Origin of the sequence: Streptomyces sp. NPDC007189 (assembly GCF_040703635.1) — a bacterium.
Classification (GTDB): Bacteria; Actinomycetota; Actinomycetes; order Streptomycetales; family Streptomycetaceae; genus Streptomyces.
The window spans coordinates 1-83828 of record NZ_JBEYEY010000025.1; the positions used below are offsets into that span (position 1 = coordinate 1).

Below are 83828 nucleotides of genomic sequence, written 5' to 3' on the forward strand. Positions count from 1 at the left end.
CTTCAGTACCGCCACGACGTCCTCGACGGCTGCCTCACCGGCACCGGTCTCCGACGCCAGCCACCATGACGACATCACGCATTCAAGGTCAATAGGAGTTTTTGCCGCGCGACCATCACCGAATGATGAAGTTGAGGGTCTGATTCTGGTGCGGGTTGTGCAGACGTGTTCCGCCGACCCGTCCCAGTGGGATGCCTGGACGGCGGAGGACCAGTACTTGTACCTCCGGTACCGGCACGGCGAAGGCTGCGTCGAGCGGCACCCTGGCCCTGACGTCGACACACCAGATGCCTGGAACGAGGGCCTGTCGGAGCTCCTGGTCGAATGGGACGACGGCACCGGCAGCGGAGTCATCAGCCTTGAAGCCTTTCTCGCGACCTCTGGCTTGGCGCTGGCTCCCGGCGCGTCGGTGACCTGACGCCGTAAAGCGCGGTCATGTACGGAGCCAAATCGCGAGGGCTCCTGCGGTGGCCGTGCCGAGGAAGACGTAGCCGCGTTTGTCGTATCCGGTGGCGACAGCTCGGGCGTGTTTGAGCTTGTTGATGGCCCGTTCGACGGTGTTGCGTTTCTTGTACCGCTCTTCGTCGAAATCTGACGGCCGTCCGCCGCGCGAGCCTTTGCGCAGGCGGGCGGCCTGACTGTCGGCCTTCTCCGGGATGGTGTGCCGGATGCCGCGGCGGCGCAGGTAGTCGCGGCAGGGTCCGTTGCTGTAGGCCTTGTCCGCGGTGAGGCTGTCCGGCTTGTTGCGGGGCCTGCCCGTCCCGAGTCGGGGAACGCGGGATCTTCTCCAGGACCGGCCTGAACTGGGTGTAGTCCGCTCGCTGCCCTGGCGTGACTACCAGGGACAGTGGACGACAGCGGCCGTCCGCGCTCAGGTGGAGCTTGGCCGTGAACCCGCCGCGCGAGCGGCCCAGGCCCTCTCTTCCAGCACCACCTCCACCAGGCGGGCGACGAGACTCTGCCACGGCGTCTCAACCTGGTGTTCTGCTGGCGCTCGTGGACGGTTACGGACGAGTCCGGTGAGGCGGTCGGCGCCTCACGAGTCACCTCGCGCGCGCCAATCGGCCGGATGATCTCCGGCCAAGAGCCATCAGAACTGCCCTAGGCTCGGCCGTCCCTCACCCTTGCCGCCTGGGGCGCAGGCGACTGGCGGGCGACGGTGGCGAACACGGTGAGGCCGTTCCCCGACTCCGCCCTGACGGGCGGGGGTGGGTGGCGGGTGCCCATCGGGTCGCTCGGCCGGCCGCTCAGCTTTCGGCGGTGCCGTCATCTTGGGCGGCTTCGTCGACAAGCCGGCGGAGGATGCGTTCATGGATGGCGGCAAGGGTGTCGAGCTCGTCAGGGGCGAGCAGATCGATGAAGTACCGGCGCACATTGTCCACGTGCTGGGGTGCCGCTTCCTCGACCGCCCGGCGTCCGGCAGGCAGCAGGCGGACGAGGGTGCTACGGGCGTCGGCCGGGTTGGCCTCGCGGGCGACCAGTCCGCGCTGCCGTGGCCTACAGCGCGGCCTCGTACGCCCGCCCATTGCTTCCGGCGGCGAAAGTGCTCACCTGCTGGCGGCTACGGCACCGAGTCTCACCGACCCCGCAAGCCCCGTTAGGGTCTGTTGCGAAAGTGGATCTGGAACTCCCGCCGTCTTCAGGACAACCCTGCCGTCACCTGGGGAGTCGTGCTGGCGACGGCGTGAGGATCTTGGCTCCTCCGTCGGGCCAGGGCTCTTCCATCGCAGGGGTTGGGACACCACATGAGCAAGCGCACGTTTCGTTCCCGTCTCGGGCTCGTGGCCTCCGTGGCCGTCGCCGGAGCCGTCGTCGGCCCGGTGAGCGCGCACGCGGCCGGCACGCAGGTATCCGGTGCGCAGAGCGTGCGTGCCGACTTCAACGGCGACGGGTACGCGGACCTCGCCGTCGCCGCCCCGTGGGGCATGATCGGCGGGCACAGCCGTGCGGGGTACGTGAGCGTCGTGTACGGCTCCGCGACGGGGCTGGACACCGGGCACCGGCAGACCATCAGCCAGGACACGGCCGGCATACCCGGCGTCGCCGAGACCGACGACTGGTTCGGCTGGGGCCTGGCCCTCGGCGACCTGGACGGCGACGGGTACACGGACCTGGTCGTCGGCGCGAGCGGCGAGGACGTCGGGTCCGTGCAGAACGCGGGCACCTTGACCGTCGTCTGGGGCGGGAAGACGGGACTGTCCGGCGGCAGGGTCGTGGCGGCTGGCGACATGTCCAACCAGGTCCAGCCCCGGCACCCCGCCGTCGGCGACTTCAACGGCGACGGTCACCTCGACGTGGCCACTGACGAGCGCCTGCTGACCGGCCCGTTCACCCGCACCGCCGGCGCCGCGGGGTCCACGGGCCTCTCCTTCGACCTCGGCACCGACCCCGACATCGGCTACAGCACCGACGACGTCGCCGCCGGGGACGTCGACCACGACGGCATCACCGACCTCGTCGCGCTCATCCACAGCAGCGACGAGGAGACGCCGGGCGTCGCCTACCGCGTCGCCTACCTCCACGGCACCGGGCAGGGCCTGAGCGCACCGGTCATCCTGAAGCAGGCCGACGGCACCAACGTGCCCGGCGGCTCCAGCCTCGGCATCGGTGACGTGAACAAGGACGGGTACGCCGACCTCGTCATCGGCCGCCCCTTCGACGGCCACGGTGAGGACTCCACCGACCCGGCGCTCCTCGGCGGCCAGGTCGGCGTGGTGTACGGCTCGGCGAACGGGCCCGACACCTCCCGTACGACGTCGATCAACCAGAACACGGCGGGTGTGCCCGGAGTATCCGAGTACGGCGACGACTTCGGCCTGGGCATCTCCGTCGCGGACGCCAACGGCGACGGTTACGCCGACGTCGCAGTCGGCTCCCCGGGTGAGGACGTGGGCTCGGTCGCCTCGGCGGGTGCCGTGGCCGTGCTGCGCGGCGGCGCGTCCGGCCTCACCGGCAGCGGCGCGGTGTCCTTCAACCAGAACACCACGGGCGTGCCCGGCACCGCCGAGCGGAACGACATCTTCGCCAGCCGCACCGCGCTGGTCGACGCCAACCACGACGGCCGCGCCGAGCTGTACGCCGGCGCCCCCGGCGAGGACACCTCCGACGGCGCCGTCTGGGGCTTCCGCTCCACCAGCACCGGCCCGACCCCCTCCGGCTCGGTCGCCTTCGGACCCGCCACGCTCGGCTCTCCCGTCACAGACGCCGAGTTCGGGAACGGCTTCGCCCGCTGACCCGCCTCACGGGTCCTCAAAGCGTCCTCTTATACATGGGGTTCAGGGTCAGTCTCGGGTGTGTGCCCAGGCGCTCCGTTACGGCGGACAGCGGCGATAGAGGCAGCGAGGAGGGCTGCCGTGGCCCAAAACAGAGTGGGGTGGCCTGCCGCGCTGAGGACCAGGCCTCCGGCGACGGCACCTACCCCCGTGCCGGCGTCGAAGGCCAAGTTCCAGGCCACACTCCCGACTTCGACGCTGACGTGCCGTGCCGCACGTAGCATGACGACGAGGGTCGCGTTCTGGATTGCGCCGAATCCTGCGCCGAACAGGGCGGCCCCCGCGATCACGATGCCGGGATGGTGGGGAAAGGCCGTGCCGCACACGCCGGCGGCGGCCATGGCGATGGCGGGCACGAGGAGGGCGGCTCCACCAAGGCGGTCGATGAGTTCTCCGGACAGCAGCCGGGTAATCATGCAAGTGGCCTGCACGACTAGCAGTGCCACGGGGGCGGTCCAGGCTGGTGCGGCCTGCAGGGCCGACGGCAGAAAGGTGAAGACGACGCCGTACGCCGTGGTGCTTGTTGCTTCGACCAGAAACGGGAGGGTCAGACTGCGCACCGCGCTCCGCAGAGGGACGTTTCGGCGCTCTGTCGCAGGATGGGGCAGCGCCGTTCCCACGGCGGCCATGAGAACGCCCACCGCTGCTAGAGCTCCGCCGGAAAACACTGAGGTGTAACCGCTTTGGTGGACCATCCACAGGCCCAAGGGGGAGCCGATGATTCCTGCGGCGCCTACTACAGCTCCGTATAGTCCAAGCCCGCGTCCCCATCGGGAGGTTGGCGTGAGGTCGGCGACGGCCGCGACGCTGATGACGACGACGATGCCGAACCCGCAGCCCCGCAGCAAGGAGAGCACTAGGAGCAGGGGCAGGGTATCGGACAGGTTCATGGCCAGACATGGAAGTCCGAGCAGGACTCCTCCGAGAACTAGGGTTGAGGACCTGCCCAGCGCCCTCTGGAGGCGCGGTACCAGTGGTTGCACAGCAACGGTTGTTGTCATGAGCGCACCGGTGGTCAGGCCAGCGCCACTGGGGCCTGCCCCGCCGTGGAGAGCGTATTCCGGCACGACAGAAAGCAGCAGATAGAAGCTGGTGAATCCCCCGAAGGCACCCAGGAGAGCGAGGGGAAGCGCCCATCGCGAGGCTGCTGGTCGGGGATCGGGAGCGGGTCGAGTCTTCAAGATTCGTTCTTCCATCGTGAGGAACCAAAAGGCGAACGATCCGATGTCAGGTGACGAGCAAAAGGATGGCCCATGCTTACATTGCGTCAGCTCATCGGCGAATCCAGGTTACGTATCGACGTGGTTGCACGCGCTCTTCCCCACGGAATGGAGCGACACGCTCGACGACTACTACAGCGACTACGACCTCCACTACATGGAGAACACCGGGCACTTCAGCCCCGTTGACTCCCCGGAGACCTGGGCAGAGCACATCCGCAAGCATGTAGTGGCCGCCGCGAAGTAGCCGACGCCGAGCAGCGCTTGCGGTGCGGGTCATGGTGGGGTGGGCTGGGGCGGTTCATCGGACGGGTCGTTCGGGGTGATGGTCGATTGGACCGCTTTGCCTGTGCGGTGCCCAGCCCTTGATTTCCCCGGCAACCAGCCGTACGTCCAGTCCGTCGCGGGCGATGCGCTCGCACCGGCCGGCAGCGACGCCCGCCTTGAGAGCAAGTGGACGTCCGTCAGGAGATCACCACACGAATTTCCGACCGCTGACGCCGAGTCAGCCCACCAGCACCGCTGAGGGCGCGCACGCCTCGTGACGCGTGGCCGGAAGATGGCGTCTTGTCCAGGCTCACTTCACGACGGCTGAGTCGTGTCCGTTTCGCCGGAGTCCGCGCTCTCCTCGCGCAGCGGCCGGGCAGCCGCTGGGGACGTCCGCATGACGGTGCCGGGAAGGCGGATGCGGCGCAGCCGTGGGCGCTCGTCTCTGGACTGGTGGGCGTCCTGCCGGGTGCTGGAGGGCGCCGTATGCGCGTCCGCCGACGCCGTCCTCACAGCGACAGGCACTCCCGTCGCATCACCAGGACCCGCGCTCGCCGTCGAGCGAAGCGCCTTTGCGGCGGCGTCCTGCGGTGCCGCGTCGTCTGCCCATGCCCGAAGAGCCCGGACAGGCCGCCCACATCGGGCAACAAGGCCCACCATCACTCCACCGGATCCGAGGGCAGCGACCACATCAGGGGAGCCGGGGAAGACCAGCACGATGTCGAGACCCAGGCGGGCGCCCGCGGCGGGCCGTGCGTGGTTGCCCCGGGCAGCGCCGGACGTGACGAGCGCGTCGGCGCCAAGGCCCTTGCTACTGCTGCCGCGAGCATGCCACTTCTCACCCGACCTGCCTCGGAAAGACTCGCCGCTTGCCTCACCACGCATCACCTGTCAAAGTGGTGATGCATGGCTAACGCCATCGGCCTGGCCGGCCACCGCCGTCATACGTACGCGGACACACACCGGCAACAACGCATGGCACCGCCGTGTGTGCGGCGGACGAGGAGGAACCACGTGAGAACCAGCAACCCGGTCTTCTCCCGCCGGGGCTTCAGCCGTGATGCCGCCCGGGCGGATGCCGCCGTACGCCATCGGGAGGGTGTCGCAGTCGGAGCCCGGTTGGCGGAAGACCATCTGACCAACCCTTACGCCGCCGGACGTCTCAGCCTCGTCAAGCAGGCTCAGGCCGTCCCCTCCGCGATGACCATGGATGACGTGGTCGTCCGCACCGCGACGGCCCTCGGCACGGTGGCCCTGACGGCGGTGCTGTCCTGGCTCCTGCTGCCCGTCGACGACGCGGACGTCGGCCGGTCCTACGGCATCGCCGCCGGCGCGGCCGTCATCGCCTTCGTCCTCTCCCTCCTCCAGGCGTTCCGGCAGGCGGCCTCTGCCGCGCTGATCCTCGGATACGCGGCGTTCGAGGGCGTCTTCCTCGGTGTCGTCTCCAGCGCGACGTCGACGTATCTCGCGCCGGGCGTGGTCGTCCAGGCGGTCCTCGGTACCTTCGCGGTGTCGGCGGGCGTGCTCTTCGCGTACCGGATGCGCTGGATCCGCGTCACCCGCAGGTTCGCCGGGTTCGTCGCTGCCGCCGTGACCGGTTTTCTCCTGCTGATGGTCGTCGACCTGCTCTTCTCCACCTCCGGCGCGGGCAACGGTCTCGGATTCGACAGCGGCGGCCTCGGCGTCGCCTTCGGTGCCGCCGGGATCCTCCTCGGCGCGTGCTTCCTGGCCCTGGACTTCAAGCAGGTCGAGGACGCGATCGCCTACGGCGCGCCACGTGAGGAGTCGTGGCTGGCCGCCTTCGGTCTGACCGCCACACTGGTGTGGATCTACCTGGAGGCGCTGCGCGTGCTGACCATCCCTGACAGCGACGACTGACCACGCCGACACGCGGGAGACGATGCGCATCGTGGCGCATGCCCTTCCGACGCGTCCATGTCCGAGCAGTATGGCCCGATCACGCGCCGCCACCCGCGTGCGCTTCCCCGCCGGGCCGCGTGGTCGAGGAAGGCGATGGCGTCCTCGGCATGCTGGACGGTCCTGACGTGTCGGTGGTGCTGCGAGGCGGGGTGCGAACTGGCTCCCGGCCTGGGACTTCGTGCGCTGGTTCGCCGGTGCTTGGACGGGTTGTCCTCTACCACCGTTTAGGGTGTATCCGACTTCGAGTTTCAGAGTCCCCCACGTGGATGAGGTGTCGGCGGTGAAGTGGACCGTGGTGCGCTTGTCCGCCCACGGTCCCGTGGGAAGCCCCCGCTGGCCGCTGTAGCCACCGGCGTCCACTCTGTCGAGAGCGAATCGATCCTGATGCTGTACACCGACGGTCTCGTCGAATGCGACGCGGCCGACCCGGATGCAGTCGACAGGGAGCCTCTGGGATACGCGCTGCCCTGACGCGGGTGCGACTCGGACAGCCGACCGGCCGAGCGGTAAGTTGTGGCCAATTACAATGTGCCCATGGCAGACGCGACGACGATCAAGCCCCTCAACCTCGACGAGGAGGCGTTCCTCCGCGCTCTCGGGAGAGTGATGGCATACCTGCCTCGCGTCGTCGACGCCGACATGGTTGCGGAGCAGGACATCACCGGTATTGAGTACACGGTGCTGATGCACCTCTCCGAAGCGTCGCACAACCAGTTGCGGATGAGTGACCTCGCCAACGCGTGCGGGCTGTCGCTGAGCGGCATGACCAGAGTCGTGAAGCGCCTGGAGGAGCAGTCCCTCGTGCTGCGTGAGAAGTGTCCGGACGACGGCAGGGCGTGGCTCGCCGTCCTCACCAGTGCCGGCTGGACGCGCTTGAAGCAGGCCTGGCCGACGAATCTCGCGAGTGTGCGGCGTCATATTTTCTCCCGCCTTGAAGGCTGTGACGTCGCTGCGGCTGCCCGGGTGCTGGAGCGCATAGCGCCCGTGTGACCCGCTCACTCTGTCAGGGGCCCGACCCTCCGCGGGCTCCGCGCCACGTTGCCCCTCCAAGGCGGCCAGGGCAGCCCCGCCAGTGGCCCGCCGGAAGGCTCCGAGGCCGGTGACACCCCCTGGCGGCATCCTCACAGGCTCAAGCCACCGAGGTGACGCCGGCGGCCGGGGACGTCGGGCGGCAGGCCGCCGTCACCAGTGCCCCGGCGGATCATCCCCGCGCCGCGACGAAGGCTCACACGGCCCTGAAAGCGCGCAGGGCGGCGACAGATCGGTGCACTGTCTGAGCGTGCCCGAACAGCCCCGGAAGTCCGCCGGAGTGGAGGAACACGGTGCGCTCGCCCCGTCGGACGTCACCGTCCCGTACCGCCTGGATCAGCCCAGCCATGGCCCGTCCGCTGTAGATCGGATCCAGGACGATGCCCTCCAGGGTCGCGGCGGTCCGCATGGCGTCGAGGACGGGCTCGTGCAGGACTCCGTATCCTGAGCCCACCTGATCCGGCCGAATGCGGAGCGCTCCTGGGGTGACGCTGCGCCCGGTGAGCCCATCCGCGAGGTCGGAGACGGCAGCGGCCGGCTCGGCCACCGCCCCGCAGTGCACGCCCAGCACACGCTCCTCCCCCAGTGCGCCGATCAGTCCCGCCATGGTGCCCCCGGAGCCCAGTGCCACCACGACGTGACGCACCCCGGGGAGTTGAGCGAGCAGTTCGTTGCCAGCGTCAACGTATCCCCGGGCTCCGAGAGGACTGGAGCCGCCGAACGGGATCACGTACGGGCGCGCTCCCTCCCGGCGCAGTTGTTCGCACACGTCGTCGGCGGCCTGGGCCAGTGTGCTGGGTTCACCGTCCCCGGCCCAGAAGATCCTCGCTCCGAAGAGGCTGTCCAGAACGAGGTTGCCGGATCCGCGCTCGGCGCTCTTCGGCGTGCCGGAAAAGACGAGTACGACGTTCAAGCCGAGGCGTGCTCCGGCTGCCGCGGTGAGACGGGCGTGGTTGCTCTGGGCGGCACCGGTGGTGACCAGTGTGTCCGCGCCTTCCGCGAGGGCTGCTCCCACGGTCCACTCCAGTTTGCGGACCTTGTTGCCCCCGCCTCCCAGGCCCGTGAGGTCGTCCCGCTTGACCCACAGATCGCCCTCCCCCAGCCCCAGTGCCCGCGCCAGCCTGGGCATCGGCTCGAGCGGCGTCGGCCATGTCGACAGAGCGATCTTGGCACTCATGAAACCTCCAGGTAGGGAGCAAGGACCCCGGCGGGGGCATTGGGGGGCGGTGGCTGCCCCGTTCAGGACGGACTTCGACGATGACCTTGTCGACCCGGTCGCCGCCGCTGGATCTGTCGGTGCTGGTCCAGGACGGCCGGGGCAAGAGGCCCCTCGGACTGGAAGAAGCAGGAGAAGAACCTGGCTTCCCCACGCACGCCGTCCACACCGAGCGTGCCACGGCCGCTGGGGATCCGGCAGATGCCAGGGCCGACGACGCCTCAGTGGCCGGCGCTCTGGCCGCCGTCGACGTGCAGTATCTCGCCCGTGACGAAGGGGGCGTTCTCGAGGTAGACGACCGCGTTCACGATGTCGTCCACCTCCCCCATCCGGCCGACCGGGTGCAGCGCCGCAAGGGCCTCATGGTGCTCCTGCGGATGCATGGGTGTCTTGATGACGCCCAGCGAGACGGCGTTGCTGCGAATGTTGCGGGTGGCGTACTCGATGGCCAGTGCCTTGGCGGCGGACTGCAGGCCGCCCTTGGTCAAGGAGGCCAGGACCGAGGGGACGGCGGAGTGCGCGTGGTCGACCAGACTGGTGGTGATCTGGACGATGTGCCCGCCTCCCTGACGCGTCATTTGCTCGACGGCGAGTTGGGTGGTGCGGAAGAACCCGGTCAGGTTGATGCCGGTGACGGCGTCGTAGTCCTCCTGCGTGTACTCGGTGAAGGGCTTGGCGACGAAGATGCCGGCGTTGTTGACCAGGGTGTCGATGCGACCGAAGCGCTCGAGCCCGGCGGCGATGACGCGCTCTGCGGTGGCCGGGTCGGCGATGTCGCCCCGCACGGTGAGGACGTCGGGGTCCTGCGAGGCGGCAATGCTGCGCGACGTCGCGACCACGGCGTAACCGAGCTTGCGGTAGGCGCCCACCAGCCCCGCGCCGATGCCCTGCGACGCTCCGGTGACAACGGCGACCTTCTGGCCGGGAATGCTCATGACGACCCTCTTTTCCCACGGCGGCAACGGCCGACACGGTGAGCCAGCCCCCCGCAAAAGTAGTCGACCGGTCGTCAAAATTCCACGGCCCCCTCCCGGAACGCACACCAACGGCAGGGCCCCTCACCTGTGGTGGGAGGCTGTGGCTACCAGATGGGAGTTCGCCGGTCGTGGCCCTGGTGCCGGTGACGGGGCGGGCATCGCAAGCGGGCGTTTGCCGCAGGCCGGTCGTTGGCCGGCGTCCGGGGACTGCAGGAGCCCGCTGCACGGCATCGGTGCGCAAGGGAGCGTTCCTCCTGGCAGGGTCCGGACTACTGGATGGGCGTCCCGCCACGAGACACCGGAGGCACCCGCAGCAACTGGCCCTGCGTTTCCCCTCCTTGCGGGTCGAACCGGACGCGATGTTCATGCGCACGGGCGAATGGTGACCTCCGCAGGCGTCAGTGCGGGCATCGACCTGCGCTTGGAGCCCGCCGGAGATCACTACGGTGCGGAGGCTGCTCGAGCGGTCGCCAAGGACATGTTCGCCTTCATTGCAACGACCGGGGAGCCAGTCCCAGTTCACTGTCCGTTCCCAGGCCTGGGCGGCAGCGTCCGTCATGTGGCTCCCGGCGGGCCGACGGCCTTCGCCGCCCCCGGTTTGCGGTTGGCCGCTGATCCGTCGGCGGTGTGCTTGATGTGGCGTCGGTGCAGGTAGCGGCGGTTGCGGCCGGAGCTGTACGCCCTGTCGCCGCCGAGGCGATCGGGTCGACGACATCTGGCGAGGCGGCTCACCGCGATGCCCGCCACGCGGGTCGAGCCGGGCCGGCGCGCTGTGCTTCGCGGGTCGCCCCTGCCTGTGGGATGGGCCACATCTGGAATCAGACAGGTCTGTCTAGTGTTGGGCAGGGCATTGCCACCTAGCCGGAGAGTGATCCATGATCCCCGCGCCGCCCGACTCCCGGACCGCTGCCACGCCCCGTTCGCTCCAGCAGTCTCCGTCCCCGGCACCCGCCATCCCGCACCGGCGGGCCCCCGGCCCCGCCGCCTCCCTCGCTCTGCTGGCCTCGATCCTCGTGTCGCTGCTGGCCGCATCCAGTGCCCCGACCCCCCTCTATGCCATCTACCAGCAGCGCTGGGGCTTCTCGCCGGTCACCATCACCGTCGTCTTCGGTGTCTACGCGGTGGCCGTGCTGATCTCGCTCCTGGTCCTCGGCAGGATCTCCGACCATGTGGGCCGACGGCCGGTCCTGTTGGCGGCCTTGATCGGGCAATCCGCGGCGATGATCGTGTTCATCACCGCCGGCGGAGTGGACGCACTCCTCGCGGCCCGCATCCTGCAGGGCGTGAGCACCGGTGCGGCAGTCGGTGCGCTCGGCGCCGGGATGCTCGACATCCACCCGCACAGAGGCGGCTTCCTGAATTCCTTCGCACCCGCCATGGGCACCGCCGGCGGCGCCCTGGCGTCCGGGCTGATCGTGCAGTACCTGCCGGCCCCCACCCACCTGGTCTACCTCGTCCTGCTCGGTGTGTTCCTCCTGCAGGCCCTGGCCGTCCTCCCCCTGCGCGAGACGGTGAGCCGCAAGCCGGGCGCGGTGGCCAGCATGGCCCCCGAGGTCAGAGTGCCCAGGTCCGCCCGGACCTCGGTGGCGATCGCCGCTCCCATGCTGTTCGCGGTGTGGGCGCTGACCGGCCTCTACGGCGCGCTGGGGCCGGCCCTCACCCGGTCCCTCGTGCACTCCACCTCCGTCGTGTGGGGCGGACTGCCGCTGTTCGTGCTCGCCGCCTTCGCAGGGATGGCCGTGGTGGTGCTCCGGCGGACTCCGACACACAGGGTCATGCTGCTCGGCGCCGCGACACTCATCGCCGGCGTGACGGTCAGCCTGCTCTCCCTCGCCTCCGGCACCGGCGGCGCGCTCTCCGCCACCGGGTTCTTCGTTGGCGGCGCGATCTCCGGCTTCGGCTTCGGCAGCGGGTTCCAGGGCGGCATCCGGATGGTGATACCGCGGGTCCGGCCGCATGAGCGGGCCGGCGTGCTGTCTGTCCTGTACGTGGTGTCGTACCTGGGCCTGGGTGTGCCCGCAGTGATCGCGGGCCTGCTGGTCGTGCATGGCGGCGGCCTGGTGGTGACCGCCAGGGAGTACGGCATCGCCGTCATCCTGCTCGCCGTCGCGGCCCTGACCGGCCTGCTGCGCGGCCGCGCGGCCGACAGCACTCTCGCAAGGGTAAACTGAACAGGTCTGTCTGAAAGGGTGAGGGCCATGGCTATCGGATCGGCGAAGAAGCCGTCCGCGCGTGATCGCCTGCTCGACGCCGCTGACGAGCTCTTCTACAGCGAGGGCGTGCAGACCGTCGGCATCGACCGCGTCATCGAGCATGCCGGTGTGGCCAAGGCGTCCCTGTACAACACCTTCGGCAGCAAGGAACAGTTGATCACGGCCTACTTGGACCTGCGCGGCGTCCGCATCAGGGACCGGATCACCCAGACCCTGACCCGCTTCCGCACCCCGCGCGAGAAGCTGCTCGGCGTCTTCGACGCGCAGGGCGAGATGTGCACGCGTCCCGGCTACAACGGCTGCCCCTTCGTCCGGGCCACCGCCGAGGTGCCCGAGGACAGTGCGATCAGCCGGGCCGCCGAAACGTACCGGAACTGGGTGCGCGGCCTGTTCGCCGAACTGGCCGCGCAGTCCGGATACGCCGATCCCGAGGGCCTGGCCCGCCAACTGCTGTTGCTCTACGACGGTGCTCAGCAGTCCGCGCGGATGGATCGCGACCCCTCGGCCGCCACGACCGCCCGCACCGCTGCTGCCGCACTGCTCGACGCGGCGCCCCTCGCACCCGCCCGGGCATGACCTCGCCGCTGAAGACGACCGCGGTGCAGCGGCCTCGGCTTCGGCGAGGAGCAGCTCAAAAGCCTCGGCATCGCCGACGCCCGTACGCTCCCCAGGGCGCACCGGGAGTACCGCGGTGAGCGCGCACCTCACCGACGGGCACAGCCTGACCGATGCGCTGCGGCCGACCGAGCTCGCCCAAGACGTCATCTGACGCGGCCGCCCTCGCACCGTACGGACAGGCGGGCCCAGCGTGAAGTGGGCCACCAGTGCGAAGCCGTGGGCGCGGTGGTTCGCGTCCTCGGGCTTCCCACTCATCGCTCGCTGGGCCCGAGCAAGGGCCGCAGACTCAGGTGATCATGGCGACCGGCTCCCGGAAGAGCCTCGTGGCCGCCCGGAGTAGCGAAGAACTGCACACCGGCCAGGTGCTCGTGCCGTGGAATGAAAGCGCCGTTTCACCTCAACCGGCAGCACCTGCGGGCCGGCGGGCAGGTACCTGCCCGGCCGGGCGAGGCGGTCCTGCAAGGCGAGGGCCTGGCGACGGGGTGCCGGCATGGAGTTCGACATCCGGGGCGGACTCAGCGAGAGCGAACACCGCGGCCTGGGGCGCCACCAGGCGACCGGTATCCCCGTTGCGGGTAACCGCAGTGGTTCGTGCGGGAGCACTGGTCATGCGGCAGCTGCCCAGGCGCTGTGCCCAGCAGGCACGCCACGGTCCCGAGCCTGCTTCATCGCCACCGCGGGTCTTCAGGCCTCCGGCCCTTGCGGCCGATCGAACCGTGCGGCAAGGTGCACGTCGTCAAGCGGTGATTCTTTGCCCTCGTCGTCGATGAAGGCGACGCGGAGAGGGCGCCCGGTCGCTCGGCTCGCTCGGTGCACCAGAGGGCCGTCGGGATGGGGTCGGTGCAGGTCACCCCACTGCTGAAGGGCGCCGATGACCACGATCAGGTCACGGCCGGCCGGGGTCAGGCGATAGGCCATGCGAGTCCGCGCCCCGTCCTCACGGTACGGGCGCTTCTCCAGCACACCCCCGTCCACCAGGACACCCAACCGTTGAGTCAGCACGTCGCTGGCCACATGAAGCCGCTCACGGAACTCCGAGAAGCGCGTGGCCCCCTGTACCGCCTCCCTCAGAATGAGCAGGCTCCATCGATCCCCGACAACCTCCAGGGCCCGGCCGATCGAGCAGCGCTGCCCGCTGTCCGCGCCCGACGCCATCCGTTTCGTCATGCCTCAAGCGTATCGCTGGGTTGGAAATCCAGACCATGCGAGGTTGGCATTCTCATTTCAAGATCGACGGATCCGACCGGCACCGTTGGCAGGTCACTTTCCCGAGCACCCGCCCCCTGAACCTCACCGATGCCGGGACCGTCGGTGAGGCCGCAGCGCTCGTCGAAAGCCTGGAGAACGACCGCGAGGTCCGCGTTGTGGTCTTCCAGAGCGCCGAGCCGGATTTCTTCCCACTACGCGGCAGAGCTCGCAGAACGCTACGGCTACGTCAACAGAGCCGTAGCCGACGCCGATCTCGACGATCTGGTCGGCTCCATGGCCCGCCGTATCGCTTCCTTCGACGAGGCGACGCTCATCGAGGTGAAGGGCTACGTCGGAGAGGTCTCGCAGCCTGCGCATGCCCTTCTGCCCCCGACATCCCACGCGTTCTGGGCGTCTGCGGCCCGACCGGCGCTCGGCGGCGACTCGCCGGCGTCGCCCAAAAGGGCCTGGGGAAGCGAAGCGATCTGGAGCCGCACATGGGCGACCGTCTCGGCAGGCTCAACCGTGAGACCCACCTCTGACAGCGGACCCGCACATGTTGCCGCTACGGTCGTACGGCGTTCGACTCCCGGGTGGCCGGGCGGAGTATGCGCTCGTTCAGTGGGCGAGGAGCTGCTCGCCGCCGTCGATGTCGTACGTCGCGCCCGCGAATGCGTCATTGCACATGATGTCCGTGGTCAGGGCTGCCGCGTCCTCCGGGCCGACGAACCGGCGGACGGGCAGCGCGGCACGCAGTTCCTCGCGACGGGCTTCGAGCTGGTCGTCCAGGAGCGAGGCGGACAGGGGCGTGTCGACGAAGCCGGCGGCGATGAGATTCACACGGATCGGCGCGAGTTCGAGCGCCAGGTTGGCGGTGAGGGCGGGAAGAGCCGCGGTCAGCGTGGACGCGACGGTCAAACCCAACCGGGGCGTCGCGTGCCCGTGCCACCGAGGAACAACGCGTGCCTTCGGGCCGGACCTTGTCTCGGCTGTAGATTGCGGCAGCGACGTTCATGTCCAAGCGCTCACCGAGGTGGTGGCGAGCCTCCGCGAGGTCCATGTCGGCCAGGGGCATGCAGAAAGGGCTGCCGACTGTGAGGACCACATGGTCGACCGGGTCGGTCGATCGCGGAAGGACTCCCCGCGACGGTCGGGTGTCAGTGGCGTCGAAGTCTGTCGTGCCCGCAGGCTGGAGTTCGAGCGCGGCCTGCACGGTCGCTCGGCAGCGCGTCCGGTCAGGACGACCTGGCCGATCTCGGCGCACACGCGGCGCGCGGTTGCGGGTCCGATACCTGGGCTGCCGCCGATCACCACGACGGTCTGGCCGACGAGGCCGGAGGGGGCGTGCTTGGGCCGGCTGTCGTTCGTCGGCACCTCCGATGGGCCCCGCGGTTCCGCAACGACGACTCCGGATGACGCGGCCGTCACCTGATGGGCTCAGACCAGTGACGGGCCACCGCGCAGCTGCGGGTACAGCGCCTCGGGTCCTTGGGACAGCGCCGCCTGCACACGCCGGCTGACGTCGTCGGCGAGCACCTCGTGCAATCCCGCCTCGACACCTTCCAGGGTCGCGCGGGCCACCGCGGCGGGATCCGCCTTCGGTCCCGTGACGGCCGCTGCCATCTCCGTCGCGAGGTAGCTGACATGCAGGGCGGTGACCTGCGTCTGCTGTTCCGCCAGGGCCACCCGCAAGGCGTTGGTCACCGACCATTCCGCGGACTTGGCCGCGGCGTATCCGGCACTGGGCGTGATCGACACCCAGGACAGCACGGAGAGCACATTGACGATCGCCCCACCGCCGTTGCGCCCGAGAAGGGGGGCGAAGGCCCTGCTCATGGCGAGAGTGCCGAGTACGTGTGTCTCGAACTCCGTCCGGAAGGCGTCCAGTTCGGCGGTGAGGATGTGCGCCCGGGTCGTGGAACCGGCGTTGTTGATGAGGAAGGTCACGTCGTGGGCCTGATCCGCTGCGGCACGGACGGAGTCGTGGTCGGTGATGTCCACCGCGACCGGTACGGCCCCGGGCACGGTGACCTTTGCGGGGTCGCGGGCTCCGGCGTAGACCTTGGCCGCTCCCGCGTCGAGCAGCGCCCGGACGAACTGCTCACCGAGCCCGCGGTTGGCACCGGTCACGAATGCGACAGACCCTTGTACTTTCATGGATGCGCCTTCCCGGCAGGAGGTCCAAAGAGCTGAAGACCGGTGGTCACGAGCGCTACCTCAGCCCGCGACAGTCCTCTTGCAAGCTATATCTCCCGGGCCCTCGTCACCACCCGACGCGGGTCTTGGCCCGACGCCCCGGGCGGGCCGTGCAGGTGGGCCCGGACATGGGTGACCCGGTCTGCCGACATGACGACAATCAGCGGCGCGTCCGCGTGAGGGGACTTCTCCCAGCTCTGCCTTCCGGCAGTGGGTCACTCCGGCCTTCTCCAGATGAGTTCCGCTGTGCGCTGTGCTCCCCACAGCCGGGTGGGAGTGGCGACGCTGAGTTTGAGCAGGGCGCCTTCGAAGCTCACCTTTCGCACCTGGGGCCGTCCGATCCAGTTCGGAAAGAGGCTTGTGGTGACATGATGTTCGACCGTCGTGGGGTCGATCACTTCGAACGGACCGCCGTAGGCGACGTAGCCGGCCGCTGAGTGGGCCAGTTCCTCGGCCGAGGCGTCCTCCAGCCGTGCCGAGCTCGTGGGCGGGCGGTCGCCACGGCCCAGCTGCGCGGACATGTATCCCTGGGGGGTGTAGACGATCAGCCCGTATGGTGCGGGGCCGAGGGGGTGGATGACGTCTCCGTCGGTGCCCGTGGCGGTGTACGACACGAGTTGCCATGCGCCGAGCAGTTTCTCGCGGACCTCTTCGCGGGCCTCGCGTTCGATCCTCGCGGTGGCTTGGTCGGTGGCGGTCATGCAAGGGGCCTCTTTCATTTCGCGAGGTGGCACGGGCCCCGTTGCGGGAGGGGGAACGGGGCCCGTCGCGAGAGTCAGTGCTGGGTGAGCGCGCCGTCGTGGAGGCGCCACAGGTGCAGCGGGTTGGCCTCGCGCAGCGGCTCCGGCAGCAGTTCGTCGGGGAAGCCCTGGTAGGTGACCGGGCGCAGGAACCGCTCGATCGCGCCCATGCCCACGGAGGTGAAGCGGCTGTCGGAGGTGGCCGGGAACGGGCCGCCGTGGGTGGAGGCGTAGGTGACCTCCTGCGGGATCGAGAAGGCGTTGAAGACGATGCGGCCGGTGCGGCGCTCCAGGATCGGCAGGAGCCGTTGGGCTGCGGCGCGGTCGGGCGTCTCGGCGTGCATCGTGGCCGAGAGCTGTCCCCGGAAGGCGCGGGCCACCTCGAGCAGTTGCTCCACTCCGGTCAGCCTGACCAGAAGGACGGCGGGGCCGAAGACCTCCTCCCGCAGCTCCGGTTCGGCCAGCAGTTGGTCACCGGTGGCCTCGAAGAGCAGCGACTGGCCGTCCCAGGTCCGGAGGGGGGTCGGGCCCGCGCCGATCCGGGTGGCGCCGTTGCCTTCCAGTCGCTGCACGTTGCGGGTGTAGGCGTCGTGGATCCCGGGGGTGAGCATGGTGCGTGCGGCCACCTTCTCCACCTCGGCTGCCGCCGCCTCGCGCAACTCCTGGAAGCCGGGCCCGTCGACGGCAAGGAGGATGGCCGGCTTCAGGCAGGCCTGGCCGACGTTGTACATGGCGCGCTGGATCAGGTTGCTGCCGATCTCCGCGCCGCGGGCCGCCAGGGCGGCGGGCAGGACGAACGTCGGGTTGACGCTGGTCATCTCGGTGAAGACGGGGATGGGGTCGGGCCGCCGCTGGGCCCGCCGGTAGAGGGCCATGCCGCCGGCCTCGGAGCCGGTGAAGGTGACGGCCCGGACGAGCGGGTGGTCCACGAGCGCTTCGCCGATGTCGTTTCCGGGGCCGCGCAGCAGGGAGAAGACACCCTCGTGGAGTCCGGACTCGGCGACCGCCTCCTGGATGACGCGGGCCTGGATCTCCGAGGCGCCCGGATGGGCGTTGTGGGCCTTGACGATAACGGTGGCTCCGGCGGCCAGGGCGGAGGCGGTGTCGCCACCGGCGACGGAGTACGAGATGGGGAAGTTGCTGGCGCCGAAGATCACCACGGGTCCCAGGGCGATCTTCTGGAGCCGGTGGTCCAGGCGGGGGGTGGGTTGCCGGTCCGGCTGGGCGGGATCGATGGTCGCCTGCAGGAAGCGGCCCTGCCGGACGACGGTGGCGAACTTGCGGAACACGCCTGCGGTGCGGGTCGCTTCGCCTTCGAACTGGGCGGCGGGCAGGCCGGTCTCCAGCGCGGTGCGGGCGGCGAGTTCGTCCTTGACCGCCTCCAGCTTGTCCGCGATGAGGTCGAGGAACGCGGCCCGCTCGGCCAGCCCGGTGTGGCTGTAGCTGTCGAAGGCCTCGTCGGCGAGGCGGACCGCGCGGTCGACCTCGGCCGGACCACCGAAGGCGAACTCCGGCTCGATGAGCTCTCCGGTTGCGGGGTCGAGTGCCTTCATGGCGCCGGCGGTGGCGGCGACTTCGGCCGCTCCGATCAGCAGGTTGCCGGTCAGGGTCATGCCTGTGCTCCCTTGAACGCGAGGGTGAGCTCGTCGGTGGTGGTGATGGCGTGGGCGTAGGTGGGGCCGTTCAGCTCGTGAGCGGCGTGCATCATCTCGGGCAGGAACGCGGCGGTGGCGTCGCGCACGAGGGTGACGTGGTAGCCGAGTTCCATGGCGAAACGGCCGGTGGACTCGATGCAGGTATTGGCGAGCAGGCCGATGAGCACGACGTGGGTGGTGCCGTGCTGCTTGAGCTGGAAGTCCAGGTCGGTGTTGGCGAACCCGCTCTGCGCCCAGTGCTCGGCCGCGACGATGTCGCCCGGTTGCGGCTGGAAGTGGGGGTGGAACTCACCGCCCCAGGTTCCGCGGGCGAAGCTGTGCCGCTCCATGATGCCGAGCTGGGTGGGGTTGGGGAAGTCCCAGTCCTCGTAGTCGCCCGGCTCCCAGCGGCGGTGCGGGACGAACACCACCCGCATGCCGGCTTCGCGGGCGGAGCCGACCACGGCGCGCAGGTGGTCGAGGAGCTGGGTCTGCTCTGCCAGGGGCTTCAGCCGGGGCCAGATCTTGCCTCCCTCGGACAGGAAGTCGTTGTAGGGGTCGACCAGCAGGACGGCCGTGTGGCGGGGGTCGTAGGTGGGGGACACAGCTCTCACTCCGATCTGGATGACGATTGACATCCACAATCAGGATTACTCTAGTCATCCACAAAGTCAAGGAGACGCTGGTCACCGCCGAATCCGCACGTGGATGTATGATGCCAATCATCCAGTTGCGCGGTGATTCAGGTGCGCCGCGCCGACGAAAGGCAGGGCCAGCCATGGGCCACTCGCAGGCGGAGAAGGCGGCGACCCGCGAGCGGGTCCTGCGCATCGCCTCTCGCAAGGTCCGCACCGAGGGCCTCAACCGCCCGGGCATCGCGGACCTCATGAAGGAGGCCGGCCTCACCCACGGCGGCTTCTACAAGCACTTCTCGTCACGCGACGACCTCATCGCCCAGGCCGCCGCCACCGCACTCGCCGAGGGCACGGCGAAGATGGAACGGTCCGCCCGGAAGAACGACCAGGCCCCCCGCGCCGGCCTCATCGACGCCTACCTCGCCGCCCAGCACCGCGACGCACCGGCCACCGGCTGCGCCCTGGTCACCCTTGGAGCCGCCGCCGGACGCGGCGAAAAGGACCTCAAGGAAGCCTACGAAAAGCAGGTCCGCACCTACCTGGACCTGATCGCCGGCCTCGGCGACGACGTCTCCGACGACGCCCGAGCCGACGCGATGCTCACGCTCAGCGCGCTGGTCGGCGCCGTCCTCATGTCCCGCGCCGTGGCCGACAAGGACCTCTCCGACGAACTCCTGCACACGGTCGCCGAGCAGCTCAAGAAGTCCGCCTGAGGAACCTCGCCGGGCCCTAGTCGCCCGGTGGGCCGGTCCCGCTGTGCCGCCGCAGACCCGGTCGGGCGGGGTGTCGAGAACAGCCCGTTGCAGCGGTTTGTGCGCTCCGGCGATCGCGCGTCGGTCTCATAAGACATGTGCCATGGCCACGAGGTGCGGCGAACTCGCGCTCTGCCACGAGGCGACCGCCCTGGTCGCAGCCTTCGGCGCGGGGCTGCGACCACTCACACCGCGCGCCATGCAGCACGACATCGCCGGCGAACATGGTCGGGGGTCTACGAGCTCCGCCCGGTAGCGGTCGGGCAGCCCGTCCGCATCGGCGACGGCCTCGCCTTTCTCGGCTCCGTCCGCAGGTGGTAGGCCGTCGGCAACGCGGCCGGTCCGGCATGGACGGAACAAGTCCGGCCTGGCGGGCGGACGACGGAAACCTCGGTTTGGTCAGTCAGGACGCCTGCGTCACACGGCAGAAATGGGCCAGGCACGGCCCCTTGGATGACGTCCAATACGCTCCTGGCCGCAGTGAGAGGCGCTGACTGCGGCGATGCCTATGGGAGGTGGGAGTGGGAGGCCTCGGCCTTTCCGCGGGTGCCGCTGCCGCTGTCCGGGGGCGGCACCCGCGCGGGGCTCGGCGGGTGTGGTCGTTCGTGCGGTCATGCGCGACGCGTCGACCCGGGTCCCTGCCCGAAGATTCCGGCGCGCATACGTGTGCCGGGGCGTCCCGTACGGCCCCCGACACGCAGCTGTCCCGGTCGCGGTTCGGCACAGCCGACCTCGCCGGGACAGAGCACTGCTGTTCCGTGAGCATGGTGACCGGTCGTGTTACCAGGCGCTCGCACCGCCGTCGACCGCGTAGTTGGCGCCTGTGATGTATCCCGCTCGGTCCGAAGCGAGGAACGCGGCCAGCTCGACGATCTCCTCGGGACGAGCGAAGCGCTTGAGCAGCGTCTTGCTGACGATCGCGTCCCGGGCGGCCTGGTTGTCCCCCAGGTCACGATCGCTTGCCGGGGTCAACGTCGGGCCGGGGCTGATCGCCACCGCACGGATGCCGTGCGGGGCACCCTCCAGCGCGAGCTGCCGGGTCATGCCGATGACACCGGCGTTGGCCGCTGTGTGCGCGACCATGGGGGGAGTCGAACCCGCTATCAGGCCGGCCTCAGACGCTACGTTGATGATCACGCCGCCACCACCATGGACCAGATGCGGCCAGGTGAACTTCGACACGAAGAAGGGGATGTCGAGTTCACCCACCACGGTCGCATGCCAGTCCTCCACCGAGAAATCCGGCATGGGGCCGAAGCGCTGCATGGCCGCGTTGTTGTAGACCACGTCGAGCCCGCCGAACGCCGCGGCGGCGTCATCGGCCAACTGCCGCACCGAGTCAGGATCGGTGAGATCGACCGGCGCGATGCCTGTCATCTCGCCGCCCGCGCGGCGTACGAGCCCGACCGTCTCGTTGTTGGCCTCGACCTGGATGTCGGCGCCGACGATCTGTGCACCCTCCCTCGCGAAGATGAGTGCCGCGACGCGGCCCATGCCTCCGGCGGTACCGGTGATGAGGGCTACCTTGCCGTCGAGTGTTCCCATGGAACTGCTCCTGGTTCTCGCATGCGCGGTACCGGTGTGCACCGCGCGGGGTGTGCTGGCACGGCGCCGGCCCCCGGCGGTGACGTGAGCTGCCGCAGGGCCGGGGCCGGCGCAGGTTACTTGGCGCTGGGGGTGATGGTGTCGGGAGGCGTGTCACCGCGCAGTTCGTCGAGGAACCTGCCGAAGTTCCCCTCCGACCAGTGCTCGACCGACTGGCCGTGGATCACGCGGTCGATGGAGATTCCGCTGAGCGTGACCTCGCGGCCGGAGGCGGGGATGCCGAAGACCGTGCCGGTGTGGACACCGGTGAAGCTCCAGCGTGTGACGACCTTGTCTCCCTCCACGATCTGATCCAGGACGGTCATCTTGAAGCCGGTGAGCCCCGCCTTGATGTTGAGGTCGCCCTTGATCCAGGCCTCGCGGTCCTCCGGGCCGTTGAACCCGTGCAGCACCAGGTCCTTCGAGATGTAGCGGTCGAAGCCGGCGGCCAGGTCACCGTTGTAGCTGGCGTAGAACGCCGAGGCGACCTGCAGGGGCGAGAGGTAGTGCCGGTGGGCCGCGGACACCGAGGACACGTAATGCGGTGCCTGGCCCTGCGCCGACGCCGGGACCGCCACGGCGGTCAGAGCGGCGACGACGGCCAGGCCGGCCATGGCGCCGATCAGCCGCTTGCGGGGCCTGGGCGGAGAGGCGGTGGTGAGAGCTGATGCGCTTTCAAGATCCTTCTGAGAAGTCACAGATCACTCCTGAGGGACGGTCGGACGTGCCGACCTTGCCAATTTGCTTGACGCGTCAAGCATGTGCCTCAAGTCTGACAAGCGTCAAGCTATTCCCGGGGATGCGTACGGGCTGCCCATGCCGCTCGCCCGGGACCGCGATCATCGTGCGAGACTTGTGCCGCACACGCGGGCGGGCGAATGCCCGCCGTGGACGCCCGCGAAGGACGGCAGTCGACAACGCCCAGGTCGGTACGGGTAGCCCGCTGGTCACACGTAGGTCATACGCCGCCCGGAGGGGAGGCGGTCGGCGCGACTGCCGACAGGTGCGCACGGCCAAAAGCGGACCGAACGGCGGCTAACGGAAAGATGCCGGAGTGACCGACACAACACACGAGATGGCGAAGTCACCGGGGCGCGGAAAGTACACGCCGGTGGAACTGGACGACAGCGAGATCCTTCGCCGCGGCCTCGACACCTTCGCCGAACTCGGGTATGCCGCGACCACGGTCCGGGAACTGGCCCGGCGGCTCCACGTCAGCCACAACTTCATCAACGACCGCTACGGCTCGAAGGAGAACTTCTGGCGCGCGGTCGTGGACTTCGCACTGGTGGACGTCCAGCCCGGGTTCGACCAGCGACTGGCGGAGTGCCATGACGACGAGGAACGGCTGAGAAGCGTCATCGCCGAGTTGTACCGGCTCTCCGCGAACGCCTCCGCGATGAACCGGTTGATGGCGGACGAGTCGACGCGCGACTCCAGCCGCCTCGACTATCTGCACCGTCGATTCGTCAAGCCGTTCTGGGACAGCATCGAGCCGTTGATCGACAATCTCATGGCCGCCGGACGCGTCCCACGCGTGCCGACGCATCTCCTGTACTTCGCGGTCACCGGGCCCGCGCTGGCCCTCGCGCAGGACCCTATCGCCGACCGGCTGAGCCCCGCCGCCGCGCCGGCGGCCGATCAGGACCGGAACAGCATGGCGGACGTGCTGTCCAGCCTCGTCCTGCACGGCCTGCTGCCGCCCTTGCCGAGCGACCCCACCGCCTGACGAGCGTCTCGCGTCCGCTTGGGCGCGGGCGGCGCGGTCGCCGCATCGGAGGCCCGGCGCGACCCGGCGAACCTCAGCCCCGCAACCGACCCCGCAGCCCTGCCACTCTGCCACCCCGCGGCCGTGTGATCCCTCCACGGCCCTGTGCCGCCGTGCGATTCAGGCCACCGGTTCGGCATCTCCCGGCGTGCCGCCCTGGCATGAATGGATGATTTAAAACATCCTGAGTTCTACCAAGGCAGGCCCTGATCAGCGTCTATTTGACTTGCTAGATGATGCACGTAATCCTGAAATGCAGATGTCACCCATCATCCAGATGTGGGTGGAAGAGCGGCAGCAGTCGCTTCCTGCCGATGCCACATCCGTGGATCAACTCACCCGAGGTTTCCCATGACCACCGCAGTCACCCGCCCCTACGTCAAGCGGGGAACCATCCCCGTGCTCGCCACCGCGACAGCGATCACCGTCTCCAACATCTATTTCACCCAACCCCTCCTCGACGAGATCGCCCGCGGCTTCCACATATCTCCCTCGGCCGCCGGCCTGGTGGCCACGACGGGCCAGATGGGCTACGCGCTGGGCATCATCGCCATCGTGCCGCTCGCCGACGGCGTTCGGCTTCGCCGGCTGTCCGCCCTTCTGCTGGGAGTCACGGCCGCCGCCCTGCTCGCGGGTGCCTTCGCCCCCTCGCTCGCCCTGCTGAGCATGGCCACCCTCGTACTCTCGGCGACGACCGTGCTGCCACAGGTGATCATGCCCACCGTGGTCTCCATGGCGACGCCCGGCCATGCCGGACGGGTCCTCGGCGCCGTCGGCACGGGGCTGACCCTCGGAGCCCTGCTCTCGCGCACCGCTGCCGGGCTCATCGCGGAGACCGCCGGAACCTGGCGCGCCGGATTCGCCGTCGCCGGCGTGGCCACCGGCACCCTGCTCCTGGTCCTCCCCCGCTACATGCCGGCCGACCGACCGACTCGCACCAGGGCACCGCAGAGCTACCTCCGGCTACTCGCCTCGCTCCCCAAGCTGATCACCGAGCATGCGCCGCTACGCCTGTCCGCCGCACTGGGAGGGACGGTCTTCGCGGCCTTCTCCGCCTTCTGGTCGTCGCTCGCCTTCCACCTCACCGCGGGCCCCATCGCGCTTGGGCCCGCGAAAGTCGGGCTCTTCGGCCTGTTCAGCGTGCCCGGAGCGCTGGCCGCCCGCTACTCGGGCCGCCTCACCGACCATTGGGGAACGCGGCAGGTCAACGCGCTGTCGCTCGCGTCCGTGCTGCTCGCCTTCGCGCTGTTCGGGCTCGCCGACCAGTCACTGATCGCCCTCGCCGTCGGCTGCAACCTTCTCGGCTACGGGACCACCAGCGGCCAGATCGCCAACCAGGCGCGCATCTTCGCCGCCCAACCCGCGATCAGGGCGCGCCTCAACACCGTCTACATGTTCGCGGTCTTCGCCGGAGGTGCCGCTGGATCCGCTGTCGCCGGCGTGCTGTTCTCCGCGTTCGGATGGACCGGCGTGGTGGTCGGCGGACTGGGCTTCCTACTCCTCGCGGGACTCGCTCTGACCTGGCACACCGTGCACATCCACCACCGGGCCGACGGTACCGCCGTGGCCGACGGCGCGGCGATGGCCGCCGGCGCCGTTCGGTGAGAGCCGGGGAGCGGCCGCGCCCCGCCCGGCGCCCTGACCCCGAGCGGCTGGCAGCGGTGCGGGCACGAGCCCCGTGACCGCATTCCCGCCGGGCGCCGCGCGTGCGCCAACCCGCTCGGACACACGGCTCGGCGTGATGAATCGATTGCAAGATGGATCACACGCTTGGGCAATTTGCTTGACGGAGCAACTAAAGTCTCTATTGTTGATGCGTCAACAACCCAGGGAGGGCGCGCCGTCGCAGGCTGGCCACGGCCCCGCAGGCAACCTGTACCCCCGCGCCGAAGGAGGAAAGAAACATGTCTCACGTCATCACCGACACCCAGTCCAACCACGCCTGGGCCGCGAGCACCATCGCCCGCCCGGGCACCGGCCGACATAGGGGCAAGTGCGCCGACGAAGGTTGCTGCGCCGAAGGCGACACCTGCGCGGGACACGGGCGGCATCGCAGACTCGCTCGTCCTGCACTGGTCCCGGCGTACGAGGATTCCGGCCTTTCCCTCAGCGGGTCGGCACTGCCATCCAGCCGGGACGAAGACGCCGTGCCCGGCTGGAAACACCGCACCGGTGACGGGCTGGCAGCCATCGAGGCGCACACCCTGCACGAGGCGCACTGACCCGAACGCGCGTCCCCGGCCTGCCGGGGACGCTGGGGCCTGCGGCCGGGGACGCTTCCCGGCCCGCCTGCGGTGACGGCAGGAACAACGGTGGAAACCACAGGCAGGAAAGAACCGGTCCACTTCGGCATCTTCGGCGTCGGGGACGTGGCGCGCGACCCGCCGTCCGGGCGGGACGCCCACGGAACACGCGCGGATCAAGGCACTCGCGGAGTACGCGCGACTCGCCGAGGACGTGAGCCTGGACGTCTTGGCGATCGGCGAGCACCACAACCCGCCGTTCGTTCCTTCGTCACCCACCACACTGCTCATGCATCGCGGCACGGACGGACCGGATCCTGCTGCCCACCTCCACCACCCTGATCACCACCAACGACCCGTTGGAGATCGTCGAGGAGTACGGGTGCGCGCCCGCGCGAATGCTCCCGAGATCATCATGCTCACCACGTTCGCCACGGATAGATGCGTCTTGCGTCCCCTCAGGCGGGCGTCAGCGGCTTCCTCCTCGAGCACACCAAGCCCGAGGGCATCAGGACCGCGCTCAGAAGAGCCGCCGCCGGGAACCGGTCCTCTCCTCAGCGCGTTACGCCCGTTGCTCGACAGCCTTGCCGTGCCGGGCCGACGCCGGCGGGCGGGCCGGCCCACCCACGGCGGCCGATGCACAGCCGCTGGAGCGGAGGCCGCTCCGGCGTGCAGGATGCGCAAGGCCTGCTCGACATGTGATCCGGGCAGGGGCCGGCTCCCCCCGCGGGGCCCTGCCCCGGTCTGGCGTCGCTGAGCGGCGCCCGCCTTCCCTGCTCGCCGCCGCCCGGCCGTTCGAGATGTCCTCGGTCACGCCCCTTCTGGGACCGTGTTTCCAACTCAGATGCTAGGTTTGAATTCAGGTTTTAGGTAGGCGCCCTCGGAAGTCACCGCCACCCCCCGCACCTCCGAAGCGGCTCTGTCACCCCCTACCCACCCGCCCACTCCCAAAGAGGATGCGCTCATGAGCAGCAGCGAGCAGTTCACCGTGCAGGAAGTCACCCCGTCCTACTGGAAGGTGACGTTCTCCAACGGCGACATCAACCTGATCGACCCGGACACCATCGAGCAGCTCGCGGAGCTGATCACCCGCATCGAGCAGGCTGCCGATCTCACGGCCGTGGTCTTCCGCAGCGCCAACCCGGACTTCTTCATGGCGCACTGGGACATGCTGGCCGACCGCTCCCGGGTGGCCGCCATGAGGCCGGCCGCGTCCGGCCTGCACCCGTTCGCCGACAACCTCTACCGGCTCGGCAGGGTCCCCGCCGTCACCATCAGCGAGATCAACGGCCGCGCCCGGGGCGCCGGCAGCGAGTTCGTGCTGGCGACCGACATCCGCTTCGCCGGACCGGGCGCCATCCTCGGACAGTTCGAGGTCGGGGTCGGATCGGTCCCCGGCGGCAACCCCACCGGGCGACTGCCGCGTCTGCTGGGCCGCGGGCGCGCGCTGGAGATCCTGCTGGGCGCCGACGACTTCCCCGCCGAACTCGCAGCGGCCTACGGATACGTAAACCGTGTCGTGCCGGACGACGAACTGGAGCAGTTCGTCGACTCCTTCGCCCGGCGCATCGCCGGCTTCGACAAGGTGGCCGTGCGCGAGACCAAGGCGCTCGTCGACGCGGTCACCCAGCCCCCCGTGGAGGAGTTCGGCACGGCGCTGGCGACCTTCTTCCGCACCTCCGGCCGACCGGAGAACGTCGACCGGGTCAAGCGGCTGTTCGCAGCCGGCCTGCAGAGGCCGGACGGCGTCGAGCGCGACCTCGGTCGCCGCGTGGCCGAGTGAACGACGCATCCGGCACACCCCCGATGACCTAACCGCGCGTCAAGACAGGCGCGGACCTGTCTTGACGTGGCGGTGCTTTCGCGGACTTCCCGGTCTTCTGGGCCTCCGCAATCTCCTGGGCCTTCCTGGTCCCGGCCGCCCCGTAGGCGCCGGCTGATCTGGGCCGGCTGCGGCCCGACTGCCTGCGGGCCGCAGCAGCCCCCATGACGCCCGTGCTCCGGGGCACTCCTCGGCGAAGGGCGTCGTGCATGCACTCACTCGTCGGCGACCTGCTCGCCCAGTCGGTATTCGAGTCCGTCGCGCTGCTGCATGCCGCGTCGGCCGCCGCGATGATCTCCAGCTTGTCCCCTACCCACCAGCAGCGGCAGCCGCTCCGTGGCCACGCCCCCTGGCGTGACACCCGCACCGCCTTCCGTCTGCCCCAGCCGGCCGGATCGCCGACAGGTGTGTGCACGGGTCCATCAGGCTTGGAGCCCGTCAGATCGCTCAGGCCGCGTCAGGCTGCTTCGGCGGAGGAGGCCGACGCAGCGGTGCGAGCGCTGCTCACCGCTCGGCCGTACTCGGTCTCCGGGAAGCGGTCGAGCATGGCGCGCAGTTCGCCTGCGCCGACATTGGCGCCGAAGGGTTCGGTGCCCGGTTGCAGCCGCACTCCTTCAGCGAGCGGTCCGGCGAGGACGGGGGCGAACCCGAAGGCGTTCACGAGGTGTGCGGCCGTGGCCGTGTCGTCGGGATGGTCACCGGCGACGGCGATGGCCTTGCGGTCGGCGGTCCCGGAGGGCCGTGCCCCGTCTTCGAGGTCGTGGTAGCCCATGTGGTTGAACGCCTTGACGACGCGGGAGTCCGGCAGGAACGCCTGGACCATTTCGCTGGTGGAGCTGCGCGGGTCGGTGAAGTCGTCGCGTACGCCGTCGACCTCCCACCAGTAGTTCATGGCGTCGATGACGAGTTTGCCCCGCAGCGCCTCCACCGGGATGCTGCGGTACTTGCCCAGCGGCAGGGCCAGGATCACCACATCCGCCTGGGCCGCGGCCTCGGCCGCGTTGACCGCGACCGCGCCGGAGGCGAGGACCTCGACCGTGAGCGCGATCCTGCCGGGTTCGCCCGATCCCGCGATCAGCACCCGATGGCCCGCCGCCAAGGCGAGCCGCGCCAGTACGGTTCCGACTTTTCCGGCACCCAGGATGCCGATGGTGCGCACGTCTGTGATATCCATTCCGTTTCCTTGGGGTCAGCCGGCCAGGATGTCGCGGACCAGGGGAATCACCTTTGTGCCGTACAGCTCGACCGCGCGAAGGCGGGCGCTGACGGGCAGCGCTCCCGCGGTGTAGAGGAGGTCGAACCGGCCGAGGCCCAACCTGCGGACGACACCCGCGATCTTGCGGGCGACGGTCTCGGGTGCCCCGATGTAGAGCGATCCGTGCTCGATCTCGGCCTCGAACTCCGCACGACGCAGCGGCGGCCAGCCGCGCAGCGCGCCGATGCGGTCGCGGATCTCCTTGTACGGCTGCCAGTACACCTCCCGGGCCTCCTCGTCGGTGTCGGCGACGAAGCCGGGTGAGTGCATGCCCACCGGGTGGGCGGTAGTGCCGAACTGGGCCGTTGCGCGCTGGTAGAGGTCGACGTAGGGGGCGAAGCGCTCTGGGGAGCCGCCGATGACGGCGAGCATCAGCGACAGGTCATGGTGCGCGGTGCGGATGACCGACTGGGGTGAGCCGCCGACACCGACCCAAGTGGTCAGGTGCCCCGACTCGGTCGTCGGGAACACCTCGGCGTTCTCCAACGGGGCCCGCACGGTGCCCTTCCAGGTGACGGGCTCCTCCTTGAGCAGGCGCACGAACAGGTCGAGCTTCTCGTCGAACAACATCTCGTAGTCGCTCAGGTCGTACCCGAACAGAGGGAACGACTCGGTGGAGGAGCCGCGGCCGAGGATGACCTCCGCCCGGCCGCCGGAGAGGGCGTCGACAGTAGCGAAGCGCTGGAACACCCGGACGGGATCGTCGGAGCTGAGCACGGTCACGCCGGAGGACAGGCGGATGCGCCGGGTGCGCGTGGCGATGCCGGCGAGCACCGTCTCCGGGGTCGACACCGCCCACTCGGGGCGGTGGTGTTCGCCGACGGCGAGGACGTCGACGCCGAGGTCGTCGGCGAGGACGGCTTCATCGAGAACCTGCCGAATGGCCCTGGCGTGGGTGACCAGGGCACCGTAGTCGTCCACGGGCACGTCGCCGAACGTGTCGAGGCCGAGAACGAGGTCAGACATGGGCGTGCTCCTTCGTGAGCAGTTCGCGCACGCGTGGGGCGACTTCGCGGCCCAGGAGTTCGATGGTGCGGGCGCGGGCCTGGCGAGGCAGGTGCAGGATGTCGTACTTGAGGTCGAAGCGGCTCAGCCGCAGGTCACGGGCTGTCTTGGCGATCTTGCGGGCCACGGTTTCCGTGGAGCCGACGTAGAGGGCGCCGTCGGCGATCTCCGCCTCGTAGCGTTCGCGGGACGGTGCGTAGAACCCTCGTTCCTGGGCCAGTTGGGTCACGACCGGCTCCCAGTACCGCCACCAGGTCTCGGTCGCCTCCTCGTCGGTGTCGGCTACGAGGCCCAGGGAGTGCTGGCCGACAGGTTGCGGGTCGTGTCCTGACTGCTGAAGGGCCCGGTGGTAGAGGTCGACGTGGCCGGCGAAGCGCTGCGGGCGTCCGCCGATGACGGCCAGCATCAGGGGCAGGCCGTAACGGGCGGCCCGGACCACGGAGTGGGGGCTGCCGCCCACACCGATCCAGGTGGGGATCCCGCCGGACCGCATCCGGGGACGCAACCGCTGCTCGACGAGCGGGGCCCGGTAGGCTCCGGACCACGTCACCGTCTCCTCCCGCTGCAGACGCAGGAAGAGTTCGAGCTTCTCCTCGAAGAGCTGCTCGTAGTCCGCGAGGTCGTAGCCGAACAGCGGGAACGACTCCGTGGCGGACGCACGCCCCAGCACGAGCTGGGCCCGTCCGTTCGACACGGCGTCCAGGGTCGAGAACTCCTGGTAGAGCCGCACGGGGTCGTTGGTGCTCAGGACGGTCACCGAGGTGCCGAGACGGATCCGCTCCGTGGCCGATGCGAGGGCGGCGAGCAGTACCGGAGTGGCACTGTCGACGTGTCCCGCACGGTAGTGCTCACCGGCGCTGAAGACGTCGATCCCCGAGGCCTCGGCGAGCCTGGCCTCCTCGACCAGCAGCCGGAGGGTCTCGGCGTCGTCGAGGACGCGGCCGTCGTCGGTCGCGACCTCTCCGAAGGAGTTGAGCCCGAGTTCGAAGCTGGTCGCCGTCATGGTGTCCTTCCCCTGCCGGCCCCGGACGGCTGACCGTCCGCGTTTTTCATTGACGCGTCAAGTATTACGGGACATGATTGACGTGTCAATTGGAGGGATTCAGTGATGGGTCGGCGACGCAGGGCATACCCCACGACCGAGGAGCTGCAGATCTGGCGGGACTTCATCGAGACCGCGCAGGCGCTCCGCGCCGAACTCACGGCGCGTCTGCAGAGCGACTCCTCGCTGTCCTCGGGAGACTACTCGGTGCTGCTCGCACTGAGCGAGGCGGACCGCTCGCGGTTGCGGCCCTCCGTGCTGGCACAGATCCTCGGCTGGGAGCGCAGCCGCCTGTCGCACCAGCTAGGCCGCATGGAGCGCCGTGGCCTGGTGCGGCGCGAGGAGTGCGCCACCGACAGCCGCGGCGCCGAGGTGGCACTCACCGACGAGGGGGCCCAGGCGTTCCGGGCGGCGACTCTTCCCCACCTGCAAGCGATCAGGGAGTTGTTCCTCGATCCGCTCACCGAGGAGCAGATCGCCGCCGTCGGCGAAGCCGCGGCGACCCTTCGCGCCTGGACGGAGGCACACCGGGGCCACCGAGGTGCAAGCGATGCCGCCAGAAGCGGCGATCGCGCACCTTCAGCCGGCGGCCGGATCACCGCGACCGGATGAGCCCCGACAGCAAGACTTCCGGCTGTTACCTCGCTGGTCCTCGGCTCGTTCCGCACGGACTGGGCCTGCCGTTGGTCCGCGTTCCGCGCACCGTGCCGGACTACGACGACGTGTTCGGTCCGATCCGGGCCACCCGGCAGGCGAAGGACGGCAAGCAGGTCGGTGACTCCGCGCGTGCTGCCAGGGCCGTGCTCCAGGTCCTCGACAGTGACAAGCCGCCCGTCCATCTCGTGCTCGGCTGCGACGCTCTGCGCCTGGCTGAGCAGGGGCAACGACAGCTCGCCGACGATCTGACCGCCTGGTCCGAGTTGTCGTCCTCCACCGACTTCCGCACCGAGGACTGGCCGTGCCCCGGCCCGCAAGGACACCCACAGCAACAGCAACAGCAACAGCAAGAGGAGTTCGATGGACACAGCCGTCTCCCCCACATCCCTGACCCCCGTCGTCTTCTAGTCAACGTATAGGAGACGCCGGCGACAGTTTCCGTCCAGGCCCGTAGCGACCTGGGGCTGGGTCGGACTCCGGGCCGCGAACAGCGGACTCCCCGCGCCCTGCGCCACGACCCGCGGTCCGGCGACACCTTCCCGGAAGACGTCCTGCAGCTGCGGCACGAGTTCCGGTCCTCCGCACAGCTGGACAAGCCGTACGTCATCGTCTGCGTGACCGTCGTCGCTGCACCCCCTGAAGGACCGTGGTGGCCAAGCAGAGCGCACCCGCGGCCGACGAAGGAAGCACGTGTCGCCGTCCCCACTGTGTCCCGGAAGGCCTGTGTGCCGGCGGGCCTCGGCACCCGTATCTCCCATGGCGTCCAGTCGGCGGAGATGTTCACCCGAGCTCTGGAGCAGGCCGGGGCCGATCGACCGGCGGCGTGACGACACACCTCCGACGAAGCCGCATGGCGCGGCGTACGGCCTACGGCACACCGCGACGGACGAGAACCCGGTCGACCCGGTCGGTCTCCTCAGCCGCCGTCTCCTCGGGTGACGCTCGCCGTCGGCGCCGTGCGCGCGTTCACGCCCGTGCGTGCGCACGGCCGACGCCTGCGCGGCCGCGTCGAGATCCCACGGCCCTCTGCGCACACCGCCCGGCACCCATCAGCCACCGGGGCGGCACGGGACGCCCGGCAGCAGAGGTCCGGGACTTCCCCTGCGAGCAGATGACGGCCGGGCCGCAGTCGGGATGCGGGCCACACACCTACCGGAACCGATGTGACGAACGTACGTCACCTGCTTGACGGGTGACACATGGGGCTGCCAGAATCTCATCACCCGCTTAACAGGTGACGCACCCGGTGCGACGCCTCCGGCCATGAAAGTGAAATCGCAGATGGACCTGAAGCTCGAAGTTGTGGTGCTGCCCGTCTCCGACGTCGACCGCGCCAAGGCCTTCTACGAGGCACTGGGCTTCCGCCTGGACGTGGACTACGTCGCCGACGACAGCTACCGGGTGGTGCACCTGACGCCTCCCGGCTCCCAGTGCTCGATCCTCTTCGGCACCGGCGTCACCACCGCCGCGCCCGGCTCGGTGCAGGGCCTGCACCTCATCGTCTCGGACATCGAGGCGGCCCACGCCGACCTCGCCGCCCGCGGCGTCGAGATCGGCGAGATCTTCCACGACGCCGGCGGCGTCTTCCACCGTGGCACAGAGGAAGGCCGTGTCAGCGGCCCGCACCCGCAGCGCGCCAGCTACGGCTCCTTCGCTGCGTTCAGCGACCCGGACCGCAACGGCTGGGTCCTCCAGGAGATCACCACACGACTCCCCGGCCGCTGACGCCGAGCCAGCCCGGCAGGAACCGCCGAGGGCGCGCAGACCGCGGCAACACCGCTCCCGCGGGGGCGGCGCATCCGACGTACGACAGGAGCAGTGATGGACGACACTTCCCGCACCTACGACGTGGTCGTCGTCGGCGCCGGCCCGGTCGGCGAGAACGTGGCGGAACGCACCCGCGCCGCCGGGCTCAGCACCGTGATCGTGGAGCGTGAACTGCTCGGTGGGGAGTGCTCCTTCTGGGCCTGCGAACCCAGCAAGGCACTGCTGCGGCCGGTGGTGGCCCGCGCAGACGCACGCCGCGTCCCCGGGCTGAACCGCGCGGTGGACGGACCGCTGGACGTGACGGCGGTCCTCGCCCACCGCGACAGGATGTCCGCCCACTGGACGGACGACGACCAGGTCGACTGGCTCGACTCCGTCTCCGTCGACCTCGTGCGCGGTCACGGCCGCCTCACCGGCCCCCGGCAGGTGTCGGTCAGTACCCCTGACGGCGGCACGATCCGGCTGACGGCGCGGTACGCCGTGGCACTGTGCACCGGCAGCCGCACGGCCCTGCCCAACGTCCCCGGACTCGCCGCCGTGCGCCCCTGGACGAACCGCGAAGCCACCAGCGCCGACCGGGTACCGGAGCGTCTCGCCGTGGTTGGCGGCGGTGTGGTGGCCGTCGAGCTGGCCACCGCCTGGCAAGCGCTCGGCGCGCAGGTGACCCTGCTGGTCCGCGGAGACGGGCTGCTGGCGAGGATGGAACCTTTCGCCGGCGAGCTGGTCGCGGACGAGCTGCGCGCATCCGGCGTCGACATCCGGCTGAAGACGTCGGTCACATCGGTGACGCGCGAAGGCGGCGAGGACCGCGGGATACGGATCGCCCTCGCCGACGGCGGAGAACTGGCCGCTGACGAGATCCTGTTGGCCACCGGCCGGACCCCGCGAACCACCGACCTCGGTCTCGAGACCGTCGGTCTCACTCCCGGCGACTGGCTCACCGTCGACGACACCTGCCGGGTCACCGCCGTCACCGACGGCTGGCTCTACGCCGTCGGTGACGTCAACCACCGCGCGTTGCTGACCCACCAGGGCAAATACCAGGCCCGGATCGCGGGTGCCGCGATCGGCGCCCGCGCCAAGGAAGAGCCCGTCGACGAGGCTCGGTGGGGAGCACACGCCGCGACCGCCGACCACACAGCCGTGCCCCAGGTCGTCTTCACCACCCCCGAGGTCGCCTCCGTCGGCCTGACCACACAGGAGGCGAGACGGGCCGGACGCCGGGTCGAGGTGGTGGACTACGACCTCGCACACCTCGCGGGGGCGCACCAGTACGGCCAGGGCTACCGCGGCCGGGCCCGCATGCTCGTCGACACCGACCGCGAGACCCTGGTCGGAGTCACCTTCGCCGGCCCCGGCGTCGCAGAACTGCTCCACTCGGCCACGGTCGCCGTCGCCGGCGAGGTACCGATCGAACGGCTCTGGCACGCCGTGCCCGCCTTCCCCACACTCAGCGAAGTCTGGCTGCGGCTCCTGGAGACCTACCGGGACCGGGCCCGGTAACGAGGCACCAGAACGCCCGGGCGGAACGGCGGGTGGTTCCCAGCGCAGGGCCTGGTCCATCCGTCACAGCGCACGCTCGCAACTCACCCAGGCGACGTGCGACTCGTGCAGGGTGACGGTGAGGCCGACGAGGCCCTGGGCGATCTGCCCGAAAGCGCCCTTGTGGACTCGGTCGGCGAGCCGGTCGGCGATGCCCTTGGCCAGGAACCGAACAACGGACGACCCTCCAGGTGCGGCACACACAACTTCCCGGCCGACGTTGCCGGGGACACACGACACACGGATCGGCAGCCCTGCGGTTCAGCCCTCTCGCATCTTGAGCAGGGCTGCCGTGCCGGCAGGCCGGACGGCGCGCGGCGACACATGTCGTGAGCCACCACGTGTACGCGCGTCTCTTCAGCTGGGTCCCTCGGCGGCGCAGCGGACGAACACGACCTGATCGATGGCCCGCGCCTCCAGGACCTTTCATGCGGGCGGTGGGCCTGCCCAGGTAGTCTGCGGCGCCCAGGAAGCGCCGCCTGCGTCTGGCCGACCAGCAGCGCACATCGTCCACGGGGTAGGCCGCCATCGACTGCGTGTGGCCGGTGCCGCCGCGGCCTTCAGCGGGTACTGATGCGGCCGTCGGCCACACGCCGGGCGCGCCGTTCAGCGCTGTTCACCGGCAGACGCGGGTTGTCTCGACGCAGGGTGTTCGCACCGATCAGGACCGCGTCGGAACCGACCCTGACCGGGTCCACGCGGTCGAAGTCGGCGGCGTTGGACAGGTGCAACCGCTCCGGGCCGGTGTCGTCGAGGTGACCGTCGACCGAAATCGCGGCGGACAGCAGTGAAACGTTCCGGGTTTGATAGGGACTCGATCATTTGAGAGGATCGAGTCATGGCACGTCCTTCCCCCTACCCCGTTGAGCTGCGTAAACGAGCGATCCGCATGGTCGCCGAGGTACGTCCGGAGCACGACACAGAGTGGCCGCGATGAAGGCGGTCGCGGCGAACCTGGGCATCGGGACGACCGAGACGCTGCGCAAGTGGGTCCGTCAGGACCAGATCGACAACGGGGCCCGGCCTGGGACGACGACGGAGGAATCCGCGCAGATCAAGGCGATGAAGAAGGAGATCGCCGAGCTGAGGCGGGCGAACGAGATCCTGAAGGCCGCGGCAAGTTTCTTCGCGTCAATGACAGAGCCTGAGACACGGGCTCGACCGGCCACACGCGCTCGTGAGCTTCATCGACGAGCACCGGGACCGCTTCGGCGGTGTCGAGCCGATCTGCCGCGTGCTGACCGAGCACGAGTGCAAGATCGCCCCGTCCACCTACTACGCGTTCAAGAAGCGCCAGGCCGCCCCGTCGGCCCGGCAGCTGCGGGACGCCGAACTCAAGGAGCTGATCCGCAAGGTCTACGACACCAGCTTCCGTGTCTACGGGGCCCGGAAGGTCTGGCGAGAGCTGAACCGGCAGGGGCACGCGGTGGCCCGGTGCACCGTTGAGCGGCTAATGGCGAGCTGGGGATCGCCGGCGCGGTCCGCGGCAAGCGCGTGATCACCACGATCTCGGACGCGAACGCGGAGCAAGCCACGGACCTGGTGGACCGCGACTTTGTCGCAAGGGCACCGAACCGCTGCTGGGTAGCCGACTTCACCCACGTGAAGACCTCCTCCGAGGTCGTCTACATCGCGTTCGTCGTGGACACCTTCTCCTGCCGGATCGTCGGCTGGTCCGCCGCCGTCGCCAAGGAGACCCGGCTCGTACTGGACGCACTGGACATGGCCCTGTGGCAGCGCGACCGGGACGGAATCCCGCACAGGCACGGCGAGTTGATACACCACTCGGATGCCGGGTCTCAGGGCGGATTCAACTGGTCGTCGCAACACCTCGTAGGCATGGAGGTGTTGGATGGTGCGTCGTCAGCAGGCAGCGGACCGGGCGCTGCGTCCGAAGCTGAGGTCTCCGGGGCATCCGAAGTATCAGCGTCATGTCGAGGCGGCGTTCTGGGCAGAGATCGCCAAGGGCCTTCTCGCTGAGCCGGCCACCGCAGAGTGGTCGACTGGTACTGCCACCGCCGACTCCACGGTGAGATCGGGCACGTCCTGCCCGTCGAATACGAGGCCACGTACTACCGAGAAGCCATGAAACCCCAGGCCACAGTAACGACCTAGAGTCTCGATCCAACCCGGAACGGTTCACCAATAAGCCCCCCTCCCAGCGTCAAGAACGGCTCCTCGCGCGCAGGCCTGCCACCCCGCCGTACCACACCTGTCCGCGGCACCGCACCACGACGTGTCCTGACGTCTCACGCTGCTGTTCGACCCCACCGACAGTCGGCCACCTCAAGCCCCGCACATGCGCGCGCCATCCCAGGTCGCCGCGGCTACTCCGACCGCACCACGCCGGAGCTCCTGGCCGAGCCCGACCGGACCCCGTGCCCACGGCGGGGGATTCGGAGGGTGATGCAGGTGCCCTCGCCGAGGACCGAGCGGACGCGAAGATGCCCCTCCACCAGTTGGGCGCGCTCGCGCATGGCCGGCAGCCCGGTGCCCGTGGAGACCATCGTGCGGAGCTCGGGGTCGTCGACCGACGTGGAAGGCAGCCGCGCAAACCCTCGGCCGTCGTCGCTGACCCTCACGCTGATCGCATCGTCGTCACTGTCGAGTTCCACGAGGACCAGGGAGGCCTGCGCGTGCTTGACCGCATTGCTCACAGCTTCCTGCACGATGCGGTAGATGTGCGCCTGCGCCTCCGACGACAGTTTGTCGTCGCACCCCTCCCATCCGGCTGCGACGCGCAGCTCGGCGTCCACCCCGAAGGTCGCCTTGGTGCGCTGGCACAGCGTCTCAAGAGCGGGGGCGAGTCCGAGCTGGTCGAGGGCGAAGGGGCGCAGCTCCACGATCAGGTGCCGCAGTGACGTGATCTGGTTCGTGATGAGGCTCCGCGCCTGATTGATGGCTTCCTGCATCGCGGCAGGTTCGCCGGTGGCGGCCGCGGTGGACAGGATGACCTGAACGGCGCCCAGTTCCTGCAGGGTCTCATCGTGCAGCTCACGGGCCCAGCGGCGACGTTCCCGTTCTTCGCCGTCACTGCGGGCCTGGGCTCTCCCCAGCTCGAGCCCGCGGCGCCGCTGGAAGGCACTGCGGCCCAGTATGGCGGCGCAGGCGATCAGCAGGATGGGCACGATGTCCAGGCCGTTGAACAGCGGCTCTTTCGTCATGCGGACCAGTTGCGACACGGCGAGTATGAGCGAGAGCCCGCTCAGACCCGCCAGCCACGCCCGTCGGACGGCGGTACTCAGTGCGGCCGCGACCAGGAAGATGACCGCAGAGCCGAGGGAGAGTCTCATCTCCCAGCGGGGCTGCTGCTGGACGACCTCGATCGCGAAGGCGACCACCAGCAGCCCGGCGCCGGCGGCCTCCATGACTGGGCCGGCCTGGAGTCGTCGTACGCCTTTCATCCCAGCAGCCCGCGCTCTCGCGCCGCGGCGATCAGTTGCGCCCGAGTCTCGGTTCCAAGCTTGTCCCGGATCCTGGCGCGGTGGGTCTCCACCGTGCGCACGGACACGTGCAGACGCCGCGCGATCTCCAGGTTGGTGTGACCTGCGGCGAGCAGCGAGAGAATCTCAAGCTCGCGCGCTGTCAACAGGGCGTCCGCGCCGGTACTCGGGGTGACGAGGTCTGCGGCGGCCAGCCGGGCACCCATGGCGGGCTGCAGATACGTGCCTCCCTTCGCGACCTGGTGGGCCGCGCCGACCAGTTCTTCCGCCGCCGCTTCCTTGAGCAGATACCCGGCTGCCCCGCTCCGCAGTGCCGCCCGGGCGAACGCAGGATCCTCCTGCATCGTGAGGATCAGGATCCGGGTGCCGGGTGACACCGTGATGAGGTCGGGAATCGACGGCAGGCTGGACTGGCCAGCCATGGTCAGGTCCAGGACAAGCACCGCCGGCTGGTGCTTCTTCACGGCCTGGAGCGTATCCGGGACCGTCGAGGTTTCGGCGACGATCTCAAAGGACGTGTCTTGGGACAACAGCACGCGCATGCCGGTACGGACCACGGGATGGTCGTCCGCGATCACCACGCTCAGGCGTGACACAAGGTCCCCCCTTCGGCGGGGTCTGCGTTCATGAAAGCCACGGTACGACGCGAACCCCGCCAGTCCGACAGTCGGGGGACCCGAGGGGATCTCGGTTTCGGTCTCCTGTCGGGTTCCAAGGGGACTTGTCTTACATCCAGCGGTGATCCTTTGCCCGTGCCCAGGGCGTTGGCGTCGACGTCTCCACTGTGACGTCATCGCGAAGTTGCTTGACTTCTGTCACGCCGAGCTCATCGCTGTGCCTGGCCAGTTGCGCACGGACGAAGGCCTTCGGGTTCAGGTCTTGAAACTCGATGTCCCGGAACTCGGGGCCCAGCTCCTTACGGATTTCGTGCTTGGCGCTGTCGGACATCTCCCGCACCTTGCGTATGAATGCCCCGACCTCGCTTATCATCTTCGGCAGCTTGTCTGGACCGAAAATCATCAATCCGAGAACTATGAGAGAAACAATCTCGAGCGGGCCGATGTCGAATATCACCCTACTACTCCTCGAGAAATCGCCGGTCCAGGATGCGTGGAAGCTCGCGCAGAGCACGCAGCCGTGCCGTGGAAGGTGGGGATTGCGTGTCTCTGAGCTGGCGGGTCATGTGGGGTCATCCGGGTGGGCAGCTGTGGGTTGTGCGGATACGAGACGGGAGATGTTCACCGGTTCGGGAAGGTCCAGGGCGGAGGGGGTGAGGTCGGGTGCGGATGCCTGGTGGTCGTCGAGTTGGCCGTCGGGGCTCCCGGCGAGGCGGCGCTCCCCGGCGCGGTCGTGCAGCGTGGCGACGACGAGGGCGAGGAAGTAGAGCACGCAGATGGGCACAGCCAGGACGGTCATCGTGAGCGGATCGCCGGTGGGTGTGGCCACCGCGGCGAAGACGAAGATCAGGAAGACTGTCTGACGCCACCAGCTGCGCAGTCGGTCGGCACTGACGATGCCGAGGTAGTTCAGCAGCACCATCAGTAGGGGCATTTCGAAGGAGAGACCGAAGACCAGCACCATGCGGAGGAAGAATCCGAGGAACTCGTCTCCCGGCAGCGACAGGGAGAAGGACGAGGGGTTGAAGCTCGTCAGGACCTGCAGTGCCTTGGGAAAGACCTCGTAGGCGAGGTAGCTACCGCCGAAGAAGAGGGGTACGGCGGCGAACGCGAAGCCAAGGGCGTACTTCTTCTCCCTCTTGTACAGCCCTGGGGCGATGAAGGCCCACAGTTGGTAGCTCCACACGGGGCTGGCCAGGATCACGCCGGCGGTGAGCGCGACCTTGAAACTGAGTGACAGCGGGGAGAGGATTCCGGTGTTGACCAGCAGGCCGTTGTGACACTGCCTGGTCGGCTGACCGATTCCGTGGACATGGGTGATGGTGCAGGCCGGCCCGGTGAGTTGGTGGAGCAGCCAGCCGCGCAGCAACCAGCCGACGACGGTGGTGATCGCCAAGGCGAGCATCGAGGCCACGAGACGGTGGCGCAGTTCACGAAGGTGTTCGGTGAGCGGCATGACCCCCTTGCCGACTCTCGTGGGCTGCACGGACGGAGATGATCCAGCCTGCTGAGTTTCGTTCACCATGGGGCTTCAGCCTCTGTGCGGTCGGCTCTGGGGCGGGCGGGTGGTGCGCTCAGGATCGAATGAGCGACGTCGGCTCGGACACGCCGTGGTCGGCGTCGGCCTCGGTGGGACCGGCCGCGACGCTCCTCGGAACGCCGGCGGCCGACGCGGCCCCGTCTGTCTTCATAGCGCTGACTTCGGACTTGAAGATGCGAAGGGACTTGCCCAGCCCTCGCGCGGCGTCGGGGAGCCGCTTGGCTCCGAAGAGCAGCAGCACCACGGCCGCGATGATGATGACTTCCAGAGTGCGGTTCTCAAGCATTGATTCTCTCCGATGTGGTGAGTCCGGGTGCGGTTCGGGCGCCGCCCGGCGGAGCGCATCACACGGTCCGCCGGGCATACGCGAGCCGACGCCGGTCAGAAGTGGTCGACGTCGATGACAGCCTGGGCGAAGTGGTGGGGTGCTTCCTGCGGCACGTTGTGGCCGACCTCGAAGGTGCGGTGGGCGTATGTGCCGGTGAACTTGCTGCGGTAGGCCGCGCCGTTGCCGGGAGGCGTGAAGGGGTCGTACTTGCCGTCGATGGTGATGGTGGGCACCGTGATGGCGGGCCTTGCGGCGAGCCGCTTTTCGATGCCGTCGTACTGCGGCTCGCCGGGAGCCAGACTCAGCCGCCAGCGGTAGTTGTGGAGCACGATGTCGACGTAGTCCGGATTCTCGAACGCGGTCGCGGTGCGCTCGAACGTGGCGTCGTCGAAGTCCCACGTCGGGGAAACATTCGTCCAGATGAGCCTGGCGAAGTCGTTCCGGTTCTCCTCGAGTCCGAGCCGGCCCCGTTCGGTGGCGAAGTAGTACTGGTACCACCATGCCCACTCGGCCTTCGGCGGCAACGGCAGCTTGTTGGCCGGCAGGTTGGTGATCAGATAGCCGGAGACGGAGACCAGGGCCTTGCAGCGCTCCGGCCAGAGCGCCGCGATGATGTCGGCCGTCCGCGACCCCCAGTCGAAGCCGCCGAGTACCGCCTTCTCGATCTTGAGGGCATCCATCAGGGCGATGATGTCGAGGGCGACCGCGGCCTGCTGGGCGTTGCGGAACGTTGCGCTGGACAGGAAGCGCGTCGTGCCGTGGCCCCGTAGGTAGGGGACGATGACTCGATAGCCCTCGGCCGCCAGCAAGGGCGCCACCTCAACATAGCTGTGGATGTCGTAGGGCCAGCCGTGCAGGAGGATCACGGCAGGTCCGTCGGCGGGGCCGGCCTCGGCGTAGCCGATGTTGAGCACGCCGGCGTCGATCTGCTTCAGCGGGCCGAAGGACGTGTTCCTCTTCCCGGTCTTCAGCCGCGAATGCGGCAGACCCGCTGCCGCCGTCCTTGCGAGGCGGTCGTTCGTGGCCGCCGCGGCCGATACCGTCGAGATCGCCGGCAGCGAAGCGGCTGCCGCACCCGTGGTGAGGAGCTTGGAAAACGTTCGCCTGTTGATGGCAATCACCTCTCTGTGGAAAATTCAGTACGCCCGGTGCTCGCTTGCCAACCGAGCGAAAGCTCCAGCGCATCGGCGGCGGCCGTGTTCGGCCGACGTGACTGCCGGGGCTCCGTCATCCATCCTGAACCTCGGCGATTACCGGGGAATCGGTGTTGTCCCGCAGGCCTGGTGCGGGTTTCCCGCAGCCGCGCGACGCGTGTCCGGGCCTGGCGGCAGAGAACCCTCTGCGGCGATCGGCCGCCTCGCCTTTCGAGTGTGTGAGTGCTTCTGTTCCCACACGGCCGATGACCACGGTGAACCGGACGACGGTAAGCCGACAGCGCGACGGGGGGGGCTGCTTCAGACGCTGGACGCGGGGGCGCCGGTCTTGTCGCGGCACCCATTCCTGCGGCGTGGCTGGGAGAACATGCCCGGTGCAGTCTCTCAATACGAACCCGCCGAACGCATCGCACTGCTGCCCGCCCCTGGCAGATTTCGCTGCCGCGGTGTTGCAGGCTCCGTGCACCACAAGGACGCATCGCCGGCTGGCGATCGACGGGCTTGTCGACCGCCCCACGACCCACACCGTCGCCGCGGAGGTGGGCGCCCTCGGGCAGACCCGGGTGGCCCACGACGTGCGGTGCAACGACGGCTGGCAAGTCCCGGATGCACGACAGCCGGTCACCTACGAGCACGGCGGCCCGGTACGGCTCTGCGCCGCCATGCCGTACGGATCGCTCTGCGCCGCCCGCACTCGACGACGCCCCCACACCGTCGCCGCCGGTTCTGGCTCGCCGCAGCAGGCGGTACGACGCTGTCGGTCCAGGCGAGCTCCGCGCGAGGCGTCCCTGCCACCGGGTCGGCCGGCCCTGGACAGGGCCGGAGGCGAAGCCGACGTCCGTGAACACCTGGGTCAGCCGCACCGCCTCCGGGCGTCTGCCACAGCCGCAGCAGATGCCCTTATCGGGCCAGTTCGCTCCCGAAGGCCGCCTCCGCCGAGGTGGCCTCGACCAGCGGTCGGATCCGGCGTCATGACGGACATTCAGAGAAAACGCCACCAGGAACTCCTGGAAGGCGCCCGAGGCAACGGCGGCAGCCGGCCCGGGGTCGTTCGGGTGCGGCGTCAGCGGAGCGACCTCGTCACTGGGCCATACGCGCAGCGGCATGGCAGCGGAAGGGAGGTCCTCCAGCCGCGCGGCGCCCGGCACGGCCCTGGGGTGTGCCACTCCCCCGGTTCCAGAGTCCCAGCCAGGAGCCGACCGCCACAGCCGGGCCGCCGCACGGGGCCCCCGTCACTCGCCTGGCGCTCGCACGCATCCGCTCGAAACCGGTGACACCCCCTCCGGCGGGTGCGCCGCGCCGCGTTTTCGCCCAGCGCGCGACTCCCCGCCGTGCACGGTCGGCAGGCCGCCGCCACGCGGGTTTGTGAGTCCGGCAAAGGACGCACGGCCTGCTGTGATGAGGTTCACCGGAAACATGAGGGCCCCCTCGACTACGCTGGCAAAGTCGAACATGAGGGCCTCCTCCGGTTACTCCCGCCGTTCGACGACCAACTGCTGCGAGCGCCTGTCGCTACGCGGCGCGTACGAGACTTGGAGATGACGATGAAGAGGTTGCACACGCGTGTCCGGGTCGCCGTCAGCGCTGCCGCGCTTGTCGGCGGGGTGCTGCTCGGCAGCGCCGGTCCGGCGATCGCACAGCCCACCGCCCAGAACCGGGTTGCCGACGCCATACCCCAGAGCGCCCGTGCCTCCGCCTCATCGACGGGATCGCATCCGCGCGGCCACGAGGTGGAATGCGACGGCAGGGACGGGGTCCGACTGTACGACCGGGTCGAAGGCGGGTCGATCGACGTGACGCCGGCAAGCGAGGCCGCCGCTGCCGACCACTGGTATGTGGACCAGCTCCGTGAAGCCGCCGCTGCACGTCGTTGGTACCTGGACCAGACCCGTGAAGCCGCCGCAGCGAGCCGTTGGTACGTGGACCAGCTCGTGGCGGCCCAGCCGTCGGCGCACCGTGGTGTGTGAGCCTGCTGAGAACCGTGCGCGAGTCGCCTGTGCGGCTTGCCGTGTCACATGACGTGTCGGCCTTACCGGGCATGGGGCTGCGCCAGGAGCCCGGTGATCCTTGTACCGTCCGCGCCGTCTTCCCCTCCGTCGGCGAGAGACGGGCGGTGGAGGAGATCTTCGGCTTGGGAACATATCGCCCCGCCCCCTGACCGGCCACATCGGGCACGGGATGTCCGACCGCGGCCGACGAGCGGAGCGGAGGACCGACTCCTGCCGGCCGCGTTATCCGCGCGGGCGGGGTTCGGCTCAGCTCGAGACCAACGCCTGGACTACTCGATGGTGCCGCAGGGTCCGAGCTCTGCAGACGGACCGGCACGCGAGGCCGGCCTTGCTCGTGGCCGGCAGCCGGGACCGGTATCTGCTAAGCCCGCGACGCCTCTGGCATCACCATCAGGCTGGAGGCGTAGGGCAAGCCGGAGGCGTCGAGCTCACCCGGTGTCCGTCGTACGCGAGCGCCCAGCCCGCACCCTGGCCGACGCGCACCGGGACGATGGCCGACGCGCACCGGGACGACAGCGCAGGGAGGCCGTCGAGCTGCGCGGCCTCGGCCACCGCTGATGCCGCGGTCACGCCTCCTCGCCACACTCGGGACATTCCTCGTGGCATCCGAGCGAGATCAGGGTCTGTTCGACCTGCTGCGGCGTCAACGGCGGCTCGGGCAGTTCGTGGGCGCACTCCGCGCGGAAGGCGTCCAGCATCAGGTGCAGATGGCGGCGCCAGGCGTTGGGGGCCACAGCGCGGGTCGCCTGGATGATGCCCGCTTGGGACCAGATCACGAAAGCGAGGTCCTCCGGTGTGACGTCCTTGCGAACGACGCCCCGCTGCTGTGCGGTGCGGAAGATCTGGTCGGACAGGTCCCTGGCCTGCTCCTGGACCTGGCTGGTGAGCACGTGAGTGGGCAGCCGGGCGGAGATCAGGTCGTTGAAGGCGCGGTCACAGGCTTGGAGTTCGCACAGTTTCTCCAGGTAGAAGCGGAACGCCTGCCAGGCGTCATCCATGGCGGCGGCCTGTTGCGCAGCGTCGAGCAGCTCCAGGAACTTCGCGGCGAAGAGTTCTTCGACCAGCGACAGCCGAGTGGGGAAATGACGGTAAAGAGTTCCGATCGCCACACCAGCCTCGCGGGCGACACCTTCCAGGGATGCGCCCAGCCCCTGGGCCGCGAAAGCCTTACGCGCGGCGGCCAGGATCGCATCCCGGTTGCGCTGCGCGTCACGCCGCAACGGTTTGACCGGGGCCTCGGGGGATGAGACGGAACGGTCACTCATGCGGTCCAGCCTAACATGAGGCACCCCTCGAAATAGGGGCGTGGCCGAGCGCCCCGACGTGGACCGCGGCCGGAGTGGCACCGCCATGGCGAGGCAGTACCGTGGAAGAGCGTTTTCGGCACGCCGCCCACGCTGCCCGGGCGCGGAAACCGACAGAGCCTTCCGTCCTCCCGTGGCAAGGCTTCCACACGACGCCGATGCGCTGCTGCAACCTCCATCGGCTTCTCCGGACGCACTTTCGCACCGCTCGTCGCCACGAACAAGGGGCTCGTGGCCCCCGGTGGCGTGCACGACTGCCCATGGGCAGGAGGTCTCCACCGTGGACATGAAGCTGGAAGTCGTGGTGATCCCGGTCGCCGACGTCGACCGGTCGAAGGATTTTACGCGGCGCTCCCGTCTGGAGCGCGGAAAGGAAACCCGTCCCAGCCCGGCCGTCGTCGACTCCCTCGCCCGGGCCCTGCGCCTGCAGGGGGACGAGCATGAACACCTGCGCCGACTTGCCGCCCGCGCTGCCCGTACCGCCCCCGAGCCGCCGACCGCGCCCGGCCGCGCCGTCCGGCCAGGGGTGAGGCTGCTGTTGGAGAACCTGCGTCCCAGCCCCGCCTACGTCCTCAGCCGCACTCTGGACGTACTCGCGGCCAACCCCGGCGGCCTGTACCTGTACGCGGGCCTCGACAGCTGGCCGGTCAGGCAGCGCAATCTCGCCCGCTACTACTTCCTCCACCCCGCCACCCGCGACCTGTTCCCCGAGTGGGAGACGCGGATCCGCGGCTGCGTCGCCCGTCTGCGGGCCCTGGCCGGCACCGACCCCGACGCCCCCGACCTCGCCCAGCTCGTCGGCGAACTCCTGCTGAAAAGCGAGGACTTCGCCCGTCTGTGGGAGCGTTACGACGTCCGTACCCACCGCCCGGGCACCAAGCATTTCCACCACCCGCAGGTCGGAGACCTCACCCTCGGCTACCAGTCCATGCAACTCGAAGGCACACCTGCCCACCGCCTCGTCGTCTACTACGCTGACACCGCAAGCCCGACCACGACGCCATGGTCCTCCTCGACATGCTGGGCACCCCCCCCACGCACCCGACACCACTGACCAGGCTGAGGCGCCGGCTGACGACCAGGACCTGAATCGGGACGTCGCCGAGTAGGTCCCGCCGTCCCTCGACGCCCCGCTGCTCGCCTCAGGTCTGCGTCTCGCGCGAAGGCGAGCCGCGCGCGGCTGGGGCCGACCACGGTCCGGTGGAGCCGACCGCGGTGCACACGGACCGGCCCGCCGGCCCAGCTATACGTGCGACCCGGACCCGCGGCCGACCGCTCCCCGTCCCGACAGCGCGTACATCACACGGCGGCTGGTCGGGGAAGGCGAACACAGCCGGCCGAGGCTGAACGGCGTACCGGCGAGGTCCGCCCGCCCGCACGCCGTGGCCCGCGCGCGGCCGACCGCGGACGTGGGCGCGGTTCGCAGACATCCCTGGTCGGTCACTCCAGAAGCTCGAGCAGCCGGTCCGCGAGGATCGCGGCCGAGTGGGGGTTCTGCCCGGTGATGAGGTTGCGGTCCTCCACCATGTACGGCTGCCAGATGGGGCCGCGGCTGAAGTCGACACCGATCTTGTCCTTCAGCTCCGTCTCCAGCAACCAGGGTGCCCTGGAGGCCAGTCCCACGGCCTCTTCCTCCTCGTCAGTGAAGCACGTGACCCGGTAGCCCTTGAAGGTGGACTCACCGTGGATCCTGGTGGCCAGCATCGCGGACGGGGCATGGCACACGATGGCGAGGGGCTTGCCCGAGGCCAGCTGGGCCGTCAGCAGACGGCCGACGTCGGCGTCGAACGCCAAGTCGGACATCGGACCGTGCCCACCGGGGAGGTACACCGCGTTGTAGTCCTCGAGGCGGACATCCGACAGCTTGAGCGGCCGCCGCATCACCTCGGCGGAACGAATGATCTCTTCCAGCTCGAGGACGCCTTTCTCACCACCCGCCATCGAGGGCCGAAGACTCATCATGTCGACGTTCGGGATCGCACCACCGGGCGTCGCGACCACGACGTCATGCCCCGCCTCCGTGATCTTCTTGTACGGCATGGCGAACTCTTCGGCCCAGTAACCCGTCGCATACCTGGTGCCGTCCTTGAGCACCCAGTACGTCGCCCCGCTCACTATGAAAAGGACTGTCGCCATGACACCTGACCTCCTACCCCGTGAACTGCCCGGACATGGTGGAGGGTGGTTGGGACGGCTCGGACACACATTTGGCCGGGCATGCGCGAGCTTCTCCCCCATTGGACGCCCGGCACCACAGCCAGGCAAGTCGGCACCGGCACGCTGGGACCGTGATGCGGCTCCCCTGCTCAGTTCCGCGTGCATGTACGGCAGTTGTAGCGAGATCTGGTAGGAGAGCAGCACGTTGTGACATCCGCGCGGAAGGCTCCACCCTGGACGCCGTGTCGAACGGCCGGGCCCAGGTCGTACTGGGGCGCGCCTCCTCGACGGAGTCCTTCTCGCTGTTCGGTTACGACCTCTCCCGACTACGAGCGGCTCTTCGAGGAGAAGCTCGACCTCTTGCTGCGTCTGCAGCGCGACGAGGAGGTGACGTGGTCCGGCACGGTCCGGACACCGCTCAGCGATCAGAAGCTACGGCCCAGGATGCGGGACGGTGGCATCCCCACGTGGATCGGCGTGGGGGGCAGCCCGGACTCCGTCATCCAAGCCGCCCGTCACGGCCTGCCCTTGATGCTGGCCGTCATCGGCGGACGTCCCCAGCGCTTCGCCGGCCACGTCCATCTCTACCACCGGGCGCTCGAGCAGTTCGGCCACCAGCCACAACCGGTCGGCCAGCACTCCCTGGGCCTCATCGCCGACACCGATGAGGAGGCGGCCGAGACCTGGTGGCAGTACTGGGAACCGGTGATGAACCAGCTGGCCGAGGAACGTGGCTTCCACAAACCCACCCCCAACCGCTACGCGGAGGAGATCGATAGCGGGGCGCTCTACGTCGGATCCCGCAAACCGTGGCAAACAAGATCGCCAGGGCAGCTCGTGAGCTGCGTTTGAGCCGCTTCGACCTCAAGTACGACATCATGCACCTGCCTCGCCCGGCCCGCGCCCGCGCCCGCGCCCGCACGATCGAGTTGCTCGGCCGCGAAGTCGCCCCCGCGTGCGGGAACTACTCGAGAGGGAACCGCCGGTACCTGAACTCGGGCTCGGTCTCGACACCCTCGGTGGCGCCCCCGAGTCTCCGGGTGGGCACGGCGTCATCCGGGGCGATGACGCTCCCCGAGTGCGACACGTCCGGTGCTCGCCGGAGTCGCCGTCCGCACCCGGCGGTCCGGCCGCCCTCCGGCACCACCGTGCCGGGCTCCGACGGTCCCGTCCGGGTGTTCCAGCGCTTCGCCACGGTCGACGGCCTCGCGAACGACCGGGCCGAGGTCATCCTCGTCCGTGGCTCCTTCACCGGAGTCGTCGCCCCTGGATCGGTTGCGACCTGGCCGGCTGCGGCACCTAGACAGCCGGGCCCAGGTCGGCGGATCACCGCACGCGGTCGTACGCACCGCCGGCCACGAGGTTCCGCCGGTGCTCGTCGTCGGCGACTCCCTGGAGCGCCGCGCTCCGCATCGACCTCCCTCACCGCGCCTGAGCGCGGTTCGGCACCACCGCCCATCCGCTCGGGAGAGCACTCCCCCAGCCGGTAACCGCCCGTCTGCGCACGGATCGCCGCGTCCGACCGGGCCGCGGTCTCGGCCGCACAGACCACGATCCCGCCGGGCACGAGGAGCGACCCGGAACGGAGCCCGGCCCGCCGGGCGGCACATCGCAGGTCGATCGCGCTCGCCGGTGACCACCTCGCCGCCCGTGCCACAGCCGCACCCTCGTGACTCCTCCCCCGGCTGAAGCCGGGGGCTTCTCGCTATGCCGGGTTGGCGTCGCGACGGACCAGCCCGGCCCGTAGAACGTTGAAGGCGCCCACTGTGTCCGCGTGGGCGCTGTGGCCGCAGGACCGACAGTGGAACTTCTCCTGGGTGGGCCGGTTGCCTGCTGAGACGTGCCCGCATTCGGGGCAGGTCCGGGAGGTGTTGCGGGGGTCCACGGCGATCACTTCCCGTCCGGCGCTTTCAGCCTTGGCGTGCAGGATCGTCAGGAACACCCCCCATCCGGCATCCGATATCGAGTGGTTGAGCCCGGCCTTCGCCGCCGCCCCGTTGGGAAGGAAGCTGCTGGGCTGTTCGGGGTCGGGCTTGGGCGCGGGGGACTTGATCATGTTGCGGATCTTGAGGTCCTCGTGCGCGATGAAGTCATGTCGGCGCACGAGGTCAAGAGCGGTCTTGTGCGCGTGGTCGAGGCGCTGACGGCGGACCCTGCGGTGCAGGTCGGCAACGCGCTGGACGGCCCGCTGGTGGTTGGCGGTGCGCTTGTCGCGGCGGACACGCGGGAAGCGGGCGAGGGCCCGCTGTGCTGCTTCGAGCTTCGCGGCGGCCTTGCGGCCGTGACGCGGGTTGGAAACGAACTCGCCGCCTGAGTCGGCCAGGAAGTTGGCTATGCCCATGTCGATACCGAGCACGCTGCCGGTCGCTGGAAGCGGCTCGGGCTGGGTCTGTTCAGCGGTCAGGATGACGTACCAGCGCTTTCCCTCGCGCTTGACGGACACGGTCTTGACCTTGCCGACCACTGGCCGGTGCTGGTTGACCTTGACGTGCCCGACGCCTTGGAGGCGAACCCGGGTGACGGGGTCGTGCGGGGTGGAGTTCCAGCGGCAGCCGTCGCCGTCCTTGGGGAAGTCCACCGTGTCGAACCACATCGCGCCCCGGAACCTGGGGTATCCGGGTTTCTCCCCGGCCTTCACGCGCCGGAAGAAGGCTTGGAACGCCTTGTCCAGGCGGCGCAAGGTGGACTGCTGCGAGGAGAACGACCAGCGGCCCTGACGCTCGGGGTCGAAGGCGCGGATCTCCTTGAGTTGTGCGGACTGCTGCCCGTATTTGATGCTGGTCTTCGAGGTGTGCCGGTAGGCGTCGCGGCGTTCCTGCAACGCGCCGTTGTAGAGCGAGCAGTGATCGCGCAGCATCTCAGCGAGCGCGGCGGCCTGGCCCACGGTGGGCCGCATGAGGAACTTGTACGCACGGATCATCCGGCCCACCCCCTTCCTGGTCAGCTCGCAAGATCATACTACCCTTGGTGTATGTCACCGCGCTGGGTACCAGACCCGGATATCCGCACCGGCCGCCACGTCGCCTACCACCTACACGCTCACTTGGTGTTCGTCACCAAGTACCGCAAGGACGTCTTCGATGACGCCATGCTGAAGCGGTGCGAGGAAATCATGCGAGAGGTGTGCGGCAGCTTCGAGACGGATCTGAAGGAGTTCAACGGCGAACGCGATCACGTACACCTGCTCGTGCACTACCCGCCGAAGATCGCCCTGTCCAAGCTGATCAACAGCCTCAAGGGCGTCAGCTCCCGCTATCTGCGCGCCGAGTACACCAGCCGCATCAACCGCATCGGGCTGGGCTCCGTGTTCTGGTCTCGCTCCTACTTCGCCGGCTCGTGCGGCGGCGCGCCGCTCAGCATCGTCCGTCAGTACATCGAGGGCCAAAAGCGGCCCACCTGAGCGTCACCGACGAAGCGCAGCGAATTCCGGCGCTGCGCGCCTCCGGCCCAAGCATGCGTTTCCCTCCCCGGCTGAAGCCGGGGATACCCACGCAAGATCAGGGATGGCCGCCTTCGGCTTCGGCCTCGCGGTCGCCGACCCGCTCGCCGGGGCGGATAAGGGAGTGAACCGGCCGCGGCCGTGCAGGAATGGCGAGATACTGGACGGGCGAAAGATGATGACTATCACCTGAATACGCTGGGTACGGAAGGTGCTCCTCCCGACATCCACGTCTTCGCGCTGGAGGGAGTCGTCTCGTGGCCGGCACCGAACCAGTGACAGGCCGACAGCAGGTCGGCGGCCCTGTGATCAACGGTGCGGATCTCGCGGAGGTGCTCCACAGCGCCGTCCGGGAGGCCATGCACCGGCTGCACGCCGTCACGGCGGCGGTCTATCTGCTCGACGAGCGTCACGGCGAACTCCGGCTGGCCCTGGCCGGCGGAAGTCCGCCGTCGCTGTTCACCTTCGCCGGACGCATGAGGCTGGACGCGCCCCGCGCCACGGTGCGCGCCGTCCAGTCGGGCACCACGGCCGTACTCATCGATCCGAACCCCTCCGGCCCGGACCAGGAACACGTCCAGCCCTATCCGTACGCGGCGCTGTCGGCACCAGTGACCGCCGGGGACCAGCGCTTCGGCGCCCTGACCGTGCTGCGCGCGGAGGACCGCGGCGCCTTCTCGGCCGCTGAGTGTGACCAGCTCGAGGAGGTCGGCAACGACCTCGCCCGGGTTCTCGCCGCGCTCGTCAAGGACGGCGTAGCGGTGGCAGCAGGTCCGATGCCCATGCTGATCCCCCCGGAAGCCGACATCGACACCAGTGCGTGCACACCCGGCTGGGGCGTGCACGGCGTGCCGGGCTCCGGTGGGACGAGCATGATGTACCCCCTGCGGCGTCTGGCCGACCTGCTCAACCGAGCCACGGTCATGGAGGACATCGTCGCGGCGGCCGAGTACTGCGTCATGACCCCCCTGCGCGCCCAGGCCCTGGTCCTGGCCTCGGCGGCCGAGGGCCGTTTGTGGGTGCTGGGACACTGCGGGGCCTCCTCGGACCTCGTCCGGGGCCTCCATGGCCTCCGGATGAACGACCGCACACCGGCCACCGAGGTGTTTCGAGGACGTCCGCTGTTCGTGTCCGAAGGCCTGTCGCGCCTCGGCGACGGCCGCGACGGCCAAGCGCACACCGAGGTCTACATTCCGCTGACAGGCGACGACCAGCTCATCGATCTGCCTGTCGTGGGCCAACGGCACGTCGTCGGCGTGTGCTGTCTGACCTTCGACGCTCCCCGCGGTTTCCCGCCCGAGGAAAGAGCCCTGCTCGGCATGATGGCGGGACTGCTCGGGGCAGCCGTGGACCGCGTCGAGCTGAGCGCGCGGCAGCGTGCCGTCGCCGAATGCCTCCAGAGGACTCTTCTGCCGCCCGTGCTGCCCGATCTGCCGCGCCTTCTCACCACAGCCCGCTACCTGCCCGCCACGGTCACGTCCAAGGTCGGAGGGGACTGGTACGACGTGATCACACTGGCGGACGACCGCGCGGTGCTGATCGTCGGTGACGTCGAAGGTCACGCCATGGAGAGCGCCGCCGTGATGGGGCAGGTACGCACCGCGACAGCTTCGTACGCCACCGAGGGGCACCGTCCCGCCGCGGTGATCGAACGGACCGGCCGACTCCTCCAGAGACTGCGCACAGATCTCACGGTGACCTGCTGCGTCGTGTCACTGGACACCGTGGACGGCACTGCGGAGGTGGCCCTGGCCGGCCATCCTCCGCCCCTGGTACGCGGGCCCGACGGAAAGATCGGGGTCCTGGAGGCCCCGGCCAACGTCCCCTTGGGCGTGTGCCCGGCAGGCGCCTATCTGGGACGGGAGCACACCCTGGAGTCCGGTGCGCTGCTGATGCTGTACACCAACGGTCTCCTCGGCTGGGACACGGCGGATGCCGAGGCCCGCGGCCGGGCACTGCTCGGCTCGGGCGACCAGGGATCGCCCCTCGATATCGAGCAGTTGGCGGACGCGGTCATCTCCGAGGTGTCCGCACCGTGGCAGCGACGCGACGACGCCGTCCTGCTTCTCGCCCTGTACGAAGGGACGAGGGACCAGGACGAACCCCGGGTGGGAAGTCTGCACATTCAGCGTCACGACCTGCGCGGGGTCAGGGAGGCACGCGCGTTCGTGCACGACCGCCTGACTTCGTGGGGGCTGGACACCATGTCGGACGCGATGCAGCTGGTCGTCTCGGAAACCGTGACCAATGCGCTCGTGCATGCCGGCAGCGATGTCGACGTGCGACTGCGGGCGTTCGCGGATCACATCCGTCTCGAGGTACGCGATTCGGACACCAACCCCCCGGTCCCCTCACCCCTGGCACTGGCCGAGGAGACCGACGCGGAAGCGGAACACGGCCGAGGTCTGCTCATCGTCGAGGCGCTGGCCGAGATGTGGAACAGCTCCCCCAATGGGCTGGGCAAGACGGTGTCGCTGAACATGCCCATAACCCTTGACTGAATCGGGCGCCGAGGCACCGGCCAGACGCCCTGAGACCCGAGTGTCGTCGTGCTGCCCGTTGCCGAACGTCGGCCGAACCGAAGCTTTCGACGGCGCCCGGGTGTCAAACGGCGGGGTACTCCAGGGAGTCACCAGATGCCTCTCCCGACCACTGGGCCCATTCCGCGACATTCCGATGCGTGTCCGGTGCACGGGAGTCCGTGTCCCTCTCGTCACGCGGCCGCCGGGCAGCCGCCGGAGGAGCCGTCATGACGGTACCGAGGAGACGGATGCGGTGCATCCTGGGAAGATCGTCTGCGGACTCGGGATGCTTCACGGCCTCTCCCGCCAAGTGTCGATGTCTGATGCCCGCAGCGCTCACGGCACGCGCTGGTGCGCCGGGCGAGTCGAATGCTCGGGACAACCGCCGACGACCACGGCGCATTCCCTGACAGCCCTGACCCGCCCACGCCCGGGTACTGACACCGAACGATCCCTGACGGGACGTCATGTCCGGCTGACTTCCGGGGTGGGGGGAGTCTCACCGATCGGGCCAAGAGGGGCCGACAGCGCCGATTCTCATCGCATCGCATCGTACGGCGGACCCAGTGCTCACCGCTCCGACCGTCCACTCGATCCGGGAGGCGGGAGCGTCCTGTCGTACCCCCGGAACCGGCCGCGACGCGGGCGGCCAGTGGTCACTCGACCGCCTGGGTTGCGCCCTTGTCCAACGAGCTCGGCCGGTGCTCCGCGACAGGCTCCTGGCTCGTCCCCTGGTGTCGCACGGCGGGCAGGTGGTGGGGGAATCCGATGCGCAGGACGAAGGCGGCGAGCGCCGCGGCCAGCACCACGACAGCGGCCAGGACCAGCGCCTGGTGATAGCCGTGGTGCAGCAGGGGGGCGACGACGAGGGGGCCCAGGATCTGGCCGACCGAGTACCCGGCGGTCAGCAGCGCCACGGCACGGGGGAACCGCAGGTGCGCGCCCGCTCCGAGAGCCAGCGTGCTGACGCCGATGAAAGTGGCGCCGAAGAGCGCCGCAGAGATGAGTGCGGGCGCGACCCCACTGACCAGAGCAGGCAGCGCGATACCCACGGCCTGCACGGCCAGCGCGGCGAGCAGCAGGTCCGGACGGGACCAACGGCGCCCCAACGCCGCGCAGAGGGCGGAGGAAGGAATGGCCGCCAGGCCAACGAGCACCCATGCGCCGCTGCCGATCCAACCGGGTGAGGTCTGTTCGATGGCTGCGACCAGGAAGGTGCCGGCGATGATGTAGCCGACGCCCTCCAGTGTGTAGGAAGCGAACAGGGCACCGAACCAGCGATGGGTACGCGGACCTGCCGCCTCTTGCTCTGTCTCGGGCGCGGACGCCGTCCGCTGCGTGGCCGGCTCGGGTCGAAGGCTCCAGGCGGCGGTCAGTAGGACGGCCAGACCCGCGGAGGGTCTGTCGGCAGGGGCGGGAGCCAACTTGGCGACCGCCAATTACGTCGGGTACCTGATCGGGGCTCTGGCCGGGACACCAGGATGGGGGTGTACACGAAGCGGCCGACACCCATGCCGGCCGCAAGCGCGGCAGCCGCCTGGGCGACGTGGGCCCACGGCGAACGCAGCAGCCCGCTCGCGGCGTGCGGATGGCCTTGCGACGGTGTTGCGGTCATGCGATCTTCCTCAACGGTCCTCGAAGCCTCAGGGACAGGGCAGAGAGCGTTGCCGATGGCCCGGCGCGGCTTCGAGGCGTCGCAGGGGTCATCAGCTGCGGCAGGGCCGCGAAGAGCTGCGGTGCGCCCGCGCTCGTGCGCCCGCACTCGTGGACGCGTCGGCCCGGTACCGGGGGCCGTACCACCGTTGGGGGCTCACCCTGCCCCCAGAATGGGCCGGTACCTCCTGGACCTGACACGGCCGCGTTTCTTCCTGCTGAGAGGCTCAGCCTCCTACAGGACCCGGTCGCCGCCGGATCGAATAGAGAGGAACCCTAGCCGACATAGTCGGTCGGTCGTATACTCTGGATATGGGCCGGACAAGTGACGCGAAGGAAAAGATCCTCACCGCTGCGCACTCCCTGATCGAGCAGCGCGGCTACTCCGCTCTGGGCGTGGCCGAGATCTGCAAGACGGCAGGCGTACCGAAGGGCAGTTTCTACTATTTCTTCGAGTCCAAGGAAGCCCTTGCGCTCACGGTGATCGAGGAACACTGGGCCGCGGAGCACCGCGCGTGGACCCAGATCCTGACCAGTGACGCCGAGCCGCTCGAGCGGTTGCGGCAACTGTTCGAGGCCACGCAGGCCACGCAGCAGGCCGGCCAGGAAAGCTGCGGAGTGATCTCGGGCTGCCTGTTCGGCAACCTCTCCCTGGAGATGAGCAACCAGACCGAGGCCATACGCGAACGGCTTCAGCAGATCTTCGAAGCTCAGGCGCAGATGGTCGACGGCGTCATCACCGAGGCCCGCGAGCGCGGCGAGGTCACCGTGCAGGACACACGCACAGCAGCCCAGTCGATCGTCGCCCAGCTCGAGGGCCAGGTACTGTTCGCCAAGCTCTACAACACCACCGCACCACTGGCCACCCTGTGGACCAACTGCCTGGCCCTGCTCGGCGCCCAGGCACCGGCCCGGACCTGAACCGCGCAGCCCCCACCCGCTCTATCTGCCGGGCCGCACCGGCGACGCCGCCCGTGTCTCGTTCCGCTTGCGCGCACGATAAGCGGCCGCCTTGATCCTGTTACCGCACGGATCCATGGCACACCACTCCCGGCGACCGCCGTGCGACCGGTCGAGATACACCTGCGTGCACTCGCCCCTGCTGCATTCCTTCAGCAGCGCCGCCTCCGACCCGCCGAGCAACTCCACGGCCTGCCGGGCGATCGACGACAACGCCTGCCGCGGCGAACCCTCGGCCTGGCGGCACCCCCGTCGGACGAGCCGCGGAACAGCGGACGGCGTCCGGGCGGTGTCGTTGACCAGCGCCAACGCATCGGCGTCATAGTCCTCACCCTGCAGCGTGGCCGCGATCAGCAGATAGATCGCCTCACGAAGAGCAATCGCCTCCCGCACGTCGGCCGGTTCACACCGTGTGTCCCCGTCGACGACGCCCGACTCACGGAACCAGGCCTCGAGACTCTCCGTTGAGGTGAGCATCTCGGTGGGCACAGCGTTGCGCCGCGCCCGCAGCGTGCCCACGAAATCGAGCACCGGAGCCCCACACTTGAACGTATGCACCATGTCACCATTCTGACGGGTGACGAACTACACGGCAAGCAGCATCACCCACGCCCGAAGACGCCACGCCGCCGCTCGGACTCCCGGCCTTGCGGCGGGGATGCGAGATCCTTGTCCGCCTACGGTGCGACGGCCGTCCTCGACATCAACGACCTGCGCATCGTCAGCGACCCGGCGTTCCACCACGCCGGGACGCACGCACGCCTGACGAAGACGGGCACCTGGACACGCCTGCGTCCTGACGTCGCGCCGAGCACGGCCGGGACAGCACACCAGCCCCGTCCGTGGCCTCAGGCGCGCCTGGGCAGCCTCCAGTTGGGGCGCGGGAAGTGGCAGGTGTAGCCGTCCGGATAGCGCTGGAGGTAGTCCTGATGTTCCAGTTCGGCCTCCCAGAACGGACCTGCAGGTGCAACCTCGGTCACCACCGGCCCGGGCCACAGCCCCGACGCCTCGACATCGGCGATGGTGTCCTGCGCAACGTGACGCTGTTTGTCGTCGAGGAAGAAGATGGCGGAGCGGTAGCTCAAGCCGACGTCGTTGCCCTGCCGGTTGTTCGTGGTGGGGTCGTGGATCTGGAAGAAGTACTCCAGAATCGCGCGGTAGTCGGTGGCGGCCGGGTCGAAAGTGATCTCGATCGACTCGGCATGCCTTCCGTGGTCACGGTAGGTGGGGTGTGGCATGTCGTCGTCCCCGCTGTAGCCGACCCGGGTCGACACCACACCAGGAAGCGAACGGATCAGCTCCTGCATGCCCCAGAAGCAGCCGCCCGCCAGCAGCGCCTTTTCATGGACGGCGGTCATGGAGCATCACCCTCACGGTTCGACGAGTCAAGTCTCGCCCATCTTGAGGATCTCTCCGTAACCTGTCAAAGGGGTGACTTTGCGGCCGACGAAGGATCCGGAAAGCTCTGCAAAGAAAAAAATCTCTGGACATCGGACCTGACCGACCGGCCAAGCCACCAGTGAGGGCGCGAGCGCGCTGTACCGCGGGCCACGGCGACCGCTTCGTCCTGACGCCCAGCGCGTTCAGCACGCCGGCCCTTCAGCCGCATGCGCACGTAGACCCTGCCACCCGCGACGATAAGCCCCCGCACCAGACTTGGGACGCATCGCCTGCCAGTGGTTACGACTCCCCTGACGTTGCGGACACGACCTGGCCGAGGGCTATGCGCTCCAGCACTTGGGGAGCCGCGGGGATGTCACAGCCCTCGAGACGGGAGAAGATGCGGGCTCAGCCGAGCCTTCGTCCGGGAAGGGCTGAGCGCAGGAGACCTCGTCGTCGGCACGGTCCGCGATCCGCACCAGGTTGCCGCGTTCGAGGCCTTGGCCCCCGGCCGTGCCGTCGCCAGGCTGCTGGACGTGACCGACGACACCCCCGTCACGAGGGTGGTCGACGAAGTCGAGAGGACCGTAGGCGCGATCGACGTGCTGATCAGCAATGCCGGGTACGGCCTGCAGGGCACGGTCGGGGAGTCAGGCATGGACGGCCTGCGCCGGCAGTTCGACGTCAACGTGTTCGGCAGCGTCGCCGTCATCAAGGCCGTCCTGCCCCGCATGCCGCGGCGACACGCCGGTCACATAGTCACGGTGTCCTCCATGGCAGGGCTGATGGCGCTGCCCGGAGTCGCCTTCTACGGCGCGAGCAAGTTCGCCATGGAGGGCATCGCCGCCTCGCTGGCCCAGGAGGTCGCCGGGTTCGGCATCCGTGTGATCTCTCTCGCGCTGGGCTCCTTCCGTACGGACTGGGCCGGGCGCTCAATGGTTCGCGTACCGCGCAGCGGGCCCGACTACGACACGGTGTTCGACCCGATCCGGGCCGCCCGGCAGGCCAAGGACGGCAGACAGGCCGGTAACCCCGCCCCCGCCGCGAAGGCCCTCATGCAGGTGCTCGACAGCGACAAGCCGCCCGTCCACCTGGTGCTCGGCACCGACGCGATTGCGCCTGGTGGAGAGGGGACAGCGGCAACTGGCCGACGACCTGGCCGCATGGTCCGAGCTGTCGGCCTGCACCGACTTCCCCTCGGCCGGCTGACCTCGGCCACCGCCACGCACAGTCGCCGCACGAGCAGGTGACCGGCGCTCCGCGGTCCAGCGAGTCTCCCCTAACTGGTCGGTCAGGCGTCACCGGCCGGTCCATGCGCGCGCCCAGGCGGTGGAGGAAGACCTCGGCCGACACGATGACCACCACAGGCAGCCGTGGCCGCGGCCAACTGGCCGGACGGCCACGCCTGGTGACTGTCTCCGTTGACGGCCTCGCCGTCGGCCGAGCGCGATCACGGCCACTCCCTCGGCCCGACCGGGAAGCCGCGAAGCTTCCCGATTCGCCGGCTCAAGACGTTCTTCCAGCAGGCCCTTTGGCCGAGGCGGCCACGTTGACAGTGAGCCGACGCAGCAGTTCCCGTGCGGTGTTGATCTCGTCCTCGGTCAGTCCCATGGCCGACCCGATCACCGGGGGCACCCCGCGGATGCGGTCGCGCAGTGCGATTCCCCTGGGGCTGTCAGGGTCACTTCGACCACCCGCCCGTCCTCGGGGCGACGCTGCCGCCTGACCAAGCCGTTCGTCTCCAGCCGCTTGATCAGCGGTGTGAGCGTTCCGTAGTCCAGGTGCAGGGTGGTGACCAGGTCCTTGACGGGGACCGTGCTTTGCTGCCAGAGCACGAGCATGACCAGGTACTGGGGATAGGTCAGCCCGACGGCGTCGAGGAGGGGGCGGTAGACGCTGGTCACCGCGCGCGAGGCGGCGTACAGCGTGAAGCAGAACTGGTCGTCCAGCAGCAGGGAGGGCTCGGTGCCTTCACTCGCCGCGGGAGGACGAACATCGCGCACCTGTTCCTCCTCTTCTCGGTCACACGGATGACTCTACGTCGAGCTTCTAGTTCACTGTTGAATTGCGCACGAGGTAAGGAGGCGAGATGCCGCTGCCTCACTGGAGGGAGCGGGCCGGAAGCCCCTTCGGGGCGAGCGGATCGGAAGCACGTCTCGAAGTGCGTGTCAGCCGGGGACGGGTGCACCTGAGTCGGCACGGCGCGGGCCTGCCGCCGAGGGGCAGCAGTTCGGTGACAGGCCCCGGAGCGGCTACGGCAGGTTGCTGAAGTCCGGGCCGACCGTGCGGGTGCGCTTCAGCTCGTAGAAGCCGGGGGTCGAGGCGATGGCGAGCACGGCGTCCCACAGGCGCACGGCGTCCTCCCCCTTGGGCGTGGGTGTGACGACGGGGCCGAAGAAGGCAATCTGCTCGCCGTCCGGGCCCGGGAGAGCGACGACCGGGGTGCCTACGTCCTGGCCGACCTTGTCGATGCCCTCCTTGTGGGAGGCCCGCAACTGGTCCTCGAACTCGAACTGCCCCTGGTCGGCGTACTCGATGAGGCCGGCGGGCAGGCCAGCTTCCTCCAGCGCACGGACGATGACCTCGCGGGTCGGGCCTTCTCCCCGGTTGTGTATACGGGTGCCCATCGCGCTGTAGAGGCGCCCGAGGACGTCGGCGCCGTGCTTCTGCCACGCGGCGGTCACCACCTGGACCGGGGCCCACGCCTCACCCATGAGCTGCCGGTACCTCTCGGGCAGCTGGTCCAGCCGTGACTCGTTGAGCACCGCCAGGCTCATGATGTGCCAGCGGACCTCGATGTCCCGCACTTTCTGCACTTCCAGCACCCACCGGGATGCCATCCAGGCCCAAGGACACACCGGGTCGAACCAGAAGTCGACGGGTGTGGGAGCGGCCGGATCGATGGTCTGCGACATGGACTTCCTCGTCAATCGGACTGCGTCGTCGCCTTCCGCCGGACGTCGCGCGCACCGGGCGGCTCCTCGTCGCCCAGCGCGTCGGCTTGCGGCGGTGCGGCGTCTGGCCGGTGGACGCCCAGACGCTCCGCGGGTGGCGTTGTCGACCGGTCATCTATTACGGTCGACCCCATCATATCCGGCGCAGCCATCCGCACCGCAGCGGGCGTGCGCCCCCATCGCCGCACCGAGGGTTCCGCCCGGTACGGCTCACAGAGGAGACATCGCTATGAAGGTCGAGATCTGGGCCGACATCGCCTGCCCGTGGTGCTATGTCGGACGAGCGCGCTTCGACCGAGGGCTCGCCGCCTTCGCACGACGCGACCAGGTGGAGGTGGTCCACCGGTCCTACGAACTGAACCCGCAGGCCCAGAACGGCGACGTGCCGATCATCGACGCGGTCGCGGCCCAGTACGGGCGGAGCCGTGAGCAGCAGGTCGCCAGGGAGGAACAGGCCGCGTCCATGGCAGCGTCCGTGGGACTGGACTTCCGCATCGGAGGGCGCGTCTTCGGCAACACCTTCGACGTCCACCGCTTGATCCACTTCGCCCGGACCCGCGGCGTTCACGACCAGCTGCTGGATCTCGCCTTCCGGGTGAACTTCGCGGAGGAGCGCTCGATCTACGACCGCCAGACCCTGCTGGACGTGGCCGTCGAAGCCGGGCTAGGCGCAGAGGAGGCGCTGCGGGTGATCGACGATCCGGAAGCTCATGCCGCACAAGTGCGGGCCGATGAGCGCCTCGCCTCCGAACTGGGGGTGAGCGGCGTCCCCTTCTTCGTCCTGAGCCGGCGCTATGGGATCAGCGGCGTTCAGTCCGTGGAGACGTTCACCCGAACACTCGAACAGGCCTGGACCGAGCAGACGACGGCCTGACACCACCCACAGGCACGCCGTCCGCGGCGCGGGCATGCCTGTGCCGCCGTACGCGGGCGCGACCCCGTGCCCCTCAACCGCCGCCCCGGCACGTCGGCCGACCGGGCCCACGTGGCATCCGACAGGACGAACGAGCGAATCACCCACTTGACAGGTGATGCACCAGACTGCCAGCATCTCGCCACCATCCAGATCGGTGACGCACTGGGATGTGCGACGTCTTCGCCCATGGGAGTGAAAGCGCAGATGGACCTCAAACTGGAAGTCCTGGTGTTGCCCGTCTCAGACGTCGACCGCGCGAAAGCCTTTTACGAAGCCGTGGGCTTCCGCCTCGACGTGGACACGTCGCCGACGACACCTATCGGGTCGTACACCTGACACCCCCTGGCTCCCAGTGCTCCATCCTCTTCGGCACCGGTGTCACGACAGCCGCGCCCGGCACCGTACAGGGCCTGCACCTCGTCGTCTCCGACATCGAGGCCGCTCACGCAGACCTCGTCGCCCGCGGCATCGACATGGGTGACATCTTTCACGACGCCGGCGGCGTGTTCCATCGCGGCACCGAAGAAAGCCGGGGCAGCGGCGCCCACCCCGAGCGCGCCAGTTACGGCTCCTTCGCCGCCTTCAACGACCCCGACGGCAACAGCTGGATCCTCCAGGAAGTCACCACACGCCTCCCCGGCCGCTGAACGGCCAGCGCTATGAACAGCCGACTGAGGGCAGACAGGCCTGGCAGAGCCGCTTCCCGGGGAGCGGCAACCAACAGAGTGCACGAGCGGTAACGGCCCACGCTTCACGCCCCTGCGACGCAATCCCTCGCAGGGGCCGGGCCGGCCGGTGAGCAACGTGGCCGGATGGGCGGTGCCGAAAGGCTGAGCACCGTCATCGTGAAGTGGGAACTGCTCGGCGATCAGCGCCGCTTGGGGGCGGCAAGCCCGGCGAGGCACTGCCGGGGCCGCAGCGCCATGAGGGGCCTGCGAGCCCGGTGAGGCACTGCCGTGGCCCGCGTCGACGCGCGCCACGTGCCCGGCCTGGACCGCAGTGGACGGACCGCTGGACATGCCGGCCGTCCTCTCGCACCGCAATTTGGGCCGCCCACTGGACGGTCGACGACACATCGACCGGCCCGCCCCCGTCTCCTTCGACCTCCTGCCCGGTTACGGCACCCCGCCTGCGCGGCCAGGTCTCGGTGCGCACCTCCGACGGCGGCACCGTCCAGCTGACCGCGCGGCACATCGTGTGCCCGGTGCACCGGCAGCGGCACCGCCGTGCCGCGCATCGCCGGACTCGCCTGTCCCGGACCAACCGCGAGGCCGCCCATGCCAGCCGGGTTGCCGACCGTCTCGTGGTGGTTGGTTGGCGTGGTGGCCGTCGAGCCGGCCACCGTGCGGCAGGAGCTCGCGGGCAGGCGACCCTGCTGGTCCGTGGCGACGGACCGTTGACCGGTGTCGAGCCGTTCGCCGACGAGCCGGGCGCGTCCGGTGCCGACATGCGGATGAAGGCGTCGACCGCCTCGGCCGGCGCCCGCGAACGGCGCGGACGGCGAGCCGAACAGCACCCTCACGACGGCGGGGATTCAGGGAACCTCGCTCGCGCACCAGTGTCCTGAGTCGGGAATTCGGTTCAGATATCCGGCGAGGCGTTCGAGGATCTCGTCCGCGATCTTCGTCCAGATGAAGGGTTTGGGGTCTTCGTTCCAGGTCTTGATCCAGTTGCGGATGTCCTTCTCCCAGGGACTGGACGTTCCAGTGGACACCTCGCCGTATCTGTTTGTCCGTCAGCAGCGCAAACCACCGCTCGACCCAGTTGAGCCAGGAGGAGCTGGTGGGCGTGAAGTGCACATGGAGGCGGGGGTGTGTGGTCAGCCGTCGCTGGACGGTCGAGGTCTTGTGCGTCGAGGCGTTGTCGCAGACCAGGTGCACGTCCAGGCCGACTGGTACCTCCTTGTCGATACTGATGAGGAACTTCTTGAACTCCACGGCACGGTGCCGGCGATGGATCTGACCGATCACCTCGCCGGTGGCGATGTTGAGCGCGGCGAAGAGCGTGGTCACGCCGCCGCGCACGCAGTGGTGAGTCCGGCGTTATGGCATGCCCGGCATCATCGGCAGGACCGGAGCCGAAGGGTCCAGCGCCTGGATCTGCGTCTTCTCGTCCACACACAGCACCAGCGCATGCTCGGGCGGGGCGAGATACAGGCCGACCACATCGCGGACTTTCTCGATGAACTGCGGATCTTTCGAGAGCTTGGAGGTGTCCACCAGGTGCGGCTTGAGGCCGAAGGTCCGCCAGATACGTGTAATGGCCGACTGGGAGAGTTCCACTTCCTTGGCCATCGACCGCGTGGACCAGTGTGTGGCGTCCTTCGGCGTGGCCTCGAGTGTCTTGACGACCACTTCTTCCACCTGGGCGTCGGTGATCTTCCGGCGACCGCCCTGGCGTGGCTCGTCGGTCAGGCCCTCCAGCCGGTCCCGTACGAGGCGGGCTCGCCACTTGCTCACCGTGTGCTCCTCGACGCCGAGCAGGGCGGCAACCTCTCTGTTCGAAGCGCCGGTTGCGCACTCCAGCACGATCCGGCACCGCAGGGCCAGGGCCTGGGGAGGTCCGGCGCCTGGCCCAGCGGCTCAACGCCTCACGCTCAGGACGCATAGTGTTCGGAGTCGCCCGCCGCGTCACGGAACGGCGGGGGCACGCCGTGCGGCGCTCCGGCAGGCCGCGGTTCAGGCGGGCAGGGCCCCACCGAGGGCTGTGGGCGTCACAGCGCACGCTCGTAGCTCGCCCAGGCCACATGCGACTCGTGCAGCGTGACGGCGAGGCCGGCCAGTGACCTGGCACCCTCCCCCAGGGCGCCCCCGTGGATCCGTTCGGCGAGCCGGTCCGCGATGACCTTCGCCAGGAACTCCGTCGAGGTATTCATTCCGTCGAAGTCCGGCTCGTCGTCGAGGTTGCGGTAGTTCAGCTCGCTGACCAGAGCGCCCAACTCCTGGCCGGCCAGACCGATGTCGACGACGATGTTGCCGTCGTCCAGGTGCTCACGCCGGAAGGTGGCGTCCACCACGAACGTGGCTCCGTGCAGCCGTTGCGCCGGACCGAACACCTCCCCCCGGAAGCTGTGGGCGATCATGATGTGATCACGAACGGTGACACTGAACAAAGCGACCCTCCAGGTTCGGCACATACGCATCCCCGCCTGGCGGCGTGGGAACACTGGACACACAGGTACGCGGTCCTCCGCGGTTCAGCCGGCCGCGCTTCCCGGCGAGTCCGACTCTGCAAAGGACCGGAGGATCCGGGGCGACATCCCGGCGCCCTGTGACCCCAGGTGTGCCGGTGGGGCCGTTCCGCACATGCGCGGAACGGCCCCACCGGCATCATCCCCTGCCGCCTTCAACCTTCAGGCGAGAACGCCCGGGACTCAGCGGGCGACGGTTTCAGCTGACGCGCAGCGGCGCGAGGGCCTTCGACCAGGCCACGACCTGGTCCAGCGTGGTGACGAGCGTCTCGCGCTGGACGTCCGCCGGCTTGAAGACGCTGAAGTTCTCGAAGTCGGTGAAGAGGGAGAGTGCCACCTGAGAACGGACGTCGGCCATCTGCAGCTCGCCGGCGATGCCGCGCAGGTGCTCCACGGCACGGCTGCCCCCGACCGAACCGTAGGCGACGAAGCCGACGGCCTTGTTGTTCCACTCGGCATAGAGGAAGTCCAGCGCGTTCTTCAGAGCGCCCGGCACGGAGCGGTTGTACTCGGGGGTGACGATGATGTAGCCGTCGAAGGTAGCGATCTTCTCGGCCCAGGCCTGGGTGTGCGGCTGGGTGTAGTTGCCCAGGGTGGCCGGATAGGCCTCGTCCAGAACGGGGAGCTGGTAGTCCAGCAAGTCGACGATCTCGAACTCGGCGTCCGTGCGTTGGGCGGCGACCTCGTGCACCCAGCGGGCGACCGCCTCACCGTTACGCCCCGGCCTGGTGCTTCCGACGATGATACCGATCTTGGTCATGGTGGCGCCTTTCATGAATCAACTGCAGCACGAACAGAGCTCGGCCCAGCAGGAAATACTTGCTGAGACAAGTAGATACCTGAAAGATTGATGCGTCAAGTAGTTGGATGCAGGGACCGGACCGCACCTCCGCTTCACCTTCGACTCGGAGCGCATGACACACCTCCACACCCGGCGCCCCACCCCAGCACCGCGCCCCACGGTCGGCAGCGGCCCGAACAGCCAGACCACCCCGCACACGGGCCAGCGGGCCGGCACGGCCTTCCGGCCTCCTCGCCGCCTCCACACCCGTGCGGGCACGGCAGCCGGGCCCAACTGACAGTTCTCACGGGAAGCGGGACGCTTCGGCCGCACCCATCACCACCGGGACAGGCTGCGGCGGACAAAGCCGCAGCTCACATCACCACGGATGAGCGAACGCGAACCCGGAGGTGCCACCCCGCCCGACCAGCACCATAATAAGTCACCCGCTTGACAGGTGATGAGCTGGAACAGTCGTCCCACAGCCGCACCACTGCAGCCGGAGCGGCCCCCGGGGCCCGGCCTTCTTCGACACCTACCCCGGCCTCCACAACGGATGGTTCTCATGATCAACAGGCGTACGTTCAACAAGGCCGCTGGCCTGGTCACGGGCGCGGCCGCGTTCGCCGGCCTCCAGGGCCACCCGAACACCTCCGCCGCCCCGCACCCGGCCGGCGGCACGCCCGCGCCGACCATTCCCACGGTGACCCTGGGCACGCACACGTCCTTCGCCAGGCTGAAGCACGTCAAGGCGGGCCTGCTGGACGTCAGTTACGCGGAGGCTGGCCCGGCTCACGGCCCGGTCGTCATCTGCCCGCACGGCTGGCCCTACGACATCCACAGCTACGTCGACGTCGCCCCCCTCCTCGCCGACCAGGGCTACCGCGTCATCGTGCCCTATCTGCGTGGCCGCGGAACGACTCGCTTCCTGTCCTCCCGGATGTTCCACAACGCCCAGCAGTTGGCGATCGCCCTCGACATCATCGCCCTGATGGACGACCTCAAGACCGAGAAGGCACTTCTCGCCGGATTCGACTGGGGTCGCGCACCGCCGACATCGTCGCTGCGCTGTGGCCCGAACGCGTCAAGGCCCTGGTATCGGTGAGCGGTCACATCATCACCAACGTCGTGGCGCAGAAGAAGCCTGGTACTTCGCCACCGAGCGAGGCCGCCTCGCCATGGAGGACGAAAAGAACCGGCACGACCTGTGCCGTTTCGTGTGGGACGCCGTGTCACCGATGTGGCACTTCGACGACGCCACGTTCGAGCGCACGGCCACCGCCTTCGGCAACCCCGACTACGCGGCGACCGCGATCCACAACTACCGCTGGCGGATCGGCATCGCCGACGGCGAGCGCCGCCACGACCGTTATGAGCAGCAACTCGCCACCCGCCCCCTCATCGACGTGCCCACCATCACCCTCGACGCCGAGCTCGCCCCGATCACCCCGCCCGGCAACGGGGCCTCCTACCGCGACCGTTTCACCGGCAATTACGAACACCGGACGCTGTCCGGCATCGGCCACAACCTGCCGCAGGAGGCGCCCACCACCTTCGCCCAGGCCGTCGTCGACGTCGACCATTTCTGAGTCGACCACTTCCGAAGCGCCCCGGCCGGATCGCGGGACAATGCGCGACCCGAACACACTTCGCCACAGTCCGCTGGGCACCAAAGCCCCGGCGGAGCGTCGGCCGCGGTCGCCCGCACCGTGTGGACGACCGCGGCCGATGTGGGCGCCCGTTGTCCCGCCCCTCGACGGCACCCCCGCCCAGCTACGAAGTCACGCTCGGCGCCCGGTGACTTGTCGACAGATTCACCCGAGCCGGGCCGCGACGGTTTCTCACGAGTCGAACGACGCCTTCACATGCTGCGACTGGACTGGAACATCCTCGGCAGGCGCAGCCCCGTCGTCACGGACGCCGGGCAACCGACGGGTACGGGAACTTCCGGAAGACGCCGTCCTTGCGGCGTACCGCGAACATGTCGGGATCGTTCCGGAGCGGGTCCCGTGCTCGGGCCGCGCGCCTCGTCTCCGGGACGCAGCCATCGGGCAGGAACGCCTTCGCTCGTGGCCCGCTCGCGGAACCGTCAGCCAAGTTTGGACACCTGATAATGGGAGAGGTACCACTGGTCGTCGAGGCGCCTGAGCACCACGCTGAGAGTGACCTGGAGGGTGGGCCTGTCGGTGAACGAGAAGTCGACGCCCAGGTAACCGAGCAGGACGTCCTCCGCGAGCCCGCGTGTCTCCAGCACGCGGTAGTCGGCTCTCAGCCCCATCGGCTGGGAATCGTAGTAGTCGGCGACGCCCGGGCTGCCGACGGTGTAGGGGTGGAGTCCCTGGAAGATGGCGTCCTCGGTGAAGAGCGAGGCGACCTCCCGCGGTTCATGCGCGTCGACCGCGGACTTCCACCGGTCCATCACGCCACGCACGATGGCTTCCTGTGCTGCTGTGCCGTTCATCGGTTGCCTCCTGGCTACGGCCTGAAAGTCGTGGGTCAGCTGGTGGTGCCCGGGTCGTTGGGATGCGGCTGCAGCGCGGTGATCTCGGCGGTCATCCAGGGCCACAGGGGCAGCGTGCCGAGGACGTTCTCGCGCAGGTCGGCCTCGTCGTCGGCGCGCCACAGGCCGATGCTGCGCAGCTCCCCGACTGGACGCCACAGCCGGCCGAGGCGCCCGGTGGCCGCCAGTTCCCTGGCGCGGACGGCTTCGGCGGCACGGCGCCGCGTGACCTCCTCCGAGTCGGTCCCCTCAGGGACGGTCGTGGTGAGCACGACCAGGAACTCCTTCATCGTCTTTCGTCCTTTCTCGGTTCTGACCCAGCGCCTGCAGACGCAGCCTCTCGGGCGTGACGACGCCTCAGCATCCCCTGGCGGGCTGGTACCGCAGCATTGGAAACATGGTCGGTCGGTCACCGCCGGACGGCGAGACGCGGCCGCTCGTCCGGCATGTCATGGTGGGGCCCGTACGGCCCCGAGCCTGCCGGCGGCCATGAGCGGCCGCCTGCAGGTTCATCCGGTGGTGCGATCAGGCGGCGGCCTTCAGCTTGCCGGCGATCTTGACGACGCGCTCGGCCTGGATACGTGCGGCGGTGCGGGTGACCTCGTCGACGGGATTGGTGCCCTGACCGTCGGCGTGGGAGGTGCCGTAGGGGTTGCCGTCGGTGAACTTCGCGGGGTCGGTGAAGCCCGGCGAGACGATTATGCCGCCGAAGTGGTGGACGGAGTTGTACAGGGCCAGGAGGGTGGACTCGTGGCCCGCGTGGGCGGTAGCGGTGGAGACGAAGCCGCTGTAGACCTTGTCGGTCAGCCTGCCCTCGGCCCAGAGTCCGCCGAGCGTGTCGATGAACTGCTTGAGCTGCGAGGAGACGTTGCCGAAGCGGGTGGGGGTGCCGAAGATGACGGCGTCGGCCCACTCGATGTCCTGCGTGGTGGCCTCGGGGATACCGGCGGTGGCCGCGTGGTTGGCCGCCCAGGCGGGGTTGGAGTCGATGGCGGCCCGGGGGGCGAGCTCGGCGACCTTGAGTAGACGGACCTCGGCACCCGCCTTGACACCGGCGTCATGGAGTTCCTTGGCTATCTCCGCGATCGTGCCGGTGGACGAGTAGTAGACGATGGCGAGCTTGACGGGGGTGGTCATCGCGACGCTCCGCTTCATGGGATGTGATCGACAAGGGGGATCGATCGGCCTTTTCAACAAGCCGACCGGTCATCTAACAAACTAGACGACCGGTCTACTTTCGTCAACGCCTCGCCTCCCGGCTTTCTCCTCGCACGGCTACTCCCCAGCGGCCGGGGCCAGAACTCGGCCGGCGCCACGCACGAGGTCACTGCGGCCGGCCGCGGTCGCGCGCGGACGGCGAGCGGGCCGAGCGACGCGGTCCGGGCCGAGCGGTCCTATCGCAGGACGACGTCGAAGACGGTACGGAAGAACGCCTCGACCGGCGCCTCGGACTTGTGCGCCCGGGCCGTGATGAGAGTCCCCTCCCAGGCACTCAGGATGAACAGCGCGGTGGCCGTCGCGTCGAGAGCGCTGTCGACGTCTCCGGCCTCCTGGGCCTCGACGAGTACCCGCTGGATGTGCGCGGCCCACCGGTCGAAACCGCGCCGGACGGCCGAGCGGATCTCCTCGTTGTGATCCGCCACTTCCGCGCCGAGGTTGCCGGCGAGGCACCCCCGGATGAACCCGTTATCGAGTGTGTCCCTGCCGAGGTACTCGAAGTGCGTCCGCAGCCTCTCCAACGGAGGGCGCCCCGGCTCTTCGAGCATGTCGAAGCGCAGAGTGCGGGCATACCGGGCCAGCGCCTCCAGAGCACTGTCCTCCTTGCTGGAGAAGTGGTTGTAGAAGGAGCCTTTGGGCACGCCGGCGGCCTTGGTGATGTCGTTGATGCCGGTGGCATTGAAGCCCTGCGCGTGGAACTGCCGCAGGGCGGCCTGTGCGATCTCCTCGCGTTTGGACACACGCCCCATCCTGAATCACCTCCAGATCAATATGGCCGGTCGGCTTAACGGGCGTCAACCCAGGCCGGGACGCCCCTCCGAAAGGGGGTGTACCGGCCTTCTCCTCGCACGGCTACCCCGGCGGCGACGCCCCGACATCCGGGCCTAGGGGCATGCGGGGTGTGCGGCGACAACGGTCCCGGCCCGTCGACCAGGTCGGCTTGACTCAGGTTAAGTCGACCGGTCATATTCGAACGGCGCCCCGCCTCCGTCGACGGCTGAGCCCATGGGGACGGACGGTGCACGGCCGCAGCGGCCGAGGGCCGGCCCCTGCCACACGCAGGGCTTCGCTTCGCCACACCACCCAGGAGCTAGAGCATGTCCACTTATCGAGCCTTCGAGGCCACCGGCGTCCACAACCTCCGGCTGGTCGAACGTGAACTGGTCGAACCCGCGACGGGGCACGTCCGGATACGGGTCCAGGCCTGTGGTATCTGCCACACCGACGTACTGGCCGTGGAGGGTCTGCGACCCGACCCGTCGCGACCCGTCGTTCCGGGCCACGAGATCGTCGGCGTCATCGACGCCGTCGGCGCCGGCGTCACCGCCTGGCAGCCCGGTGACCGCGTCGGCGTCGGCTTCCTGAACGGGCACTGCTGGGAGTGCGAGCCCTGCCGCCGGGGTGACTTCGTCAACTGCCTGAACCAGGCGCAGACCGGAACGACGACCGACGGCGGCTACGCGGAGGTGGCATATGCCCGGGCGAGTGGGTTGGTGCGCATTCCGGAGGGCATCTCGGCCCTGGACGCCGCTCCGCTCCTGTGCGCCGGCCTGACCACCTTCGCCGCGTTGCAGCAGGGCCACGCCCGGGCGGGGGCCCTGGTGGCGGTGCAGGGGATCGGCGGCCTAGGACACCTGGCGCTGCAGTACGCGCGCAGCCTGGGCTACAGGATCGCGGCCGTGGCACGGGGCGAGGAGAAGGAGGCGCTCGCCCGCCAGTTGGGCGCGCACGAGTACATCGACAGCACCAACACCGACCCGGGGGCCGCACTGCGCGATCTGGGTGGCGCCTCGATCATCGTCGCCACCGCCTCAAGCGGTGCCTCCATGAACCCGCTGGTGCGGGGCCTGGCCCCGAACGGCAAGCTGATCGTGGTCGGTGCCGCTCCCGACCCGCTGACCGTCTCGACTCCCGACCTGATCTTCGGCACCCGCTCCATCGCCGGCAGTCTGACCGGTTCCTCCATCGAGAACGAGGACAACCTCGCCTTCAGCCTCGCCCACGACATTCGTCCCAGTCTGGAGGTACTGCCCTTCGAGCAGGCAGTGGAGGGGTACGAGCGGATGCTCTCGGGCAAGGCCCGTTTCCGCGTCGTGCTCGACACGGCGGCCTGAGACACCGACCGCCGGACGAGGCAAGACCTCACGGTGCCGTGCGGGCGGGCTCCGACAGCCCCGCCCGCACGGCCGAGCCGAAACCACGATCGTCAGCCGGCACCTCCCGTTCCCGCCCGTCCCGAGCGGACGGGCCTCCTTAGGGCTTTTGATGACCAACACCACGGCAAACGACTCCCACTCCGTGCCCGCACCGCCGATCGGACTTCCGACCGGCTCCGACGGACACGCGGTCCGAGCGGACCGGATCGGTCTGCTGTCCATCTCCCTCGGCACCGCCGGTCTGGGTGGCGCCTGGCAGGCATCGGCGACCGTCCATCCGGCGGCCCTGCCCGTCAGCGACGCCCTCTACGCGATCAGCGCTCTGGTGTGGCTGGTACTGCTGATCCAGTACCTTCGCCAGGGAGGGGCCAGGTGGCACAACCTCCGCCACGACATCCGCCATCCGGCTCAGGGTTTCGCGATCTCCTACGTCCCCATCATCGGCATGCTCGTCGCTGGTCACTTCTCCCGGTTCGGGACCGACGGTGCCCGGTGGGCGTACGCGGTGTTCGCCGCCGTCGCCGCCCTGGTCGCCGCACGACTGCTGGCCCACTGGCTCACCGGTTCACTCAGCGCCACGCTCCTGCATCCGGGCTATCTGCTGCCGGTCTCCTCCGCCCCGTTCATCGCGAGCGCCACCGCGTCGACACTCAAGCTGCCCGGTACCGCCGACGCGGCGTTCGCGATCGGACTGCTCTACTGGCTGACGTTCGGCACCGTCATCCTGGGCAGCCTCATCACCTCCGGGCCCCTCCCCCAGCCGGCGCGTCCCGTCCTCACGGTCCTGACCATTCCACCGGCGACCGGCGGCATCGCATGGACTGCGGCCCACAAGGGTCTCTTCGGTCCGGTCGGCTACGGCTTCGCGGGCACCCTGCTCTTCACCATCCTCCTCGTCGCCTTCCTCCTTCCCGAGCTGCGCCAGCCGTCCTTCCATCCCGGACTGTGGGTCTACAGCTTCCCCGTAGCCGCGAGCACGAATTTCGCCATCCGGCTGATCGCCGCAACCCGCGGCCCGGCCTACCCGGTTCTCACCTGGGCGCTGCTGGCCCCGGCCACCGGCGCACTCGTTCTGCTGTCGGCCGCGACCCTGCGGCACGCAGCCGGGGCCGCCCGCGACTCGACCGGCCTGGATCCTGCCCGGAGAGCATGACCACAGCCATACGCGAGATGCGGTGGCCACTCGCCAATTGCCTCACGACCGGCCACTGTTGACCATCGCACAGCACCCACGAACGGTCGTGAGTCGTGGGCGACGACACCAAGTGCGAGGGCCGCTGGAGCATCGAAGCCCCGCCCCCGCAGGCCTCGCGCGCAACCAGTACGCGGCAGCGCAGGCCTGACGAAACGGCAGCCGGTCAAGCAAGGGCGCACCGGACGGGAACCTCGTACAGGGTTGTTCCGTGTCGGGGATGGAGGGGCTGCCACCCTCCGGTCAGGCCGGAGCACGTGCAGGACGCCGAACCTGCCGAGCCGCTTCCCCGGCATGCGAGAAACCACATCCCTCTCGCCGCGCGCCCGACCTACGTGCACAAGAAAATCGGGCGCTGTGTTTCTGGGCATCGCCTCCGACGGCAACCGCACCGGCGGAGGCCGCCGACCCCACATGTCCTGCACCGAAGGAGAGACAGCATGAACCCCAAGACCGTCTTCCGCTCCCCCCGCACCAGCGTCGCCGTCCTCGGCGCCGTCGTGGGAGTCTCCGCTCTGACCCTGGCCTTCACCGCCCCGGCTAACGCCGCCAAGGCCGAACAGCACACGCGGCAGACCAAGCCCACCGTCGTCCTGGTGCACGGCGCCTTCGCGGACGCCTCCAGCTGGAACGGCGTCGTGAAGCGACTCGAGCACGACGGCTATCCCGTCATCGCCCCCGCCGATCCCCTGCGTGGGCTGGCCGACGACTCCGCCTACATCCACAGTGTCCTGGCGAGCGTCCGCGGACCCGTCATCCTCGTCGGCCACTCCTACGGAGGCGCCGTGATCAGCCAGGCCGCCACCGGCGACCCGAACGTCAAGGCCCTCGTCTACATCGCCGCCTTCGCCCCCGACAAGGGCGAGAGCGCGCTGGAACTCTCCAACAAGTTCCCCGGCTCCACCCTCGCCTCGACCCTCAGCTCCGTGCCCTACCCGGGCTCCGACGGAACCACCGGCACCGACCTGTACATCAAGGCCGACAAGTTCCACGACCAGTTCGCCGCCGACGTACCCACGTCCGTCACCGACCTGATGGCCGCCACCCAGCGCCCCGTCGCCGCCTCCGCCCTGGAAGAGAAGGCCACCACCACCGCCTGGAAGACCATCCCCTCCTGGGACCTGATCACCACCGAGGACAAGAACATCCCCCCGGCCGCCCAGCGCTTCATGGCCCACCGGGCGCACGCCCACACCACTGAGATCAGCGCCTCCCACGCCGTCTCCGTCTCCCGCCCCACCGCTGTCACCCGCATCATCGAGCAGGCCGCCGACGCCATCGTCCGCTGAAGCCCGCCTCGCACCCCAGATCAAGACCGAGCCCCGAAGGGACCGGGGCCGGCACCACAGAAGAAGGCGCCGTCCATCGCGCCACCGACGAAACAGGAGACGACCCCACCATGAGCAGCACCTCGGAGAACAAGCCCACTGTCGTGCTGGTGCACGGGGCCTTCGCGGACGCTTCCAGCTGGAACGGCGTCATCGAGCGGCTGCGGCACGAGGGCCACCCGGTGGTGGCGCCGGCCAACCCGCTGCGAGGGCTGGCCCACGACGCCGACTACCTCAGCGATTTCCTCGACAGGCTCGACGGGCCCCTCGTTCTGGTGGGCCACTCTTACGGAGGCGCCGTGATCAGCCAGGCCGCCACCGGCGACCCGAACGTCAAGGCCCTCGTCTACATCGCCGCCTTCGCCCCCGAGACCGGCGAGAGCGCGCTGGAGCTGTCCGGCAGGTTCCCCGGCAGCACCCTCGGACCCAACCTCGACTCGGTCAGCACCGGAACCGAGACGGACCTGTACATCAAGGCCGACGCGTTCCACCACCAGTTCGCTGCCGACGTACCCAGGTCCGTCACCGACCTCATGGCCGCCACCCAGCGCCCCGTCGCCGCCTCCGCCCTGGAAGAGAAGGCCACCACCACCGCCTGGAAGACCGTTCCCTCGTGGAGCCTGATCGCCACGGAGGACTTCAACATCCCGCCGGCCGCACAGCGCTTCATGTCCGAACGCGCCCGGGCACACACCACGGAGGTCAGCGCCTCCCACGCCGTCTCCGTCTCCCAGCCCGCCGCGGTCGCGCACATCATCGAGCAGGCCTCCCGGGCCACCGCCGGCTGACCCGGCGCCCACCACCGCCTGGCATCGGTCGTCGTCAGCCGGTCACGGAGACGACGACCGATGCCGCGTTCCGTGGCCGCTGAGACGTCAATGCACCAGCTCCGCCACGGCCGTGGCCTCCAGGCGCGCCTCTTCACAACTGGCGCAGTCGCTCAGCGCCGACAGATACCTCTCCGCGTCCAGGGCAGCGGAACATCCGCTGCCTGCCGCCGTCACGGCCTGCCGGTACTCGTGATCGACCACGTCACCGCACGCGAAGACGCCGTCCAGGTTGGTGCGTGTGGCGCGGCCTTCCACAGCTACGTAGCCGGCGTGATCGAGGGCGATCTGCCCCTCGAACAAGCCGACTTGCGGATCATGCCCGATCGCGATGAAGACGCCGGTCACGGGCAGGGGCCTGACCTCGCCGCTGTCCACCGCACGCAGGAGGACACCGGCGACCCGGTCCTGCCCGAGGATGTCCACCACCTGACTGTTCCAGACGAAGCCGATCCTCTCGTCGCGTCGCGCGCGCTGCTGCATGATCTTCGACGCTCGAAGCCTGTCACGCCTGTGGACGACGGTCACCCGGCGGGCGAATCTGGTGAGGAAGGTCGCCTCTTCCAAGGCGGAGTCGCCCCCGCCGACGACCACGATCTCCTGGTCCCGGAAGAAGAACCCGTCGCACGTGGCACACCAGCTCACACCGCGGCCCGACAGCCGCTGCTCGTTCTCCAGGCCCAGCCGCCGGTACCGGGACCCTGTCGCAAGGATCACCGCCCTGGCCCGGTGGGTCGCTCCGCTCGCGTCCACCACCTCCTTCACCTCGCCCGTCAGCCGCGTTTCCACCACGTCGTCGGGCACGAAATCGGTACCGAAGCGCTCTGCCTGTGACCTCATCCTGTCCATGAGGTCGGGGCCGTGCACCGCTTCGGGAAAGCCCGGGTAGTTCTCCACGTCGGTCGTGTTCATCAAAGCGCCGCCGGCCGAAACGGCGCTCTCGAAGACCACGGGACGCAGTCCGGCGCGCGCAGCGTAGACCGCAGCGGTGCAACCAGCCGGACCGGCACCGACGATGATGACGTCACGGACGTCATCGGACATGTCGATCACCACCTCGTAAGAACCAAGGCCGAGTGTCACGCAGCGGCAGCCACGTTCCATACTGAGCCCGGTCGGCTGCCGCTGCACCTCGCCCCGAACCCCGCCCGGTACGGTTCACGATCGACCGACGGAGGGACGGGCAGCCTCATGACGAGCACGCGACGGCCACGAAAGACCCTGCTGCGGCGGCGCTCGTCCCTGCCGGGACAGCGCCAGGCACACCGTCGGCGGATGGTGTCCGAACCATGGGCGCGGGGCCGGTACGGACCCGGGCTTCGCGAGGTCCGCCTCGGCGTCTTCAGCCGTGCCGAGATGCTCCGCGCCTCCCGGACACGGCGTCCGCCTCATCGACGGTCGCTTGCTGCGGCGTTGGACAGCCGGGGAGTCCCTGGACAAGATGCGCACCTGCTCGGGCCCGCAGACAGGCAGTTGCTCTGAAGGGCACCACAGGTTGTCGCCGGAACTCCCGTGGGCAACGAGGCAGTTGTCGACGAGCGGAAACTCCCGGGCACGAACACAAACCAGTGCGTACCGGAAGGACGCCGACCTGCTGGGGCCGGGTCTCTCCCCTGCCCTCGATCCGGGCTCCCTGTCCGCCTACGGCAGCGTCCGGGCGGCCTCGGCCGCCCGCTGCGTGACCTCGGAGGCGGCCCGTGCGGCCCGCCCGGTGACCCGCCAGCTCAGCATGCTCACGGCGGCGACGGGGCCCGGAGGGAAGACGCCCAGCTGACCGAGCATCGTGATGTCGTCGCGCACCGCTCGATGCCGGATGACCTTTCCGTCGTGCAGGTCGAGCACGTGGATCTGCTCGAAGTCGATCTCCCGCCCGGTGGGCGGCACTATCTGGTCGACGTCGTCCCCCTTGAACAGGACGAAGGCCCCGGTATGACGGCCCTTCATGTGCAACCGCACCCATACCTGGGAGTCGCCGGCGATGACCTCGTCGATGGGCAACCGCAGATCGGTGAACGCGTAGCGCATCCAGGCGCTCGATGCGAGCACGCCTGCCGGCTCCGCGATCCTGCAGGCGGGAGGCGAGACAGCGGCTTCCCCGTTGTGGAACTGCTCGTGCACCACTTCGGCGGCCAGCCCGGAATCCCCCGTCTCCAGGATCTGAAAGAGCGCGTGACCGAGGTCCGCCGCGGGAATTCCCATGATGATCTTGCCTTCCATTGCAGGGGTCCGGGGGCTCCAGCCAGGCGCTCCGTAATCCAGGACCTCCGGGAGAAGTACTTGACACGTCAATCATACCGGAGGTGAGCCGCGGCGGCAGAGAGCCTGCCACCCCCGGGCCGCACGCTAGAGCCCGAGGTCCAGGGCCAGGCAGGAGAAGTACTGCCACGCCCCCTCGGGGTCGTAGGAGGCAGCGAGCCCTCCGTTCGGTGAGGCCTGCCGCTCCTCGGTCATGTCCTCGAGACGGATCCGCTCGGGCAGCTTGCCGAAACGCGCACGCCTCGCCGCGGCAGCGACGTCCGCCGCACTGTCGTCACTCATGGTCTTCTCCGCTCTGTCGGGCCACCAGGGCTGCGGGTCGCCAGGCGCACGCTTCCGCGCGCAGCACAGTCACAGTGCACCCACGACCATCACCTGTCAAGGAGGTGATGATGACGAACAGGGCCAGCCGGCCGCCCCTCACGTCGGTCGCCCCGAACCCGCCGGGGAGCCGGCCCCAGCGGGAAGTTCGGCCGCTCCGCGCCCGCGTCGGGAGGCCGAAGCACCGCGGCCCAGGAGCCACTCCGGGACCGGACATTCTTGTTCCGGACTCCTCCGGCACGGCGGCGCGAGGGGCGACCGACTCACCCAAGACCTCAAGGCCCGTAGGCCGCCCGGCACTCCGCCTCGGCCGTACACCTGCACATGTCGGGTCGCCGGTGAAATGCTCGCCGGCTCCGTACATGTCCGTCCGCAGGGACACACGAGGCGCGGACCTGCGACATCCCGACGTCACCAACATCTCTGGCACCCGGCCGTGCCCACAGCGCGGAACACCGCGCCGCGCCGGTGTGCACCCACTGTGCGATCGCAGCATCCAGGAGACGGCGGGGATTCTCGGAGTGCCGGTCGGCACGGTCAAGAGCCGTCAGAACAAACGCGTTTCGCAGGTCGCGGAGGGTCGCACACCGGAAGTCGCCCGAGGCCCGCGCGGACCTCCCAGCCGGGCGTGGGCGCGAGCTTGCGCCGGAGGCTGCGGCGCAAGCTCACGGCCGTACGTCTACGCAGGCCCGCTGTTGACAGCCTGCAACGACCATGTCAGCATCGTCACCTGTTCAACAGGTGACGATGCTGGCGGTGGGCGGCCGGCCAGCATGCACATGCGCGGGCTGCGTAAGCCACCGCGATGTCATGCGGCCGCGCGCGGACGGAGTCGTCGCCTCGTGGGAAGGAACGCTGAGCCATGGCAAGAGAGCCGAAGCGGAGGCCTGACGGCGCACCGGTGGCGCGGAGGGCGATGTTGGGCGTGCTCGGCGCGGGAGCCGCAGGGCTCGCCGCTGCACCCTATCTGCAGCGCGGCTGGGAAGGGTTCCTCGGCGCCGCCTCCCAGGTGGACGCGACGGGTATCACCGGACTTCTGCCGAACCCGGGTGGCTTCCGCTACTACAGTGTCGTCGGCTCGGTGCCCCGTAAGAACGACACGAACTACCAGCTGAGTGTCGGCGGTCTGGTGGACCAGCCGAAGACATACACGCTGCCCGAACTGCGCGCGATGCCGCAGACACGTGTCGTCCGCGATGTGCTGTGCACCGACGGATGGCGGGTGGACAACACGCCCTTCGAAGGTGTGCGGCTGGCCGATCTCCTGGACGCCGCCGGGGTCCGTCCCGGAGGCGAGGCCGTCCGCTTCACCTGCTTCGACGGTGCCTACACCGAGAGCCTCACTCTGGACCAGGCCCGCCGCTCGGACGTTCTGCTGGCATTGAACATGCAGGACAAGCCGATCACTCACGAGCACGGGGGACCGGTTCGCCTCTACGTGGCGCCCATGTATTTCTACAAGTCCGCCAAGTGGCTGTCCGGCATCTCGATCACGGACAAGGTCGTTCCCGGCTACTGGGAGGAGCGCGGTTATGCCGTCGACGGCTGGCTCGACGACGCCGACCGGCACAGCGACGCGAACTGAGCCGGACGGCAAAGTCCGCCGGTTCAGCACTGCCGAGCGCATGGTGCACCGGGCCACGGGCTGGCTGATGTTGCTGTGCTTGCTCACCGCTGCTTGCTTGTACATCGGCCCGCTGGCCCAGCTGGTCGGCCGGCGCCACCTGATGGTCACGGTGCACGAGTGGTCGGGCATCGGCCTGCCGGTGCCCTTCCTGCTGGGACTTTCCTCTTCCGACTTCCGCGCGGATCTGCGCAGGCTGAACCGTTTCGCCGTCTACGACAGGCAATGGCTACGGGCCGTCCGCAAGCGCCGCACGTCACCGCAGGCGCGTCCGGCCGGCAAGTTCAACGCGGGGCAGAAGATCTACGCGGGCTGGATTGCGGGTGCGGTGCTCGTGATGATGTTCACCGGCCTGCTGATGTGGTTCACCGGACTACTCCAGCTCATCTCGCGCACCAGCGTCATCTTTGTTCACGACTGGCTCGCCTGGGCGATCACCATTGTCCTGCTCGGCCACATGCGCCAGGCGTTCCAGGATCCGGAGACGAGGCTCGGAATGCGGACCGGATACGTCAGCCGGTCCTGGGCGGCGAGGCACCACTCCCGGTGGCTGAGGGAGGAAGCCACCGCCGAGCGGGCCGGGACGGAGGAAAGGCGTGAAGCCGCTCAGGTGACCGCCCTGGATGCCGATCGAGGTGCCGGCGTGGAGTAACTGCCCGACGTAGGGGGCCTCGAGGGCCCGAGGAGGATCGGAGAACTCTCACCGCGGCTGGCCGGCCATGTCTGATACGCCCGAGGGCGGTGGTGCTGCTGCCCTCGGGCTGGATATGTGTCAGCGGCAGGTCTCGGTCTCCACGTCGCCTGCGGTCACCTTGCGGATGCGGTCACCGGCGAGCAGGGTGTGCGGGCAACCAGGTTCGATGCGCCGGTCTTCTCGAGGCGGGCCAGTCGGGGGGCGGTGAAGTGTTCGGCTCGCTCGCCCGCGACACCGTACGGCGCTTCCGCATCCACCCTTGCGTGGTGGTCTGGTGCGGCGCGAACGAGGGCCACCCACCGGCCGCCATCGACGAAGGGATGCTCAAGGCGGCGGAGCGGCAGGTGCCAGGTGTGCCCTGCCAGAACAACTGGTCGGGCGGCATCGTCGCCGGCGGCCGCACACAGAGACAGCAGTCTGCACACCGCGGGCAAGCCGCCGGTTCACCACCGAGAGGCCCGGCCGACGCCCTTCAAGGACGACCGGCCGGCAAGCTCGGATTCCCTGTGCTCGTACTGCCCTCACCGGAGGCGTCCGAGGGGGCCCGTCACCAGGTCTGCTCGCCTGCGCGCACCAGGATTTCGTTGACGGCGACCCGGCGGTCCCGGGTGACGATGTAGCAGATGGCGTCGGCGATGTCCTCTGGCCGCAGCAGTTCCATGTTCGCGATCTGCCGCTCGACGGCCTGGCGCACGCCGTCGCGCAGGTGTGTGCTCAGCTCGGTGTCCACGGTCCCGGGCTCGACGACGCTCACCCGCACACGCTTGTGGCTGACCTCCTGCCGCAGCGCCTCGGTGAAGCCGTTGACGCCGAACTTGGTCAGGTTGTAGACGGCTGTGCCGGGGCGAGCGACCCGGCCCCCGGTGGAACTGATGTTGACCAGATCCGCCACGCCCCGCGGTGAGTCCTGCGCGGCGCTCAGGAGGTGGGGCAGCGCGGCGTGGGTGATGTACAGCAACCCCTGGACGTTGACTTCGAGCATGCGGTCCCACTCGTCCAGCGGTGAGTCGACGGCCTGCCCGGCGCCCATGTAGCCGGCGTTGTTGACGACCGTGTCCAGGCGTCCCAACTCGGCCACCACACGGTCGACCGCGGCCGCGGCCTGCTGCCGGTCGGTGATATCGGCCGCCACAACGCAGGCCGTGCCCCCGTCGGCCCGGACCTTGTCCGCGAGCGCCTCCAGCCGCTCGCGTCGCCGTCCGAGGACGGCGACGGCGGCGCCCTGGGCGGCGAGGCCACGCGCGGTCGCCTCCCCTATTCCGCTGCTCGCGCCGGTCACCAACGCCACCGTGTTGTTCAGACGTGCGTTCATGCGTCTTCCTCTTCATGCGGTGAAGACGGTCTCGACGGACCGCCGGTGGATGGAAACCGGAGGCGGAGCGCACGCGGGTCCTCCGTCCGGGCTTCGGCCACGGCAGGGCCTTCCACGGACGGCGGGCGCGGCCGCCCGTCGCGGATCGGCCGGCAAGGTAGCCTTTCATCCGGAACCGGTTCCGATTGAAACGGTAAGCGGAACCAGTTCCGGTTTGCAAGTGCGGTGGGAGGATACGGGATGACCGGCAACAATCTGGACGGTGCCGGACGGCGGCACAGGCCATTGCGAGCCGACGCACAGCGCAACGAGGACAGGCTGCTCAAGGCCGCGGCAGAGGCCTTCGCCCGGGAGGGCGCAGACGCCTCGGTCAAGGACATCGCCCGCGCGGCAGGAGTCGGCGTCGGCACCTTGTACCGCCGGTTCCCGTCCAAGGAGATGCTGATCGAGGCGACGTACCGGCAGGAAGTACGGCTCCTGTGCGACGCGGCGCCGGAACTCGCGGCCGGCCTGCCCCCTGCGGAAGCGCTGCGGACCTGGATGGAGCGTTTCATCGACTTCATGGCCGCGAAGCAGGGCATGGCCGATGCCCTGCGCGTGGTGCTGACCGACGAAACCGAGCGGCTGCAGACCCGCGCCGACCTGGCCGAGGCGGTACGCCACCTCCTCGCCGCCGGACAGAGTCAGGGCGTGACCCGGCCGCAGGTGGCGGCTCAGGACGTCCTGATGGCACTCGGCGGCATCAGCGTCATGACCGACACCGAACGACAACCCGGCCTCGCCACGGCCCTGATCGATCTCCTCCTGCACGGCGTCCTGGCGGACTGAGCGGTGGCCTCACTCCGCGAGCGCGGCCGGCCGCCCCCCCGTACGCCACGAAGTCGACGGGGGTCGCGAGCGCGGATCGCGGGGATGCGTCGAGTTTCCCAGCATGGTGCCCGGTTGAGGTAGGGCGAGGCAGTAGCCGGGCGACTGCCCGAGGCCTGGTCGGGTGACCGGCTGGTCAAGATGCCGCTTGCCGGGACCGGTTCCGGGGCGTCGGCGTCCCGCGTACGGCAGACCGCCAGCCGACGAGGCTCGCCGGATCCGGACCAACGTGGAGAGCAGCGAAGATGGCGAAGCACTGCCGCGAGTGCCGAGCGAGCTGAAGAACCGCGCGAGCCTCCAGACCCGATCACCTTGGAAGGCCCCCGACGCACTCGCGGCCGAGGACCAGCCGGGAAGTGGACACCCTGACCGCCCGTTGCTCAGAGTGCGCCCGCCGCACGCTCGTGCCCGCGGCTCGTCTTCGCCCGCGGCGCCTGATGCCGCCGTCGGGCGCTTCAGTGGCCCGCGCTCATGCCGCCGTCGACATGGAGGATCTCACCGGTGACGAACGGGGCGTTCTCGAGGTAGATCACCGCGTCCGCGATGTCGCTCGGCTCGCCCAGCCGGCCGACCGGATGCAGGCCGGCGAGGGCCTCATGGGTGTCCTCCGGGTGCATGGGCGTCCTGATCGTGCCGGGCGAGACGGCGTTGACCCGGATGCCCCGGGTGGCGTACTCGATGGCGAGGGACTTGGTGGCGGACTGCAGACCGCCCTTGGTCAGCGATGCCATCACGGACGGGACCCGGGCGTCGGCGTTGTCGACGAGGCTGGTGGTGATGTTGACGACGTGCCCGCCGCCCTGGGTGAGCATCTGCTCGATGGCCAGCTGGGTGATCCGGAAGAAGCCGTTGAGGTTCACGCCGACAACGGCGGCGTAGTCATCGAGGGTGTACTCGGTGAAGGGCTTGGCGACGAAGATTCCCGCGTTGTTGACCAGGGTGTCGACACGGCCGAACCGCTCCACCGCGGCGGCAATGACACGCTCGGCGGTGGCGGGGTCGGCGATGTCACCCTTCACGGTCAGGAGGCCGGCCTCGCCGGAGGGGGCGATGCCCCGCGAGGTGGCGACGACGGCGTAGCCGGCTTTGCGGTAGGCGCCGACGACGGCGGCGCCCAGGCCCTGCGAGGCACCGGTGACGACTGCGACCTTCTGAGAATTCACGATGATCTCCGTGGTGAGGGAGGTGGTTTTCCAGCTCCCTTACGCTACTAGTCGACCGTCTACTAGTCAACCGGTCTACTATTTGCTACTCCGAGCCGACTCCCCTCCGAGAACTGGGGCACTTCCATCCATGGCGGCCTGAGCGGTCACCCGGTCACGCGGATGCCGCACCACCGGACCGCCGACACGGCTGAGGCACTTCAGGACAGAGGGCCGCCGTCCAACGCACCGCCGGCCCTGACGTGTGCTCGTCAGAAGGCTTCATCGCCTGACCCCGGACCGGGGTCAGGTGTCCACGGCGTCGAGGAGGCGCCGTGACCGTCCGGTGGAGGTCGAGGAAGTATGCACGGTGCCGCGTCGTGCAGGGGCAGGGCGAAGTGGGTGCGGATGAGCGCGGAGCATCAGGTGATGGTGGGACGATCCACTCCCAGACGGATCTCGAGTGTGTCGCTCCCCAGATGGTCTGTCGCTTTGCTGACTGTCGGACTGCTCAACTACAGCGGCGGCACGACGTTCCAGACGCCTTCCGCGCACTCCTGAAACCGTCAGCGCCAACCTCGTGGAGCTGTTTCCCGACCGCGGGTGCGCTGCGGCCTGGACAGGTGGGTGAGTGTCACGGTGCGGGGACGGCGCGGGCCAGGGCTTCCAGGTCTCCGGAGAGGGCAGCGTGGAGTGCAGCGACGAGTTCGCGCGCGTTCTTCGCTCCGCACGCCGTGCATCATGAAGTAGACCGGTCCGGTGTAGGCGCCGAAATCGGCCTCCCGGTTGTCGACCAGACGGAGCATCGCCGCCCGGATGGCATCGTTGACGGCATCGGCCACCGTGTGACCGGGGCCGGCGGTGAGGGTGTCCGCCTTCACGGTCCACCGCTGCCCTGGCTCGGATTCGACGGCGACGGAGACGGCCTGGTGCGCCATGGCACTGCGGTAGGCCTCGTGGAAGGCGTTGGTGCCGGTGGCATCCGGGACGAGGTGAGCAGGACAGGGAACCGGCAACGGCTGCACCCATGCATTCTGCCAAGAGGTCACGCCAATTCGCCTCCGCGACCCGGCGGCGGGTCACATTGAGTCGCCGTCTTTGCATCGAACCAGCTGCCAGCGCGAGGGACACCTGCGCGTACCGCGCCAAGCACGTCGAACGCATCGTCGTCGGCGGGGACGGCGAGGAACGGGAGCTCCGGATCGGTGCCTGGGGCAGCAGCCAGCGGAGCAGGGCCGCGGCGCTGTCCCCGGAGCGGGTGGAGCAGCTTAGAAGCCATCTCATTTGGTGAGCCTGCGGTAGCAGATGAGGGTGCAGGCGATGCTGGTGAAGGCGAGGAAGTGCTCGGCTTTGCGCTCGTAGCGGCGGTCCAGTCGACGGCATCCGGCAAGCCAGGACATCGTGCGTTCGACGGTCCAACGGTGCCGGCCCAGGCGGGTCGATGACTCGATGCCCTTGCGGGCGATGCGATGTGTGATGCCC

At 69.2% G+C, this 83828-nt stretch carries 70 protein-coding genes and 14 pseudogenes; 37 read left to right on the top strand and 47 right to left on the bottom strand.

Features of this window, described 5'->3' with window-relative positions; all coding sequences use genetic code 11:
• Positions 1–418: hypothetical protein (locus tag AB0950_RS35865; protein ID WP_366780319.1), on the top strand; the 418-nt coding region annotated here is incomplete at its 5' end.
• 78 nt (positions 419–496) lie between these two features.
• Here AB0950_RS35865 and AB0950_RS35870 read toward each other — a convergent pair.
• Together AB0950_RS35870 and AB0950_RS35875 are read right to left on the bottom strand one after the other, a co-directional pair.
• A pseudogene (locus AB0950_RS35870) lies at positions 497–934 on the bottom strand (IS5 family transposase); the annotation flags it as partial.
• A gap of 313 nt (positions 935–1247) precedes the next feature.
• A complete protein-coding gene (locus tag AB0950_RS35875) occupies positions 1248–1382 on the bottom strand; it encodes a hypothetical protein (protein WP_366780320.1) in 135 nt (44 codons plus the stop codon).
• A gap of 363 nt (positions 1383–1745) precedes the next feature.
• On the opposite strand from AB0950_RS35875, the gene AB0950_RS35880 reads away from it, so the two are divergent.
• Positions 1746–3233, top strand: a complete 1488-nt coding sequence (locus AB0950_RS35880) for a VCBS repeat-containing protein (protein WP_366780321.1) — start codon at positions 1746–1748, stop codon at positions 3231–3233.
• A gap of 29 nt (positions 3234–3262) precedes the next feature.
• Here AB0950_RS35880 and AB0950_RS35885 read toward each other — a convergent pair whose 3' ends face one another.
• A complete protein-coding gene (locus AB0950_RS35885; protein ID WP_366780322.1) occupies positions 3263–4468 on the bottom strand; it encodes an MFS transporter in 1206 nt (401 codons plus the stop codon).
• A gap of 109 nt (positions 4469–4577) precedes the next feature.
• On the opposite strand from AB0950_RS35885, the gene AB0950_RS35890 reads away from it, so the two are divergent.
• The 3 genes from AB0950_RS35890 to AB0950_RS35900 all read left to right on the top strand — a co-directional run bounded on the left by AB0950_RS35890 (position 4578) and on the right by AB0950_RS35900 (position 7669).
• Positions 4578–4739 (top strand): hypothetical protein, encoded by a 162-nt coding sequence (locus tag AB0950_RS35890; protein WP_366780323.1) that lies wholly within the window; start codon positions 4578–4580, stop codon positions 4737–4739.
• A 1034-nt stretch (positions 4740–5773) separates the two neighbouring features.
• On the top strand, positions 5774–6637 hold the full coding sequence (locus tag AB0950_RS35895) for a Bax inhibitor-1/YccA family protein (protein ID WP_366780324.1): 864 nt from the start codon (positions 5774–5776) through the stop codon (positions 6635–6637).
• 576 nt (positions 6638–7213) lie between these two features.
• Complete coding sequence (locus AB0950_RS35900; RefSeq protein WP_366780325.1) at positions 7214–7669, top strand: MarR family transcriptional regulator; 456 nt, start codon at positions 7214–7216, stop codon at positions 7667–7669.
• Positions 7670–7904: 235 nt separating this feature from the next.
• On the opposite strand, the gene AB0950_RS35905 is transcribed toward AB0950_RS35900, so the two are convergent.
• The 3 genes and pseudogenes from AB0950_RS35905 to AB0950_RS35915 form a co-directional block, all read right to left on the bottom strand.
• Positions 7905–8885, bottom strand: a complete 981-nt coding sequence (locus AB0950_RS35905; protein ID WP_366780326.1) for a D-cysteine desulfhydrase family protein — start codon at positions 8883–8885, stop codon at positions 7905–7907.
• A gap of 260 nt (positions 8886–9145) precedes the next feature.
• Positions 9146–9859 carry an SDR family oxidoreductase gene (locus AB0950_RS35910; protein WP_366780327.1) on the bottom strand — a complete coding sequence of 238 codons (714 nt, stop codon included), beginning with the start codon at positions 9857–9859 and terminating at the stop codon, positions 9146–9148.
• Positions 9860–10476: 617 nt separating this feature from the next.
• Positions 10477–10609: pseudogene (locus AB0950_RS35915) on the bottom strand (IS5/IS1182 family transposase); the annotation flags it as partial.
• Between the two features lie 167 nt (positions 10610–10776).
• Here AB0950_RS35915 and AB0950_RS35920 point away from each other — a divergent pair.
• Positions 10777–12072, top strand: coding sequence for an MFS transporter (locus AB0950_RS35920; protein WP_366780328.1), 1296 nt, complete (start codon positions 10777–10779; stop codon positions 12070–12072).
• Between the two features lie 27 nt (positions 12073–12099).
• Positions 12100–12690, top strand: a complete 591-nt coding sequence (locus AB0950_RS35925) for a TetR/AcrR family transcriptional regulator (RefSeq protein WP_360161208.1) — start codon at positions 12100–12102, stop codon at positions 12688–12690.
• A gap of 726 nt (positions 12691–13416) precedes the next feature.
• Here the strand turns inward: AB0950_RS35925 and AB0950_RS35930 are convergent.
• The 6 genes from AB0950_RS35930 to AB0950_RS35955 all read right to left on the bottom strand — a co-directional run bounded on the left by AB0950_RS35930 (position 13417) and on the right by AB0950_RS35955 (position 19128).
• Entirely contained in the window at positions 13417–13899 is a 483-nt protein-coding gene (locus AB0950_RS35930; RefSeq protein ID WP_360161210.1) for a helix-turn-helix domain-containing protein, read from the bottom strand.
• Positions 13900–14538: 639 nt separating this feature from the next.
• Entirely contained in the window at positions 14539–14838 is a 300-nt protein-coding gene (locus AB0950_RS35935) for an SDR family oxidoreductase (RefSeq protein ID WP_366780329.1), read from the bottom strand.
• Positions 14839–15357: 519 nt separating this feature from the next.
• A complete protein-coding gene (locus tag AB0950_RS35940; protein WP_360161214.1) occupies positions 15358–16077 on the bottom strand; it encodes an SDR family oxidoreductase in 720 nt (239 codons plus the stop codon).
• A 254-nt stretch (positions 16078–16331) separates the two neighbouring features.
• Positions 16332–16817 carry a lipocalin-like domain-containing protein gene (locus tag AB0950_RS35945; protein ID WP_360161216.1) on the bottom strand — a complete coding sequence of 162 codons (486 nt, stop codon included), beginning with the start codon at positions 16815–16817 and terminating at the stop codon, positions 16332–16334.
• Positions 16818–16891: 74 nt separating this feature from the next.
• On the bottom strand, positions 16892–18469 hold the full coding sequence (locus tag AB0950_RS35950) for an aldehyde dehydrogenase (NADP(+)) (RefSeq protein WP_366780330.1): 1578 nt from the start codon (positions 18467–18469) through the stop codon (positions 16892–16894).
• A complete protein-coding gene (locus AB0950_RS35955) occupies positions 18466–19128 on the bottom strand; it encodes a cysteine hydrolase (protein ID WP_366780331.1) in 663 nt (220 codons plus the stop codon). Before AB0950_RS35955 ends, AB0950_RS35950 begins: the two co-directional genes overlap by 4 nt.
• A gap of 140 nt (positions 19129–19268) precedes the next feature.
• Between AB0950_RS35955 and AB0950_RS35960 the strand changes: the two genes are divergently transcribed.
• A complete protein-coding gene (locus AB0950_RS35960; RefSeq protein ID WP_366780332.1) occupies positions 19269–19838 on the top strand; it encodes a TetR/AcrR family transcriptional regulator in 570 nt (189 codons plus the stop codon).
• 267 nt (positions 19839–20105) lie between these two features.
• On the opposite strand, the pseudogene AB0950_RS35965 reads toward AB0950_RS35960, so the two are convergent.
• The 3 genes and pseudogenes from AB0950_RS35965 to AB0950_RS35975 form a co-directional block, all read right to left on the bottom strand.
• Positions 20106–20284, bottom strand: a pseudogene (locus tag AB0950_RS35965) (GNAT family N-acetyltransferase); the annotation flags it as partial.
• A 373-nt stretch (positions 20285–20657) separates the two neighbouring features.
• Positions 20658–21422 (bottom strand): SDR family NAD(P)-dependent oxidoreductase, encoded by a 765-nt coding sequence (locus tag AB0950_RS35970; RefSeq protein WP_360161224.1) that lies wholly within the window; start codon positions 21420–21422, stop codon positions 20658–20660.
• Positions 21423–21538: 116 nt separating this feature from the next.
• Positions 21539–22159, bottom strand: coding sequence for an ester cyclase (locus AB0950_RS35975; RefSeq protein WP_366780333.1), 621 nt, complete (start codon positions 22157–22159; stop codon positions 21539–21541).
• Positions 22160–22515: 356 nt separating this feature from the next.
• Between AB0950_RS35975 and AB0950_RS35980 the strand changes: the two genes are divergently transcribed.
• The 5 genes and pseudogenes from AB0950_RS35980 to AB0950_RS36000 all read left to right on the top strand — a co-directional run bounded on the left by AB0950_RS35980 (position 22516) and on the right by AB0950_RS36000 (position 27255).
• Positions 22516–23190 carry a TetR/AcrR family transcriptional regulator gene (locus AB0950_RS35980; protein WP_360161228.1) on the top strand — a complete coding sequence of 225 codons (675 nt, stop codon included), beginning with the start codon at positions 22516–22518 and terminating at the stop codon, positions 23188–23190.
• A 390-nt stretch (positions 23191–23580) separates the two neighbouring features.
• On the top strand, positions 23581–24834 hold the full coding sequence (locus AB0950_RS35985; RefSeq protein ID WP_366780334.1) for an MFS transporter: 1254 nt from the start codon (positions 23581–23583) through the stop codon (positions 24832–24834).
• Positions 24835–25133: 299 nt separating this feature from the next.
• Positions 25134–25451, top strand: a complete 318-nt coding sequence (locus tag AB0950_RS35990) for a hypothetical protein (protein WP_366780335.1) — start codon at positions 25134–25136, stop codon at positions 25449–25451.
• 90 nt (positions 25452–25541) lie between these two features.
• Positions 25542–25852: pseudogene (locus tag AB0950_RS35995) on the top strand (LLM class flavin-dependent oxidoreductase); the annotation flags it as partial.
• A 584-nt stretch (positions 25853–26436) separates the two neighbouring features.
• Positions 26437–27255 (top strand): enoyl-CoA hydratase/isomerase family protein, encoded by an 819-nt coding sequence (locus AB0950_RS36000; protein WP_366780336.1) that lies wholly within the window; start codon positions 26437–26439, stop codon positions 27253–27255.
• 496 nt (positions 27256–27751) lie between these two features.
• On the opposite strand, the gene AB0950_RS36005 is transcribed toward AB0950_RS36000, so the two are convergent.
• Genes AB0950_RS36005 through AB0950_RS36015 form a run of 3 tightly spaced genes read right to left on the bottom strand, consistent with a single transcriptional unit; the run spans position 27752 to position 30557 of the window.
• Complete coding sequence (locus AB0950_RS36005; RefSeq protein ID WP_366780337.1) at positions 27752–28468, bottom strand: NAD(P)-binding domain-containing protein; 717 nt, start codon at positions 28466–28468, stop codon at positions 27752–27754.
• Between the two features lie 15 nt (positions 28469–28483).
• Positions 28484–29515: an LLM class flavin-dependent oxidoreductase gene (locus tag AB0950_RS36010; protein ID WP_360161238.1), complete on the bottom strand. Its 1032-nt coding sequence runs from the start codon at positions 29513–29515 to the stop codon at positions 28484–28486.
• Positions 29508–30557, bottom strand: a complete 1050-nt coding sequence (locus AB0950_RS36015; RefSeq protein WP_360161240.1) for an LLM class flavin-dependent oxidoreductase — start codon at positions 30555–30557, stop codon at positions 29508–29510. The genes AB0950_RS36010 and AB0950_RS36015 overlap by 8 nt, the downstream gene beginning before the upstream one ends.
• A 105-nt stretch (positions 30558–30662) precedes the next feature.
• Here AB0950_RS36015 and AB0950_RS36020 point away from each other — a divergent pair, with 105 nt between their 5' ends.
• From AB0950_RS36020 to AB0950_RS36035, 4 genes are all read left to right on the top strand, one after another.
• On the top strand, positions 30663–31208 hold the full coding sequence (locus AB0950_RS36020; RefSeq protein WP_360161242.1) for a MarR family transcriptional regulator: 546 nt from the start codon (positions 30663–30665) through the stop codon (positions 31206–31208).
• Positions 31205–31672 carry a hypothetical protein gene (locus AB0950_RS36025; protein ID WP_366780338.1) on the top strand — a complete coding sequence of 156 codons (468 nt, stop codon included), beginning with the start codon at positions 31205–31207 and terminating at the stop codon, positions 31670–31672. The genes AB0950_RS36020 and AB0950_RS36025 overlap by 4 nt, the downstream gene beginning before the upstream one ends.
• 862 nt (positions 31673–32534) lie before the next feature.
• On the top strand, positions 32535–32978 hold the full coding sequence (locus AB0950_RS36030) for a VOC family protein (protein WP_360161304.1): 444 nt from the start codon (positions 32535–32537) through the stop codon (positions 32976–32978).
• A gap of 96 nt (positions 32979–33074) precedes the next feature.
• A complete protein-coding gene (locus AB0950_RS36035) occupies positions 33075–34523 on the top strand; it encodes an NAD(P)/FAD-dependent oxidoreductase (protein ID WP_366780339.1) in 1449 nt (482 codons plus the stop codon).
• A gap of 63 nt (positions 34524–34586) precedes the next feature.
• On the opposite strand, the pseudogene AB0950_RS36040 reads toward AB0950_RS36035, so the two are convergent.
• Positions 34587–34730 (bottom strand): annotated as a pseudogene (locus tag AB0950_RS36040) (6-carboxytetrahydropterin synthase); the annotation flags it as partial.
• A gap of 390 nt (positions 34731–35120) precedes the next feature.
• Positions 35121–35350: pseudogene (locus AB0950_RS36045) on the bottom strand (dihydrofolate reductase family protein); the annotation flags it as partial.
• Between the two features lie 389 nt (positions 35351–35739).
• Between AB0950_RS36045 and AB0950_RS36050 the strand changes: the two are divergent.
• Positions 35740–36060, top strand: a complete 321-nt coding sequence (locus AB0950_RS36050; RefSeq protein ID WP_366780340.1) for an IS3 family transposase — start codon at positions 35740–35742, stop codon at positions 36058–36060.
• Positions 36057–36542, top strand: coding sequence for a DDE-type integrase/transposase/recombinase (locus AB0950_RS36055; protein WP_366780342.1), 486 nt, complete (start codon positions 36057–36059; stop codon positions 36540–36542). The genes AB0950_RS36050 and AB0950_RS36055 overlap by 4 nt, the downstream gene beginning before the upstream one ends.
• 347 nt (positions 36543–36889) lie before the next feature.
• Here the strand turns inward: AB0950_RS36055 and AB0950_RS36060 are convergent, their stop codons facing one another.
• The 6 genes and pseudogenes from AB0950_RS36060 to AB0950_RS36085 all read right to left on the bottom strand — a co-directional run bounded on the left by AB0950_RS36060 (position 36890) and on the right by AB0950_RS36085 (position 41611).
• Complete coding sequence (locus AB0950_RS36060) at positions 36890–37903, bottom strand: ATP-binding protein (protein WP_366780343.1); 1014 nt, start codon at positions 37901–37903, stop codon at positions 36890–36892.
• Positions 37904–37962: 59 nt separating this feature from the next.
• Positions 37963–38601: a response regulator transcription factor gene (locus AB0950_RS36065; protein WP_366780344.1), complete on the bottom strand. Its 639-nt coding sequence runs from the start codon at positions 38599–38601 to the stop codon at positions 37963–37965.
• 208 nt (positions 38602–38809) lie between these two features.
• A pseudogene (locus AB0950_RS36070) lies at positions 38810–39079 on the bottom strand (sec-independent translocase); the annotation flags it as partial.
• Between the two features lie 105 nt (positions 39080–39184).
• Positions 39185–40108, bottom strand: a complete 924-nt coding sequence (gene tatC, locus AB0950_RS36075) for a twin-arginine translocase subunit TatC (RefSeq protein ID WP_366780345.1) — start codon at positions 40106–40108, stop codon at positions 39185–39187.
• A gap of 88 nt (positions 40109–40196) precedes the next feature.
• Positions 40197–40448: a Sec-independent protein translocase subunit TatA gene (tatA, locus tag AB0950_RS36080; RefSeq protein ID WP_360161254.1), complete on the bottom strand. Its 252-nt coding sequence runs from the start codon at positions 40446–40448 to the stop codon at positions 40197–40199.
• Between the two features lie 95 nt (positions 40449–40543).
• The gene (locus tag AB0950_RS36085; RefSeq protein ID WP_366780346.1) at positions 40544–41611 is read right to left on the bottom strand and encodes an alpha/beta hydrolase; all 1068 of its coding nucleotides are present in this window, start codon (positions 41609–41611) and stop codon (positions 40544–40546) included.
• A gap of 1571 nt (positions 41612–43182) precedes the next feature.
• Here AB0950_RS36085 and AB0950_RS36090 point away from each other — a divergent pair.
• Positions 43183–43611 carry a hypothetical protein gene (locus tag AB0950_RS36090; RefSeq protein ID WP_366780347.1) on the top strand — a complete coding sequence of 143 codons (429 nt, stop codon included), beginning with the start codon at positions 43183–43185 and terminating at the stop codon, positions 43609–43611.
• Positions 43612–44219: 608 nt separating this feature from the next.
• Here AB0950_RS36090 and AB0950_RS36095 read toward each other — a convergent pair.
• A complete protein-coding gene (locus tag AB0950_RS36095; RefSeq protein ID WP_360161260.1) occupies positions 44220–44918 on the bottom strand; it encodes a TetR/AcrR family transcriptional regulator in 699 nt (232 codons plus the stop codon).
• A 394-nt stretch (positions 44919–45312) separates the two neighbouring features.
• Here AB0950_RS36095 and AB0950_RS36100 point away from each other — a divergent pair.
• A pseudogene (locus tag AB0950_RS36100) lies at positions 45313–46046 on the top strand (helix-turn-helix transcriptional regulator); the annotation flags it as partial.
• A 351-nt stretch (positions 46047–46397) separates the two neighbouring features.
• Here AB0950_RS36100 and AB0950_RS36105 read toward each other — a convergent pair.
• Positions 46398–47093, bottom strand: a complete 696-nt coding sequence (locus AB0950_RS36105) for a type 1 glutamine amidotransferase domain-containing protein (protein WP_360161262.1) — start codon at positions 47091–47093, stop codon at positions 46398–46400.
• 381 nt (positions 47094–47474) lie between these two features.
• Between AB0950_RS36105 and AB0950_RS36110 the strand changes: the two genes are divergently transcribed.
• On the top strand, positions 47475–47966 hold the full coding sequence (locus AB0950_RS36110) for an LLM class flavin-dependent oxidoreductase (protein WP_360161264.1): 492 nt from the start codon (positions 47475–47477) through the stop codon (positions 47964–47966).
• Positions 47967–48819: 853 nt separating this feature from the next.
• Here AB0950_RS36110 and AB0950_RS36115 read toward each other — a convergent pair.
• Positions 48820–50034, bottom strand: coding sequence for a transposase (locus AB0950_RS36115; protein ID WP_366780348.1), 1215 nt, complete (start codon positions 50032–50034; stop codon positions 48820–48822).
• A 51-nt stretch (positions 50035–50085) separates the two neighbouring features.
• On the opposite strand from AB0950_RS36115, the gene tnpA reads away from it, so the two are divergent.
• Positions 50086–50514, top strand: coding sequence for an IS200/IS605 family transposase (tnpA, locus tag AB0950_RS36120; RefSeq protein WP_366780349.1), 429 nt, complete (start codon positions 50086–50088; stop codon positions 50512–50514).
• A 296-nt stretch (positions 50515–50810) separates the two neighbouring features.
• Positions 50811–53054 carry a SpoIIE family protein phosphatase gene (locus tag AB0950_RS36125; RefSeq protein ID WP_360161266.1) on the top strand — a complete coding sequence of 748 codons (2244 nt, stop codon included), beginning with the start codon at positions 50811–50813 and terminating at the stop codon, positions 53052–53054.
• Positions 53055–53731: 677 nt separating this feature from the next.
• Here AB0950_RS36125 and AB0950_RS36130 read toward each other — a convergent pair.
• Positions 53732–54690, bottom strand: a pseudogene (locus AB0950_RS36130) (YbfB/YjiJ family MFS transporter).
• A 350-nt stretch (positions 54691–55040) separates the two neighbouring features.
• Between AB0950_RS36130 and AB0950_RS36135 the strand changes: the two are divergent.
• Positions 55041–55649, top strand: coding sequence for a TetR/AcrR family transcriptional regulator (locus AB0950_RS36135; protein WP_366780350.1), 609 nt, complete (start codon positions 55041–55043; stop codon positions 55647–55649).
• Between the two features lie 21 nt (positions 55650–55670).
• Here the strand turns inward: AB0950_RS36135 and AB0950_RS36140 are convergent, their stop codons facing one another.
• Both AB0950_RS36140 and msrA read right to left on the bottom strand, forming a co-directional pair.
• Positions 55671–56249, bottom strand: a complete 579-nt coding sequence (locus tag AB0950_RS36140) for a CGNR zinc finger domain-containing protein (protein WP_360161270.1) — start codon at positions 56247–56249, stop codon at positions 55671–55673.
• Positions 56250–56536: 287 nt separating this feature from the next.
• Complete coding sequence (gene msrA / locus AB0950_RS36145; protein ID WP_360161272.1) at positions 56537–57046, bottom strand: peptide-methionine (S)-S-oxide reductase MsrA; 510 nt, start codon at positions 57044–57046, stop codon at positions 56537–56539.
• 426 nt (positions 57047–57472) lie between these two features.
• Here msrA and AB0950_RS36150 point away from each other — a divergent pair.
• Positions 57473–58277, top strand: a pseudogene (locus AB0950_RS36150) (oxidoreductase); the annotation flags it as partial.
• Between the two features lie 413 nt (positions 58278–58690).
• Here the strand turns inward: AB0950_RS36150 and AB0950_RS36155 are convergent.
• Together AB0950_RS36155 and AB0950_RS36160 are read right to left on the bottom strand one after the other, a co-directional pair.
• Positions 58691–59071, bottom strand: coding sequence for a MarR family transcriptional regulator (locus AB0950_RS36155; protein WP_366780351.1), 381 nt, complete (start codon positions 59069–59071; stop codon positions 58691–58693).
• Positions 59072–59320: 249 nt separating this feature from the next.
• Positions 59321–59983, bottom strand: coding sequence for a DsbA family protein (locus AB0950_RS36160; protein WP_360161276.1), 663 nt, complete (start codon positions 59981–59983; stop codon positions 59321–59323).
• A gap of 268 nt (positions 59984–60251) precedes the next feature.
• On the opposite strand from AB0950_RS36160, the gene AB0950_RS36165 reads away from it, so the two are divergent.
• Both AB0950_RS36165 and AB0950_RS36170 read left to right on the top strand, forming a co-directional pair.
• Positions 60252–60896 (top strand): DsbA family oxidoreductase, encoded by a 645-nt coding sequence (locus tag AB0950_RS36165; RefSeq protein ID WP_366780352.1) that lies wholly within the window; start codon positions 60252–60254, stop codon positions 60894–60896.
• Between the two features lie 246 nt (positions 60897–61142).
• Positions 61143–61585, top strand: a pseudogene (locus AB0950_RS36170) (VOC family protein).
• An 887-nt stretch (positions 61586–62472) separates the two neighbouring features.
• Here the strand turns inward: AB0950_RS36170 and AB0950_RS36175 are convergent.
• The 3 genes and pseudogenes from AB0950_RS36175 to AB0950_RS36185 all read right to left on the bottom strand — a co-directional run bounded on the left by AB0950_RS36175 (position 62473) and on the right by AB0950_RS36185 (position 64888).
• Positions 62473–63545, bottom strand: a pseudogene (locus tag AB0950_RS36175) (IS630 family transposase).
• A gap of 106 nt (positions 63546–63651) precedes the next feature.
• Positions 63652–64050: a 6-carboxytetrahydropterin synthase gene (locus AB0950_RS36180; protein ID WP_360161280.1), complete on the bottom strand. Its 399-nt coding sequence runs from the start codon at positions 64048–64050 to the stop codon at positions 63652–63654.
• A gap of 277 nt (positions 64051–64327) precedes the next feature.
• Positions 64328–64888 (bottom strand): NAD(P)H-dependent oxidoreductase, encoded by a 561-nt coding sequence (locus tag AB0950_RS36185; RefSeq protein WP_360161282.1) that lies wholly within the window; start codon positions 64886–64888, stop codon positions 64328–64330.
• A 586-nt stretch (positions 64889–65474) separates the two neighbouring features.
• On the opposite strand from AB0950_RS36185, the pseudogene AB0950_RS36190 reads away from it, so the two are divergent.
• A pseudogene (locus AB0950_RS36190) lies at positions 65475–66498 on the top strand (alpha/beta hydrolase).
• A gap of 500 nt (positions 66499–66998) precedes the next feature.
• Here the strand turns inward: AB0950_RS36190 and AB0950_RS36195 are convergent.
• From AB0950_RS36195 to AB0950_RS36210, 4 genes are all read right to left on the bottom strand, one after another.
• A complete protein-coding gene (locus tag AB0950_RS36195) occupies positions 66999–67370 on the bottom strand; it encodes a nuclear transport factor 2 family protein (protein WP_360161284.1) in 372 nt (123 codons plus the stop codon).
• 35 nt (positions 67371–67405) lie between these two features.
• Positions 67406–67699, bottom strand: coding sequence for a muconolactone Delta-isomerase family protein (locus AB0950_RS36200; protein WP_366780353.1), 294 nt, complete (start codon positions 67697–67699; stop codon positions 67406–67408).
• 235 nt (positions 67700–67934) lie between these two features.
• Positions 67935–68546 carry an NAD(P)H:quinone oxidoreductase gene (wrbA, locus tag AB0950_RS36205; RefSeq protein ID WP_360161288.1) on the bottom strand — a complete coding sequence of 204 codons (612 nt, stop codon included), beginning with the start codon at positions 68544–68546 and terminating at the stop codon, positions 67935–67937.
• 257 nt (positions 68547–68803) lie between these two features.
• Positions 68804–69367 (bottom strand): TetR family transcriptional regulator C-terminal domain-containing protein, encoded by a 564-nt coding sequence (locus AB0950_RS36210; protein ID WP_360161290.1) that lies wholly within the window; start codon positions 69365–69367, stop codon positions 68804–68806.
• A gap of 357 nt (positions 69368–69724) precedes the next feature.
• On the opposite strand from AB0950_RS36210, the gene AB0950_RS36215 reads away from it, so the two are divergent.
• The 4 genes from AB0950_RS36215 to AB0950_RS36230 all read left to right on the top strand — a co-directional run bounded on the left by AB0950_RS36215 (position 69725) and on the right by AB0950_RS36230 (position 74091).
• Entirely contained in the window at positions 69725–70741 is a 1017-nt protein-coding gene (locus tag AB0950_RS36215; protein WP_366780354.1) for an alcohol dehydrogenase, read from the top strand.
• Positions 70742–70892: 151 nt separating this feature from the next.
• On the top strand, positions 70893–71936 hold the full coding sequence (locus tag AB0950_RS36220) for a hypothetical protein (RefSeq protein ID WP_360161294.1): 1044 nt from the start codon (positions 70893–70895) through the stop codon (positions 71934–71936).
• Positions 71937–72415: 479 nt separating this feature from the next.
• On the top strand, positions 72416–73264 hold the full coding sequence (locus AB0950_RS36225) for an alpha/beta hydrolase (protein ID WP_366780355.1): 849 nt from the start codon (positions 72416–72418) through the stop codon (positions 73262–73264).
• A 110-nt stretch (positions 73265–73374) separates the two neighbouring features.
• On the top strand, positions 73375–74091 hold the full coding sequence (locus AB0950_RS36230) for an alpha/beta hydrolase (protein ID WP_366780356.1): 717 nt from the start codon (positions 73375–73377) through the stop codon (positions 74089–74091).
• Between the two features lie 87 nt (positions 74092–74178).
• Here the strand turns inward: AB0950_RS36230 and trxB are convergent, their stop codons facing one another.
• From trxB to AB0950_RS36245, 3 genes are all read right to left on the bottom strand, one after another.
• On the bottom strand, positions 74179–75174 hold the full coding sequence (gene trxB / locus AB0950_RS36235; protein ID WP_366780357.1) for a thioredoxin-disulfide reductase: 996 nt from the start codon (positions 75172–75174) through the stop codon (positions 74179–74181).
• 597 nt (positions 75175–75771) lie between these two features.
• Positions 75772–76347 carry an ester cyclase gene (locus AB0950_RS36240; RefSeq protein ID WP_366780358.1) on the bottom strand — a complete coding sequence of 192 codons (576 nt, stop codon included), beginning with the start codon at positions 76345–76347 and terminating at the stop codon, positions 75772–75774.
• A 126-nt stretch (positions 76348–76473) separates the two neighbouring features.
• Positions 76474–76668: a hypothetical protein gene (locus AB0950_RS36245; RefSeq protein WP_366780359.1), complete on the bottom strand. Its 195-nt coding sequence runs from the start codon at positions 76666–76668 to the stop codon at positions 76474–76476.
• 901 nt (positions 76669–77569) lie between these two features.
• Between AB0950_RS36245 and AB0950_RS36250 the strand changes: the two genes are divergently transcribed.
• Both AB0950_RS36250 and AB0950_RS36255 read left to right on the top strand, forming a co-directional pair.
• Positions 77570–78292 carry a molybdopterin-dependent oxidoreductase gene (locus AB0950_RS36250; protein WP_366780361.1) on the top strand — a complete coding sequence of 241 codons (723 nt, stop codon included), beginning with the start codon at positions 77570–77572 and terminating at the stop codon, positions 78290–78292.
• On the top strand, positions 78240–78983 hold the full coding sequence (locus AB0950_RS36255; protein WP_360162947.1) for a cytochrome b/b6 domain-containing protein: 744 nt from the start codon (positions 78240–78242) through the stop codon (positions 78981–78983). Before AB0950_RS36250 ends, AB0950_RS36255 begins: the two co-directional genes overlap by 53 nt.
• Positions 78984–79572: 589 nt before the next feature.
• Here the strand turns inward: AB0950_RS36255 and AB0950_RS36260 are convergent.
• The gene (locus AB0950_RS36260; protein WP_366780362.1) at positions 79573–80337 is read right to left on the bottom strand and encodes an SDR family NAD(P)-dependent oxidoreductase; all 765 of its coding nucleotides are present in this window, start codon (positions 80335–80337) and stop codon (positions 79573–79575) included.
• A 240-nt stretch (positions 80338–80577) separates the two neighbouring features.
• Here AB0950_RS36260 and AB0950_RS36265 point away from each other — a divergent pair, with 240 nt between their 5' ends.
• Positions 80578–81165, top strand: coding sequence for a helix-turn-helix domain-containing protein (locus tag AB0950_RS36265; protein ID WP_366780363.1), 588 nt, complete (start codon positions 80578–80580; stop codon positions 81163–81165).
• Between the two features lie 494 nt (positions 81166–81659).
• On the opposite strand, the gene AB0950_RS36270 is transcribed toward AB0950_RS36265, so the two are convergent.
• A complete protein-coding gene (locus AB0950_RS36270; RefSeq protein WP_360162956.1) occupies positions 81660–82373 on the bottom strand; it encodes an SDR family oxidoreductase in 714 nt (237 codons plus the stop codon).
• 1089 nt (positions 82374–83462) lie between these two features.
• On the opposite strand from AB0950_RS36270, the pseudogene AB0950_RS36275 reads away from it, so the two are divergent.
• Positions 83463–83637 (top strand): annotated as a pseudogene (locus tag AB0950_RS36275) (helicase associated domain-containing protein); the annotation flags it as partial.
• Here AB0950_RS36275 and AB0950_RS36280 read toward each other — a convergent pair.
• Positions 83627–83828: transposase (locus AB0950_RS36280; protein WP_366780364.1), on the bottom strand; the 202-nt coding region annotated here is incomplete at its 5' end. The pseudogene AB0950_RS36275 and the gene AB0950_RS36280 overlap by 11 nt on opposite strands.

What these genes read in the sequence shown, in the direction of transcription:
- AB0950_RS36025 (WP_366780338.1), top strand. Translation starts at nt 31,205, where the DNA reads ATGAGCCCCGACAGCAAGACTTCCGGCTGTTACCTCGCTGGTCCTCGG.
- AB0950_RS36020 (WP_360161242.1), top strand. Translation starts at nt 30,663, where the DNA reads ATGGGTCGGCGACGCAGGGCATACCCCACGACCGAGGAGCTGCAGATC.
- AB0950_RS36160 (WP_360161276.1), bottom strand. Translation starts at nt 59,983, where the DNA reads ATGTCGCAGACCATCGATCCGGCCGCTCCCACACCCGTCGACTTCTGG.
- AB0950_RS36195 (WP_360161284.1), bottom strand. Translation starts at nt 67,370, where the DNA reads ATGAACGGCACAGCAGCACAGGAAGCCATCGTGCGTGGCGTGATGGAC.
- AB0950_RS36185 (WP_360161282.1), bottom strand. Translation starts at nt 64,888, where the DNA reads ATGACCAAGATCGGTATCATCGTCGGAAGCACCAGGCCGGGGCGTAAC.
- AB0950_RS36230 (WP_366780356.1), top strand. Translation starts at nt 73,375, where the DNA reads ATGAGCAGCACCTCGGAGAACAAGCCCACTGTCGTGCTGGTGCACGGG.
- wrbA (WP_360161288.1), bottom strand. Translation starts at nt 68,546, where the DNA reads ATGACCACCCCCGTCAAGCTCGCCATCGTCTACTACTCGTCCACCGGC.
- AB0950_RS35950 (WP_366780330.1), bottom strand. Translation starts at nt 18,469, where the DNA reads ATGACCCTGACCGGCAACCTGCTGATCGGAGCGGCCGAAGTCGCCGCC.
- AB0950_RS36165 (WP_366780352.1), top strand. Translation starts at nt 60,252, where the DNA reads ATGAAGGTCGAGATCTGGGCCGACATCGCCTGCCCGTGGTGCTATGTC.
- AB0950_RS36225 (WP_366780355.1), top strand. Translation starts at nt 72,416, where the DNA reads ATGAACCCCAAGACCGTCTTCCGCTCCCCCCGCACCAGCGTCGCCGTC.
- AB0950_RS36200 (WP_366780353.1), bottom strand. Translation starts at nt 67,699, where the DNA reads ATGAAGGAGTTCCTGGTCGTGCTCACCACGACCGTCCCTGAGGGGACC.
- AB0950_RS36255 (WP_360162947.1), top strand. Translation starts at nt 78,240, where the DNA reads ATGCCGTCGACGGCTGGCTCGACGACGCCGACCGGCACAGCGACGCGA.
- AB0950_RS35970 (WP_360161224.1), bottom strand. Translation starts at nt 21,422, where the DNA reads ATGGGAACACTCGACGGCAAGGTAGCCCTCATCACCGGTACCGCCGGA.
- AB0950_RS36035 (WP_366780339.1), top strand. Translation starts at nt 33,075, where the DNA reads ATGGACGACACTTCCCGCACCTACGACGTGGTCGTCGTCGGCGCCGGC.
- AB0950_RS35960 (WP_366780332.1), top strand. Translation starts at nt 19,269, where the DNA reads ATGGGCCACTCGCAGGCGGAGAAGGCGGCGACCCGCGAGCGGGTCCTG.
- AB0950_RS36095 (WP_360161260.1), bottom strand. Translation starts at nt 44,918, where the DNA reads ATGAGTGACCGTTCCGTCTCATCCCCCGAGGCCCCGGTCAAACCGTTG.
- AB0950_RS35885 (WP_366780322.1), bottom strand. Translation starts at nt 4,468, where the DNA reads ATGGAAGAACGAATCTTGAAGACTCGACCCGCTCCCGATCCCCGACCA.
- AB0950_RS36245 (WP_366780359.1), bottom strand. Translation starts at nt 76,668, where the DNA reads ATGAGTGACGACAGTGCGGCGGACGTCGCTGCCGCGGCGAGGCGTGCG.
- AB0950_RS35945 (WP_360161216.1), bottom strand. Translation starts at nt 16,817, where the DNA reads ATGACCGCCACCGACCAAGCCACCGCGAGGATCGAACGCGAGGCCCGC.
- AB0950_RS36240 (WP_366780358.1), bottom strand. Translation starts at nt 76,347, where the DNA reads ATGGAAGGCAAGATCATCATGGGAATTCCCGCGGCGGACCTCGGTCAC.
- AB0950_RS35925 (WP_360161208.1), top strand. Translation starts at nt 12,100, where the DNA reads ATGGCTATCGGATCGGCGAAGAAGCCGTCCGCGCGTGATCGCCTGCTC.
- AB0950_RS36215 (WP_366780354.1), top strand. Translation starts at nt 69,725, where the DNA reads ATGTCCACTTATCGAGCCTTCGAGGCCACCGGCGTCCACAACCTCCGG.
- AB0950_RS36010 (WP_360161238.1), bottom strand. Translation starts at nt 29,515, where the DNA reads ATGTCTGACCTCGTTCTCGGCCTCGACACGTTCGGCGACGTGCCCGTG.
- AB0950_RS36030 (WP_360161304.1), top strand. Translation starts at nt 32,535, where the DNA reads ATGGACCTGAAGCTCGAAGTTGTGGTGCTGCCCGTCTCCGACGTCGAC.
- AB0950_RS35955 (WP_366780331.1), bottom strand. Translation starts at nt 19,128, where the DNA reads ATGTCAATCGTCATCCAGATCGGAGTGAGAGCTGTGTCCCCCACCTAC.
- AB0950_RS35880 (WP_366780321.1), top strand. Translation starts at nt 1,746, where the DNA reads ATGAGCAAGCGCACGTTTCGTTCCCGTCTCGGGCTCGTGGCCTCCGTG.
- AB0950_RS36005 (WP_366780337.1), bottom strand. Translation starts at nt 28,468, where the DNA reads ATGGATATCACAGACGTGCGCACCATCGGCATCCTGGGTGCCGGAAAA.
- AB0950_RS35905 (WP_366780326.1), bottom strand. Translation starts at nt 8,885, where the DNA reads ATGAGTGCCAAGATCGCTCTGTCGACATGGCCGACGCCGCTCGAGCCG.
- AB0950_RS35990 (WP_366780335.1), top strand. Translation starts at nt 25,134, where the DNA reads ATGTCTCACGTCATCACCGACACCCAGTCCAACCACGCCTGGGCCGCG.
- AB0950_RS36250 (WP_366780361.1), top strand. Translation starts at nt 77,570, where the DNA reads ATGGCAAGAGAGCCGAAGCGGAGGCCTGACGGCGCACCGGTGGCGCGG.
- AB0950_RS35910 (WP_366780327.1), bottom strand. Translation starts at nt 9,859, where the DNA reads ATGAGCATTCCCGGCCAGAAGGTCGCCGTTGTCACCGGAGCGTCGCAG.
- AB0950_RS35900 (WP_366780325.1), top strand. Translation starts at nt 7,214, where the DNA reads ATGGCAGACGCGACGACGATCAAGCCCCTCAACCTCGACGAGGAGGCG.
- tnpA (WP_366780349.1), top strand. Translation starts at nt 50,086, where the DNA reads ATGTCACCGCGCTGGGTACCAGACCCGGATATCCGCACCGGCCGCCAC.
- trxB (WP_366780357.1), bottom strand. Translation starts at nt 75,174, where the DNA reads ATGTCCGATGACGTCCGTGACGTCATCATCGTCGGTGCCGGTCCGGCT.
- tatA (WP_360161254.1), bottom strand. Translation starts at nt 40,448, where the DNA reads ATGCTTGAGAACCGCACTCTGGAAGTCATCATCATCGCGGCCGTGGTG.
- AB0950_RS36000 (WP_366780336.1), top strand. Translation starts at nt 26,437, where the DNA reads ATGAGCAGCAGCGAGCAGTTCACCGTGCAGGAAGTCACCCCGTCCTAC.
- AB0950_RS36140 (WP_360161270.1), bottom strand. Translation starts at nt 56,249, where the DNA reads ATGGTGCATACGTTCAAGTGTGGGGCTCCGGTGCTCGATTTCGTGGGC.
- AB0950_RS36015 (WP_360161240.1), bottom strand. Translation starts at nt 30,557, where the DNA reads ATGACGGCGACCAGCTTCGAACTCGGGCTCAACTCCTTCGGAGAGGTC.
- AB0950_RS35940 (WP_360161214.1), bottom strand. Translation starts at nt 16,077, where the DNA reads ATGAAAGTACAAGGGTCTGTCGCATTCGTGACCGGTGCCAACCGCGGG.
- AB0950_RS35985 (WP_366780334.1), top strand. Translation starts at nt 23,581, where the DNA reads ATGACCACCGCAGTCACCCGCCCCTACGTCAAGCGGGGAACCATCCCC.
- AB0950_RS36105 (WP_360161262.1), bottom strand. Translation starts at nt 47,093, where the DNA reads ATGGCGACAGTCCTTTTCATAGTGAGCGGGGCGACGTACTGGGTGCTC.
- AB0950_RS36260 (WP_366780362.1), bottom strand. Translation starts at nt 80,337, where the DNA reads ATGAACGCACGTCTGAACAACACGGTGGCGTTGGTGACCGGCGCGAGC.
- AB0950_RS36265 (WP_366780363.1), top strand. Translation starts at nt 80,578, where the DNA reads ATGACCGGCAACAATCTGGACGGTGCCGGACGGCGGCACAGGCCATTG.
- AB0950_RS35930 (WP_360161210.1), bottom strand. Translation starts at nt 13,899, where the DNA reads ATGACGAAACGGATGGCGTCGGGCGCGGACAGCGGGCAGCGCTGCTCG.
- AB0950_RS36115 (WP_366780348.1), bottom strand. Translation starts at nt 50,034, where the DNA reads ATGATCCGTGCGTACAAGTTCCTCATGCGGCCCACCGTGGGCCAGGCC.
- msrA (WP_360161272.1), bottom strand. Translation starts at nt 57,046, where the DNA reads ATGACCGCCGTCCATGAAAAGGCGCTGCTGGCGGGCGGCTGCTTCTGG.
- AB0950_RS36090 (WP_366780347.1), top strand. Translation starts at nt 43,183, where the DNA reads ATGACGATGAAGAGGTTGCACACGCGTGTCCGGGTCGCCGTCAGCGCT.
- AB0950_RS35920 (WP_366780328.1), top strand. Translation starts at nt 10,777, where the DNA reads ATGATCCCCGCGCCGCCCGACTCCCGGACCGCTGCCACGCCCCGTTCG.
- AB0950_RS36220 (WP_360161294.1), top strand. Translation starts at nt 70,893, where the DNA reads ATGACCAACACCACGGCAAACGACTCCCACTCCGTGCCCGCACCGCCG.
- AB0950_RS36135 (WP_366780350.1), top strand. Translation starts at nt 55,041, where the DNA reads ATGGGCCGGACAAGTGACGCGAAGGAAAAGATCCTCACCGCTGCGCAC.